95 protein-coding genes, 1 rRNA gene and 1 riboswitch (1 of these 97 running past the window's edge) are annotated in these 115,343 nt (G+C 36.4%); of the genes, 49 read left to right on the plus strand and 47 right to left on the minus strand.

Annotated features, from left to right (window positions below; all coding sequences use genetic code 11):
* Together GYX25_RS09820 and murI are read right to left on the minus strand one after the other, a co-directional pair.
* Positions 1-67 (minus strand): 16S ribosomal RNA (locus GYX25_RS09820); the annotation flags it as partial.
* A gap of 390 nt (positions 68-457) precedes the next feature.
* Positions 458-1,273 (minus strand): glutamate racemase, encoded by an 816-nt coding sequence (gene murI, locus GYX25_RS09825; protein WP_174787288.1) that lies wholly within the window; start codon positions 1,271-1,273, stop codon positions 458-460.
* 217 nt (positions 1,274-1,490) lie between these two features.
* Here murI and metK point away from each other — a divergent pair, with 217 nt between their 5' ends.
* The 4 genes from metK (at position 1,491) to GYX25_RS09845 (ending at position 4,596) form a co-directional block, all read left to right on the plus strand.
* Positions 1,491-2,642: a methionine adenosyltransferase gene (gene metK, locus GYX25_RS09830; protein WP_085246999.1), complete on the plus strand. Its 1,152-nt coding sequence runs from the start codon at positions 1,491-1,493 to the stop codon at positions 2,640-2,642.
* Positions 2,626-3,129 (plus strand): SprT family zinc-dependent metalloprotease, encoded by a 504-nt coding sequence (locus tag GYX25_RS09835; RefSeq protein ID WP_085247000.1) that lies wholly within the window; start codon positions 2,626-2,628, stop codon positions 3,127-3,129. The genes metK and GYX25_RS09835 overlap by 17 nt, the downstream gene beginning before the upstream one ends.
* Positions 3,130-3,328: 199 nt before the next feature.
* Positions 3,329-3,754, plus strand: a complete 426-nt coding sequence (locus tag GYX25_RS09840; protein WP_141683359.1) for a hypothetical protein — start codon at positions 3,329-3,331, stop codon at positions 3,752-3,754.
* Positions 3,754-4,596, plus strand: coding sequence for a 23S rRNA (adenine(2030)-N(6))-methyltransferase RlmJ (locus GYX25_RS09845; protein ID WP_085247002.1), 843 nt, complete (start codon positions 3,754-3,756; stop codon positions 4,594-4,596). The genes GYX25_RS09840 and GYX25_RS09845 overlap by 1 nt, the downstream gene beginning before the upstream one ends.
* A 60-nt stretch (positions 4,597-4,656) precedes the next feature.
* On the opposite strand, the gene GYX25_RS09850 is transcribed toward GYX25_RS09845, so the two are convergent.
* The 22 genes from GYX25_RS09850 to pgk all read right to left on the minus strand — a co-directional run bounded on the left by GYX25_RS09850 (position 4,657) and on the right by pgk (position 32,459).
* Positions 4,657-5,025, minus strand: a complete 369-nt coding sequence (locus tag GYX25_RS09850) for a diacylglycerol kinase (protein WP_091350004.1) — start codon at positions 5,023-5,025, stop codon at positions 4,657-4,659.
* A 21-nt stretch (positions 5,026-5,046) separates the two neighbouring features.
* Positions 5,047-6,006 carry an acetyl-CoA carboxylase carboxyl transferase subunit alpha gene (accA, locus tag GYX25_RS09855; protein WP_091350007.1) on the minus strand — a complete coding sequence of 320 codons (960 nt, stop codon included), beginning with the start codon at positions 6,004-6,006 and terminating at the stop codon, positions 5,047-5,049.
* Between the two features lie 195 nt (positions 6,007-6,201).
* Positions 6,202-9,681: a DNA polymerase III subunit alpha gene (gene dnaE / locus GYX25_RS09860; RefSeq protein WP_174787289.1), complete on the minus strand. Its 3,480-nt coding sequence runs from the start codon at positions 9,679-9,681 to the stop codon at positions 6,202-6,204.
* Positions 9,682-9,876: 195 nt separating this feature from the next.
* Positions 9,877-11,121, minus strand: a complete 1,245-nt coding sequence (gene fabF / locus GYX25_RS09865; protein WP_174787290.1) for a beta-ketoacyl-ACP synthase II — start codon at positions 11,119-11,121, stop codon at positions 9,877-9,879.
* Positions 11,122-11,281: 160 nt separating this feature from the next.
* A complete protein-coding gene (gene acpP, locus GYX25_RS09870) occupies positions 11,282-11,515 on the minus strand; it encodes an acyl carrier protein (RefSeq protein WP_034910452.1) in 234 nt (77 codons plus the stop codon).
* A 150-nt stretch (positions 11,516-11,665) separates the two neighbouring features.
* Positions 11,666-12,400 carry a 3-oxoacyl-ACP reductase FabG gene (gene fabG / locus GYX25_RS09875; protein ID WP_091350017.1) on the minus strand — a complete coding sequence of 245 codons (735 nt, stop codon included), beginning with the start codon at positions 12,398-12,400 and terminating at the stop codon, positions 11,666-11,668.
* A 16-nt stretch (positions 12,401-12,416) separates the two neighbouring features.
* The gene (fabD, locus tag GYX25_RS09880; protein WP_174787291.1) at positions 12,417-13,352 is read right to left on the minus strand and encodes an ACP S-malonyltransferase; all 936 of its coding nucleotides are present in this window, start codon (positions 13,350-13,352) and stop codon (positions 12,417-12,419) included.
* A gap of 35 nt (positions 13,353-13,387) precedes the next feature.
* Complete coding sequence (locus GYX25_RS09885) at positions 13,388-14,341, minus strand: beta-ketoacyl-ACP synthase III (RefSeq protein ID WP_091350022.1); 954 nt, start codon at positions 14,339-14,341, stop codon at positions 13,388-13,390.
* 4 nt (positions 14,342-14,345) lie between these two features.
* Positions 14,346-15,392: a phosphate acyltransferase PlsX gene (plsX, locus tag GYX25_RS09890; RefSeq protein ID WP_091350024.1), complete on the minus strand. Its 1,047-nt coding sequence runs from the start codon at positions 15,390-15,392 to the stop codon at positions 14,346-14,348.
* 33 nt (positions 15,393-15,425) lie between these two features.
* Positions 15,426-15,593 (minus strand): 50S ribosomal protein L32, encoded by a 168-nt coding sequence (rpmF, locus tag GYX25_RS09895; RefSeq protein WP_025316508.1) that lies wholly within the window; start codon positions 15,591-15,593, stop codon positions 15,426-15,428.
* A 4-nt stretch (positions 15,594-15,597) separates the two neighbouring features.
* Positions 15,598-16,107 carry a 23S rRNA accumulation protein YceD gene (yceD, locus tag GYX25_RS09900; protein WP_174787292.1) on the minus strand — a complete coding sequence of 170 codons (510 nt, stop codon included), beginning with the start codon at positions 16,105-16,107 and terminating at the stop codon, positions 15,598-15,600.
* 707 nt (positions 16,108-16,814) lie between these two features.
* A complete protein-coding gene (locus GYX25_RS09905; RefSeq protein ID WP_238786103.1) occupies positions 16,815-17,699 on the minus strand; it encodes a TPM domain-containing protein in 885 nt (294 codons plus the stop codon).
* A gap of 35 nt (positions 17,700-17,734) precedes the next feature.
* Positions 17,735-18,331 carry a LemA family protein gene (locus GYX25_RS09910; RefSeq protein ID WP_085247021.1) on the minus strand — a complete coding sequence of 199 codons (597 nt, stop codon included), beginning with the start codon at positions 18,329-18,331 and terminating at the stop codon, positions 17,735-17,737.
* Between the two features lie 356 nt (positions 18,332-18,687).
* Entirely contained in the window at positions 18,688-18,999 is a 312-nt protein-coding gene (locus tag GYX25_RS09915) for an antibiotic biosynthesis monooxygenase family protein (protein WP_091350029.1), read from the minus strand.
* An 83-nt stretch (positions 19,000-19,082) separates the two neighbouring features.
* Positions 19,083-23,300: a DNA-directed RNA polymerase subunit beta' gene (rpoC, locus tag GYX25_RS09920; protein WP_085247023.1), complete on the minus strand. Its 4,218-nt coding sequence runs from the start codon at positions 23,298-23,300 to the stop codon at positions 19,083-19,085.
* Between the two features lie 90 nt (positions 23,301-23,390).
* The gene (gene rpoB / locus GYX25_RS09925; protein ID WP_160403294.1) at positions 23,391-27,419 is read right to left on the minus strand and encodes a DNA-directed RNA polymerase subunit beta; all 4,029 of its coding nucleotides are present in this window, start codon (positions 27,417-27,419) and stop codon (positions 23,391-23,393) included.
* Between the two features lie 247 nt (positions 27,420-27,666).
* Entirely contained in the window at positions 27,667-28,035 is a 369-nt protein-coding gene (rplL, locus tag GYX25_RS09930) for a 50S ribosomal protein L7/L12 (RefSeq protein WP_085247025.1), read from the minus strand.
* A 59-nt stretch (positions 28,036-28,094) separates the two neighbouring features.
* Positions 28,095-28,592: a 50S ribosomal protein L10 gene (rplJ, locus tag GYX25_RS09935; RefSeq protein ID WP_065635705.1), complete on the minus strand. Its 498-nt coding sequence runs from the start codon at positions 28,590-28,592 to the stop codon at positions 28,095-28,097.
* Between the two features lie 229 nt (positions 28,593-28,821).
* Positions 28,822-29,523, minus strand: coding sequence for a 50S ribosomal protein L1 (gene rplA / locus GYX25_RS09940; RefSeq protein WP_091350034.1), 702 nt, complete (start codon positions 29,521-29,523; stop codon positions 28,822-28,824).
* A 3-nt stretch (positions 29,524-29,526) separates the two neighbouring features.
* Entirely contained in the window at positions 29,527-29,955 is a 429-nt protein-coding gene (gene rplK, locus GYX25_RS09945; RefSeq protein WP_034884321.1) for a 50S ribosomal protein L11, read from the minus strand.
* Positions 29,956-30,142: 187 nt separating this feature from the next.
* Positions 30,143-31,222 carry a class II fructose-bisphosphate aldolase gene (fbaA, locus tag GYX25_RS09950; protein WP_091350037.1) on the minus strand — a complete coding sequence of 360 codons (1,080 nt, stop codon included), beginning with the start codon at positions 31,220-31,222 and terminating at the stop codon, positions 30,143-30,145.
* A gap of 73 nt (positions 31,223-31,295) precedes the next feature.
* Positions 31,296-32,459: a phosphoglycerate kinase gene (gene pgk, locus GYX25_RS09955; protein ID WP_091350041.1), complete on the minus strand. Its 1,164-nt coding sequence runs from the start codon at positions 32,457-32,459 to the stop codon at positions 31,296-31,298.
* A 224-nt stretch (positions 32,460-32,683) separates the two neighbouring features.
* Here pgk and rpsT point away from each other — a divergent pair, with 224 nt between their 5' ends.
* From rpsT to dtd, 4 genes are all read left to right on the plus strand, one after another.
* Positions 32,684-32,947 carry a 30S ribosomal protein S20 gene (gene rpsT / locus GYX25_RS09960; protein ID WP_091350046.1) on the plus strand — a complete coding sequence of 88 codons (264 nt, stop codon included), beginning with the start codon at positions 32,684-32,686 and terminating at the stop codon, positions 32,945-32,947.
* A 197-nt stretch (positions 32,948-33,144) separates the two neighbouring features.
* A complete protein-coding gene (locus GYX25_RS09965; protein ID WP_174787294.1) occupies positions 33,145-33,699 on the plus strand; it encodes an SPOR domain-containing protein in 555 nt (184 codons plus the stop codon).
* A gap of 6 nt (positions 33,700-33,705) precedes the next feature.
* Positions 33,706-34,551, plus strand: coding sequence for a virulence factor BrkB family protein (locus GYX25_RS09970; RefSeq protein WP_091350051.1), 846 nt, complete (start codon positions 33,706-33,708; stop codon positions 34,549-34,551).
* Positions 34,552-34,558: 7 nt separating this feature from the next.
* Positions 34,559-34,993 (plus strand): D-aminoacyl-tRNA deacylase, encoded by a 435-nt coding sequence (gene dtd / locus GYX25_RS09975; RefSeq protein ID WP_091350054.1) that lies wholly within the window; start codon positions 34,559-34,561, stop codon positions 34,991-34,993.
* A gap of 95 nt (positions 34,994-35,088) precedes the next feature.
* Here dtd and metA read toward each other — a convergent pair whose 3' ends face one another.
* The 6 genes from metA to rne form a co-directional block, all read right to left on the minus strand.
* On the minus strand, positions 35,089-36,021 hold the full coding sequence (gene metA, locus GYX25_RS09980) for a homoserine O-acetyltransferase MetA (RefSeq protein WP_091350058.1): 933 nt from the start codon (positions 36,019-36,021) through the stop codon (positions 35,089-35,091).
* A gap of 196 nt (positions 36,022-36,217) precedes the next feature.
* Positions 36,218-37,030, minus strand: a complete 813-nt coding sequence (locus GYX25_RS09985) for a peptide ABC transporter ATP-binding protein (protein WP_091350062.1) — start codon at positions 37,028-37,030, stop codon at positions 36,218-36,220.
* A 22-nt stretch (positions 37,031-37,052) separates the two neighbouring features.
* Positions 37,053-38,042 (minus strand): peptide ABC transporter ATP-binding protein, encoded by a 990-nt coding sequence (locus GYX25_RS09990; protein ID WP_091350065.1) that lies wholly within the window; start codon positions 38,040-38,042, stop codon positions 37,053-37,055.
* Between the two features lie 2 nt (positions 38,043-38,044).
* Complete coding sequence (locus GYX25_RS09995; protein ID WP_167349342.1) at positions 38,045-38,884, minus strand: ABC transporter permease subunit; 840 nt, start codon at positions 38,882-38,884, stop codon at positions 38,045-38,047.
* Between the two features lie 13 nt (positions 38,885-38,897).
* Positions 38,898-39,833, minus strand: a complete 936-nt coding sequence (locus GYX25_RS10000; RefSeq protein ID WP_091350072.1) for an ABC transporter permease subunit — start codon at positions 39,831-39,833, stop codon at positions 38,898-38,900.
* 75 nt (positions 39,834-39,908) lie between these two features.
* Positions 39,909-42,593, minus strand: coding sequence for a ribonuclease E (rne, locus tag GYX25_RS10005; RefSeq protein ID WP_091350131.1), 2,685 nt, complete (start codon positions 42,591-42,593; stop codon positions 39,909-39,911).
* A 741-nt stretch (positions 42,594-43,334) separates the two neighbouring features.
* Between rne and syd the strand changes: the two genes are divergently transcribed.
* The 7 genes from syd to GYX25_RS10040 all read left to right on the plus strand — a co-directional run bounded on the left by syd (position 43,335) and on the right by GYX25_RS10040 (position 49,658).
* Positions 43,335-43,868, plus strand: a complete 534-nt coding sequence (syd, locus tag GYX25_RS10010; RefSeq protein WP_091350076.1) for a SecY-interacting protein — start codon at positions 43,335-43,337, stop codon at positions 43,866-43,868.
* A gap of 128 nt (positions 43,869-43,996) precedes the next feature.
* Positions 43,997-45,172 (plus strand): amino acid aminotransferase, encoded by a 1,176-nt coding sequence (locus tag GYX25_RS10015; protein WP_091350078.1) that lies wholly within the window; start codon positions 43,997-43,999, stop codon positions 45,170-45,172.
* Between the two features lie 392 nt (positions 45,173-45,564).
* Positions 45,565-46,926 (plus strand): adenylosuccinate lyase, encoded by a 1,362-nt coding sequence (purB, locus tag GYX25_RS10020; protein ID WP_091350134.1) that lies wholly within the window; start codon positions 45,565-45,567, stop codon positions 46,924-46,926.
* Complete coding sequence (locus tag GYX25_RS10025) at positions 46,923-47,447, plus strand: GNAT family N-acetyltransferase (RefSeq protein WP_091350081.1); 525 nt, start codon at positions 46,923-46,925, stop codon at positions 47,445-47,447. The genes purB and GYX25_RS10025 overlap by 4 nt, the downstream gene beginning before the upstream one ends.
* Positions 47,444-48,226 carry an amino acid ABC transporter substrate-binding protein gene (locus tag GYX25_RS10030; RefSeq protein ID WP_091350085.1) on the plus strand — a complete coding sequence of 261 codons (783 nt, stop codon included), beginning with the start codon at positions 47,444-47,446 and terminating at the stop codon, positions 48,224-48,226. The genes GYX25_RS10025 and GYX25_RS10030 overlap by 4 nt, the downstream gene beginning before the upstream one ends.
* Positions 48,223-48,894 (plus strand): amino acid ABC transporter permease, encoded by a 672-nt coding sequence (locus tag GYX25_RS10035; protein WP_091350088.1) that lies wholly within the window; start codon positions 48,223-48,225, stop codon positions 48,892-48,894. Before GYX25_RS10030 ends, GYX25_RS10035 begins: the two co-directional genes overlap by 4 nt.
* 11 nt (positions 48,895-48,905) lie before the next feature.
* Complete coding sequence (locus GYX25_RS10040; RefSeq protein WP_160403327.1) at positions 48,906-49,658, plus strand: amino acid ABC transporter ATP-binding protein; 753 nt, start codon at positions 48,906-48,908, stop codon at positions 49,656-49,658.
* A 41-nt stretch (positions 49,659-49,699) separates the two neighbouring features.
* On the opposite strand, the gene GYX25_RS10045 is transcribed toward GYX25_RS10040, so the two are convergent.
* Entirely contained in the window at positions 49,700-51,058 is a 1,359-nt protein-coding gene (locus GYX25_RS10045; RefSeq protein ID WP_174787295.1) for an MmgE/PrpD family protein, read from the minus strand.
* Positions 51,059-51,286: 228 nt separating this feature from the next.
* On the opposite strand from GYX25_RS10045, the gene folK reads away from it, so the two are divergent.
* The 3 genes from folK (at position 51,287) to gluQRS (ending at position 53,287) form a co-directional block, all read left to right on the plus strand.
* Positions 51,287-51,769, plus strand: coding sequence for a 2-amino-4-hydroxy-6-hydroxymethyldihydropteridine diphosphokinase (gene folK, locus GYX25_RS10050; RefSeq protein WP_091350098.1), 483 nt, complete (start codon positions 51,287-51,289; stop codon positions 51,767-51,769).
* Between the two features lie 141 nt (positions 51,770-51,910).
* Positions 51,911-52,366 carry an RNA polymerase-binding protein DksA gene (gene dksA, locus GYX25_RS10055; RefSeq protein ID WP_091350103.1) on the plus strand — a complete coding sequence of 152 codons (456 nt, stop codon included), beginning with the start codon at positions 51,911-51,913 and terminating at the stop codon, positions 52,364-52,366.
* A 33-nt stretch (positions 52,367-52,399) separates the two neighbouring features.
* Positions 52,400-53,287: a tRNA glutamyl-Q(34) synthetase GluQRS gene (gene gluQRS / locus GYX25_RS10060; protein ID WP_174787296.1), complete on the plus strand. Its 888-nt coding sequence runs from the start codon at positions 52,400-52,402 to the stop codon at positions 53,285-53,287.
* Here gluQRS and moaA read toward each other — a convergent pair.
* A complete protein-coding gene (moaA, locus tag GYX25_RS10065; RefSeq protein ID WP_174787297.1) occupies positions 53,267-54,241 on the minus strand; it encodes a GTP 3',8-cyclase MoaA in 975 nt (324 codons plus the stop codon). The two genes, gluQRS and moaA, sit on opposite strands and share 21 nt — an antisense overlap.
* Positions 54,235-54,360: riboswitch (molybdenum cofactor riboswitch) on the minus strand. It overlaps the preceding gene by 7 nt.
* A 408-nt stretch (positions 54,361-54,768) precedes the next feature.
* Here moaA and GYX25_RS10070 point away from each other — a divergent pair.
* From GYX25_RS10070 to GYX25_RS10080, 3 genes are read left to right on the plus strand one after another with little or no spacing between them, the layout of a single operon-like run.
* On the plus strand, positions 54,769-56,865 hold the full coding sequence (locus GYX25_RS10070; RefSeq protein ID WP_174787298.1) for a hypothetical protein: 2,097 nt from the start codon (positions 54,769-54,771) through the stop codon (positions 56,863-56,865).
* On the plus strand, positions 56,856-57,491 hold the full coding sequence (locus GYX25_RS10075) for a hypothetical protein (protein WP_174787299.1): 636 nt from the start codon (positions 56,856-56,858) through the stop codon (positions 57,489-57,491). Before GYX25_RS10070 ends, GYX25_RS10075 begins: the two co-directional genes overlap by 10 nt.
* Positions 57,492-57,496: 5 nt before the next feature.
* On the plus strand, positions 57,497-58,132 hold the full coding sequence (locus GYX25_RS10080; RefSeq protein ID WP_174787300.1) for a hypothetical protein: 636 nt from the start codon (positions 57,497-57,499) through the stop codon (positions 58,130-58,132).
* Between the two features lie 196 nt (positions 58,133-58,328).
* On the opposite strand, the gene GYX25_RS10085 is transcribed toward GYX25_RS10080, so the two are convergent.
* Positions 58,329-59,678 carry a hypothetical protein gene (locus GYX25_RS10085; protein ID WP_174787301.1) on the minus strand — a complete coding sequence of 450 codons (1,350 nt, stop codon included), beginning with the start codon at positions 59,676-59,678 and terminating at the stop codon, positions 58,329-58,331.
* Positions 59,679-60,544: 866 nt separating this feature from the next.
* Positions 60,545-62,239, minus strand: a complete 1,695-nt coding sequence (locus GYX25_RS10090) for a hypothetical protein (protein ID WP_174787302.1) — start codon at positions 62,237-62,239, stop codon at positions 60,545-60,547.
* A gap of 689 nt (positions 62,240-62,928) precedes the next feature.
* Here GYX25_RS10090 and GYX25_RS11290 point away from each other — a divergent pair.
* Positions 62,929-63,057 carry a hypothetical protein gene (locus GYX25_RS11290; RefSeq protein ID WP_255457080.1) on the plus strand — a complete coding sequence of 43 codons (129 nt, stop codon included), beginning with the start codon at positions 62,929-62,931 and terminating at the stop codon, positions 63,055-63,057.
* 622 nt (positions 63,058-63,679) lie between these two features.
* On the opposite strand, the gene GYX25_RS10095 is transcribed toward GYX25_RS11290, so the two are convergent.
* Positions 63,680-65,146 (minus strand): hypothetical protein, encoded by a 1,467-nt coding sequence (locus GYX25_RS10095; protein ID WP_174787303.1) that lies wholly within the window; start codon positions 65,144-65,146, stop codon positions 63,680-63,682.
* 345 nt (positions 65,147-65,491) lie between these two features.
* Here GYX25_RS10095 and GYX25_RS10100 point away from each other — a divergent pair, with 345 nt between their 5' ends.
* Complete coding sequence (locus GYX25_RS10100) at positions 65,492-68,134, plus strand: tetratricopeptide repeat protein (RefSeq protein WP_174787304.1); 2,643 nt, start codon at positions 65,492-65,494, stop codon at positions 68,132-68,134.
* Positions 68,135-68,173: 39 nt separating this feature from the next.
* Entirely contained in the window at positions 68,174-68,497 is a 324-nt protein-coding gene (locus tag GYX25_RS10105) for a hypothetical protein (protein ID WP_091350508.1), read from the plus strand.
* Between the two features lie 77 nt (positions 68,498-68,574).
* On the opposite strand, the gene GYX25_RS10110 is transcribed toward GYX25_RS10105, so the two are convergent.
* Together GYX25_RS10110 and GYX25_RS10115 are read right to left on the minus strand one after the other, a co-directional pair.
* On the minus strand, positions 68,575-69,561 hold the full coding sequence (locus GYX25_RS10110; protein ID WP_091350510.1) for a putative type VI secretion system effector: 987 nt from the start codon (positions 69,559-69,561) through the stop codon (positions 68,575-68,577).
* Positions 69,562-69,598: 37 nt separating this feature from the next.
* A complete protein-coding gene (locus GYX25_RS10115) occupies positions 69,599-70,396 on the minus strand; it encodes a hypothetical protein (protein WP_091350513.1) in 798 nt (265 codons plus the stop codon).
* A gap of 254 nt (positions 70,397-70,650) precedes the next feature.
* Between GYX25_RS10115 and ppnN the strand changes: the two genes are divergently transcribed.
* Positions 70,651-72,027 carry a nucleotide 5'-monophosphate nucleosidase PpnN gene (gene ppnN, locus GYX25_RS10120; protein ID WP_160403169.1) on the plus strand — a complete coding sequence of 459 codons (1,377 nt, stop codon included), beginning with the start codon at positions 70,651-70,653 and terminating at the stop codon, positions 72,025-72,027.
* An 87-nt stretch (positions 72,028-72,114) separates the two neighbouring features.
* On the opposite strand, the gene radA is transcribed toward ppnN, so the two are convergent.
* From radA to GYX25_RS10135, 3 genes are all read right to left on the minus strand, one after another.
* Positions 72,115-73,494 carry a DNA repair protein RadA gene (gene radA / locus GYX25_RS10125; RefSeq protein WP_091350518.1) on the minus strand — a complete coding sequence of 460 codons (1,380 nt, stop codon included), beginning with the start codon at positions 73,492-73,494 and terminating at the stop codon, positions 72,115-72,117.
* 9 nt (positions 73,495-73,503) lie between these two features.
* A complete protein-coding gene (serB, locus tag GYX25_RS10130) occupies positions 73,504-74,478 on the minus strand; it encodes a phosphoserine phosphatase (RefSeq protein ID WP_174787305.1) in 975 nt (324 codons plus the stop codon).
* A gap of 189 nt (positions 74,479-74,667) precedes the next feature.
* A complete protein-coding gene (locus GYX25_RS10135) occupies positions 74,668-75,009 on the minus strand; it encodes a winged helix-turn-helix transcriptional regulator (protein ID WP_091350524.1) in 342 nt (113 codons plus the stop codon).
* A 108-nt stretch (positions 75,010-75,117) separates the two neighbouring features.
* Here GYX25_RS10135 and GYX25_RS10140 point away from each other — a divergent pair, with 108 nt between their 5' ends.
* On the plus strand, positions 75,118-75,657 hold the full coding sequence (locus GYX25_RS10140) for an NAD(P)H-dependent oxidoreductase (protein WP_174787306.1): 540 nt from the start codon (positions 75,118-75,120) through the stop codon (positions 75,655-75,657).
* Between the two features lie 55 nt (positions 75,658-75,712).
* Here GYX25_RS10140 and rsmB read toward each other — a convergent pair whose 3' ends face one another.
* Positions 75,713-77,005 (minus strand): 16S rRNA (cytosine(967)-C(5))-methyltransferase RsmB, encoded by a 1,293-nt coding sequence (gene rsmB, locus GYX25_RS10145; RefSeq protein ID WP_091350530.1) that lies wholly within the window; start codon positions 77,003-77,005, stop codon positions 75,713-75,715.
* 29 nt (positions 77,006-77,034) lie between these two features.
* Positions 77,035-78,378, minus strand: a complete 1,344-nt coding sequence (locus GYX25_RS10150) for a Na+/H+ antiporter family protein (protein WP_091350533.1) — start codon at positions 78,376-78,378, stop codon at positions 77,035-77,037.
* Between the two features lie 187 nt (positions 78,379-78,565).
* Here GYX25_RS10150 and GYX25_RS10155 point away from each other — a divergent pair, with 187 nt between their 5' ends.
* The 11 genes from GYX25_RS10155 to GYX25_RS10205 all read left to right on the plus strand — a co-directional run bounded on the left by GYX25_RS10155 (position 78,566) and on the right by GYX25_RS10205 (position 93,208).
* Positions 78,566-79,438, plus strand: a complete 873-nt coding sequence (locus GYX25_RS10155) for a shikimate dehydrogenase (protein WP_091350536.1) — start codon at positions 78,566-78,568, stop codon at positions 79,436-79,438.
* A 113-nt stretch (positions 79,439-79,551) separates the two neighbouring features.
* Positions 79,552-80,325 carry a type I 3-dehydroquinate dehydratase gene (gene aroD / locus GYX25_RS10160; RefSeq protein ID WP_174787307.1) on the plus strand — a complete coding sequence of 258 codons (774 nt, stop codon included), beginning with the start codon at positions 79,552-79,554 and terminating at the stop codon, positions 80,323-80,325.
* Between the two features lie 277 nt (positions 80,326-80,602).
* Positions 80,603-83,038: a glycerol-3-phosphate 1-O-acyltransferase PlsB gene (gene plsB, locus GYX25_RS10165; RefSeq protein WP_091350541.1), complete on the plus strand. Its 2,436-nt coding sequence runs from the start codon at positions 80,603-80,605 to the stop codon at positions 83,036-83,038.
* Positions 83,039-83,280: 242 nt separating this feature from the next.
* Positions 83,281-86,349: a formate dehydrogenase-N subunit alpha gene (gene fdnG / locus GYX25_RS10170; protein WP_174787308.1), complete on the plus strand. Its 3,069-nt coding sequence runs from the start codon at positions 83,281-83,283 to the stop codon at positions 86,347-86,349.
* 13 nt (positions 86,350-86,362) lie between these two features.
* Positions 86,363-87,337 carry a formate dehydrogenase subunit beta gene (gene fdxH, locus GYX25_RS10175; protein ID WP_091350545.1) on the plus strand — a complete coding sequence of 325 codons (975 nt, stop codon included), beginning with the start codon at positions 86,363-86,365 and terminating at the stop codon, positions 87,335-87,337.
* Positions 87,330-88,046: a formate dehydrogenase subunit gamma gene (locus GYX25_RS10180; RefSeq protein ID WP_174787309.1), complete on the plus strand. Its 717-nt coding sequence runs from the start codon at positions 87,330-87,332 to the stop codon at positions 88,044-88,046. The genes fdxH and GYX25_RS10180 overlap by 8 nt, the downstream gene beginning before the upstream one ends.
* A 91-nt stretch (positions 88,047-88,137) precedes the next feature.
* Positions 88,138-89,046: a formate dehydrogenase accessory protein FdhE gene (fdhE, locus tag GYX25_RS10185; protein WP_174787310.1), complete on the plus strand. Its 909-nt coding sequence runs from the start codon at positions 88,138-88,140 to the stop codon at positions 89,044-89,046.
* 150 nt (positions 89,047-89,196) lie between these two features.
* Positions 89,197-90,159 (plus strand): ABC transporter substrate-binding protein, encoded by a 963-nt coding sequence (locus GYX25_RS10190; RefSeq protein ID WP_091350551.1) that lies wholly within the window; start codon positions 89,197-89,199, stop codon positions 90,157-90,159.
* Between the two features lie 271 nt (positions 90,160-90,430).
* Positions 90,431-91,411 (plus strand): ABC transporter substrate-binding protein, encoded by a 981-nt coding sequence (locus GYX25_RS10195; protein ID WP_091350553.1) that lies wholly within the window; start codon positions 90,431-90,433, stop codon positions 91,409-91,411.
* 67 nt (positions 91,412-91,478) lie between these two features.
* A complete protein-coding gene (locus tag GYX25_RS10200) occupies positions 91,479-92,411 on the plus strand; it encodes an ABC transporter permease (RefSeq protein WP_174787311.1) in 933 nt (310 codons plus the stop codon).
* 2 nt (positions 92,412-92,413) lie between these two features.
* A complete protein-coding gene (locus tag GYX25_RS10205; protein WP_091350557.1) occupies positions 92,414-93,208 on the plus strand; it encodes an ABC transporter ATP-binding protein in 795 nt (264 codons plus the stop codon).
* 70 nt (positions 93,209-93,278) lie between these two features.
* Here the strand turns inward: GYX25_RS10205 and GYX25_RS10210 are convergent, their stop codons facing one another.
* Positions 93,279-94,628: a histidine-type phosphatase gene (locus GYX25_RS10210; RefSeq protein WP_238786104.1), complete on the minus strand. Its 1,350-nt coding sequence runs from the start codon at positions 94,626-94,628 to the stop codon at positions 93,279-93,281.
* A 232-nt stretch (positions 94,629-94,860) separates the two neighbouring features.
* Here GYX25_RS10210 and dauA point away from each other — a divergent pair, with 232 nt between their 5' ends.
* Positions 94,861-96,534 carry a C4-dicarboxylic acid transporter DauA gene (dauA, locus tag GYX25_RS10215; RefSeq protein WP_091350562.1) on the plus strand — a complete coding sequence of 558 codons (1,674 nt, stop codon included), beginning with the start codon at positions 94,861-94,863 and terminating at the stop codon, positions 96,532-96,534.
* 190 nt (positions 96,535-96,724) lie between these two features.
* Positions 96,725-97,279, plus strand: a complete 555-nt coding sequence (locus tag GYX25_RS10220) for an HdeD family acid-resistance protein (protein WP_174787313.1) — start codon at positions 96,725-96,727, stop codon at positions 97,277-97,279.
* A 125-nt stretch (positions 97,280-97,404) separates the two neighbouring features.
* On the opposite strand, the gene rsgA is transcribed toward GYX25_RS10220, so the two are convergent.
* A complete protein-coding gene (rsgA, locus tag GYX25_RS10225) occupies positions 97,405-98,433 on the minus strand; it encodes a small ribosomal subunit biogenesis GTPase RsgA (protein WP_174787314.1) in 1,029 nt (342 codons plus the stop codon).
* Between the two features lie 79 nt (positions 98,434-98,512).
* On the opposite strand from rsgA, the gene orn reads away from it, so the two are divergent.
* From orn to GYX25_RS10250, 5 genes are all read left to right on the plus strand, one after another.
* Positions 98,513-99,076, plus strand: a complete 564-nt coding sequence (gene orn / locus GYX25_RS10230) for an oligoribonuclease (RefSeq protein ID WP_091350569.1) — start codon at positions 98,513-98,515, stop codon at positions 99,074-99,076.
* 5 nt (positions 99,077-99,081) lie between these two features.
* Positions 99,082-100,353: a lipid IV(A) 3-deoxy-D-manno-octulosonic acid transferase gene (waaA, locus tag GYX25_RS10235; RefSeq protein WP_091350571.1), complete on the plus strand. Its 1,272-nt coding sequence runs from the start codon at positions 99,082-99,084 to the stop codon at positions 100,351-100,353.
* A gap of 9 nt (positions 100,354-100,362) precedes the next feature.
* On the plus strand, positions 100,363-101,358 hold the full coding sequence (hemH, locus tag GYX25_RS10240) for a ferrochelatase (RefSeq protein ID WP_174787315.1): 996 nt from the start codon (positions 100,363-100,365) through the stop codon (positions 101,356-101,358).
* A 194-nt stretch (positions 101,359-101,552) separates the two neighbouring features.
* On the plus strand, positions 101,553-102,884 hold the full coding sequence (locus tag GYX25_RS10245; RefSeq protein WP_174787316.1) for a CoA-disulfide reductase: 1,332 nt from the start codon (positions 101,553-101,555) through the stop codon (positions 102,882-102,884).
* Positions 102,885-102,979: 95 nt separating this feature from the next.
* Positions 102,980-104,401, plus strand: coding sequence for a cation:dicarboxylate symporter family transporter (locus tag GYX25_RS10250; RefSeq protein ID WP_174787317.1), 1,422 nt, complete (start codon positions 102,980-102,982; stop codon positions 104,399-104,401).
* A gap of 1,068 nt (positions 104,402-105,469) precedes the next feature.
* On the opposite strand, the gene GYX25_RS10255 is transcribed toward GYX25_RS10250, so the two are convergent.
* Complete coding sequence (locus GYX25_RS10255; protein WP_174787318.1) at positions 105,470-107,227, minus strand: hypothetical protein; 1,758 nt, start codon at positions 107,225-107,227, stop codon at positions 105,470-105,472.
* Positions 107,228-107,786: 559 nt separating this feature from the next.
* Here GYX25_RS10255 and GYX25_RS10260 point away from each other — a divergent pair.
* The 5 genes from GYX25_RS10260 to GYX25_RS10280 all read left to right on the plus strand — a co-directional run bounded on the left by GYX25_RS10260 (position 107,787) and on the right by GYX25_RS10280 (position 114,140).
* A complete protein-coding gene (locus GYX25_RS10260; protein ID WP_238786105.1) occupies positions 107,787-109,799 on the plus strand; it encodes a WG repeat-containing protein in 2,013 nt (670 codons plus the stop codon).
* Between the two features lie 6 nt (positions 109,800-109,805).
* The gene (locus GYX25_RS10265) at positions 109,806-110,444 is read left to right on the plus strand and encodes a hypothetical protein (protein ID WP_141683374.1); all 639 of its coding nucleotides are present in this window, start codon (positions 109,806-109,808) and stop codon (positions 110,442-110,444) included.
* A complete protein-coding gene (locus GYX25_RS10270; protein WP_174787320.1) occupies positions 110,444-111,055 on the plus strand; it encodes a hypothetical protein in 612 nt (203 codons plus the stop codon). The genes GYX25_RS10265 and GYX25_RS10270 overlap by 1 nt, the downstream gene beginning before the upstream one ends.
* A gap of 60 nt (positions 111,056-111,115) precedes the next feature.
* Complete coding sequence (locus GYX25_RS10275; RefSeq protein ID WP_174787321.1) at positions 111,116-113,686, plus strand: tetratricopeptide repeat protein; 2,571 nt, start codon at positions 111,116-111,118, stop codon at positions 113,684-113,686.
* A 100-nt stretch (positions 113,687-113,786) separates the two neighbouring features.
* The gene (locus GYX25_RS10280) at positions 113,787-114,140 is read left to right on the plus strand and encodes a hypothetical protein (protein ID WP_091350813.1); all 354 of its coding nucleotides are present in this window, start codon (positions 113,787-113,789) and stop codon (positions 114,138-114,140) included.
* A 90-nt stretch (positions 114,141-114,230) separates the two neighbouring features.
* Here the strand turns inward: GYX25_RS10280 and galU are convergent, their stop codons facing one another.
* Together galU and GYX25_RS10290 are read right to left on the minus strand one after the other, a co-directional pair.
* Positions 114,231-115,145 (minus strand): UTP--glucose-1-phosphate uridylyltransferase GalU, encoded by a 915-nt coding sequence (gene galU / locus GYX25_RS10285; protein ID WP_174787322.1) that lies wholly within the window; start codon positions 115,143-115,145, stop codon positions 114,231-114,233.
* A gap of 18 nt (positions 115,146-115,163) precedes the next feature.
* Positions 115,164-115,343, minus strand: partial view of a DUF2569 domain-containing protein gene (locus GYX25_RS10290; RefSeq protein ID WP_091350807.1) — the end only. Its footprint extends 339 nt past the window's final position; the window shows 180 of its 519 coding nt (coding positions 340-519); its start codon lies beyond the right edge, outside the window; the stop codon is at positions 115,164-115,166.

Consider the following 115,343-nt stretch of genomic DNA (forward strand, 5'->3'; position numbering starts at 1 on the left):
GTTCGACTTGCATGTGTTAAGCCTGCCGCCAGCGTTCAATCTGAGCCATGATCAAACTCTTCAATTTAAAGTTTGATGCTCAATAACTGTCTCTGACATATTCAAATGAATCTTCAGTGTCACTTATTAAGACTTGATATTTTTAAGTCCGTAGACTTTTAATTCTTCGTCTTGCAAGTGCCCACACAGATTGTCTGTTTCTTATTTTTAAAGAGCTAACAGCTTCAACTTTCAATCAACATTTTGTTAATTTAGTTTACTGTCTCAAGGGCTGCGTATACTACGCTACACCTTTTCATTCGTCAAGATCTTTTTTTAAAATTTTTGACCTCGCTTTCTAACTCACTGTCTGCTTGTCGCTGACTGCGTGTCAGTGGATGCGCATTATAGGGACTTCTTTTTTTTTGGCAAGTAAAAAAGATAAAATATTTATTCGTTAGCGCAACATTCAAACACATCAAGCTTTAATTAATTGATATTTATTAAGATTGTAATTAGATAATTTTTTAATCAACTTTTCTACAGACTGGTTATAGTTTGTACTTAGCACAATATTTTCAGACGCATCTGAAGTTTTTTGTTTCAGATCGTATTTATCATTTAACAAATTATAAACCCTGGTTGCAATCGCATAACCTGAATCTATAAAGGTAGCTTGAGAAAAAATCATCTGTAATTCTTTTTTAATAAAAGGATAATGCGTACAACCAAGCACAATTGTATCGGGGACTGTTTGTAATTCAAGCCAAGGTTGCATTAATTCTTTTAGTTGTTGCATATCTACAGTAATACCCTGTAATTTATTTTCGGCTATAAGTGCTAATTCAGAAAGACCTAACAATTGAACACTACAATTTGCTGCAAATTGCTGAATTAAATTGGTTGTATAGGTTCGCTCTATTGTAGCTTTGGTTGCTAATAACCCTATACATTTGTTTTTAGTAAGTAAGCTAGCTGGTTTAATAGCCGGTACAACACCAATAATAGGAAAAGAAAATTTAGAACGTAAGCTAGGTAAACAGACAGTACTAGCCGTATTGCAGGCAATAACCGCTAAATCAATTGTATAAAATTTAGTAATAGTTTCTATGACTGAATTGACTCGATTAATTAAAAACTCTGCTGATTTATCTCCATAAGGAAACAGTTCATTATCAAATGCATAGATATAGTGTGCATTAGGCACTTTATTATAAATTTCATTATAAACAGTTAATCCACCAATACCTGAATCAAACACTAACACCGACGGAGATTGTCTTACAATATTCATTTTTAGTTATAGGTTATTAGATAATAAATTAGAAACGCGCAATATCGTAAATTGATTAAAAATTAATGCAAGCAATTTTGTGTTAGGGAAGACTGGCTTTTTTAGTAATAAATTATTAAAATAGACGTCTAGATGGTAAAACTGCTAAAATTAAAGATCTTAAACTATAGTATTGTAGTTCAAGCATTGCATTCAATAAGTTAAAAGGGGATATATTATGTCAGAATTTTTATTTACTTCAGAGTCCGTTTCAGAAGGACATCCAGATAAAATCGCCGATCAAATATCTGATGCTGTGCTTGATGCTATTTTAAAACAAGATCCAAAAGCACGAGTCGCATGTGAAACTTATGTAAAAACAGGTATGGCTTTAGTTGGTGGTGAAATCACAACTTCAGCTTGGGTAGATATTGAGGAATTAACAAGAAAAACCATTAATGATATTGGTTATACCAGTTCAGAAATGGGATTTGATGCAAATTCATGTGCGGTGCTTAATGCTATTGGCAAGCAATCTCCTGACATTAATCAAGGCGTCGATCGAAAAGATCCACTGGAACAAGGTGCAGGCGATCAAGGTATAATGTTTGGTTATGCGACCAATGAAATGCCAAACTTTATGCCTGCAGCCATAAGTTATGCGCATGATTTAATGCGTCGCCAAGCAGAAGTCAGAAAAAATGGTACACTTCCTTGGTTAAGACCCGATGCAAAAAGCCAAGTCACATTAATTTACCAAGACGGTCAAATAAAAGGGGTTGATACTATCGTTTTATCTACTCAGCATTCAGAAGCCATTGACCAAAAAGCATTACATGAAGCTGTTATGGAAGAAATCATTAAACCTACATTACCAACCGAATGGTTAACGTCAAGGACTAAATACTTTATTAATCCAACTGGACGCTTTGTTATTGGTGGTCCTATGGGAGATTGTGGGTTAACTGGCCGCAAAATTATTGTAGATACTTATGGCGGAGCCGCGCGTCATGGAGGTGGAGCTTTTTCAGGAAAAGATCCATCAAAAGTTGACCGTTCAGCAGCTTATGCTGCACGCTATGTAGCAAAAAATATTGTTGCAGCTGGACTTGCTGACAGATGTGAATTACAGATATCTTATGCAATTGGTATTGCCAATCCTACATCAATTTATGTTAATACTTTTGGTACTGAAAAAATCGATCACCATAAAATTGTTACACTTATCAAAGAATTTTTTGATTTAAGACCTTATGGATTGATTCAGATGCTTGACCTTATTCAGCCAATTTACCAACAAACTGCAAGTTACGGTCATTTTGGGCGAGATATCTTTCCTTGGGAAAAAACCGATAAAGCAGCACTACTTCGCGATGCAGCTGGACTATAAACGCATACCAATTTATTTACATAATCAGGTAATGGCTTGTTTAAGAACTCACTTAATACAAGCCAATCAACTTCTACATACTCAATATACAGAACCTAAAATCATCTATAAACCGAAAGGGAGCATTGCGGGCAGTGCATTTTTAGTACGTTGGGAAATTCAACTTAATTCAATTATGTTACTAGAAAATGGTATGCATTTTATTGAGGAAGTGGTACCTCATGAATTAGCCCATCTAATTGTTTTTAAAGAATTTGGAAAAGTAAAGCCACATGGTAAACAATGGCAATATATTATGTCAGAAATATTAGGCAAAATCCCAACGACCACTCATCGTTTTACAGTACACCGCAATACTTATTTATACTACTGCAAGTGTCAACAACATCACCTAACATCCATAAGACATAATAAAATTCAAAATAATAAAACTAGTTATTTATGCCGTAAATGCGATACTATACTCAAACTTAAAAACACTACTTGATATTAAGATATACATGTGTAAATTAGATTATCATTTTTACAAAAGTTCCTTATCGATTATTATTCTTGGTATTACTCTTTATATTATAGGTAATTTTTTTATACCTTTATATAATGGACTTACTGTCACACTTATTGAACATGTTCAATCACTCTTTTTATTATTTATGTGCGGCTATACTTACTGTTATGCAAAAAAAATGGCTGAACATTCAAATCTATATAAATTTTGGATTTGGACAATATTTTGGTGGTTGATGCTTTTTGGTCGGGGGATTAGTTGGGGGCGAGACTTTTTTCCTGAAGTACCGCGTTTTTATTATAAAATTATTGCTAGTTTTTTAATAGTAATTCCAATACTCAGTATGTTTTTACCCACAATCCGTCAAGAAATTGTTCGTCGCTACAAATTTGAAAAAATTCCAGTGTGGCATATATTTTTGGCTTTTTTATTCTTAGGTATAGCTGATATTGCAGAACACCACCGTATTGGCCATCAATTCTTAGTTATAACAAGGGAACGAAAAGATTTAATAGAAGAATTAATGGAGATCCCCTGCCTTCTTTGTTTAGCTTTAACGACCTTCTATATGCAAAAAAATGAACAAAAGAAGGAGAATTTATAATGTTAAGCTATCGTCATAGTTATCATGCAGGTAATCATGCGGATGTATTAAAACATATTGTTTTAACATTCTGTATTGAATCATTAAAAGAAAAAGAAAAACCTTTTTTATATTTAGATACACATTCAGGCGCAGGTCGATACCTATTAAAAAGTGAACATGCTGCAAAAACAGGTGAATATTTATCAGGAATTAATTTGATTTGGCAACAATCTAATATCCCTGCATTGTTAAATACCTATATATCGATACTAAAAAGATATAATCCTTTTGAAGAATTAAAATATTATCCTGGCTCACCATTAATTGCCAAGCAATTATTACGTGAGCAAGACAAGCTCAATCTTACTGAATTACATCCAACTGATTATCCTTTATTAAGGCAAGAGTTTAGTAAAGATAAACGAACAAAAATTTTACGTGAAGATGGCTTTTCTCAATTAAAATCGAAGTTACCACCAGATTCACGCAGAGGCATAATATTGATCGATCCTTCCTATGAAATAAAGGACGATTATCAAACAATTCCTACAGCACTGTTTGAAGCCTATAAGCGTTTTGCAACTGGTGTCTATTTAATTTGGTATCCTGTTGTGTCTCGCAGCCAAACACAAAAAATGATTGATGGCATTGTGAATTTAGGTATTAAACGAATTTCACAGTTTGAGCTAGCAATAAAACCAGATAACAATCAAAAAGGCATGACCGCATCAGGAATGATAGTAATTAATCCACCATGGAAATTACATGAACAAATGCATGCAGTTATGCCATGGCTAAAAACAACGTTAGATACAGAAAAAACCGGAAATTACATAATTAAAGAACTCGTTTCTGAATAGTTTTTTATTAGTTGTCTATTGTCACAAAGATTCTAAAAAAATCTATGTCTAAGTAAAAAGTCATGAGAAAAAGTGACAAGAAAATAGATAGATCCACAGGGTAATAGTCAATAATAACGACAAAAATACAGCAGCTGAACCATAATCCTTCGCTCGGCCAGATAGCTCATGTCTTTCATGGCCGATACGATCAACAACACACTCGATTGCACTATTAATTAACTCGGTAATCATCACAACACCGATCGAACCAAGTAACAAAATACGTTCATAAATAGAAAAATCAACCAGCATTACAATAGCATAAGCCACTCCTAATACAATTAACTCTTGACGAAATGCAGCTTCATGTTTGATTGCTGATTTTAAGCCTTTTAAAGAGTATTTTGTCGCATTAAAGATACGAAGTAATCCTGTCGATTTTTTCATTATAATGTTCCAGATTTAAAATTACCTTACATAACCATAGTTCATCAAACGTTGAAATCTTCTTTCTAGTAATACAGATAAATCCATACTTTCAAGTTCATCAAGATCACTAAGTAGCTGAGTTTTGAGTGAAACAGATATAGCAGTATAATCTCGGTGAGCCCCACCAAGTGGTTCTGGTACGATTGAATCAATCAAATTTAACTTTAATAAATTATCTGCTGTCATATTCATGGCTTCAGCAGCAATAGGGGCTTTGTCGGCACTTTTCCACAAGATAGAAGCACAACCTTCCGGTGAGATAACAGAATAAGTACTATATTGAAGCATATTTACTTTATCTGCTACGCCAATCGCTAGTGCTCCCCCAGATCCACCTTCGCCAATGACTGTACAAATGGTGGGCACTTTAAGGCGTGACATTTCTCTTAAATTACGTGCAATAGCCTCTGCTTGACCCCGTTCTTCAGCACCGATACCTGGGTAAGCTCCGGGAGTATCAATAAAAGTAATGATAGGCAATTTAAAACGTTCGGCTAATTGCATTAATCGTAAAGCTTTACGATAACCCTCTGGAGCCGGCATACCAAAGTTTCGATAAATTTTCTGTTTTGTTTCACGTCCTTTTTGATGTCCAATAACTACCACAGCTCGTCCATCAATACGAGCTATTCCACCAACAATTGCTTTATCATCGGCATAAGCCCGATCTCCAGCTAATTCATCAAAATCAGTGAAAATTTCTTTTATATAATCCAATGTATAAGGACGATTTGGATGTCTAGCTAATTGCGCAATTTCCCAAGGAGTTAAATTAGCAAATATTTTTTTTGTTAATTCACGACTTTTTTTATGTAATTGCTTAATCTCTTTATCTAAATTAATATCTAATTCAACTTGTTGTGAATCAATATTCTTTAAGGAATTAATTTTTGCTTCTAATTCCGCTATCGGCTTTTCAAATTCCAAAAAATTGTTCATAACGCTTGTAATTGCCTCTTAATTTATTTGGTATTTTAAAAAAATACACTCTTTAATATAGTATACTGACTAATTTTTAAGATAAAATTAAATCAATTCTACTATGTAATACTCATTGAAGTCACCTATATTTATATCATTAGACCTCAACAATTCCAATATCGTGCCACTTGCATTTACTGGAAGTAGCTTTATTTATTCAAACTCAAATTCAATACGATCAATACCAAGTAGTGTTTTTAATTCAATAATTAAAGCATCTTCTGGAATAACTCTCCATGTCGTGCCAAATTGAATCCTAACAACTGAATCATCTCGATGATAATATAAGTTAACAGGTACACTACCATGCCGATAAGGTTCAAACAGTTGTTGTAAACGTTGTAATATTGATTGATTTGTTTCACTTTCAGTTAAAGTAATCGACAATCCTTTCACATATTTAGCTCGAGCATCTTTTAGATCAACAATATCACGCACAGATATTTTAAAACCACCGTTAAAATCGTCATGATTCACTTGACCTGTAACAATCAATATTTTATCTTTTACAAGTAAATGTCCAAAATTTTCTAAAGACTCCGCAAAAAGCATACCATCAATTCGACCTGAACGATCGTCCAAAGTAAACAAACCAATTTTTTTACCTTTTTTAGTAATGCGAACCCGAGAATCAGCAACAATACCTGCAAAAGTGACCATCTTCCCCCAACCTGTTGGAGAGGCCTCACTAATTCGTAGTCCACCTGTATAACGATTTAATTCTTTTAAATATTGAGTTACTGGATGTCCTGTTAAATAAAGTCCTAAGGCATCACGTTCCCCATCAAGCAAAACTTGATCAGGTAATTCAGGAACTGCAGCATAAGCATGCTCAACTTGTTCAGGCTCTTCCGCCAAAACACCAAACATATCTTCTTGACCAATATCTTGCGCTTTAGCATATTGATCTGCCGCTTGCATTGCATCATTAATGCTATGCAATATAGCCGCACGATGAGGACCTAATTTATCAAAAGCTCCTGCCATAGTGAGTTTTTCAAGTACTCGGCGATTGATCTTCTTCATATCTGTTCGAGCACAAAGTTCGAAAATATTTTTGAAATATCCCCCACTGTTACGTGCTTCAACAATTGCCTCTATAGGACCCTCGCCAACACCTTTTATAGCCCCAATACCATAAACAATCTCACCTTTATCATTTACATGAAAGTGATATAGGCCGCTATTAATATCTGGAGGATTGACTTTTAACCCCATCCGCAAACATTCATCAACCAAACCAACAATTTTATCGGTATTATCCATATCGGCGGTCATAACCGCAGCCATAAATTCGGCAGGATAGTGAGTTTTTAACCATAAAGTTTGATAAGAAACAAGCGCATAAGCTGCCGAGTGAGATTTATTAAAACCATATCCGGCAAATTTTTCAACCAAATCAAATATTCGCATCGACAGCTCACCATCAATACCTTGTTTTTCAGCACCATCTTTAAAAACAGAACGTTGCTTTGCCATCTCTTCAGGTTTTTTCTTACCCATAGCTCGGCGCAATAAATCAGCACCTCCCAATGTATAACCAGAAAGAGTCTGTGCGATTTGCATCACTTGTTCTTGATATAAAATAATACCATACGTTGGTTCTAAAATAGGTTTTAATGAGTCATGTTGGTACTTAATATCAGGGTAAGAAACCTCTTCTCGTCCATGTTTTCGGTCAATAAAATTGTCGACCATGCCTGATTGTAGGGGACCTGGACGAAATAATGCAACTAAAGCGATCATGTCCTCAAAACAGTCGGGCTTTAGACGTCTTATTAAATCTTTCATACCACGGGATTCAAGTTGGAACACCGCTGTAGTTTCAGCTTTTAATAATAATTCAAAAGATTTTTCATCATCTAAAGGAATTCGGGTAATATCGACTTTTTCGCTACCCTCTCGCAGCTGACGTTCATTAATCATTTTGATTGCCCAATCAATAATGGTTAATGTCCGTAATCCCAAAAAGTCAAACTTTACAAGACCTGCATATTCCACATCATTTTTATCAAACTGAGTAACCGGATGATGTCCTTCTGGATCACAATAAATTGGAGAAAAATCAGTTATCTTAGTAGGTGAAATTACAACACCACCGGCATGCTTACCAGCATTTCGGGTTACCCCCTCTAATTGACGTGCAATGTCAATTAATGATTTGACTTCTTCATTATTATCATATAACTCTTGTAACTGAGGCTCAATTTCAAAAGCTTTGGCTAGTGTCATACCTGGATCTAAAGGTATTAATTTTGAAATACGATCGACAAACCCATAAGGATGCCCAAGCACTCTTCCAACATCTCGAATGACCGCTTTAGCTGCCATAGTACCAAAGGTAATAATCTGGGAAACAGCATCGCGACCATACATATCAGCCACATGATCAATAACCAGATCGCGTTTTTCCATACAGAAATCAACATCAAAGTCGGGCATTGAAACACGTTCTGGATTTAAAAAACGTTCAAAAAGTAAATCAAACGCAAGTGGATCTAAATCGGTAATTTTTAAAGCATATGCAACTAGCGAACCAGCACCAGAGCCTCGTCCTGGACCAACTGGAATATCATTATCTTTCGACCATTGTATAAACTCCATAACAATCAAAAAGTAACCAGGAAAGCCCATTTGGTTAATTACAGTTAATTCGGTTTCTAGACGCTCATCATATTCAGGGCGTCTTTGCTTTCTAACTTCTGGATCAGGAAATAAAAACGCTAGTCTTTCTTCTAATCCTTCGCGTGATTTATGCACTAAAAAGTCTTCAGTTGACATACCGCCGGTTGGAAATTTAGGTAAAAAATATTCACCCAATCGAATGGAAACATTACAGCGTTTTGCTATTTCAACACTATTTTCAAGCGCTTCAGGAATATCAGAAAATAGTTCGCACATTTCCTGTTCTGTTCGTAGATATTGCTCTGCCGAATAGTTTTTAGGTCTGGAAGGATCTTCTAGCGTATTACCATCATGAATAGCAACACGAATCTCGTGAGCATCAAAATCAGAGGATTTCAAAAATCGAACATCGTTAGTTGCAACAACGGGTAACAAATATTGCTCAGCTAAATTTACAGCACGATGAATAAATAGTTCTTCATTAGCTCGGTTAGTTCGTACCAACTCAAAATAAAAGTATTCATTAAAATTTTCGAGATAATAATTAATCGCATTATCAATGATAACTTGATTATTACGAATAATACCTATACCAACATCACTTTCTCGTCCAGCTAATACAATTAATCCAGCACGATGCCTAGTTAACCATTCCTGATCAACAATCGGTCTATCACCAAGATAACCACGTTGATAAGCTTGGGAAATCAATAAAGTAAGGTTATGATATCCTTCATTATTAGCAGCTAATAAAGTTAAATAATAAATATCATCAGGCATGTTTGAACTTTTTATAGCAAGATCTGCTCCAATAATCGGTTTAATACCTTTTGACATTGCCGAACCGTAAAATTTAACCAATCCACAAAGGTTAGTAAAATCTGTGATCGCAAAAGCAGGCATCTGTAACTTGCTCACTTCATTTACTAATGTGCCAACTTTCGCAATTCCATCAACCATCGAGAAATCACTATGTAAATGAAGATGAATAAATTTAGGTTCCACCATAATTACCAGATATGATTATGCTTAAAAAATTACATAGATTATAACACAAGCAGTAGGAATATTCTTACTCTCTTTAATTACAAGCTCTACTTGAATAAAAAAAGATAAGGATAGTTTCAATTATAATTTTTATAAATGAAAATTCCTATGTTAAAGGCATTCCGCCGATAAAATATTATCGGCGGATAGAGAAAACTAGATTTTTTTAAACAACACAGAACCATTAGTTCCACCGAAACCAAATGAGTTGCAAAGTGCATATTCTAAGTTTTTAACTTGACGAGCAGTATGCGGTATATAATCAAGATCACACCCCTCATCAGGATTATCTAAATTAATTGTTGGTGGCACAGATTGATCACGCAATGCAAGTACAGTGAAAATTGATTCAACAGCACCAGCGGCACCCAATAAATGCCCAATCATAGATTTAGTTGAACTCACCATCACTTTATTAGCATTTTCTTTAAAAATGCTTTTTACCGCTTGGGTTTCTGCTTTATCACCAGCTGGTGTTGATGTGCCATGAGCATTGATATAACCTACTTGCTCAGGCATAATTCCTGCATCGCGAATTGCACATTTCATTGCTAATGCGGCACCACTACCGTTTTCTGGGGGTGAAGTCATATGATAAGCATCGCCACTCATACCAAACCCGACAAGCTCAGCGTAAATTTTAGCACCACGCTTCTTAGCATGTTCATATTCTTCTAAGAACATGATTCCAGCACCATCACCCAACACAAAACCATCACGATCTTTATCCCAAGGACGACTTGCTGCTTTAGGATTACTGTTGTTGGTTGACAAGGCTCGAGCGGCACCAAAGCCACCAATTCCAAGTGGAGTACTGGCTTTTTCGCCACCTCCAGCTAACATTGCATCCGCATCACCATAAGCAATCATACGTGCAGCATGACCAATGTTGTGCACACCAGAAGAACATGCTGTTGCGATAGTAATACTAGGACCTTTTAATCCATAAATAATGGATAAATGACCTGCAATCATATTAACTATTGTTGATGGAACAAAAAACGGACTAATTTTGCGTGGTCCACCATTGACTAATGCACTGTGGTTTTCTTCAATTAGCCCGAGTCCACCGATACCTGAACCGATCGCACAACCAATTCGTTCTGCGTTTTCTTCCGTGATCTCAATGCCAGCATCTTGCATTGCTTGCATACCTGCAGCAATACCGTATTGGATAAAATAATCCATTTTACGTGCATCTTTACGTGAAATATTATAATCTTCGCCATTAAAGTTTTTAACCATTGCGGCGAAGCGCGTTGCGAAAGGGGCAGTATCAAAGTGTTCTATGAGCTCAACACCACTTTGGCCTGCTAAAAGTGCTTGCCAAGTGGACTCAACTGTATTACCTACTGGAGATATCATGCCCATTCCGGTGACAACAACTCTGCGTTTAGACACATTGTCCTCCAGAAAAGGATTGAAATGAAATTTGAATCATTGAAAATTTTATTTTAAATTTTCTACCAATTTATACCAAATCTTCTCTAATTTAATAATTAAAGTTACTGATACAAACTAGGCGATCATTTGACCGCCTATGGTGAAAACTCTGCTAACCTTATTGATTCGCAGTAATATAATCAATTGCTGATTGAACAGTTGTGATTTTTTCAGCTTCTTCATCAGGAATTTCAGTATCAAATTCTTCTTCTAAAGCCATAACTAATTCAACTGTATCAAGAGAGTCAGCGCCAAGATCTTCAATGAAAGAAGATTCGTTTTTAACTTCTTCCTCTTTTACACCAAGTTGCTCAACAATAATTTTCTTAACTCGCTCTTCAATAGTGCTCATACTCTTTTTTTTCCTATAAAAATCGCCGAAAGTGGCGGTGAATGTAAGTTTATAAAATGTTGAAAAAGATGCCAATCATTTTCCAACCCAACTGCTTATTTTTTGTTCAAAATATCAAAATATTGCTTTATTTTACACTATTCTACTCAATTACACCATATACATGCCGCCATTGACATGTAAAGTTTCACCAGTAATGTAAGATGCTTCATCTGAAGCCAAAAATGCCACAGCATTGGCAATTTCTGCAGGATCACCTAAACGACCCGCTGGAACTTGAGATAATGTCAGTGCTTTTTGTTCATCAGTTAGCGCATCCGTCATATCCGTTGCAATAAAACCAGGTGCAACCACATTAACAGTAATTCCTCGCGATGCAACTTCGCGAGCTAATGATTTACTAAAACCAATTAATCCTGCTTTAGCTGCTGCATAGTTAGCTTGACCTGCATTTCCCATTGTCCCTACTACAGAACCAATAGTCACAATTCTGCCATAACGTTTTTTCATCATTGTGCGCATTAATGCTTTAGATAAACGGAACACAGACGTTAAATTGGTATCTAAAATATCTTGCCATTCGTCTTCTTTCATTCTCATTAACAAATTATCACGAGTAATACCTGCATTATTAACAAGAATATCAATATCACCAAATTCCGTTTTAATTGTATTAATCACAGATTCGATTGATTCTTCATTGGTCACATTTAAGGATAAACCTTTACCATTTGAGCCTAAATAGTGGCTAATAGCCTCAGCACCTTTTTCTGTTGTTGCGGTACCAATAACAGTTGCACCACAAGAAACAAGTTTTTCAGCAATAGCCTTGCCTATACCACGACTTGCACCTGTAACTAAGGCAATTTTTCCTGATAGATTCATAACTACCTCTTTATTTTTACTTTGTATTTTCTAATGCTGTTTCTAATGATGCTTTATCATTAACCGCAATACCGGAAAGTGTATCAACAATACGTTTAGTTAATCCTGTTAATACTTTACCTGGCCCCATTTCAACTAAAAGTTTTACATCTTGTTTTGCCATATTTTCTACAGTTTCAGTCCAACGTACTGGGCTATAAAGTTGAGCAATTAATGCCGCTTTAATTTTTTCTGCAGATGTTTCAACTTTTACATCGACATTATTGATAACCGCAAACTTTGGTGCACTAAATTCAATATTATTTAATGCAACGGCTAACTTATCTGCAGCAGGTTTCATTAATGCACAATGAGAAGGTACACTAACCGCAAGAGGTAATGCTCGCTTGGCACCAGCTTCTTTACATAATATACCTGCACGTTCAACTGCCTCTTTATTACCAGCAATAACGACTTGTCCAGGTGAATTAAAATTCACTGGTGCAACAACTTGACCTTGAGCAGCTTGATCACATGCATTACGAATTGAATCATTATCAAGTCCAATGATTGCATACATAGCTCCTGTACCGCTTGGTACAGCTTCTTGCATTAATTTACCACGTAATTCAACCAATTTAATGGCATCTTTAAAATCAATCACACCAGCACAAACTAACGCAGAATACTCACCTAAACTATGACCCGCCATAAAATCAGGTTGTACACCATTAACACTTTGCCATACTTTAAATATTGCAACAGATGAAGCAAGCAATGCAGGTTGGGTTTGCCAAGTTTTATTTAATTCCTCTGTAGGACCTTGTTGTACTAAATCCCACAAATTGTAACCGAGTACTTCAGAGGCTTCATCAAATGTTGATTTCACAATTGGAAAGTCATCAGCAAGATCTTTTAACATACCGACTGCTTGTGAGCCTTGTCCTGGAAATACCATTGCAAATTTGGTCATTATAAAATCCTTGATCATAAAAAATACATCATAAATTAAAATCTAACTAGCGCAGATCCCCAAACAAACCCACCACCAAAGGCCTCTAATAAAATTAGATGACCTCGTTGAATTCGCCCATCTCGCACACCAGTATCTAAAGCACAAGGCACAGAAGCAGCAGAAGTATTACCCTGCTTATCCAATGTGACAATGACTTTACTCATATCCATATCTAGGCGTTTTGCAGTTGCTGAAATAATTCTTAAATTAGCTTGATGTGGTACTAACCAATCTAAATCAGCTTTGTTAAATGCATTCTCAGTTAAAAGTTCATCAACCAAATTTGAAAGCTCTTTAACCGCCACTTTAAACACTTCATTGCCATGCATGGTCATGTAAACTGGATCATTTATATCACGGCGATCAACATATGGATATTTTAATAAGTCACCATATCGACCATCAGCATGAAGATGTGAAGCAATAATACCCGGTTCTTCTGATGCACCAACAACAACCGCTCCTGCACCATCACCAAAAATGATAACAGTCCCTCGGTCATTTGGATCTACACCGCGAGTTAGCATATCAGAACCAACAACCAAAGCATATTTAATAGCACCGCTTTTAACATATTTATCGGCAATATCTAACGCATAAACAAATCCCGAGCAAGCTGCAGACACATCAAATGCAATCACATCCCCTATTGCTAATTTAGCTTGTAATTCAGTTGCTGAGCTTGGAAAAGCATTGACTGAAGTCGCTGTTGCAACAATAATCATACCAATATCATTTTTATCAATATTAGCCATCTCAATAGCATTAATTGCTGCTTGATAAGCCATGCTCGTTACAGTTTCATCAGGAGCGGCAATGCGTCTTTCTTTAATGCCAGTACGGGTTGTGATCCATTCATCGCTGGTATCAACCATCTTTTCTAGATCAGCATTGGTTCTTATCTGTTTTGGAAGGTAACTCCCTGTTCCTAATATCTTTGTATACATCTAATTATTCGCTCTTGGGTAGTGCGGAAGAAAGACTCGTTGCAATCTTCTCAGGTATATTGGTTTGTATCGCAAAAATAGCTTGTTCAATTGCAGCAAAAAATGATTTTTGGTTGGCACTACCGTGACTTTTAATCACAATACTTTTAAGTCCAAGCAAACAAGCACCATTATATCGTCCGGGATCTAAATAACCAAAATTTTTTGACACCTTTCTTTGTAACCATTTACTTAATAGCTTCATTAATAATGAATTGTGATCAAAAGACGACTTAAATAACGACATGAAAATTTTAACTAATCCTTCTACTGTTTTTAAAGTCACATTGCCAACAAAGCCATCACAAACTAACACATCGGTCTTACCAGTCAGAAGCTCATTACCTTCTAAATAACCAATGTAATTAATTTGATCATTCGATTTTAAAATAGAAGCAGCTGCACGTATTTTATCCAATCCTTTAATGTCTTCTTCTCCAATATTAAGCAATGCAACTCGAGGATGTTCAATTTTAAGCAGCGTTTTAGCTAAAATTTGCCCCATTATGGCAAATTGCACAAGCATATCACTATCACATTCAGCATTCGCCCCTAAATCCAACACAACTGTATTTTGATTATTTAGAGCAGGAATTATAGCAACTAAAGCAGGACGATCAATACCTGTTAAAGAGTGTAAAAGTAATTTAGAAAGTCCCATCAGTGCGCCGGTATTACCGGCACTCACGCAAGCTTGGACATTGTTATTTTTAACCAGTTCAAGAGCTATTCTCATTGATGATCCTTGACTATGACGAATCGCATAAGAAGGCTTCATATCATTAGTAATAACGGCCGTTGACTCAGTCAAAATTAAACGCCTATCTTGTTGATATTGAGAAATAAGCTTTTTATTTTCTTTTGACAAAAAAAGACTAATTTCTGTTGGATCACCCACCAGAAAAATAGAAAGGTTTGGATAACAATTTAGAGCTTGTATTGCAGCAGGAACAACAACACGAGGACCTAAGTCCCCGCTCATAGCATCTAACGCAATGGTTAGACTATCCAAAATGTCACCTAATAATTTCTAATTTCAGAGTAATTATTTAGAAATTACTTTACGACCACGATAATAACCATCTGCGGTTACATGATGACGTAAATGTGTTTTACCTGATTCATCAACTGAGATATTAGCAACTGTTAATGCATCATGAGAACGACGCATACCACGTTTTGCACGAGTTTTACGATTCTGTTGAACAGCCATGGATTTACCCCTTATTCTTTAAACTAACTAAAATTGCAAATGGATTCGGTTTTTCATTCTCACTTGGAATGTCACCAAATACCATATCAGCCTCTGACACTTCGCAGTGTTTACTATTATGTACCGGCGCAATTGGTAACGAGAGAATGATTTCGTCCTCAAGTAACGCTAATATATCTACTTCGCCAAACTCGTTCATAAGAACGGGCTCATAATGTTCCGGTAGTGCCTCTGCTTGAGCATCGCTCTTAACAGGACTAAATTTATTCATCACATGAACTTCTGTGATAAAAGGTTTAAAACAACGTTGGCAAATCAGTTCTAACGTTATTTTTGCATCAATTGTAATAACACAAAGCCGCTGCTCATCAAACTTAAAAGATAAGCTGCACTCAATATCACTTTGTGGACTTTCAACCCTAGCTACACTTTTAGCTGGATAATATCCAATATAATCAAGCCTTTTTTGTGCTGCTTTAATTGGGTCAATTGTTAATGGCAATTTATTTTGCATAAAATATGCATGCTACCTTAAAGTTACTCTTATGTTCCTTCTTAAAAAGAACACAATACATAAGGCGCGCATATTACCTTTAAATAAGGTTTTCGTCAATGCTAGATTATAATATAATTTGATTTAAATATTGAACATTACTTTAATATTTTTTAATTTATGTAACTTTATTATTGTTATAACAGTTTCATCATAATCATACATTTTATATGATTGGATTTTTCTTGATTAGGCGAGTCCATAATTGTTCTGAAGGCAATTTGCATACGTAAATAGTTAAATTCAACATCTAAAATCACACTGCCTAGAAAGAAAAAAACCTTCAGGAATTTCACGAACAGCACTAATAACAGTCGTATTTATTTTAAGGAGTTCATATTTTTGAGTAATTCTAGTTATAAAAACCCAACAACTATAAAGTAAATACCCTTGCCTTCGGCATTTGGCTTTAATTCAATACATTCAAATTAGTTTGTCTAAGTCTATCTACCATTATATTATCTTCAACCATATGACTTCATCATAAAATAAGCTAAAGTTAGCTTTCCACTTAAAAGCACGCCTAGCCTAAGATTGACTGGGAAAATCTATTTATCCTTCAATTAAAAGCTCTAAAAACCGACAAAAACTTAAATAAAATCAATATCTTTTCTGACTGCTTTTTAGTCGTTAATATTTAACTAGATGTTGTGATAGGATTAATTGTATTACCAACTACCGGATGCCCCCCCACCTCCGCTGCGGCCGCCTCCACCACCGCTAAAGCCACCAGATCCTCCACCGAAGCCACCACCTGACCCACCAAAACCGCCACCACCACGGCGGTTACTGCCACCACCGCGACCACCTCTAGCAGTTAAAATGCCGCTTATCATGGTGCTGACAACGAAAGCTAAAAATAACAGAGGTAATGCGATATGTACTGGGTAACCTTGCCATAAAGTAAATCCACCAATAGACAGTCCGTTGAGTAAACCTGTTCCTAAACTTCGTTTGGCGCTAACTTTGGTGATAAATAGACTGGTTAGTAAAAAACAGATAAAAAATGATATTAGTCCATAGTTAATTAGTTTGGAACCAAAGTCCCCCGCCAATAAAGTATTGAGATTTTGGTCCTGAGTATCATCGTCTTTTGGGTTAGAATCATCAATTTTTTGTTTCAGTACCAACAATGCATTGTCAATACCTTGATAATAGTTATTTTTCTGAAACTGTGGAGCTAATTGTTCGCGAATAATATGGCTAGCAACTAAATCGGTAATGGTTCCTTCAAGTCCATAACCAACTTCAATGCGCATACGTTTGTCATCTTTTACTATCAGTAATAAGATGCCATTATCTTGCCCTTTTTCACCGATTTTCCATTGAATAAAGACTCTATCTGCGTATTGTTCTATGGTTTCATTATCAAGCTTAGCGATCATTAAAACCGCTATTTGTTTCCCGTCTGTCTGTGATTTTTCATAATCACTCAAATTTGCTTCAAGTGTGCTTAATTGTGACGATGTTAATGTATTAGTCGTGTCAATCACTCGATGTTTGAATGCGGGAATATCAGTTAGCCCATAACTGAGCCAACTAATTATGAACAATATGCTACATAGAAAATATTTTTTCACGATAATAATTATCCAAAATTCACTGCGGGAGGATTAGACATTTGCTTTTCATCATCTACCGTAAATTGCTGTTTTGGCTGTTTTCCTAAGCTATCAGCAATCCATTTAGTCGGTAACTTACGGATATAGATATTAAATGTTTGTACCGCTTCGATATATCGCCCGCGCGCAACAGTAATGCGATTTTCAGTACCTTCAAGCTGACTCATTAAATCTTGATAAAGGGTGTTGGCTTTCAGTTCTGGATAGTTTTCACTTACTGCGATTAAGCGACTTAATGCTGAACTCAATTCTGATTGTGCTTGTTGGAATTTTGAGAATGTAGCTGGGTTAGTTAGCTGATCAGCATTAATCTGAATCGATCCGACTTTTGCTCTAGCTTCAGTTACTTGGATTAAAACTTCTTTTTCGTGTGTGGTGTAACCTTTTACGGTATTAACTAAATTAGGGACTAAATCAGCTCTACGCTTGTATTGATTGAGTACTTCAGACCATGCGGCCACTACCTTTTCGTCCTTTGTTTGGATGCCATTGTAACTTGTAAAATAGATAAACGCCCCAATAACAACTAACACTACAATGATTAATAACGATTTGATTTTCATCCGTACGCCTGAAATTGTTGTTTATTTTACGAACAGTTTAAGAAAAGGGGAATGTTCCTGTCAAGAAATATAAAAACCTTTACACACTTGTGCTTGGCTATATTTTATTAGCTAGAAATCAGTCAGAAAAGGCATTGATTTTATTGGAGTTTTTATTTTAGCATTTTAAAATAAAATCAACTATTTATATAATAAATCCGACATTTACTGCTAGATTTTAGGCACCTTTGTTATTGTCATATCGGCGTCCAAATCAATTTATTATTGCTCACAAAACTTAGTTGGACTGACTGAATAAATGATAAATAGCTAAATTAGCTTTTTTGCATTTATGTCAAACTTGATATCTGAATTTATTATAATATAACGTCAAAACATTCTAATTGTGCCGACTCTAAATAAATATCACTGTTATTTGGTCGGTTATTCGTATTACGGTGGGTATGCTTAAAGTGTTCAGAATTAACCCAAGCTTCAAAATCAGCTTTAGATTGCCACTCAGTAAATGAAGAAAATAGTGTATAATTTTCTTCTGTTTTTCCTTGTAAAAAGTAAAAACGGTTAAACCCTTTCATTTCTTTCAGATGGCTATCACGATTTCGCCATATTTCAATAAATGTATCTTCGCTACCCCGTTTAATTTTAAAACGGTTCATTACAATGTACATACCAATCTCCTTTTATAGTTTTATAACATGACATAAAAAAATAGCACGCATGGCGTGCTATTTGTAAATTAAACCGAATGAGACTATTGATTCTCTTCAGCAGAGTTTAACAATTCAGCTAAATTAGCGGTTGCTTCTTCTGCTGAAATTGTTGTTTGAATCTCATCAGTTGATGGCATTGCGCGTTTACGTAAACGTTCTTTATGGTAAGCATACCCCGTACCTGCTGGAATTAATCGACCAACAATTACGTTTTCTTTTAAGCCACGTAATTCGTCATTTTTACCCGCCACCGCAGCTTCGGTTAAAACGCGAGTCGTTTCTTGGAACGAAGCGGCAGAAATAAATGATTCAGTTGTTAGTGATGCTTTAGTAATACCAAGTAAATCGTGTAAGTAAACAATTGGTTCTTTATTTTGCGCTTCAAGTTCACGGTTGATAATCTTCAAGCGTGAAACTTCAAGTTGTTCACCTTCAAGTAGACGAGAGCCACCTGGATGAATAACCGTTGCTTTACGTAACATTTGGCGTACGATAACTTCAATGTGTTTATCATTAATTTTTACACCTTGTAGACGATAAACTTCTTGAACTTCGTTAACAATATAACGTGTTACCGCATTAACGCCACGTAGACGTAAAATATCATGCGCAGATTCAGGACCATCAGAAATCACATCACCACGGCCAACTTGTTCGCCTTCAAATACGTTAAGTTGACGCCATTTTGGAATCATCTCTTCATATGGTTCACTACCATCTAATGGCGTGATAATTAAGCGACGTTTACCTTTTGTTTCTTTACCGAATGAAATGATACCATCAATTTCAGCCAAGATAGCTGGTTCTTTTGGTTTACGTGCTTCAAATAAGTCAGCAACACGCGGTAAACCACCGGTGATATCTTTAGTACCTACAGATGCTTGTGGAATACGAGCAAGTGTATCACCAATATTGATTTCAGCACCATCTTCCAACTGTACTAATGCTTTACCAGGTAAAAAGTATTGCGCAAGCATTTCTGTACCAGCAAGATAGATATCATCACCTTTAGCATCAACAATTTTGATGGCTGGACGTAAATCTTTACCAACACCAGTACGTTCTGCTACATCTAGTATAGCAATAGATGATAAACCTGTTAATTCATCGGTTTGACGCGTAATTGTTTGACCATCAACCATATCCACAAAACGGACAAAACCTCTAGTTTCAGAGATAACTGGCATAGTATGTGGATCCCAGTTAGCCACTGTTTCACCCGCATCAACCGCAACACCATTACCTTTACTTAAAATCGAACCATAAGGCACTTTATAGGTTTCTTTCATTCGACCTAAGTCATCAATAATGGTTAATTCAGCATTACGCGAAGTAATTACTAGTTTCTTATCTGGGTTAGTTACAAATTTAGCATTAGTTAATTTAATACTACCTTTGTTTTTAACTTGAACACTTGATTCTGCAGCTGCTCGCGATGCCGCACCACCAATATGGAACGTACGCATGGTTAACTGTGTACCTGGCTCACCGATTGATTGCGCCGCAATAACACCGATTGCTTCACCTTTATTGACCAAGTGACCACGTGCTAAGTCACGGCCATAACATTTTGCACACACACCAAAATCAGTATCACACGAAACCACTGAACGCACTTTAACACTATCAACAGATTCCGCTTCAAGTAAGTCACATTTACTTTCATCAAGTAATGTGTTACGTGGGATTAAGATATCCGCACTACCTGGTTTTAATACATCTTCAGCCGTAACTCGACCTAATACTCGTTCACGAAGTGGCTCTTTAACATCACCGCCTTCAATAACAGGTGTCATTACCACGCCTTCTAAGGTGCCACAGTCATCTTCAATGACCACTAAATCTTGTGCCACATCAACTAAACGACGAGTTAAGTAACCTGAGTTCGCTGTTTTTAATGCGGTATCAGCAAGACCTTTACGCGCACCATGCGTAGAGATAAAGTACTGAAGTACGTTTAACCCTTCACGGAAGTTTGCAGTGATAGGCGTTTCGATAATCGAACCATCTGGTTTTGCCATCAAACCACGCATACCAGCAAGCTGACGAATCTGTGCTGCAGAACCACGCGCACCAGAGTCGGCCATCATGTAAATACTATTGAAAGAAGATTGAACTTCTTCTTCACCTTCACGGTTAATTACTTTTTCAGTTGATAAGTTATCCATCATCGCTTTAGCAACGCGTTCATTCGCAGCAGCCCAAATATCGATAACTTTGTTATAACGTTCACCTGCAGTTACTAAACCAGATTGGAATTGCTCTTGAATTTCAGCAACTTCGATTTCAGCTTCGTTGATGATTTGTGATTTCTTCGCTGGAATTTCCATATCATCAATACCAACTGATACACCTGAACGCGCCGCATAAGCAAATCCAGTGTACATGATTTGGTCAGCTAAAATAACTGTATCTTTCATGCCTAACTGGCGATAGCAGATATTTAAAATTTTAGAGATCGCTTTTTTACCCAAAGGTTGATTGATAACAGAGAAGCTCATCCCTTTTGGCATAATTAACCATAAAATTGCACGACCAACTGTTGTATCAACCACCGAGGTGGTATCTTCCCACTCACCTACACTATTACGTTGGCTTTCAGTAATACGGACTTTAACCTTAGCATGTAATTCAACTAGACCTAAACGATATAGCTTTTCAGCTTCTTTAGGACCGGTTAATATCATGCCTTCACCTTTGGCATTGACTTTATCACGAGTCATATAGTAAAGACCTAAAACCACGTCCTGTGAAGGAACGATGATAGGCTCACCACTTGCCGGTGAAAGAATATTGTTAGTTGACATCATTAACGCACGTGCTTCTAATTGTGCTTCTAACGTTAATGGAACGTGAACCGCCATTTGGTCACCATCGAAGTCAGCATTAAATGCCGCACAAACTAATGGATGTAATTGAATTGCTTTACCTTCAATTAGAATCGGCTCAAATGCTTGAATACCTAATCTATGTAATGTTGGTGCACGGTTTAGTAATACTGGATGTTCACGAATAACTTCATCTAAGATATCCCATACAATTGCATCTTCACGCTCAACCATTTTCTTCGCTGCTTTAATGGTTGTTGCATAACCGCGACGTTCTAATTTACCGTAAATAAATGGTTTGAATAATTCAAGGGCCATCTTCTTCGGTAAACCACACTGATGCAAATGTAAGTATGGACCTACAGTAATTACAGAACGACCAGAATAGTCAACACGTTTACCTAATAAGTTTTGACGGAAACGACCTTGCTTACCTTTAATCATATCAGCAAGTGACTTCAATGGACGTTTGTTTGAACCTGTAATTGCACGACCACGACGACCATTATCTAATAATGCATCGACCGATTCTTGTAACATACGTTTTTCATTACGTACAATGATATCCGGCGCAGCCAAGTCCAATAAACGTTTTAAACGGTTATTACGGTTAATAACTCGACGATAAAGATCATTGAGATCTGATGTTGCAAAACGTCCGCCATCAAGTGGCACTAATGGGCGTAAATCTGGTGGCAACACAGGTAATACGTTTAGAATCATCCATTCAGGTTTGTTTTCTGATTGAATAAATGCTTCAATAATCTTAATTCGTTTGGTCAGTTTTTTACGCTTAGTTTCAGAATTAGTGGTTGATAGTTCATCACGTAGTGCTTCACATTCCGCTTGCACATCAATATTACGTAATAACTCTTGGATAGCTTCTGCCCCCATGCGAGCATCAAATTCGTCACCAAACTCTTCTAACGCATCTAAATATTGTTCTTCAGTTAAAATCTGACCACGCTCAAGATTAGTCATACCACCATCAAGAACCATAAATGATTCAAAATAAAGCACTCGTTCAATATCACGAAGTGGCATATCAAGTAATAAACCGATACGAGATGGTAATGATTTTAAAAACCAGATATGGGCAGTTGGTGATGCAAGTTCAATGTGCCCCATACGTTCACGACGTACTTTAGCTTGAGTTACTTCAACTCCACATTTTTCACAAATCACACCTCGGTGTTTTAAACGTTTATATTTTCCACATAAACATTCATAATCTTTTACTGGTCCAAAAATACGCGCACAAAACAATCCGTCACGCTCAGGTTTGAACGTACGATAATTGATTGTTTCAGGTTTTTTAACTTCACCAAAAGACCATGAACGAATCATATCAGGAGAAGCAAGCCCTATCTTGATAGCATCAAAATCTTCTGTTTTTGTTTGTGCTTTTAGAAACTTTAGTAAGTCTTTCACAATTGACTCCTATGGAGTTAAACCAATTAGATAACTTATTATTGCTAATAAGTTATCCCTATAAATAGAAATCATTTAAGTTAGCAAAAATTACTCTTCATCTAACTCAATATTAATGCCTAGCGAACGGATCTCTTTTAATAGTACATTAAATGATTCTGGGATCGCAGGCTCCATACGATGATCACCATCTACAATATTTTTATACATCTTAGTACGGCCGTTTACGTCATCTGATTTAACGGTTAACATTTCTTGTAAAGTATAAGCTGCACCATATGCTTCAAGTGCCCATACTTCCATCTCACCAAAACGTTGACCACCAAATTGAGCTTTACCACCCAATGGTTGTTGAGTAACCAGACTGTATGAACCAGTAGAGCGGGCATGCATTTTGTCATCAACTAAGTGATTCAATTTAAGCATGTACATATAACCTACAGTAACTGGACGTTCAAATTGTTCACCTGTACGACCGTCATACAACGTAATTTGACCAGAAGTCGGCAAATCACCCAGCTCTAGTAAGGCTTTAATTTCTTGCTCTTTGGCACCATCAAACACAGGTGTTGCTAGTGGCATACCATTACGCAAGTTTTGTGCTAAATTCATGACTTCTTGATCAGTAAATTCTGCTACATTAACTTTTTGTGCAGCCCCTAAGCCAAGATCATACGCTTTTTGAATAAATTCACGTAATTTAGCTAACTCTTGCTGTTCTTTTAACATCGCATCAATCTTCTGACCAATACCCTTAGCAGCCATACCCAAGTGAGTTTCTAGGATCTGTCCAATATTCATACGAGACGGAACACCTAGTGGATTTAATACGATATCAACCGGACGACCTTTATCATCATATGGCATATCTTCAATTGGGTTAATTTTAGAGATAACCCCTTTGTTACCATGACGACCAGCCATCTTATCACCAGGCTGAATTTGACGTTTAACCGCTAAGTAAACTTTCACTATTTTGAGCACACCTGGTTGTAAATCATCACCTTGTGTGATCTTCATGCGTTTAGCTTCAAGTTTTTTATTAAACTCAGCTTTGATCTCTTCGTGCTGTTCAGCAAGTTGTTCTAATTGAGCTTGTTTATCTTCATTTGCAATACCGATTGTTAACCATTTTTCACGTGGTAAAGCATCTAATTTATCAGCGCTGATTCCACCTGAAATTAGTACATCACGAATACGAGCAAATAATGCAGCCTCTAAGATTTTAAGTTCTTCAGTTAAATCTTTTCTTGCCTGTTTAAGTTGCATCTCTTCGATTTCAAGCGCACGTTTATCTTTTTGTACGCCATCACGAGTAAACACTTGAACATCAATAACTGTACCTGAAACACCATTAGGCACGCGCAATGAAGTATCTTTAACATCAGAGGCTTTTTCACCAAAAATTGCACGAAGTAATTTTTCTTCTGGCGTTAATTGTGTTTCACCTTTAGGTGTCACTTTACCGACCAAAATATCGCCACCTTGAACTTCAGCACCGATATAAACGATACCTGATTCATCAAGTTTAGATAGTGCAGCTTCACCCACATTTGGAATATCAGCGGTAATCTCTTCTGCGCCTAACTTTGTATCACGAGAAATACAAGATAATTCTTGAATATGAATTGATGTAAAACGGTCATCTTGTACCACTTTTTCAGAAACTAAAATAGAATCCTCGAAGTTATAACCATTCCATGGCATGAAAGCCACTCGCATGTTTTGACCTAATGCTAACTCACCTAAGTCTGTTGATGGACCATCGGCAAGCACATCGCCACGTTCAACTTTTTCGCCTAATTCTACACATGGAATTTGATTGATACATGTGTTTTGGTTAGAACGGGTATATTTAGTTAAGTTATAAATATCAATACCTGTTTCACCGGCATATATTTCATCAGCGTTAACATTAACCACTATACGTGATGCATCAACATATTGAACTGTACCACCACGGCGAGCAACGGCTGTTACACCTGAGTCAACGGCAACAGCACGTTCCATCCCAGTTCCAACAAACGGTTTTTCCGCTTTCAACGTTGGTACTGCCTGACGTTGCATGTTCGCACCCATTAAAGCACGGTTCGCATCATCATGTTCAAGGAATGGAATTAATGATGCACCAACTGATACGATTTGTTGGGTTGATACGTCCATATAATGAATTTGTTCTGGGCTATATAAGCCTGACTCACCGTTTAAGCGACAAGTCACTAATTCTTCTTTAAAACGCCCATCTTCATCAAGATTTGAGTTTGCCTGAGCAATCACAAATTCACTTTCATCAATTGCTGATAAATAATTAATTTCGTCAGTTACAATACCATCAATTACTCGACGATATGGTGTTTCCAAAAATCCATACTCATTGGTACGAGCATAAACCGCTAATGAGTTAATTAAACCGATATTTGGACCTTCAGGCGTTTCAATTGGACATACACGACCGTAATGCGTTGGATGTACGTCACGTACTTCAAACCCTGCTCGTTCACGCGTTAAACCACCTGGACCTAATGCTGAAATACGACGTTTATGCGTAATTTCAGATAATGGATTGTTTTGATCCATAAATTGAGATAGCTGGCTTGAGCCAAAAAATTCACGAATCGCTGCTGAAATTGGTTTAGCATTAATCATATCTTGTGGCATTAGTGAATCAAGATCACCTAAAGATAAGCGCTCTTTCACTGCTCGCTCAACACGAACTAAACCAATACGGAATTGGTTTTCTGCCATTTCGCCAACACTACGAATACGGCGATTACCTAAATGGTCGATATCATCGACTTCACCGTGACCGTTACGAATAGCGATTAATTTCTTCATTACCTCAACGATATCATCTTTCGTTAAAACGCTTTCGCCTTCAATATCATCACGCCCTAACGAACGGTTGAACTTCATTCGACCAACAGCAGATAAATCATAACGTTCGTCAGAGAAGAATAAATTATCAAATAATCCTTCAGCAGCTTCTTTCGTTGGTGGCTCGCCCGGACGCATCATACGATAAATTTCAACTAATGCACCTAATCGGTCACGAGTCGAATCAACATTTAATGTTTCAGAAATAAATGCACCATGATCTAAATCATTAGTGAATAAGGTTTCTATTTTTTTATATCCAGCATTGGTTAATTGAAGTAATAGCTCTAATGAGATCGGTGTATTAGCAAAAGCAATTACTTCACCAGTGTCTTCATTAACATAATTTTTAGCAAGAACTTTATTAACAATATATTCGACTGGCACATCAATTTTACTAACTTTATCTTTTTCTAATTCACGAATGTGACGAGCAGTAATACGACGGCCTTTTTCAGCATAAATTTTACCTTTTGATTCAATATCAAATAGCGCTGTATCACCACGTAAACGCTCTGGAACAAGATCCATTTTTAATTTAGACTTGCCAACTTCAAAAATAGTTTTCTCAAAGAAGATATCTAAAATTTCTTCTGTTTCATAACCTAACGCACGCAAAATGATTGTTGCAGGAAGTTTACGACGACGGTCAATACGAGCAAAAAGATTATCTTTTGGATCAAATTCAAAATCAAGCCAAGAGCCACGATAAGGAATAATCCGAGCATTATATAAAACTTTACCAGAAGAGTGTGTTTTACCTTTATCGCTATCAAAGAACACACCAGGACTACGATGTAATTGTGAAACAATAACACGCTCTGTACCATTGATCACAAATGTACCATTATCCGTCATTAAAGGAATCTCGCCCATATAGACATCTTGCTCTTTAATATCTTTAACTGTTCCTTCTGGCGCATCTTTATCATAAATAACTAAACGTAATTTTACGCGCAACGGTGCTGAGTAAGTGATCCCTCTAATTTGACATTCTTTAACATCAAACACAGGTTCGCCCATCTTAAAGCTCACATATTGTAACTCAGCGTTACCACTATAACTTTTTATCGGAAATATTGAACGGAATGCAGCTTCTAAGCCATATTGTCCTTCTGGATCTTGCTCAATAAATTTCTGGAACGAATCAAGTTGAATAGAAAGAAGATACGGTATATCCAAGACTTGTGGACGCTTACCAAAATTCTTACGAATTCGTTTTTTCTCGGTATAAGAGTAAACCATTAGTTCCTCAACTTGCTTATCTGCTATTTTAGCATGATTAAATATTCATCAGGAATACTACCACTAAATTGATAACACCTGACACCTCATCGAAAATATCTATAAATATCAATTGATTAGGCTTAATAAATATACTATTTCTTTATTACTTTTATTGATAATCTTCAAATAAAATTCTTTAACTTGTTATAGCGCAAAAAGGCTGGAGGTATAAAACCCCCAGCCATTTGCCTCGTTGTCGATAAACTTATTTAAGTTCAACAACTGCACCTGATTCTTCAAGCGCTTTTTTAAGTTCTTCAGCATCAGCTTTGCTAACGCCTTCTTTAACTGTTGCTGGAGCTGATTCAACAAGATCTTTAGCTTCTTTTAAGCCTAAACCTGTTGCACCACGAACTGCTTTGATAACAGCTACTTTATTAGCACCAACATCTTTTAAGATTACATCAAATTCAGTTTTTTCTTCTGCTGCTTCTGCTGGACCTGCTGCTGCAACTGCAACCGCTGCCGCTGCAGAAACACCGAATTTTTCTTCCATCATTGATACAAGTTCAACAACGTCCATAACAGACATTTCAGCAACTGCATCTAAAATTTGTTCTTTAGTGATAGACATAATATAGTTTCCCAAATTTACATTTTTTTAATTGATAAAATTCACAATCAAACTGCCAATTAAGCAGCTTCTTTTTGATCGCGAACCGCTGCAAGAGTACGAACCAATTTGCCAGCTGCGGCTTCTTTCATGGTTGACATCAAGCGAGCTAATGCTTCTTCATAAGTAGGTAATGTTGCTAAGCGATCAATGTTCGCTGCAGTAATTAACTCACCTTCAAAGGCTGCGGCTTTAATCTCAAATTTGTCATTTTCTTTCGCAAACGCCTTAAAAAGACGTGCTGCAGCACCTGGGTGCTCATTTGAAAATGCAATTAGAGTTGGACCTACAAACGTATCTTTTAAACACTCGTATTGAGTACCCTCAACAACACGGCGTAATAGCGTATTACGAACAACACGCATATAAACACCCGCTTCACGAGCAGATTTACGTAATGCAGTCATTTTTTCTACAGTTACGCCACGAGAATCAGCAACAACTGCAGATAGCGCACCTTTGGCGATTTCATTAACTTCAGCAACAATTTCTTGTTTATTTTGAAGATTTAGTGCCATTGGTATTGCTCCTGGATTACACTAGGCAAAAGCCTAGACTAATTTTCACTAGCTACAAATGTAGCTAGCACAATCACGATGAGCAGAATCCTTCTATTATATCTTATCAGGTTCTGTCACCGTCTACGTAGGAAAATTAAGTAGTCAAATTTCAACTACACCTACGGTCTTGGACGGGGTCTGGTTAAGGCCAGACACCAACCGATTTTTTTGTTTAACTATAAAATAATTAAACAGTTGCATTTAATGTTGCTTGATCAATTGCAACACCAGCGCCCATTGTAGTTGAAAGACTTACTTTCTTAACAAAGACACCTTTAGAAGATGCTGGTTTTGCACGTTTTAGGGCAACAAGTAATGCTTCTAAATTTTCTTTAAGCTTATCTGCATCAAAATCAGCTTTACCGATAGTAGTATGGATAATACCATTTTTATCATTACGGTAACGAACTTGACCAGCTTTAGCATTTTTTACAGCTTCAGCAACGTTAGGGGTAACAGTTCCAACTTTAGGGTTTGGCATTAAACCACGTGGTCCTAAAATTTGACCTAATTGACCAACAACACGCATAGCGTCAGGTGATGCAATAACAACATCAAAATCCATTTCACCTTTTTTGATTTGATCAGCAAGATCGTCCATACCCACTAATTCAGCGCCAGCCTCTTTAGCGGCTTCTGCATTTGCTCCTTGAGTAAATACGGCAACACGTACGCTACGTCCAGTACCGTGTGGAAGCACGATTGCGCCCCGAACATTTTGGTCTGATTTACGTGAATCAATACCTAAATTAACGGCAACATCAACACTTTCGGTAAATTTAGCGGTTGCAAGTTCTTTTAATAAAGCGATAGCTTCATTAATTTCGTATTGCTTAGTTGCATTTACTTTTTCGCGGATAAGTTTAGCTTTCTTAGATAATTTAGCCATGAATTAACCCTCCACTTCCAAGCCCATTGAACGCGCTGTTCCTTCAATAGAACGCATCATCGTTTCAATGGTAGCACCGTTCATATCTGCAGCTTTTAATTCAGCGATTTCGCGAATTTGAGCGCTTGTTACTTTACCTACTTTCTTTTTGTTAGGTTCACCAGAACCAGACTTAATTTTAGCAGCTTTCTTTAATAATACTGCTGCTGGAGGTGTTTTAGTAACAAATGTAAATGAACGATCAGAATAAACGGTAATTACAACAGGAATCGGTAAACCTTTTTCCATGCTTTCTGTTTTTGCATTAAACGCTTTACAGAATTCCATAATATTAACACCATGTTGACCAAGTGCTGGACCAACTGGCGGACTAGGATTTGCTGCACCAGCTGCTACTTGCAACTTGATGTAGGCTTGTACTTTTTTTGCCATTTTTAGTTTCCTTTGCTCGGGTGCAAACGCCTCTATTAATAATAATTATTAATAAATAGACAGCTCCCCTAAGTTAAATGAGGGCAAAATTATCCTATAACTAAAATAAAAATGCAAGACTTAATTTAATATAGGATAAATCAAAAGCAGGGCAATAGCCCTGTTTTAGTTTCAACAAACACAAAAATTACAGAACATTTATTGCGTTAAGTTCTTTAAATGCTAGCTCTAAACGCGCAATTAAAGAATCTTGTCCTTTACGTAACCATACGCGCGGATCATAGTATTTTTTGTTTGGTGCATCAATACCTTCTGGGTTACCTAATTGCCCTTGTAAATAAGCTTCATTTGCTTTGTAATAATCTAAAATACCAGACCAGTTTGCCCATTGTGTATCGGTATCAATATTCATTTTGATAACACCATAGCTTACTGCTTCAGCAATTTCTTCAGGTGTAGAACCTGAACCACCATGGAAAACAAAATTCAATGATTTTGCAGGTAAACTAAACTTCTCAGATACATATTTTTGTGAGTTATCTAAGATTTTAGGCGTTAATTTAACATTACCTGGCTTATAAACACCATGAACATTACCAAATGATGCTGCAATAGTAAAACGAGGACTAATAGCACTTAAACGCTCATAAGCGTATGCCACATCTTCTGGTTGAGTATAAAGTGCCGAGCTATCCATATGGCTGTTATCAACACCATCTTCCTCACCACCAGTACACCCCAACTCTAATTCCAAAGTCATTTTCATTGCAGACATACGAGCAAGATACTGACAACAAATGTCAATATTATCCTTTAATGTTTCTTCTGAAAGATCAATCATATGAGAAGAAAACAAAGGTTTACCTGTTTTAGCAAAATGAGTTTCACCGGCCTCAAGTAAACCATCAATCCATGGGAGTAATTTTTTAGCACAGTGATCGGTATGAACAATAACTGGAACACCGTATTTTTCAGCCATAAGATGAACATGTTTTGCACCAGAAATTGCCCCTAGAATAGCACACTCTTGACCATCTAATTTTAAGCCCTTACCGGCAATAAATTGAGCTCCACCGTTAGAGAATTGGACAATAACAGGAGAACCTACTTTTGCCGCTGTTTCAATAACAGCATTGATTGTATTAGTATCGACACAATTAACTGCGGGTAATGCAAAATTATTTTCGCGAGCGATTTGAAATACTTTTTGAACATCATCACCAGTTACTACACCAGGTTTAACGACATCAGAAATCTTTGTAGTCATTTTGTTACCTATAAATTTATCTATATAAAAATAAAGGATGAGTCTTTTCCCCATCCTTCCTATTGAACCAATATTACGCTTTTGCTCTAGCCTCTAACATGGCTACAGCAGGCAGTTTTTTACCTTCAACAAATTCAAGGAAGGCACCACCACCGGTTGAAATATAAGAAATTTTATCTTCAATACCAAATAAATCAATTGCTGCTAAAGTATCACCACCACCCGCGATTGAAAATCCTTGGCTATCAGCAATTGCTTTAGCGACAATTTCAGTTCCACGACGGAAATTAGCAAATTCAAAAACACCGACAGGACCATTCCACAAAATGGTTTTAGCATTTTTAATGATATCAGCCAATACCTCTGCTGATTTATCACCTAAATCAAGAATTTGTTCATTTTCTTTAACATCTTGAACTGACTTTTCAGTTGCAGTAGCTGTTTCGCTAAATTCAGTTGCAACACGCACATCAGTTGGGACAGGGATTTCACAGTTCGCCATTAATTTTTTAGCTTCAGGAATAAGATCTGCTTCGTAAAGTGATTTGCCTACATTATAACCTTCAGCAGCAATAAAGGTATTAGCAATACCACCACCGACAATAATTTGATCAGCAATTTTCGATAAAGAATCAAGTACGGTTAATTTTGTTGATACTTTAGAGCCAGCAACAATAGCCACCATTGGTCTTGCTGGATTATCTAGCGCTTTACCTAAAGCATCAAGTTCAGCTGCTAATAATGGACCTGCACAAGCAACTGGCGCAAATTTACCTGCACCGTGAGTTGAAGCTTGAGCACGGTGAGCCGTACCAAACGCATCCATCACATAAATATCACAAAGCGCGGCATATTTTTTAGATAAAGTTTCATCATCTTTACCTTCACCAACATTAAAACGGACGTTCTCAAGAACAACCAATTCGCCTTCTTTTACATCCACGCCATTAAGGTAATCTTTCACTAAACGGACAGGGAATGACACATGTTCTTTTAAATAATCAACAACAGGTTGTAGTGAAAACTCTGGATTATATTCACCTTCGGTTGGACGACCAATATGAGAGGTAACCATTACTTTAGCGCCTTTTTTAATGGCTTCCTCAATAGTAGGTAATGATGCTTTAATACGCGCATCCGAAGTAACCTTACCGTTTTTTACCGGTACATTAAGATCTGAGCGAATAAACAAACGTTTTCCTTTTAGATCAAGATCTTGCATTCTAATAATAGACATGATACTTCCTCTTGTAAAATATAAATAAAATAAAACTTTTACTATTCTAACATAAAATTTCTTTTTAGGTTATAGACATTATTGGTCGAATAGTAAACATTTATCGTAAACTAAAAATAATCAATTATAATTTTTTATACAACAGCATTGACAATAGAAAGAAAATCAGGCATATTCTGCGACCTTATTAATATCTAATTTTTATCTAAACTTGGGAGTTGACTTTGGCTAATATCAAATCAGCTAAGAAACGTGCGGTTCAATCCGAAAAACGCCGTAAACATAATGCTAGCAACCGTTCAATGATGCGTACTTATATTAAAAAAGTTTACGCAGCTGTTGCAGCTGGTGATAAACAAACAGCTGAAGTAGCATTCAAAGACATGCAAGCAGTTGTTGACCGTCAAGCGGCTCGTGGCTTAATTCACAAAAATAAAGCTGCACGCCATAAAGCAAATTTAATTAAGCAAATTAAAGCATTGGGTTAATAGCTTTATTTGTGAAATGTTAACTATCATAGTTAAAGAAAAATGACAAAAAGTGGTGTAAACCACTTTTTTTATTTGTATACTAATTATTTATGTAATGTTAATAAAATAGAAGAGAGTCTATTGTGGTTCAGCGTGATTATGTTAGAAAAAAGAGCCAGTCAAAAAAAAATAAGTCACGAAATAAGCCTAATTTAATGATATTTTTGGCTATTATTGTCATTATTCTATTTTCTGCTATTCTCTATTTTGTTGTGAATAATACACCTAAAAAAACCGTTGAAGCACCAAAAGCAAAAACTCAACCTCCAACGATAACTCTACCAGAGCAACCTCAAGAGCGTTGGACATATCTTAAAGAGTTAGAAACTCCTAATGCAAACTACTCTTCAACATCAAATTCAGTTGCGAGTGAAAGGCAGCAAATCTTAGATAGTTTTATTAATAATACTCAGACTACCGCATCTTCCTCGAAAGAAAACTCAGTAACACAAAATCAAACAACAAATATAACATCATCGCCAGCACAAACTGTTACCAATAAATGGTTACTACAATGCGGTGCATTTAAAGATAAATCTAATGCTGATACACTAAGGGCTAAGCTTGCAATGACTGGTATTAGTGCCAATATTTCTCCGGGCCAGTTGTATCGAGTCACGGTAGGACCATATACCAACAAAAAAGAAGCAGATAAGGCATTAAACTCATTAAATAGTAATGGGATTAATAGTTGTGTCATTTCTAACTAGAAAAAAATGATGAAATCACTTAAGCAAATACAGCTCTTTATGAAAATGTTATGGAATCGTATTAACCATGATCGTCTAACGACCTCATCTGCTGAGCTTGCTTATACTACAATACTTGCACTAGTACCTCTTATTACTGTTATTTTTTCCTTATTGTCAGCTTTCCCGATTTTTAATGAGGCTAGTCTTTCATTAAAACAATTGATTTATAACAATCTTGTTCCCACAGCTAGTGATTCTATTCAAAATTACCTAGAACAATTTATCGCCAATACTAAAAAAATGACTTTTTTAGGAGTAATTGGCTTAATTGTTACATCACTATTGCTAATTAACTCGATTAATACAACACTTAACCATATTTGGAAGACCAAACGAAAACGTTCCTTCATGTACAACCTAACCATATACTGGACAATTTTAACCTTAGGCCCTATCTTAGTTGGAGCAAGTATAGCGGTGAGTTCTTACATATTCTCACTAAATTGGTTTTCGACAGCTACAACAGACACTGTTTTACTTAGTACCCTCCCCTTTATTATTTCTGTATTCGGATTTTGGTTACTTTATAGCATTATTCCGACCGAGTCTGTACCTTTTAAAGAATCCATGATAGGGGCATTTGTAGCTGCAATATTATTTGAATTAGGCAAACGAGCGTTTGCGCTTTATGTTACTTCATTTCCAACATACCAACTCATTTACGGAGTAGTATCATCTATTCCCATCATGTTAGTTTGGATCTACTGTTCGTGGTGTATTATACTGTTTGGCGCTGAGTTTGCTGCAACTTTAACTGACTATAACCAACGAAAAAAACACATTACTAAGAATCAACCTTTACCAGAGTAATTAATTTATGATCGCCTTAATCCAACGAGTAAACCAAGCTAGTGTTACAGTAAACAATAACATTATTGGAAAGATTAATCAGGGGTTACTAATTTTACTCGGTGTTGAACAAAGTGATGACGAACAAAAAGCAATTCGTTTATGTGAAAAAGTATTAGGCTATCGGATTTTTAGTGATAGTGAAGGAAAAATGAATTTAAACGTTAAGCAAGCTAATGGTGAAGTGTTAGTAGTTTCTCAATTCACTCTAGCGGCAGACACTAAAAAAGGAATGCGACCGAGTTTTACAAAAGGAGCCAAACCAGATGAAGCTGATAGGCTTTATCAATTTTTTGTCGAACAATGCAAACAACAGATAACGACACAAACAGGTCAATTTGCTGCTAATATGCAAGTATCATTAATTAATGATGGCCCTGTTACATTTTGGCTACAAGTTTAATCACATAACTAAAGCCATATTTAGTGAATATGCAATAACTTATCGAAATATTTAAAACCTCATAATTGATTATCTTTCAACATTTCTTATATCTATTAATCATCAATTGTTAAATTTCGAGTAGTTAAATCAAATGGTGTTAACTGATAAACATAATAATTAAGCCAATTACTAAATAATAAATAAGCATGGCTACGCCATGTAGCTTTTGGTGTTAAATGAGGATTATTATTAGGGAAATAATTAAACGGCATATCAGGATGAATACCTGCATTTAAGTCTCGATAGTATTCATTTGCCAGTGTTGTAGAGTCATATTCAGGATGACCGGTCACAAATACCATCCGCTTATCTGTGGTTGCCATCAAATAAGGACCAGTAATATCCGATTCAGCTAAAATAATTAAATCAGTATATTTTTTTATTTTATCTATAGGGAAATCAGCATATCGCGAATGAGGAGCTAGAAAAGTATCGTCAAAACCGCGTGTTAAAATAGCATTAGGTTGATTATTTTGATGTTGATAAACACCAGATAGTTTTTGGGTACGGGTAAATTTTGGTAAATCATATAATACATTCAAAGCAGCCTGAACCCCCCAACAAACAAACATGGTTGAAGTAACATGCTCTTTCGCCCATGTTATAATTTCGGTTAATTTAGGCCAATACACAACATCAGAAAAAGCAACCTTACCTAGTGGTGCTCCCGTTATAATTAGTCCATCAAAATTCTGTTCACGAATATCATCAAAATCACAATAAAAACTATTTAAATGCTCGACAGGTGTATTTTTTGATTCGCGTTGGTCAATACGCAATAACTGAATATTAACTTGTAAAGATGAGTTAGAAAGTAATCTTAAAAACTGGTTTTCAGTCTCGATTTTTTTAGGCATTAAGTTTAAAAAAAGAAGCTTAAGAGGACGAATTTCTTGAGTATTAGCGCGTGATGAAGTCATAACAAATACATTTTCATTACGTAATACATCAACAGCCGGTAATGAATCAGGAATACAAATAGGCATAACAAAAGCTCCTAAAAACGATAAGTTATTTTAAACCTCTAAAATAGACGTCTAGAAATCCATATAGCTAAATATAGTGCGTTTTAGATTATTTGTCGAGATTTTTATTGACAATATTAGAGATGAAATTTAAAACTAAATCATAATAGTAGATACATATATTATTGATGATTATAGGTGATAAAAGAGATCTTTCTTAAAAAGACCTTGTATCAGTACGCCAAGTATCAGCAGTCAGTGCTTCACCAAAATAGCTATTTATCAATTTTTGGGTAATATCATTTAAAGGTGAAGCTAATACTTCAGCAGTATTACCATACTCAACAAGATCTCCATTGTGCATAACTAAAATTTCGTCGCTAATATGTTTCATCATACCAATATCTTGTGTTACATAAATATAAGAAATATTTTGTTCAACTTGTAATGACAGCATCAAATTAACAATCTGTGAGCGCATCGAAATATCTAATGCAGCTAAAGCCTCATCAAGAATAATTACTTTGGGCTTTAAAATTAAAGCTCTTGCTAATGCCACACGTTGCTTTTGTCCTGCCGCCATCACTGAAGGATAATAAGAGGCGTGTTCGGGCAATAATCCAACTTGTTTTAATACACTACTAATTAGTTTTTCACGCTCATGGGCATCATAATGGGTATTACGTTTAAGTGGGATTTCTAACAATTGTCCAATACGCAATCTAGGATCGAATGAACTTTCAACATGCTGAAAAATCATTCTAATCAGTTGGCAACGATGACTATAATCGCCGTATTGAACTTTATTACCATCAATCCAGATATCACCACTATCTGGTTTTATCATGCCTACTAACATTTTTGCCAATGTCGATTTTCCTGAGCCATTTTGTCCAATAATTGCCAGGGTTTTACCTTCATTAAGAGAAAACGATAATGTTTTCACCGCATCAATACGTAAATGCCCAAAAAAACCTTTATGGATTTTAAATTGCTTAGATAAGTTACGTACTTTTAATATTGGATTCATCGAGTATTCCTATTATTTACAGTTACTCATCAGTATTTAACGGAAAATGGCAGGCGAAAAAATGGTCTTTTATCGGTATTAATTCTGGTGCCAAAATACATTTTTTTTGGGCATAGGGACATCTTGGTCCTAATCGACATCCAATCGGTAAATGTTCAAGTGACGGAATAACACCAGGTAAGGTATTTAACGGACTTTTATGTGGCATCGCTTTGCCAAAATCAGGGATCGCATAAATTAAAGCCTGAGTATAAGGATGATAAGGAGATCTAATTAAATCTTCACTATCAGCAACTTCAACTGTTTGCCCACAATACAGCACATTAATACGATCTGTCCATCGAGTTACCATCTGCAAGTCATGATTAATAAGCAAAATAGTGGTACCCATATTTTGATTCATACTAGCCAGCAACCTAAAAATTTGTGCTTCAGTCGTTGCTTCCATCGCATTTGTTGGCTCATCTGCAATCAGTAACTTGGGTTGATTAGCCAATGCAATTGCAATCATCACTTTTTGACACTCGCCTTCGGTCAATTCGAATGGATAAGATTTTAATATCTCTTTATGATGTTTAATACCAACTCGGTGCAACAGTTCAATAGCACGGTTTTTACGCCAAAATAGCCGCTGCCACCAATGCCCTTTAAAGGTTCGTTTTGGTATAGCCTCAATCAATTGTTGACCAATTTTCATTGAAGGATCTAAACAAGATTGCGGTTCTTGGAATATCATCGAAATATTATCACTAATTACTTTTCGACGTTGTTTAGGAGTTAACTTTAGTAAATCAATATTATCAAAATAAAATCGATCAGCAGAAATTTTCCAATTATGATTAGTTACCCCTAAAATAGCTTTAGCGATAAGACTTTTCCCTGAGCCTGACTCACCAACTAAGCCTCGAATTTCGCCTTCAGACAACTTCAAATTAACGCGATCAATTGCGCGCAAAAGGCCATCGGGAGTAATAAACTCAATGGTTAAATTTCGAATGTCTAATAATGCCATAATTAAGTTCCTGCTCGCCGACCATATAATCCAAAGTTAAATAAATAAACAAAAATTATTGTAGCAGACACCGCAATTCCAGGAGATAGAAAGGCTAAATAATTAGAGGCAATAATATCTTTCATTTGAAACATCATCATGCCTAAATCAGGTCGGGAAACATCATTAGCAAAACCTAAAAAAGTTATAGTGGTAAGAGATAAAATGATTGAACCAAATAACGAAACAATCTCGGTCAAATAGATAGGTAAAATATTAGGTAAAATAAAACGATTTAAAATTGAAAATGAAGATAAGCCATCCAATCTATAAGCTGTAATATATGTCTTATTCCATTCATTAATAACGCGTTGATGAATATTGTAAATAAAGCGTGGAGTATAAGATAATCCAACCACCAATAACATATTAGTAATATCATCTTCTAACAATAAGCTAATCACAATCACACCAAGTAATGGGGGGACTACCATACAAAATTTAAAAATGAATAAAACAAAAGGACGTATCAACGATATAAAAAACATTAAATAATTAATTAATCCGCCAATGACAACTACATAAAATACCACTTTTAATGTCATTGAAATAGTTGAGCGATATCCAATTAGCAAATAATCAAAAATATCTTGTCCTTTCGCGTTCGTACCTAATATATGATTGATATCACCATTAATCCACCAAGCGGGAGGTAATAATGCAGGATAGGTAGGATTTAAATGGGCATGAAAAAACCATTTAGTTGATAATGCGACAAAAGTAATCGCCAATATGCCATAAAAACCAACAATTAAATAGAGATTACCATGTAGCCGACTAAAACATGACTTAATGTTTTTCATTAAACTAGCTAGCCTAAACATAATATTCCTTATGGCGCAAAGGATAAATTGCAATCGCCGAAATTTCGCCTAATAACGTTAATAAACTAATAACCGTCCCACAAGCTAAAATAGCAATAGAAATAATAAAATAATTATGATGATGATAAGCAATCATTACCCACTGCCCAAGTCCTGCTCGATTAAATAAAATTTCAATAACCATCGTTGAAAATAACAGCGTTGTTGTATTATAAGTCAACTGTGGAATAGTGGCTGGGATTGAATTGGGTAACAAATGTCGACGTAAAATTTTAAACGGTGAACGCTCACGAATAATCGCCATTTTTATAAAATTTTGTCTTGATGTGTTTTTTACATTTTGACCTATTAATTGAATGGTCATAATGCTTGGCTGAATAGCTAAAAGAATGATTGGTAAAATTAAATAATGAAATTGCTCAAACAACTCTTGCCATTTAGATGCTTTTGTTGAAGCCAAGATCTCCAGTAAAGAAGTCCCAGTAACTGATGGTGATATATCAAAATTCATCGATATAGTCCAAGTCGGCGACAGACAATACATAACAACAATAACTAACATAACGATAGGACAAGAATATAATAATAAAGACCCTAAGCGAATCATATTATTCAACCAGTTAATATTACTCAGTCCAAGAAAAATTCCTAAAGGTAATCCAACAAGTAGAGCTACGAATAAAGCAAGGATACAAAGTTCAAATGTAGCCAATAATGTCTGAAAAAAAAGTACTGTTTCCCCCGTTAACAACCTAAATTCACCTTGCAGCAACTGCTTAAAAAAAGCACTATAGGCATCAATAAAATTTAGATTATGAAAGTTAGACATTGAATAAGGAGTAAAATAAACTAAACAGAAGCTAATCTGAGCCAGTACGCAGATAATAAATAAAAACGTTACTATTCTCTTAAAAATATAGATAATCATTATTTATCTTTATCACTATTATAAATAAACAAAACACGGTGACAAACGCTCACCGTGTTTTAATTTATCTATTGATTAATCCGGCATCACCGGTTTACTTGCTGCGGCATACGCATGATCTTGCGCACTTAAACCACCAGCATTACCTTTACCTTCAAAGTGATAATCTGACTCTTCACGTAATTTTATTCCAACATCAGAAGTTTCATACTCTGGTGCTGGCGCTTTAGCCATTGCTGAAGAAGAATAACCTGTTAATTGTAAATCATGAGTTATCTGATCAGTTCCATCACTAATTTTTTCGCTATCTCCAAAATTTTCTTGAACATTTGTAGATAAAGAAATTTTTGACTGTTCATCAATTGTGACAGTATCAACACTATGACTATTTACATCTTCGTCATTTTTAACAATAACAGGAATTAAAAGCGAAGGAATAACAGGCACAACACTATTTGGTTCATCATTTACTATTTGGCTGTAATCGACAACAACTCGACCCAATGCTAATTCTAATGATGCAGCAGCAAATGATAACGGCATTGGAGACTGCTTTAATTCCACATTACGAACACGACGTTTATTACGTTGACCATTCATTCGCAAATGCCTAGATGTGCGACGCTGACGCTTTGATTGATTTTCTGATGTAATATGGTCTTCAGTTTCTTTAGTAACAATAACCGGCAACAACAAAGAAGGAATGATTACTCTTTCTTGCTGAGATTGTACAGTTATATCAGTATTTTTTACACGAACACTTTTAGCTAATACACGTTGTTGACGTCTTGGTTTTGCTTCGCGCTGTTTTGGTAGCACTGCTTCGTCAGCGACTTTATCTACCTTAATATTATTTGTTGAATTTGACAAATTCGCATTTGATTTAGCTCTACGATTATTATTTCTACTCGGCTCTTTCGTCTCATCAAGAGTACCTGCTGTAACAACATTAGCATTGCTAGCCGCACTACTATTTCGGTTATTACGTTGACGTCGATTATTTGAACGCTGATTATCTCGTCTTTTGGCTGTCTTTGGTTTAACTTCTGGCTCTGGCTCTGCTTTTTCTGTAACAAACAACTTACGTAGTTTACCAAATAGCCCACTAAATAAACCTTCTGATTTTTTAGTTTTTGGCGCTAATTTTTCTTTTGGAGCGACAGAAGCTTCAACTTTAGGGCCGGATAATACGGCTTGTTCAACAATAACTTCAACAGCTTGTTGTTCATCTTCCTCTTCTTCAAGTTCACGAATTAGTTTTGGAAGATTATAACTCAGTACGTCCGTTTCTTCGCCTCTACGCTTACGGATAACCTTATACAACGGTGTTTCCATCTCTTCGTCGCCAGCAATCACAATTTTGACATCTGGATGCATGCTTTCAATGTTATTAATAGCACGACGTTTTTCGTTAAGTAAATAGCTCGCTATAGGTACTGGTACGATGACATCGATTTGTACAGTATTATCTTTCATCGCTTCTTCTTGAATTAACCGAAGGATAGACAAAGATAATGAATTGTTATCACGAACCGTACCTGTGCCTTGACAACGAGGGCAAATATGATGTGTTGCTTCACGTAAAGAAGGACTTAAACGTTGACGAGACATTTCAAGTAAACCAAAACGCGAAATGCGAGTGGTTTGAATACGTGCTCGATCAGTTTTCATCGCCTCTTTTAAGCGATTTTCGACTTCACGTTGATTACGAATTGGCGTCATATCAATAAAATCAATAACAATCAAACCACCTAAGTCACGCAAACGTAACTGACGCGCAATTTCTTCTGCTGCTTCAAGATTAGTATTAAAAGCGGTTTCTTCAATATCGCTACCACGAATCGACTTAGCCGAGTTAATATCAATCGCCGTAAGTGCTTCGGTGGTATCAATAACAATCGAACCACCAGAAGGTAAACGCACTTCACGCTGAAATGCCGACTCAATCTGCCCTTCAATTTGGAAATGGTTAAATAAAGGCACATCACCATCATAAAATTTAAGGCGATTAACATATTCAACGCGACCTAAATCAGCTAACCGTTTTTTTGCTATTTCAAGCACTTTCGAGTTATCAATTAAAATATCACCAACATCATCACGTAAATAATCACGAAATGCGCGAGTAATAATATCGCTTTCTTTATGAATTAAACTTGGGGCAGGGTGCTTTTTAGCCTCATTTTGAATGGCAGTCCAATAGTTAACTAATGCATCTAAATCTTGTTGCAACTCTTCTTGGCTTTTACCAACCCCTGCTGTTCGAGCTATAACACCCATACCTTTGGGTTTTTCGATAGCATCAATAATACGTTTAAGATCCGCTCTTTCTTCGCCTTCTATACGACGCGAAACACCACCAGCACGTGGATCATTAGGCATTAACACTAAATAACTACCAGCTAAACTAATATAAGTGGTTAAAGCCGCACCTTTTTTACCTCGAATCTCTTTTTCAATTTGGACAAGAACTTCTTGACCTTCTTGTAGATGCTTAATACTACGACGACCAGAAATATTAGATGGGAAATAACTTTCTGCAATCTCCTTTAAAGGTAAAAACCCATCACGTTCCCCACCGTAAGAAACAAAAGCCGCCTCTAAACTTGGATTGATTTTAGTGATTTTACCTTTATAAATATTCGCTTTTTTTTGCTCATGCCCAAGGCTTTCAATATCTAAATCATACAAGCGTTGGCCATCAACAAGCGCAACACGCAGCTCTTCTTGCTGGGTTGCGTTGATTAGCATTCTTTTCATTATTCTACACTCTTCATTAATCTTAATTAACTTGTAGGTAGAATCTTATTATTGATAAGTGATTATTTTAACAATGATGAATAATGGTACTTAACTAAATATTTTATATACGGTATTCATTATTTTATTTATGTTATTTTTGTTATTATTTTATGTGAAACCGATACTACTTAATCAACATCAATATAATACGCTAGGCAAAATATTAAATTAAAAGACACTAAATACTTTGCAAAAAAACTAATTGTATAATTTATTGACATTGTTATTATCGTTAATTTGCAAACCGCTATATTTTACTGGTTTGGCAAATAAACTAAATCTTTATGCAACTGTTTAAAATAAACGTATTATCTAATTATAATGATTCTACTTACACTATTTTATTTTGACAAACTGTAATGTCTAACGCCATTGCTGCATTACAAGGATAAAATTATCCCTCTCTATTATTAACGTTTAGGCAAAGGATAGCAAGAAAATTAAACTCGCTATTTTATAAACAATATAATTATCCATTTTTCTTATTTCTAATTAACCTTTACCAAATTATAAATAACTTATCTTAAGTCGCTTAAAATCTTATATTAAAACGGCGACTAATCTGAATCATTTTTACAAAACTTTCTCTTAATAATTACCAAATTAAAAAAAACATTGATACGATTATGTATAGCCGAATTTAACCAGTATAATTATGATTAAATAACGTAATAATCTAAATATGAGATATATTTGTTTATGGACTCTACTGATAAAACTGCTTTACTTAATTTTACAACTCGCTGGATTGAGCAATTTAAATACGCCCCACAAAGTGAAGATCTCCATGCAATACCTTCACCTTGTATTTTAAAAACTGAAAAATTAACAGTATATTGGCAACCTTTCTTATTGGAACCGCCTCGAAACTTAACCATTATTGAACAAGTTATTGGCATTAAATTACACCCAAGTACGCATATTTTTTACGGGACACAATACGCGGGCAATATGACAGCTAAGTTTAATGACACTAATTTAGTTTTGATCCAAGCTTGGAATGATGATGATTTTTCAAACTTAGAACAAAATTTAATTGCTCATTTATCTCAACAAAAAAGATTAAAACGCATACCGACTATTTTTATTGCCTCAACAGATGACAGCACTAAAATTATTTCAATAAACAACTTAACCGGCGAAGTAGTAAAAGAAGATTTAATTACAGGTGAATTAACAACCTTAACTAATGATTTGATTTCATTTTTTAACCAAATTACTATTTTTCGCTAAATATAGAAAAGCAAAAACTAAAGAAATTTTTACAAAAACACACTTATAGAATACCACTATCGAAATTGTAACTTACAAAATAATGTGTATATAATGCGTTAACAGTCATTAGATCTGATAGGTGAATTATGTTTGAATATTTAACAGCAGCTCCAGCCGATCCTATTTTAGGGCTAGCCGATCTTTACAACAAAGACGAACGCACTAATAAAATCAATCTAAGTGTTGGTGTCTACAAAGATGAAACCACCAAAACACCTATTCTAGAAAGTGTAAAAAAAGCAGAACACTTCTTATTAACTAATGAAACCTCAAAAAGCTACTTAGCAATTGACGGTGACAATACCTTTAATACAGCAACCCAACGACTACTTTTTGGTCATGAAAATGAACGAGCCAAAACCGCCCAAGCACCGGGGGGAACTGGCGCCTTACGAATTATGGCCGATTTTTTAGCTCGCAGAACAAAAGTAAAACGCGTTTGGATCAGCAATCCATCTTGGCCAAATCATCGTAGTGTATTTCAAATGGCAGGGCTTGAAGTTCGTGAATACCAGTATTACGATCCTCAGACTCACAGCCTTAATTTTGATGCAATGATGAATAACTTAAGCCTTGTTGCCTCAGGGGAAGCAGTGTTATTCCATGGTTGCTGTCACAACCCAACGGGTATTGATCCAACCCCAGAACAATGGCAAGCTATCTCGGACTTAGCCTTAAAAAATGGTTGGTTACCACTATTTGACTTAGCTTACCAAGGCTTTGGACAGGGTTTAGAAGAAGACGTCTATGGGCTACGGTTATTTGCGAACAACCATCCTGAGCTTCTTATTGCTAGCTCATATTCTAAAAATTTTGGCTTATATAATGAACGAGCTGGAGCATTTACCTTAATTGCTGCCAATGCTGAAATTGCCGATCGCGCTTTTAGTCAGGTAAAAACCATCATTCGAGCGAATTATTCTAACCCACCAGCCCATGGTGCTAAAATAGTCTCGTATATTTTAAACAATGATGAATTAAAAGAAGAATGGATTGATGAATTAACCAATATGCGCCAACGCATCCACCGCATGCGCCAACTATTTGTGAAAACCTTACAAGATAAAGGTGCTAATCAAGATTTTAGTTTTATTGTCAAACAAAATGGCATGTTCTCGTTTAGCGGTTTAAGTGAAGAGCAAGTCCTAAAATTACGTAGCGATTACGGCATCTATATTGTTAATTCCGGACGTATCAATGTCGCAGGTATGACGTTAGATAACATGTCTAGACTTTGCGAATCAATTGTTCAAGTCCTATAAAAATTGTTGTTTAAGTCACAAGAAAAACACTCAAATAACCAAAACAAAATTTTTGTTTTGGTTATTTTCTCTTGGTTTGTTATAACTTGTTTATTTTATTTTTAATTATTATTAAGACGATAGCTAACCATATGAAGCAAACTAAAAAATAAAAAACAAATAAAATCAATAGCTTTCCTGAACGTTTTTTTTCAAAAGATTAACTTGTTTAGTGTTCCCTTCCTCACGACTTAAAAAGTATCCTGATTACGACTTAAGCACAAAAATTACCCTTTTTCATTAAGCCTTTATTCCAATTGGTTATATCCATAGACAAACAGATTATTAGACGATCTCCCAATAATTACTAATAATTATTTAATAGAATAATTACCATGATTGAGGATAGTTGGGTGGCGTCACATATTTTAGATTTTTTAATTTTAGGCAATAACTTTGGTACGAGCGAAATGAGGGCGATCTGGTCAGAACAAAATCGCCTGCAAAAACAAGTAGAGGTCGAAGTTGCTTTAGCTCAAGCAGAAGGTGAGCTAGGTGTAATTCCCGCTGAAGCTGCCAATGCAATCATAGCCAAAGCCGATGCAACTAAACTATCAATTGAACACATTGCCGAAGAAGCGGCAAAGGCCAAACACTCGTTAATGTCGACCATTAACGCACTACAAAAACAAGTAGGTGATGCCGGTCAATATATTCATTACGGGGCAACCACACAAGATATTGTCGATACTGCAACTGTTTTACAATTAAAACAATCATTTGTTGTCATTGAACGCGATAGCAAACAGGTGGCACTCGAACTAAAACGTTTAGCCAAACAGTATCAATATTTACCCATGGTTGGGCGTACGCATGGCATGCAAGCGCTTCCCACAACCTTTGGCTTTAAACTTGCAGTATGGTTAGATGAATTTATTCGGCACTTACAACGTTTAAGTGAAATCAAACAACGGGTATTAGTCGGTAATATTAGTGGCGCAATTTGTACGTATGCATCAATGGGCAAGCTAGGACCACAAGTTGAATCGCGAGCGTTAACGTTACTCGGACTAAATACCCCTAATATCGGTTGGCAAGCGGCGCGTGATCGTTTTTCTGAATATGCATCAGTCATCGGGCTAATCAGTGGCACATTAGGCAAAATAGGCAATGAATTTTACAACTTGATGCGTACTGAAATTAACGAAGTTGAAGAACCCTTCTCAGCAGGAAAAATTGGTTCAACCACCATGCCACATAAACGCAACCCAGCAGCATTAGAAGGTTTAGCCAGTTTGACGGCTCCACTTTTAAAAAGCGTCGCATTAATTCACGAATCAATGAAAGTTGAACATGAACGCGATGCCATGAGTTGGCGTGCAGAATGGATCGCACTACCTGAAATTAACCTTTACATTTCAGCGCAACTACAAACAGCGTTAGCTGTACTTAAAGGTCTAAAAGTCAATTCTGATCGGATGTTAGCTAACTTATCACTACAAAATGGCTTGCTGTTATCAGAAAAAGTCATGTTCGAAATTGGTAAGCGATTAGGCAAACAAACTGCTCATCAACTGGTTTATCAAAGCGCCATGAAAGCGTTTGAACAAAATCGACCATTTAAAGATATATTATTAGAAGATCCAAGTTTAAACAAAGAATTTACCGAATCCGAGCTTGATACTTGGTTAGATCCAATTAACTATCTTGGCTCTGCTCCTGAAAAAGTAGCACAAGTCATTCAATACGCTGAACAGTGTGGAGTATTAGCATGAGTTTTCGCTTAATGACTGATAAAGATATTCCAGCTTATCAAGCCCTACTGCATAGTGCTTATCAAGCCACAACTCAATTAGGCATTCATTTTGCCGCAGCAACAATCAAGCAATCGCAGATTGCTGAGCATATTGAGTCTAATGCCGTGTATTTATTTGAAAAAGATGGTGAACTACTATCAACTTTAAGCATTCGCTTTCCATGGGGCAATAACCCAGGACCTTATGGGTTACCCCATTTAGGTTGGTTTGCAACCGATCCACGTTATAAAGGTCAAGGCTATGGTAATGCATTATGGGATTTTGTTGAACAGCAAATTTTAATTAACCAACTAAAGTTACCTGCCGTCACGTTAGGCACCGCCGCAAATCATCCATGGCTTGCCCAGACGTATATAAATAAAGGCTATAAAAAAATAGGGCAAGCGGATTTAACTCCAGATCATACTACGCTCTATTTTGAAAAAATTTTAAATCATAAAAGCTATACCGAATGGAAAAAAAGGAGTAATAAACAATGAAAAAAATAAGTACACTACTGTCCGCTCTTTTATTAACTAGCCTAACCTTAATGGGTTGTGATAATCAATCTAGCCATCAAGTCACAGAGCAAAATATTATTAAAGTAGGTTCTACAGGACAAAGCTACCCAAACGGTTATAAACAAGATGGCAAATTAGTCGGATTTGATGTTGAAGTTACCGAGGCGATTGCCAAAGAATTAGGCTATAAAGTCGAATGGAACATTGCCGAATTTGGTGGCTTAATGGGACAATTTGATTCTGGGCGGTTAGATACTATAGCCAATGCGGTTGCAGTTACACCTGCTCGTCAAGCCAAATATGATTTTTCCAACACCTATAGCTTTTATGGTAGTCAAATTGTGACTCACAAAGATAACAATAATATTAATCAATTATCTGATTTTAAAGGCAAAACTATTGCTGGTGTGCTAGGCTCAAATCATATAAACAATCTAAAAAAAGCCTTTCCTAACAATGAAATCACCATCAAGACCTATGAAACACGAGATGGTGCAATGTATGACACAGAGTATCAACGAGTTGATGGCTATGTTAATTCAAAACCGATATTACTGGCTGAAATTAAGCGTAAAAATCTACCGTTCAAATTAGTGGGTGAACCCATTACTATTGAGCAAGTCGCATTTCCATTTAGTAAAGATGAAAAAGGTCAAGCACTGCGTGAAAAATTCAATCAAGCCATCGAAAAGTTACGCACTAATGGCACATTGAAAAATCTGGCAATTAAATATTTTGGTGAAGATATTACCTTATGAATTTTAATGTAAACTATTTTTTAAGTGTGTTTCCGCAGATATTGCCTTATCTGCCGGTTACCCTTTTTATTACCATCGTATCGATTATGTTTGCCATTATATTAGGGTTAGCTATTGCATTACTGCGTAGCAATAAAATAATCATTATCGATACTATTTTTGCACTGTTTATATCTCTGTTTAGAGGAATACCCTCCGTTGTTTTACTGTTTATTATTTATTACGGATTACCGCAGATTTTTCCTGTTTTAAAACATATGGGGGCAACAACGGCAGCCATTATCTGCTTTAGTTTAAAATATTCCTCCTATTTAGCCGAAATTTTCCGAGCAAGTTTAGAATCGGTTGATCACGGGCAGAAAGAAGCAGGGCTAACAGTAGGTTTAAGTAAAATACAAGTTTACCGCGGTATTATACTGCCCCAAGCCATGGTCAATGCCTTACCGAACACCGGTAATATGTTCATCTCATTACTTAAAGATTCGTCTGTTGCCTTTTTTGTTGGCGTACAAGAACTATTAGCAGCAGGAAAAATGTTAACGGCTAACTCATTCCTCTACTTTGAAACCTATTTAGCTGTAGGCATTGTTTACTGGTTAACTGTTGTTATCTATTCTTGGATACAAAAACAGTTAGAGCAGAAACTCACGGCCCCCTATCATCGTTAAGGAGACGGGTTATGATTACGGTATCACATTTATCTAAACGCTTTGCTAATAATGAAGTTTTGAAAGAGATCAACCTAAACATTGAACAAGGCGAAGTGGTTGCAATTATTGGACCTTCAGGATCAGGCAAATCGACCTTATTACGTTGCTTAAATTTATTAGAAAAACCAAACACCGGCACCATTCAAATTGGCACAGCAATGCTAGATGCTAAACATTATAGTAATAAAGAAGAAACCCATTTACGCAAGCAATCTGCAATGGTCTTTCAACACTACAATTTATTTAAAAATAAAACCGCATTAGAAAATATCACCTATCCATTAATTGTTGGACAAAAGATAGATAAAAAAGAGGCAGAACAACTTGGTCTATCATTATTAGAACGCGTTGGTATGTTACCTTACGCCACACAATATCCCATAACCTTATCTGGTGGTCAGCAACAGCGTGTTGCAATCGCAAGAGCACTTGCAGTCAGACCAAAAGTATTATTATTTGATGAGCCAACATCCGCACTTGATCCCGAGCGTGTACACGAAGTACTACAAGTAATGCTACAGCTAGCTAAAGAAAATATCACAATGATTATCGTAACCCACGAAATGGAGTTTGCTAAATATGTTGCAGACCGAGTTATTTTTATGGCTGACGGCGTAATTGTTGAACAAGGACCAGCAAAATCAATAATTGATAATCCACAAAATGAAATAACACAACGCTTTTTACGCCAATTAACCGATGAAATCGATTTTGAAATTTAACGATTAAAAACTGACTTAACCACAAAATGAGTTTTTAATCGTTAAAGCTTTAAAAGATATGACAATAAAAATGTATGCAGATCTAAACCGACCGCAAGCGCACGAATATCTTTCAATAAATTATCTGTGGTCTTTTGGTCACCTACGGCTTTGACCAACTTCAATGATAATTCTCGCTGACTGTATGGATTTTTTGGCGAACCTTTTGGAAGGTCAATTCTTTGGTTCAACTTTTCACCTGTACTATTAACAATCTCAACAACAACATAACGTTGATTATACGCCTGTGGATGGGGGGTAAGTTGTATTTGATAGCTTCGTTTCATCTTCTGCATCAAATTTTTTATGCCATTTGCAATAGGTTTTGCTGAAAACTGTTCAAAACTAAGTGGCAACCCTAAAAGAGTTAATGCTAAAACATACTCAGCCGAAAAACGCCCTTGTTCAGCAAGCAAAGGCATTTGATAAATTAACGCTGCATCACTTTGTGGTGGAGAAAAAAAGATAGTGATACTCTCAATCTTATCAACACTAAAGTTAGCATTCCGATAAAGCAATTGCCCCGCATCAGCAATATAAGCAGCAGCTGAACAATAAGAATAATTTTTAAACCATAATCCGGGATGCACAATCTTCCAAGTTTTACCCCAATGACTTAAATCAAAACGTGTATTACCTTGTCCATAAATAGCCAAAAAACCTAATTTGTCATCTAAAAAATCCTGATCGGCATGTATACCCGCTCTTAACCACTCAACCGCTTGTATGGCATGCTGGGCTGCTATCCCAGCATGCAAAAACTTAATCGGCGTGCCCATTAACAAACGCATACCTGATGCTTGAGTCGCCGCTAACGTTAATGCTTGCGATAAAAACGACTCATCATAGAGATAACAAATAGCCGCTGTTGCCGCAATCCCACCCAAAGTAATAGTTGCATGCCAACCTTTTTCATAATGCTGTGGATTAATGCTTTGTCCCAATAAGGCCATCACTTCGATACCAATAACATAAGCGGTTAAAAAACGCCGGCCATCAATTGTTTGCTCAGCATTATCTAATCGAACACTGGCAATAAGTGCAGATAAAATAACGGCAGAGGGGTGACCGCGAACATCTGAATGTACATCATCATAATCTAAACAATGGGCTTGAAAACCATTAAGTAGCGCGGCTTGCCTTGCGCTAGCTAACTTTTTTTGACCAATTAGCCAAGCTCTGGCATTACCGCCTTCATCTGCTATCCATGCTAGCAATTTATGAACATCATCTTCATGGCAAGCTTGTAAAGTGCAAGCAAAATAATCAGTTATCCCATTAATAGCACAATCAATAACTTGAGGGTCACTGATTATTGGCGTATTTCTGATTAAAAAACTTAACTGTTGACCTAAATTCATGCAAAACTCTCAAACTCAGCAAAGTCGATAAGTGATTAGTGAAACTGGTTTACTTTGGAATAGCTAAAATAACGTATAATTAGCCACAGGTTAAAGATTAAGTAGTTATATTCTAATAACCTAAAATCATAACGTATACGCCATTGATATAATCATTTTTAGCCATTATTTTATATGTTAAAATACTTCCTACAAAAAATAATCAAATCAAAAATTTAACATCTTATTATGTCAACTTGTTATATCGCCTTAGGCAGTAATCTTGAAGATCCATTGTCACAAGCCAATCGTGCAATTGCGGCATTAAAGCAGCTATCTAACACAACAGTTACGGCTATTTCTCCTTTTTACCGAAGCAAACCTCTTGGTCCACAAAACCAAAATGATTATCTTAATGCCGTCATAGAACTAACGACAAATTTATCTCCGATTGAACTACTTGACGAACTACAATCCATAGAAAAAGCGCAAGGTCGTGTACGTAAAGACAATCGATGGGGTGCTCGAACCTTAGATCTTGATATTTTATTGTATGACAACTTAGTACTAGAAAGTGAAAGGCTCACCGTTCCACACTACCACATGAAAAACAGAGAATTTGTGCTCTACCCACTGTATGACATCAGTCCTGAACTTGTTTTACCAGATAACGATAAGCTGTACGACTTAGTAACTAAATGCCCTAAAAATGGATTAAAAAAGTGGGAATAGCTACTTATCTTAATTAATAACATACAGTTGCACTATTTCGCTTATTTTTTGTACATAAAAAATAATAAAAAAAATTTGCCAATAGCTAATTTATTGATATAGTTTACCGCTTGCAAATAATCTGTACTTAAGGGGATTGCTGTGAAAAAGGAAAAAAAGTTAAATACATCTTCTCTTAGCCTGCTTTCAATTGCGGGGCTTGAGCCTTATAAAGAAAAACAAGGCGAGGAGTACATGAACCCTAAACAATTAAAACATTTTGAATTGATATTAAAAGCATGGCTTACTCAATTACAAGATGAAATGGGGAAAACAGTTTCTCACATGCAAGATGAAGCTGCGAATTTTCCTGATCCAGCCGATCGAGCAACACAAGAAGAGGAATTTAGTTTAGAATTACGTGCTCGAGATAGAGAACGAAAACTGATCAAAAAAATCGAAAAAACATTAAAGAAAATTGAATCAGACGACTTTGGTTATTGTGAATCTTGTGGCGTTGAAATTGGCATTCGTCGCTTAGAAGCAAGACCAACAGCAGATTTATGTATCGATTGTAAAACACTTGCGGAACTTCGCGAAAAACAGATGGGCATGTAACACCAGCTCCATCCATCATTCTCAACTAGACCTATGCATTATATCGGTCGTTTTGCCCCTTCACCATCAGGACCATTACATTTTGGTTCGTTGGTAACGGCGCTGGGGAGTTATCTCCAAGCTAAATCTTGCCTCGGTAAATGGTTGGTTCGTATTGAAGATATCGACCCACCACGAGAAGTCAAAGGGGCATCATCACTAATATTAAAAACTCTTGAAGCACTAAATTTATATTGGGATGATGAGGTTTTATACCAATCATCGTGCAGCAAACGTTATCAAGCCATTTTACAAACGCTCATTGATAATCAACAAGCCTATTATTGTGATTGTACTAGACAGCGAATTCAAAATCTGAGCAATGGTATTTATGATAATTTTTGTCGTGAACGGCATTTATCTAGCAATAATAAACAAGTTGCCATTCGTTTAAAACAAAATCATCCTGTTTTTGAATTTACTGATCAAATTCTTGGCTTACAAACCGTCGAAAAAGCTAACGCACAAGAAGATTTTATTATTCATCGTAAAGATGGCTTATTTGCCTATAATTTAGTGGTGGTATTAGATGATCATCAGCAAGGTATTACTGAAATTGTGCGTGGAGCAGATTTATTACCGGTTACCGCTAAACAAATCTCACTGTATCAACTGTTCGGCTTTCCTGTGCCAAGCTACTGCCATTTACCGCTAGTACTCGATAACAACGGCAATAAGCTATCAAAACAAAACCATGCCAACCCGATTGATTTAAACAATCTTAAAGCATTAACTGTTCAAGCTCTGCAATTTTTAGGGCAATGTGTACCACAAGATTGGCAAGATGCCACACAACAGCAACTTTTAGATTGGGCAATACAGCATTGGCAACTGATGAATGTACCAAAACAAAATACCCAATTATCCACCAATATAGGATAAATTAGGCGTAATACCGACATTATGAGCATGTAACAGATGTTTTTCTGGTTTGATCATTAGCGAAGAAAAGATTCTTGCAATTAATTGTTGCTGTTGCGCTGGACTTTGGAGCAAATCACGCAAATCAACGGCGGCATCACCAAACAAACAATAATGCAACTTACCTATTGATGATACGCGCAATCGATTACAACTTTTACAGAAATCTTTTGAATACGGCATAATCAGCCCAATTTTGCCTTGATAGTCGTCATGAACATAAACTTTAGCTGGACCTGATAGCGGATTTTTAGATTGCAATTGCCAACCCTGTGCAATTAGCTGTGTTTCAATCAAACTACCGGACTGGTGATAGCGATTAAACACATCAAGGCTTTCACCAGTTTCCATCAGCTCAATAAAACGTAATTCGACTGGATGACATTTAATCCATGACAAATAATCATCTAAATTATCATTCATATTTTTCATCAAAACGGTATTAATTTTGACTTTTTTTATACCTACTTCTAATGATCTATCCACACATTGCATTAGTTCTTTAAGCTTATCTTGACCGGTAATTAATTTAAATAAATGCGGAGACAGACTATCAATACTAATATTGATCGCATTCAAACCTGCTTGATGCCAATTATGAATATTTTTTAATAAACGAGAACCATTGGTTGTAATGGCGAGTTCTTTCACACTTGGGTAAGCAGAGATCATCGACAAAATATCCATAAAATCACGACGCAAAGTGGGCTCGCCACCTGTTAACCGAATTTTACGCACACCAAGTTCAGTAAATGTTGCAACAACATTATTAATCTCACTGAGCGACAAAAATTTATGAGCCTTGTTAGGTCGATAACCATTGGGTAAACAGTACTGACACTGAAAATTACACAGCTCGGTAATCGACAAACGCAGATATTGAAATCGACGCTGATAATTATCAACTAATTGCATATATTTAAACACCTTATCCAAATCGGGAAGCATAGCCATTTCTGTGCTATACCGCGGCTAATCCACCATATGAATTGAAATATCACTTAGGCAAAAGAGCTTCAGAGTTTGATTCAGTCTAACATAGACTTTATTTTTTGACTATGAACAAATCGACCTTTGCAAGCGACCTTGTTATCCGGCAATGAAGACTTACTTATAGACAAGGTATTCATAAGAAAAATATTTATACATACCTAATATCTTATTTATTATGAATAAATAAATTTACATTATGCTAATTTATGCTATTTTATAAATTTGATTTAATTCATTGACTATATTATAGATTATAATCAGCAACCGGTAATAAACCAAGGAATAGAGTTTAAGTTGTCGCATAGTAGATGTTTTCAATAACAGCGTGTTTATAGAAAACAGATTAACTATCAATAAATCGTGCAATTAAATCATTCATTTCCAAATGAGCATCGTTTATCTAACAACTTAATCAAAAATAAAATTGAAAAGGAAAATTACTTACCATAATGAATAAAAAAATAATCAAGCTCGTCCAATACCTAACAAACTTAAGCTTATTATTATCTTCAACATTCGCGTTAGCTGATAATGCTAGCCAATATATTACTTATAACAACCTACTATTTGATCGTGATGGCACAGTAATTATTGATAACAGCCAAAAAATTAACTCAATAACATACAAAGATCATTATTGGATTGTGCAGTTAACCAATAGTAGCGATAGCCTCCTCTACAGCAATATAAGAAAGATAGATAATTTTAAATTTGCTTTTGAAAAAAAAGGCGACATATTGAAGTTTAAAACCATTGACACCTTAACTTATCTAGGCGAAGAACGAATAGCCTATTATTATCAAGACACAAAATTATCGGTTGTCATTGATACCGATGGTAATCTAATTACACCCAAAGGGCGTTATTATCTCGAAATCGGCCCCTTCATTAACGGTTATGCCGAAGTAACTACCCCAGAATATGATGAAGGCTATTTAAATCTACAAGGTAAATTTTTTAAAAAACTCCCTAAAACAACACTGACACAAAAAACGCAATCCCAAACCAAACCACAATGCAAAATAATCACATCCGATACAATAATGCAGCTATGTAAAAAAAATAACAGCCAATATCTAGTTAATAGCAAAACAGGCAAAGAAACCGATGTTGGTTCCAAAGCGTGGACGACTAATTTTGATTGCATCCCCAAAAACCTTTCAGCAGGTTATTTTTGGCTAGGCAATTATCAAGATGGTTATCATGTTTATCAAATTTATGATTATGATGGGAAAATGCATTATCAAAATCAGTACTATGCCGTATCGCCTTTATATGGTACAGCAAGTTGGGTACAAGATAGTGATAATTCTAAAAAACGTTTGATTGATATTACGGGCAAAACAATTGGTGAATATAATAATTATACCCTTCTTCAAGTTGGCACAGAAAAACTCTACTATGCCCAAAAAACCACTCCAAAAAATAAAGATAAAAATAGTGATAGTGATAATGATAATGATAAACAAATATTATTATCGATCTTTGATGTAAATGGCAACATCTTACTTTACGAAGACATCGTTGGTTCAGAACAAAACAGTCACTGTCATCGCGATGTAAAAGTATTAAAAAATGCAGAAAACAAAATAGTCTGGCCAACAGACCTTGAGCGAGAATGTCTTTTAGATCGTTATATTCAATCAGCAAAAACCGATAACGACAACAGTTATCGACATAAAAAGCAAGAAAGTAAAGCGATTGAAATACCAAAAGATAAAGTTCCCGAAATCAGCCGCTATTTTACACAAATTCAATCCAACAAAAATACCAATCCATTTACATTCGAAAAAGGTGATATTTATCTTACAGGTCCCAACACAACTAAAATTGAAGGTATCGCAGAACTAAGTATACCGGAAGGATATATATATAGTGAAAAATACAACCCATCTAACACAGAACATTGTGACAGGTTTGTCGCGCCAGCTTATGACAATCAAAACCGATTATGTATAAATGTTTATAAACTCGGATTTATTGACTTACTTGAAGTCAAAAAGTTATTTGATGACAAAACCAACATCGAAAATTTAAAAACAAAAATTTCTTCAAGAATAGAAGATTATAAAGAATACAAAGACTATCAAAAATTTGAATGGTTAATCGACCCTGAATTTGATTTTGAAAACCAAAGTTTAAAATTCGGCTATCGATATCACATAGCAGAAAGCGATCAAAACAGAACCAGTCAAATTATCGAATATATAAAATTTGCCAAAGACCACATCATTGTGTTTAAAAACGATTATTACGACGATTATAACGATTTTAAGCCCATGGAATTTGATTGGCTTAATCGCATTAAGGTTTTTGAAAAGGCCGATATCAGCTCGACTTATCCTTGCAGCAAATTATCAATAAAAGACTCGGCATTATCTGCCAATAAATTTATTTATTTAGATAAAGAATTTTGCTTTCCACTACCGATAACCACACTCTTTGAAAAATATCCGACGCAAACTGAATTAAATAGTTACCATGAGTTATTTTCCTTCAGGGAAAACCGATACCCAATAAAAGAGGGAAAAACCTTATGGAATTAATAAAATATCTTCTCAGCACAATAGCTGTAACAATAATCGGACTCACTCTAAATGCGTGTGATGCTCCGCCACAACAAAGCCAATCCGAACTCGAAAAACTGCCCGAGGTTTTTAATTTAACTGAACAACAATGGCAAAATGAAATCCAACAACGATTTGACACCATAAACGGTAATGGCGAACCAATAAAATGCATATCAATAGTAATGACTGCGCCTTATTATATATTTGACAGACGATACGACTCTGACACATTGATCCTATTACAAACGTTAACAGAAGCAGGCTTGTTAACAGAACAAATTGAAATTAGCGGAATGGATAAAAATAGCATCGTTTATATCTATAACCTTACCGAAGAAGGCAAAAAATACTATAGAAAATGGCCTAACTTGAGTTCGTCAGGATTTTGTTTTGGCAAAGTGATTGTCAAGTCGGTAACCAAAATAACGCCGTATAGCAATTATATTGAAATTGAATATCAATATGTTATTGATAAATTACCCCCCAAATTAATACCCCAAAATGAATTAAAAACCGATACCGTAAGGTTTTATTATGATGAACAAACAAAAAAGCTCTATAGCCGTGGTATTGGCTTAATTGTTAAAAACTATTGGGATTAATTATCATGAATCTAAAATATCCACTGATAACTACTTTCAGCTTACTACTATTTGGTTGCAATAATGTAGATTATAAGCAAACGCTACAAGAAACTTTAAGTAGAGAAGATAATCGTGCATTATGTTATTTCCTGCCAAATAACCAAAACATCTTTCCTAACGATGTGTTTTTCGATAAACAAACTGAAATACTCGACCTATTTGTCGATCTCAAATTCTTAAAAACCAAAAACATCACAGCCCAATATTATGATGCCAATACAGATATAACCACCCTGCCTAGATCCCCCACCAAAATTGAAGGATTAAGATATCAATTAACTGAAGAAGGGAAAAAATACTTTATCGGCAGTAAAGGGGCATTCTGCTTTGGTAATATAATCCTAGATAAAATCGAGAAAACTCAAAGCGTCAAAATAGAATATACCAACTACCAAGTCGACTCAGGAAAATGGGTCTATTATTACTATCATTATACGAATATTCCCGCTTGGGCACAGGATAAGCGACTGGAACAATACTATAAAAGAATTTCACTCAACAACGAAATCCTCTTTGATGCAAGAGCAACGTATTTTGACTCAAAAGACACCTACGACACAGGAATTGAACAAACAGATCTCATCACCTTAAAGCATTAACAAAATACAAAAAATAGCACGGACAAAAAGTAGAAAAGCATACCGTGCTATCACTCACGTTAGCGTATTTATTATTATCGTATTCCGTTTTCATATTAAAAAACATCTTTGCTAGGCAACTATTCTTTGTTTACTTCGTCTTAATTAAGTCAGCATACCATTCACCGCTCAACGATAAGCAAGTAAAACACGCCCCCTAAGGATAGACACATAGTCCATGATAATTGCCAGTAGCCGGATTACCTTTGTAAACTCGTCCGTTATATGAATAGACATAAAATACACTCGAACTAGTAACATCACTTGTCCAATAAGCAAAATTAGAAAAACCCGCACCAGAATAATTTGACATACGCCCCCATTCGCTGAACAAACCAGCATTAATTCGACGCTGGTAATAGCTACCACTTGATGGCGGTGTAGCGCCAACTGAGCCTTGACAATAGCTATTATTGCCACAAACGGCATTGGTGACATCGTTTACTTTTATCATTCGGTAACCTAAACTAGTACACCAAGCGGTTATGTTAGCCGCTTTCGCGGTTCTCAAGCCGCGGTTAACAAACCACTTCTGTAAAACAAATCCATATTTTACAACGGTTCTACCACTACTATCTTTACCTTCTAATTCGAATATTTGGGGTAAAACCGGTATGCCGGCTTGAAGTCGGCCAGGTAAATCATTACTCTGTTCATCGTTAGTGGCTGCAGGACCGGTTAACATGACACGCACACTAGTACCGCTGGCATTAGGCGTCATATTGGCGGTTATACCCCCCTGAGTGACAGGAGCCCAAGTCAGCAGCCCACTTCCTCCTATGTCCAAATCAAAGTATAAACCATTAGCCCCCACAGTTGGAAAGTTAAGATTATAAGAATCGGAAGAGGTAGATTGGCTGATAAATCCTTTCCTTGTATCCCACATATCAGCAGGACCAGCAAACCTACCAACACCTTCTTGCAACCCGGGCTTGGCATAACAGACTTTAGCGGATAATGTTGGATTGATGTAATAAGTTACTGTATCAGCAGTAAATATGCTACGGTTAGGCACACCATACTGGGTAGTTAAACTACCATTAGTGTTACGTAATACTAATTTATAAGGTGCATTACAAATATCTAAGGTATCATTACGAGCAACGGTTTTATTATTTTTATCCCGAATATCAACAGTTAAACGGCCTGTTGCGGTTACACCTCTAGTTCCTTGCCCATCGCCATCATCATCCCCCCAATAGTTATACCTTGCATTAACAAGCGAGCTTAGCGGTATAGAGTTTCTTGTTACTGGCATCAACATACCCACATCAGTAAAAGTTTCGTTTACATTAGGCAATACTATTGGGTTTATGATCGTCGAAAAGTTGGTTGAAGGAGTGATTGTTGTACCGTCAGATAAAGTAATACCTAACAAACTATCAGTCGTAGTGGCTTTGGTTCGTCCACCATCAAACGTAAAATATGGCGCCGAGCCATTAATAGAATTGGTAGTATTGGTAGTATTGACGGATAATGCCTGCAAACTGACGGAATATGGCAGCAAAATCAACGACGTTAAAGATATTTTATGTGACAATAAAAAAGTCAACGATGAACACAACCGCGAATGACGCGTTAATCGCAATTGTGGTTTTAAACCAAAACATGACCACTTATTAAAAATTATAACTAAAGTGTGACGACAATTTTTTGTGTGTACATTACAGAGGTTTAGGATAGAAATAATGTCAACTTTCAAAAGTTGACCAGACAAATATTGAAAAAGATAAAAAAATAATGCCGCGATATCCAGCGGTTGTAGCTATGTTGCATAATATCCTATATATCAAGAGTGTTTTCCTTATTTGGTTTTTTATAATTATTAGTCTATAAAATAATTTTTGATTTATCACAAACTATTGAGAGTATAGCTTATTAAAAACAATTAACCACTTCTTTTAGTTGCAAGGCGAATAAATCATAGTAAAGAAGGTTTACATACAATTACTCATGATGAATAAATTCAATTAAGTTAATGAGATGATGGGGAAATATGATAAATAAAATAGTGTTGGGTGTTTTTTGGGAGGAGGTGTTTTTTGTTTAAAAACAATGAAATAAAAACTTTAATAAAATCAATACCTTTCCTGACCGATTTTTGGGTGGGAAATCAGGACTTTTTTGTTTTGGTGAATAGGATGGATTGGGTGCAGTGGTTTCGGACGTTTTGACCTTGGGTGGATAAAATAGCTATCGTGACTACGTCCGAAACCTTGCCGCACTAAAATGACTCACGAATTTAAACTGCAACAGCGCAACACCAATAGTGCTCCCAACTTACGCGGAGGCTTAATTCTTTGATAAATTATCCTCTAATCTGCACCATAACCGCTCCCCGCAACCCAAGTATTAAGGACTAAAAAATAAAAGCTAAGGTGTGGTGCAAACAACAAATAAACTATTGGCGAGAACACCAGCACCACTGACGACGCCGTTGTGCGAGAGGACACTAGAGCCAGTATCAGTTGTTGTTGCGTCGATTGTCCAGTAATACTCATCGACGAAGCCTACATCGGCGTAATTAGACATGTAACCCCACTCAGTGAAAAATCCTGCCCCTATTCTACGTTGGTAATGATTACCAGATGACGATGGCGTGGCGCCAACAACACTTTCACAATGAAAATCTGCGGATGGGTTACTCCACACTCTACCACATACTGCATTAGTTAAATCCTTAACCCGTGGCAAACGATAACCCAAACTTCTACACCAAGAGGATTGGTTAGACTGAATATCACCTTTACTACCCCGATGCACGAACCACTGCTTTAACACAAATCCATATTTAACTAACACCCTACCACTACTATCTTTACCTACTAACTCAAAGGTCTGTGGCAAAGATGGTACTGTAAGTTGACTAGGAGTAGCTGAATTTATCTGGGCGCTACTCTCTCTAGGGCCTCTTAACGTTACTCGTGTTACATATTTTGATTTATCACGAATCCAGTAATCGGCTGTCACGATATTTCCTTCAGGGTCTTCAAATGTACCCGAATACGGCCTTGTCCAACTTACTGTGGCCGTTATTCCACCCTGAGTAATAGGAGACCACGTCAATTGACTTGCATCCACCCCACCTATATCTAAATCAAAATACAATCCATCAGCACCCGTCGTCGGAAAATTACGACCGTAAGATGACGAACTTGTTGACTGAACTAAAAAACCCTTATTGGGATTCCATATGTTAGTTGGACCGGCAAAGTGAGGTTTATCATAAGAAGAGATGCCAGTAGAACCACCGAATAACAAATTCGGCCTTGCAAAGCAGATTTTAGGTGATTCATTCGGATTTATATAATACACCGCTGAACTTCCACCAAAAGTACTACTATTCGGCACACCATACTGGGTAGTTAAACGTCCTCCTGTACTATTTAATGTTACCTTATAAGGTGCATTGCATATATCTAATGCATCACTACGATTTACTGTACGGCCATTCTTATCAGTAAAACTTACCGATATACTCCCCGTTGCAGTAACACCGTTAGTACCCTGTCCATCTCCATCGTCATCGCCCCAATTACCTTGAGTAATTAGGTCATTTAAACTCACTGAATAGGCACCACTAACTAGACCGACTGATGACGGCACCAACGTGCCTATATCACCTAAAGTGCGCCCAGTTGGTAAAATGATTGGATTTATTCCGCTTGATGTATTCGTGGACGGTGCGACCTTTGTACCATCCGGCAATGTGATGGCCAATAGCGTGTCAGTCGTTGTTACCTTCGTTACACCCCCATCAAACGTTAAAGATGGTGCACTCCCCTCAATTGCCCTTGAAGTAAACACCGTTAATGCCTGAGAGCTTTGTGAATACGGCAATAACAACAACGTCGCAAAGACCAATGAAGACCTTGATAAGAAGGAGAAAAGTTTGAACCTTGGGCTTGGAGATAACCCTAACGGTAAACTTAGTGAGCTCTCTGAGCTTGATGATTTCGATAACTTAGGTGATAAAAATAAGGATTGAGTCTGTTTTAGACTACGGTGAAACTTAAAAAGATTTAGGGCGTAGGTTTGGCATGCCAGATGCCAGATGCCAGATGCCATACATGGTAGCGCATTTCGATTATCCTGTCAAGTAATTTTTTGTTTTATTTACATTTTTTATAATTATCCGCTCAACTAACGAGCGTTCCCTTGCTTTGAAAGCGATGAAATTATAACCGGTTGATTAATGATGCGCTAGTTTTTTTGTTAAAAATTTTAAGGTTTTGTTAAGGCTTAAGTCAGCTTATGTTGGTGTGTTTTTGGGAAGGGTTTGGGTGGTGGTTTTGGCTAAAAACCACCAAATAAAAACTTTAATAAAATCAATACCTTTTCTGACCGATTTTTGAGCGGAAAATCAGGCCTTTTTGGGTTGGTGGATAGAATGAATTAGGTACGGTGGTTTCGGACGTTTTGACCTTTGGTAAACAAAATAGCCACAGTGACCACGTCCGAGTTAGGGAATTAAAGCGAATTCCCTAACAACCCACGCTTTGGCTGCAGAATGTGGCCTTCGGCTGCCCGACGCCGGCGCTCGGTCTTAACGCACCGTTTGTGATGCGTTCCAGACGCAGCACAAACTCGCCAAACATCCCTGTTTGGCGTGCTAACCTCGCTCTGTTGTCGGCACATTCTGACGCCGGAACAAGACAAACAACATAACCATCTTTTTTGGGAAAATATTATGCTTTTATAATTATATTGTTGATTTTATTTGAATTAAACGCCTACACGGCGTTAAGGGGTACAACATGAAAATCACACTAACAATTAACTTTCTAAACCGCCTACACGGCGTTAAGGAAATAGGTGCTGAAAAAGTTGAATGGTTGGAATTTCTAAACCGCCTACACGGCGTTAAGGTAGAGCTTAAGATTTGATAAATCTTGCTGTATAAAGATAAACAACAATTTCATCTTTGAAAACCCTTTTTTTGAGGTTTTTTATAATTTGTTGATTTTATTTAATTTTAAATTTTCGTTAAAAAAAGGGTTTGGAGCGGTTAATTTGCTGTTATTAGGGTGCTATTCGTGGTTTTGTTGATTTGTTGTGTGTCAGCGCTTTGCTTAGGTTGTGTAAGTGATTGATTTATCTTAAAAACAGAAAAATAAAAATTTCAATAAAATCAATACCTTTCCTGACCACTTTTTGGATGTAATTGCATTGCTTTTTAACACAAAAATAACTCATAAAAAGCACTAAAGGCTATGTTGTTGTCTTATTCCGGCGTCAGAATGTGCCGACAACAGAGCGAGGTTAGCACGCCAAACAGAACGTTTGGCGAGTTTGTGGTGCGTCTGGAACGCGTCCACAAACGGTGCGTTAAGACCGAGCGCCTGCTGCGTCGGGGGCGGGGGCGGCGCGATTGTGGCTTCGTCGCAACAGCGCCCCCCTAAAGGAATATACCCTAACTTACGCAGGTCGCTGTTCTTTGATAAATTGTCTTCTATCTGCACAATAACTGCCCCGCGGTCCAAGAATTAATGACTAAGATATAAAAAGCTAATAAGGTGTCGCGCACGCGACATTACATCCGTTTGTGTTTAGGGCGAAAAGGAGCCTGCCGCTCGAAGTAAAAGCGTAGTGTTCACGATCACTGACAGGAGTACTTGACCAGAAGCATCTGTTGGGGAAGTTCGCATTGGAGTACATGTTCACACCGCCCCACACATGTAAAAACGATTTTATACCAACCATATCCGGAACCCTATAACCCAAACGACCACACCAAGAGGAATGGTAATTAAAACCAGCATCTCTACCACCACTATGTACGAACCACTGCTTTAACACAAATCCATAACGAACCTCATTACCTCGACTATCCCTACCCACCAACTCAAATGTCTGTGGCAAATCTGGTACATCTAGAGGACTAGGATTATCTGAATTTATCTGAGCACCACTCGCCCTAGGACCGCTTAACTTAACTCGTGCAACAACTTTTCCTCTATCAACACTAGGAATCCATCTATCATTAGCTGCTACACTTGTCACCGTAGCTGTTATATCACCATTCGTGACAACAGACCATGTCAACTGACCTGCATTAACTCCTGCAGGCATCTCTAAGTCAAAATACAATCCATCAGCATCCGTTTTAGGAAAATTTTGGTCGTAAGATGATGGACTTGTTGACTGAGTTAAAAAACCCTTATTAGGGTCCCATATGTTAGATGGGCTTATCTTATTGTCTGTGCCACGGGTGAGATTCGGCCTGACCGATTGCACAAAGTAACAACCACCAGTAGAATCCGGCTTGATGTAATACGTCACTTGCTGACTACTGAGAGTACTACTATTAGGAACACCATACTGTGTAGTTAAACTACTATGTGTAACATCTAATCTCACTCTATAAGGTGCCTTACAAGGATTTAATGTGTCATTACGACTTACGCTACGACCATCTTTGTCAGAGAAACCAACCGATATTCTCCCTGTTGCTGTTACACCATTTGTACTCTGACCATCCCCATCATCATCCCCCCAATTGCCCAATGCTACTAAGTCACTTAAATCCCGTGAAATATATCCCTGAGGCACCAACATTCCTATATCACCTAATGTACTCCCTGCCGGTAATATTATCGGATTTGTCGCACTTGATGTATTTGTTGATGGTGTAATCCTTGTACCATCCGGCAACGTTATAGCAACGAAGTCATCCCTTGAAGTTACCCTCGTTCGACCTCCGTCAAACGTAAAATACGGCGCACCTCCCTCAATTACCCTTGTGGTTTGTGCCGTTAATGCCTGTGAACTCTGAGAATACGACAGCAAGAGCAATGACGCAAAGAACAACAACAATCTAGGTAATCTAAATAAGTCTGGTAATTTAGATAGAAAAGATAAACACCTCGACCTCGGTGATAAAAATAAGAATGGAGTCTGATTTTGACTACGATGATATTGAAAAAGATTTAGGGCATAGGTTTGGCAGGCCATGTGCCATGTGCCATGTGCCATACATGGTAACGCATTTCGATTATCCTGTCAAGTAAATTTTTGTTTTATTTGAATTTTTTATAATTGACCGCTCAACTAATGAGCACTCCCTTGCTTTAAAAGCGCTTAAATTATAACCGCTTGACTAATAATGCGCTAGCTTTTTTGTTAAAAATTTGTAAAGATTTGTTAACCCTGCCAATTGATTACAGAATAAACTTAATAAAATATAATAAGTTAAATCAGTTTATTTTATTGAGTTTGATTGGCTGTTATGCGGTGAATTGATGATTTAGATGTTGCTAATTTAATGATATACCACTACCCTTTAGGCTGTTTGCGATTAATATATATGGACGATAATTAATGCGAAATTTAAAATTATTATCTTTATTTTCAATGGTGTGTGCTTTTTCAAGTGATGCCTTTGCCGATACAATTTCACAAAACGTTTGGTCTTTGGCTATAAATAAGCACGATAGTGTCGCTCAATATACAGTTGCTCATGCTTATAACCCTTTGGTTGAAAATAAAGATTTGGACTGTGAAACAAATCAGTTTTATCTCAAGTCAAAAAATAAAAAATTGCAAGGTTGCTATGATAAATCGGCCGATAAATATATCGAATTTTTAACTAAAGCAGCCGAAAATTCATCCCCATCCCCCCTTGCCCAAACAGACTTGGGCATCGCCTATATTGAGGGAGAATTAGTCGCTAAAGATATTAAAAAAGGTTTGTATTGGTTAGAAAAGGCCGCATCACCCATTTCAGATAAAGCAAAACTTAGTCTAACTGAAGGAAACAGTAAATTTGACAAGCAATTAATGAAAAATGGCGTAGGTCTAGCTCAATATGTATTAGGTAAGCTTTATCATCAAGGCATAGAGGTTAAAGCTGATTATGATAAAGCAATAAAATACTATGAAATGGCAAGCCAAAGTGATGATTTTGGATCTTACGATGCACCGCAATATCAACTTTATCAACTCTATAAAAATAAAGTTAATAACCCCAAAATGGCTTTATATTGGCTTGAACAGAGTTTGGGGAATATGAAATATAATGATGAATGGGATGCAGCAACCGAGATAGTCGACTATTTTTTGGACGGAGGCCAGATAGATGGTTCAAAATCAGAACAACCTAATTACCCATGGGCAGCTAAATGGTTAATTGAATTTGTTAAAGGTCGATCACTTAAAGATGAGACTAGGCAAAAAATGGCTTTTCAACTAGCTTGGCTTTATTTAAACGGTTTAGGCGTTGAAAGGGATCCCAAGGAAGCGGCAACATATTATCATTTAGGGATGAACATTAATCCTGATGTTAATTTCGATATTCAATCGTCTAATGAACAAACCCTGCAAGAGCAGTTTTTACTTAATGTAATTAAACCTATTTATGAAAATATCGATAATAACCAAACAATTGAATATAGTGCTTTTTTTGAAACAATTTATCCTGATAAATTTAAAAAAATACAAGCTACACTCGATTATGCCAATAATCTTTATATTGAAAACGCCAGTAAAACCGTAGAAGCGATTTTTGGTGATAATTTAAAAGATGAACAAATTTTTTATGCTCAACTTGACAAAGAGCTACAATCCTATAGCGATTTAGAAGAATTCCCTCATACTTCTCCTTTGCTGGCATTAGCTCAACATCGTGGAATTGCTTATGGTTTTTATCGTGATGCTGAAAACCTTATGGGTAAGTCAAGCAATGAATTAATCAAGCTTTACCAAGCTGCATTGAAAATTGAGCCAAATAATCCAATAATTTTATACCGATTTGGTACGTTATATGATTTTATTCTTCAAGATACCAACACAGCAATATCATATTATAAGCAGGCCGCTGATTTAGGGGATGCAGTGGCAAATTATCGGTTAGGGGTAATTTATTATTTAGGCAAAAACATTGAGCAAAATTATCATGAAGCTTGGCGATATCTTGACTTAGCGGCAAAACAATATTATGTGCCAGCACAAAATTTTTTGATCACTATCGACAAATCACACCCTGAATTTGAATGGTTAACTACACAATACATTGAGCATCAGCAAACTTACCGTTCACCAACGGTAATGGTTGATGGTGAGGATTGGCTAAAGGTACAAAAGGCAAATAATCCGTCACCTAAAGTGATTTATCATCTTACAAAACATAATTCTGATCGTAATGGTCTAAAAACTTATGAGGGTTGCAAAGCCGCAATTGAGTTGGCAACACAGGGCAATACCTTGGCGCAGAGAGAATTAGTTAAACAATTAAATAAGAATTATTTTCTTTGTACACCAGAGCAAAATTTAATTTTTTCTTGGATTGATAGCATCTATAAGGATGATCAATATAAGCAATTCTTAAAATTGAAATACTACAAATTTACCAAAACAGATGAGCAATATCAAAAAGAGCTTAATAATTTAGCAGATAATCAAAATCATTATGCGATCATTGAATTATTGAATAATACTCAGAGATATTACGATTCAAGAGATGATAAATACCTTTCAAAAATCAAAATGTTGCTTAAGTCAGGTAATGTTAATGCTGCCGAATTACTTATCAGATATTATACTTTAGATTCTTATTTAAATTCTGATTATCATCAAATTCCCAATAGCATTTACCAACATACTAAAGCGATTTTATTAAGGAATGATTTAGCCAATTATGTTTCGGCATTGCCTGAACAGACTTATACCGAGCCGAAATATATTTATGCTGATAACATGCTTTCATCTTCTGATATTTATCAAATGTGGTTTGAACTTGCCGATATGCATGAGCAAGGTGTTGATATTCCAAAAAATAACATTTTTGCCTATGTTTGGTACAGTTTATTGGTAGAGCATAATCAAACCCAAGCATTAAATAAAGTACAAGAATTAAAAGCACAATTAACAGCAGAAGAATTAACAAAAACGAATGATAAACTTAATCAATACCGTAATTTATATCGTTTTCTTCCTTTAACCCATGTGGAATTAAACCAAGAATAGGTATGTTTAAGTTTAGCGAGTTAATACAGGATATTAGGGATGAATGATTCAATTATTATATCGAGCAAAACAACTTCCCGCTCAAAATTTTGGGTATTTGCTATAGTGTTATTAATATTAACAATAAGTGGCGGATATTATTTATGGCAGGAAAATAATCTTTCCATTCAATCATTTTTCCCCATCAAGGAAAAGGTGGTAAAAATTTATGATACAAATCAAGAACTTTATAATTCTAGAGGTCAAACCGTTGCATTTAAATGCATTGTATCGATCAAATATGGCGATAACCCAATAAGTTATAATTTTATTTCTAGCTATGATAATGAGCAAAAATTTCTTGAAAATTGTATACCACTATAAAACCAAATAACAATAAACACGGGATTTTGCCCGTGTTTTTGTTTCCAGAACTGAATAAAACACTCAACAACTAACCATTATTGCCCATGGCTGTCATCGTGGTTTTCGGTATGAATAACGTTAATATAGCTAGGGATGGCTGGCGTATTAACATAAAAGAATGCCCATTGAATCCCGTCTATTTTTTTAGTTTGACGTAAATATTGTTTTAGTAATATATCGTCCTGAGAATCATCTTCTGATTGCTGATGTATATAATGATCAATAAACTCATTATATGTATCTTCATCAGTCGCTAAATATCCATTGTGATTTTCACAATATTGTTTATATAAATCGAATAATTTGTCGACAAAAACATTATATTCTTTTTCAATATCAAACGTTTTAGGATTACTATACCCCAAAGTCGCAAAAATCTTATCAGCAATAGCAGAACCGGATTTTGATTTTTTTAATGCAGAAGAGAATAAATAAGTTGGTAAAATAAAAAATAATCCCATAACAGCCATAAGAAGTAGCGAAAAATTATTTTTAGAAAAGGCCATTACTACAAAATAAAAGAAAGTAAATACCCCCAATCCTCCAGCACCAATAAGGAAAAGACGCGGTAAAATAGGTATATTTAGTTTTGAATTGCCAGCTTCTGTTCCCTCTGTTGCATAAGGATGTAACCATAAAAGCTTATCGGCAGGACGGCGTAATGCATAAGCAAAATAGCTTCCACCAGCTAGTGGATCAACAACCGCCTCCACGTAGTCTCCCTCATTAAAAAAGGTTCGACAAAATGCGCCTTCAATCACCTTATCACCTAATTTACAGCAAAAATACTGCTCAATATCGGCTGTATCGTAATCAATTTTTTCAATTTTTGCTGAAGTTATTTTCATACTATTAGCCATAGAAACTAAATCTAAATGCCCTATTGTTAGTAAATTGACATCAGGGCGTCCAGCTAGTTTGCGAGCATTAAGATAACTTTCTCGCGTGTCATAGACCTCCAGATCGGTGATATAACCAGTAATAATTTGGTAATAATGGCTATCGCCTATATTCTGTTCCATATTTTTTATTCCTTATATTTATCTGTTGAATTATTTGTTATTTTTTGTTTCGTTCATCAATGACTTTAACCCAATTAGGTAAAGTTGGCGTTCTACAGTAGTAATTTGTTAATGCTTTAAATTCTTTGAATTTTTCAAAGTCCGGGCTCTGTGGATCGTTAAATATTTCAGGATCATTGATTCGATACAATTTTTTAAAGCGTTCCTTTTCTTTTTCAGAATCATATTTCCACGGTTTTTCATACCCAAAACAGGCATAAATTTGATTAGAAATAAAAGAGTATCCTCCTCCACCTATCAAAAAAGAAACAATAATTGCAATGATCCACCCCAAAAAACAGTATTTAAATATGTTAAAAATATAATTTAATGAACAATCGTTAACTAGTTCAATAATTAACAAAATAAGTAGGAAAACAACGGCAAATACCGTCATCAAAATAAAAATAACTTTTAAAAGTGGGAACGTTGTTAAACCAATATGTTGCGGGAAAATTATCGCATGTTGTTTCGGAATTCGTACGGCATAAGGCTGGTAAACATCATTTTTTTTCGGCTTAACAAGCATTTCAACATAATCGCCCTCATTAAAACCAATCCTGTTAAGCCTTCCCTCTACTTTTTTATTGCCGATCTGGCAACAAAAGCGTTGCCCCCTTAAAGGCGGACGACAACAAATAAAAAAGCAAATCAATGCTATAATTGAACAAAACACCGCATAAAAATCTTTTTCTATTCGATCCGTCATCGTCAGCTTAGTGTCAGTTTGTTGCGGATTTTTATCTACTTGTAAACAACTTACAGTTCCTTTTAATAAGTAAAAATCATTCCTCATTAACTCTATACCTTGTTGAATTTCATAATTAAAATACCAAATAATTTTATAGCATGATTCAGCTATTAACCACAATAAAAATTAATTCATTTAATATTTAACTCAAAATAAGTTACTTAATTTTGAACATTTATTCAAAATTATCAATTAAAAACAAAGTGTTGGATTTATTAAATTGATCCACTTTTCCTATTCAATCAGTTTGAGTATATAATAATCGCTTTGTTGATAAAACCGTCAAAATAGAGGTTGTGATGATTACCCATATTAGCCCATTAGGATCAATGGATTTACTCGCTCAGGCTGAAGTCGATATTTTAAAAAAGTCAGCAAACAGCGAGCTTTATCAATTATATCGGAATTGCTCATTAGCAACATTAAATGCCGGCAGCAAAACCGATAACACCAAAGATCTGTTAGATAGATTTAAGTCTTTTGAAATTAATGTGATCAGTAAAGAGCGTGGTGTTAAATTAGAATTAGTGAATGCACCAGAAAGCGCTTTTGTTGACGGCAAAATCATCCGCTCTATTCAAGCCAATCTGTTTGCTGTATTACGCGATATTTTATTTTTAAATAGTCAAATTACTGCCATTAAAGAGTTAATAGAAAATATCAAGCTTGAAAAAGATCATTCATTCTATATTTCTAACCTTGTGTTTTCGATTTTACGTAATGCCAATGCGCTACATGTAGGCGAAGAGCCTAATTTGATCGTTTGTTGGGGTGGACATTCCATTAATGAAAACGAATATTACTATGCTCGCCAAGTGGGAATGCAATTGGGTTTACGTGAGCTGAACATTTGCACTGGTTGTGGCCCCGGTGTGATGGAAGCGCCAATGAAAGGAGCCGCTGTTGGTCATGCACAACAGCGTTATAAAGAGAGCCGTTTTATTGGCATGACTGAACCGTCAATTATCGCCGCAGAGCCCCCTAATGCGTTAGTCAATGAGCTAATTATTATGCCCGATATCGAAAAACGTCTTGAAGCGTTTGTGCGAATGGCGCATGGCATTATCATCTTTCCAGGTGGACCAGGTACAGCCGAAGAGCTACTTTATATTTTGGGTATTTTGCTAAATCCAGCCAATAAACAGCAAACATTGCCGTTGATTTTAACTGGCCCTAAAGAGTGTGAAGCCTATTTCGCTTCTATCGATAATTTTATTCGTAGCACGTTAGGCGATGAAGCAACTAAGCTTTATCAAATTGTGATTGATTCGCCGGAACAGGTCGCTCGCATTATGAAAGAGGGTGTTAAGCACGTTAAATCTTCACGATTAAAAACCGGCGATGCTTATGGATTTAATTGGCTATTAAAAATCGATGAATCATTGCAACATCCTTTTGAGCCAACACATGCCAATATGGCGTCATTAAATCTTCATCGTGATCAACCGGTCGAACTGTTAGCCGCTGATTTGCGTCGTGCGTTTTCAGGTATTGTCGCTGGCAATGTTAAAGAGTTTGGTATGAAACAAATTGCTGAAAAAGGTCCTTATAAGTTACAAGGCGATAGCGAAATTATGAAACAAATGGATAATTTATTGCGTAGCTTTATTAAGCAAGATCGTATGAAGTTACCGGGCGGAACGGCTTATCAACCATGTTATGAGCTCTGTTATTAGTGCCTATTTGGTAACCTAACTTTAATACTCTATTTATGCCTTACCGCCAAGGTCGCTCAGTGGTAAGGCAATTAAGTGTATTTTTAGCTAAAAATTACTTAAAATATCTAACACTTCTGATATTTTTTTTACCCCAAAAATTTGCATATTTTCTGGTTTCTTTTTAGGCATATTGGCAATCGGTACAATTGCTTTTTTAAAACCATGTTTAGCAGCTTCTGAAATGCGTTCTTGTCCACTAGGTACGGGGCGAATTTCGCCGCCAAGGCCAATCTCACCAAAAATCACAATATCTTGAGGTAAAGGCCGATTACGGAAACTGGACACTAAGGCCGAAATTAACGCTAAATCGGCGCTGGTTTCGGTTACTTTAACACCACCAACCACATTAACAAAAATATCTTGATCGGCCATTTGCAATCCCCCATGCCTGTGTAACACAGCAAGCAGTAACGCAAGTCGATTTTGATCTAAACCAACAGTTACACGTCTTGGGTTACCATACATAGAGTGATCGACAAGGGCTTGGATTTCAACGAGTAATGGGCGCGTGCCTTCCCACAGTACCATAACCGAACTACCGGGTAGCATTTCATCTCCACGGCTTAAAAAGATGGCTGATGGATTACTAACCTCTTTTAAACCTTGTTCGGTCATAGCAAACACACCCAGTTCATTCACTGCACCAAAGCGGTTTTTGTGGCTTCGCAGTGTTCTAAAACGTGAGTCAGCATCGCCATCCAATAAAATTGAACAGTCAATGCAATGCTCAAGCACTTTTGGCCCTGCAAGCGAACCATCTTTAGTTACATGCCCAACCATAATAATGGCAATCCCTTTGGTTTTGGCAAAACGTGTTAAATAAGCCGCTGTTTCGCGTACTTGTGCAACACTGCCGGGGGATGATTGGATATCAGTCAGATGCATTACTTGAATTGAGTCAATCACCATTAGTTTAGGTTGTGACTGATCAGCCAGTAAGCATATTTGTTCAATGCTGGTTTCGGACAGCATATTGATATTATCAGCAGGTAACCCTAAGCGATGGGCACGCATCGCCACTTGTTGAAGGGATTCTTCACCAGTGACATAAAGAGTATTCATTTGCGAAGAGAGCTTACTCATGGTTTGCAGTAACAATGTACTTTTACCCGCTCCCGGGTTACCACCAATAAGAATAGCACTGCCCGGCACAACCCCCCCACCAAGCACGCGGTCAAATTCTGAAAATCCAGTCGAAAACCGAGGCAATGCCTCTAAACTGATTTCGGATAATTTCTGAATTTTAGCCTGCCCAGCACCACTACCTGCATAACCCGTTAACCGATCGTTACGCGATGATGTGCTAGCAAGTCTAACTTCGGTAATGGTGTTCCAAGCATGACATGAGCTACATTGTCCTTGCCAACGCGGGTAATCTGCTCCGCAATCATTACAAACATAAGCACGTTTTACTGCTTTTGCCAATTTAATCTCCTAACCTTCACTTAATAAGCTGGTGGATAAAATACACCATAATCCTGTTAAATCAGCATAATTAATACTAATTCGTGCTTTTTCGACCACTTTCGGTTTACCATGATAAGCAACACCAAGACCCGCAATACGGATCATCATCAAATCATTGGCACCATCACCAATGGCGACCGTTTGCTCAATAGGAATTTCCAATGATGACGCTAGCTGTTGTAATGTTCTTGCTTTATATTTGGCATCAACAATTTGCCCTTTGACTTTACCGGTTAATTTGCCATGTTTAATCTCTAATTCATTGGCATAGCTATCAACTAGTTTTAACTTTTGCTTTAAGTGATCAGCAAAATAGGTAAATCCCCCCGACGCAATGGCAACATGCCAGTTTTTTTTATGCAGTTCTTTTACTAAATAAGTCAGCCCCGAAGTCAGCGGTAAATTATCTTTGACTTGATCTAAAATAGCTTGATGTGCGCCTTTTAAGGTTGCCACTCGTTTGCGTAAACTGCTAGCAAAATCAAGCTCACCACGCATTGCTTGTTCGGTCACTGTGGCAACTTGTTCACCAACCCCTTGCAATTTGGCAAGTTCATCAATACATTCAATACCAATCGCTGTCGAATCCATGTCCATAACAAGTAACCCCGGGGAGCGTAGCGTGGGTAAATTATCGATTGGGGCAACATCAATACCTAATGCTAATGAAATCGATTTGGCTTTTTTAGGTATCACCCCGGCAATACGAACAATTTGGTAAGTTTTGATTTTCCATGATGAAACAATCACCATAGGCATGGCAAGCTGATCTTGGAATTTTGATAAGATGGTTTTATTTAGCTTTTTGCCATAAATAATCCAACCTGTTTTACCAGCATTATAATCCAACGGAACCACTTCACACCCATTTAATGAAAGTGGTAAACCTTGCCAATGTTGGATATTTTCAGGAAGATCATTGTAGGTAAGTATATAAGCCATATTAAGAGGTCTTCATAACATAAAATAAGCCCAAAATTTACCATAACTATTAAAGATTGTCCAAGTAAGGATTAAGTTGTTTCTTTACCCACTTTTATACTTAAACAATATGTTATATGAAACTTTTTAACAAAATAGATAAATCTATCAATTGCCTTTAATCATTCCACCGCGATACTGATATCGATCTTAAATATTCAACGCCCATAAACAAAGTTGCTCTAATATAGGCCCCAATTTTTCGCCCAATGGAGTTAATTTATAGACAACTTTTAAAGGGGGTTTATCACCAAAAACACGTCGAGTAATTAACCCATCTTCCTCTAATTTTTTAAGTTGTATACTTAATGTCATATCGGTAATATTAGGAATAACGGTTTTCAATTCGCTGAATCTTTTTTCACCAGAAAGCAAATAATAAATTATCACCCCTTTCCATTTTCCGCCAACTAAATCCATTGATAAACTAATAGGACAATAATAAGTTTTATTGTTATAACGTTTTAATGGTCTTTGTTCATCTATTTGCATTAATTCACCTAACTATCAAGTTTGATAGATATTGCTATAAGCTTATTTACGAATAAACTAATTAGAGTAACTATCATTTTAATAGCAAAAAAGGAAAAAGGAATCATTATGGCATTAATTATTTTAGGTCACCCTAACATTAAACAGTCTATCGCCAATAAAACAATTATCGAAACACTACAAGATAAAGTTGAGGATATTGAAATTCGCAATATTCACAATCTTTATCCAAACTATCAAATCAATGTGCAAGAGGAGCAAGCCGCATTACTTAGACATGACCTTATTATTTTACAATATCCAATGTACTGGTATAACATGCCGGCAATATTAAAAATATGGTTTGATGAAGTATTTACTTACCAATTTGCTTATGGCTCCAAAGGTGATAAATTAAAAGGTAAAAAACTATTACCAAGTTTAACCATAGGACAACAAGAACAGAATTATAAAAAATATCGCAACGATTTAATGGATAATTTATTAGAGCCCGTCAAAGTATCAGCCTTATATGCGCAAATGGAATATCTGCCACCAAGACTTTTATATGGTGTTTCACCAGAGATTGAAGAAGTTCAAGCTAAAATAAAAACAAAAGCACAACAACACGGTCAGCAGTTAGTTGAAATTATAAACAAATATAACTAATAAAAATCAATATGATATTTATAATAATTAATAAATGATCATATTTTATGTTGTATCAACTATGCTTTTTTAAAATCGCATAAAAGAAACCATCACCACCATTTTCAGTAGGTAAAAATTGTTTAAGTTCACCTTGTAATTTGGCGCTGGTGTTTTCTTGCAAAAAACGTTCAATTTGTAATTTATTTTCGTCTGGTAGAATTGAACAAGTGGCATAAACCAAAGTACCACCAGTTTTTAAATAAGACCAAATATTAGTTAAGATTGCATGTTGTAACTCAGTTAATTGTGCAATATCACTATCACGGCGTAACCATTTGATATCAGGATGACGACGAATAACCCCCGTTGCCGAGCAAGGTGCATCAAGTAAAATACGATCAAAACTTCGACCTTTACACCAATTTTCGGGCGTTAGCCCATCTCCTACTTTCACTTCAGCTTGCTGTTTTAAGCGAGCTAAGTTTTCACCAATACGTTTTACTCGGCTAGGATCAATATCTACCGCTAAAACTTGCGCTTTTGGAGCAACTTCTAAAATATGTGTGGTTTTACCACCGGGAGCTGCACACATATCCAAAATGTGCTCGCCATTTTGTGGAGCAAGTAAATAAGCGGCATATTGAGCAGACAGATCTTGTACTGTGACAGCACCTTCATCAAAATAGGGTAATTTATTTACACCGACAGGCGACAATAATCGCAGAGCACTAGGTAACTCTGGAAAGCTATCCGATTCAATTTGTTGCTCAACAAGTAATTGTTGGTACTCACTGACTGAATATTGATTAAGATTAACCCGTAACCACATTGGTGGCTTTTGATTATTAGCATTAACGATGGTTTGCCATTGCTGTGGATAGGCTTGTTTAAGACGAGTTAACAACCAGCTTGGGTGTAATGTTTGCTGGTTTTGTTGCTTACTATCTTGTGTAAATGTTTGTTGTAATGAGGCTTGTTGGCGTAAAAATTCGCGTAGTACGCCATTTATTAATCCTTTAAGTTGTGTTTTTTTGAGTGTATTAACAGCATTGACTGTTTCGCCAACTGCGGCATGCTCTGGGATTCGGGTATAAAGAATCTGGTAAATCCCCACTAACAATAAATAGTGCAAAATTCTATTTTTACCGGTTAACACTTTACTCATTAAGGAGTGAATATAGAAATTAAGCTCTGGTAATACTCGCATCACACCAAAACAGATTTCTTGCACCAATGCCTTATCTTTATTGGCTATTTGATAACTTAAAGCTGTCAATGTCGCACTTAATGACTGACCTTCTTCCAGTACGTTAAAAATAGCTTGCGCACAAACTGCACGAATATTTTGGTGTGATTTATTATTCATAATGACCTAAATAACAACAATTATGTTGATTATAAAACTAATGATCCAACCCAACCCGCAATAAATAGCGGAATATTAAAATGGGTAAATGTAGGGATAACACTATCGCGAATATGATCATGTTGTCCATCACTATTTAGCCCTGAAGATGTCGCTAAAATAGTATCTGATGGCGGCGATCCCGCATCACCAATAGCACCAGATGCACCAATTAAGCAAACTGTAGCAATTGGCGAAAAACCAAGTTGTACACAAAGTGGTACATATACTGCAGCAATGATAGGGACTGTCGAAAATGAAGATCCAATACCTAATGTAATAACCAACCCAATTAGCATCATCACAAAAGCTGCAATCACTTTATTACCAGCAAATAATGCTGCACTGTTAATAACCAAAGGTTCTATTTCATGAGTCTGTTTTAATACTTCAGCAAAACCTTGCGCTGAAATCATTACAAAACCGATCATTGCCATCATTTTAATGCCGTCAGTAAAAACACCATCAGCTTCGCCCCATTTAATTGAACCCGATACAATAAAGCAAATAAAACCAACTAAAGCACCTAAAATCATTGAACCAGTATAAAGTTGAACAGTAAAAGATAGAACAATCGCCAATAATGAAACAATAAGTGAACGCTTATTCACCTCTTTTAAAGTACCTTGATTCCCCTCTCCACGAATAATTTTATATTCTCGAGGCTTACGGTAGCTAACAAAGATAGCCCATAATAAGCCAATAAACATACCTAATGCAGGGATCGCCATGGCATGCATTACATTGACATGACTCACATCCATTCCCGATGCAGTAATATTTTTTAATAAAATTTGATTCAAAAAGATGTTACCAAAACCAACAGGTAAAAACATATACGGAGTAATAAGCCCAAATGTCATAATACAAGCAATCATTCGTCTATCGAGTTGTAATCGCGACATCACATATAAAAGAGGTGGAATTAAAAGTGGTATAAAAGCAATATGAATGGGAATGACATTTTGTGAGGAAACACTTACTAGCGCAATGATAATAATTAATAACCATTTTATACGCTTTTTAGCACTACTTGTTGTAAGCTGTTGTATTGCTTTATCTGCAAGTAACTCTGGTAAACCAGATTTTGATATCGCCACCGCAAAAGCACCGAGCATTGCATAAGAAAGTGCAATGTTGGCACCATTACTGATACCTGTATTAAAAGCATCAATCGTTTCTTTTAGAGACAGATGACTAAATAAACCACCAATAAAAGCCCCAATAATTAGGCTAATGACCACATGAACACGACAAAGGGACAAAATTAACATACAAATTACCGCTATCACAACGGCATTTATCGACGAGAATAACTCAAGTATTGTATTCATAAATAGATTTTTAATTAATGAACAAAGTTCGTTATTCTAGGCGATACATGGTGAAAGTGCAATTGATAGTGTATACTCACTCTTCTTCGATAGAAGAAATCCTAAATATACAGTTGAACAATTATTAAAAATAAAAAGCCCAAGAATAAAATAAACCTAGAGCAAATCTGGTTGTGGAGAATGGTTAATGAGAAGTAATATCGACGGAAATTTTTTATTGATTGGTTTAATGGCATATCCTATTCGTCATAGTTTATCGCCACAAATGCAAAATACTCTTTATGCTAAAATGAATGTACCTTATGTTTATTTGGCGTTTGAAGTTAACCAAGAAAAACTCCCTGATGCAATTAAAGGGCTCCGAGCATTAGGTCTACGCGGTAGTGCAGTATCCATGCCCAACAAACAACTCGTCTGCCAATACCTTGATAAACTAACTCCAGCCGTTGAGATGAGTGGAGCATGTAACACGATTTCAAATGATAATGGTGTTTTAACAGGTTATAACACTGATGGTATGGGTTACATGCGTATGCTCAAAGAAGCTAATATTGATGTGATAGGCAAAAAAATTACCATCCTTGGTGCTGGTGGTGCTGGTACTGCCATTGCGGTGCAAGCTGCTCTTGATGGCGTGAAAGAAATCACAATATTTAATCAAAAAGATGATTGCTATACCAAAATAGAAGCAGTTGCGAAAAAACTGAATCAAAATACACAATGCCATGTGCGCGTTATCGATCTTGCCGACAATAAGCAACTACGCCAAGAAATAGCAACAAGTACTGTTCTTTGCAATGCAACAGGTGTCGGGATGAAGCCATTAGAAGGTCAAAGTTTAATTACCGATCCAACCATGTTACACTCAGATCTTATTGTGACAGACTGTATTTACTGCCCACGTAAAACAAAACTACTAGAAATGGCTGAACAACAAGGTTGCAAAACCTTAAATGGAATTGGAATGATGCTATGGCAAGGGGCTGCACAAATAAAAATATGGACAGGCGAAGAAGCACCAATCGAATATGTAAAAGAAAAAATGGGCTTTAACGATTAGTTCAACTCTATGTGATAACATTATATTAACTCATCTTATTCTATTGTTTTATTTAATATAATCCATAAAATAAAACCCTATAATAAAATTGTCGACAATTAGCAGGAAATAAAATGAAAACAGTCACTATTAAACAACTTGAGATCGGTGTAGGCGCACCAAAAATTATTGTACCGATTGTTGGTAAAACTCAAGCAGAATTAATTGAGGAAGTTCAGTTTTTACAATCAATTGATTTTGATGTTTTAGAATGGCGAGTCGATCATTTTAACCAAGTTGATGACATTCAGGCGGTTAAACAAGTCGCTAAAAAAATTGTAGATTTGTTACCCAATAAACCACTTTTATTCACCTTTAGAACGATAAACGAAGGCGGAGTAAAACCTTGGGCATTATCCTCTTATATTCAATTGAATAAAGAAATGGCCTGTAGTGGACTTGTCGATCTGATTGATGTTGAAGTATTTATTGGCGATGATTATGTAAAAGATATTATTGATGTTGCACATAAAAATCAGGTCTTTGTTATAGCTTCAAACCATGATTTTGAAAAAACACCGCCTAAAAATGATATCGTTAATCGATTACGAAAAATGCAAGATTTAGGGGCTGATATTCTTAAAATTGCCGTTATGCCCAAAACCACGGATGATGTATTAACCTTACTGGCTGCCACCACCGAAATGAACGAAAAATATGCTATAAAACCGATTATTACTATGTCAATGGCGGGGCTAGGCGCTATTAGTCGTATTGCAGGTTCGACATTTGGTTCAGCAATGACCTTTGGTGCTGCAAAAAATGCATCGGCACCCGGTCAATTGGATGTTAATCAATTACGATATATTTTAGAAGCGTTACACCAAAACAATAAGTTAACTCAATAACGGTAGATTATTTCAAAAAATTGTTAGTTATCTTAATAAATCAATAGATAGTAATATAGAATCAACATTAGCAGTAAAAGCCAATTAGGTTCGTGGCGTTGATAGCAATAAACCGTTATAATACGGCTATGTATCGTTATAATTTTGCTTTAGGTTGATTAATCATATGGTCTAAAGATTACACAAATTTACTAACGATTGGGTGATAACAGGTATATACTCAATTCATCGCTTTTTAAGTATATGAATAACGCAAAAGTATGAGGTTTATTTTTTTATGTTTTCTTGGTGGACTAAAGTCTATTTTTTTCTTATCCAACTTTTGATCAAAATTTTTGTTAAAAGTAAACCGATTCCTACTAATCCAATAACAGAATTAGAGCTTGATACTGCTAGACCAATTTTATATGTTCTACCTTACAACTCTCAAATTGATTTAATGGTAATTCGCTCCCTTTGTTTGCAATATAATTTACCTGATCCATTAATTGGTATCAATATTAACGGAAAAACTGTTCCTGCTTATATCTATATAGATAAAGGCCCCGGTATTTTTGCGTCTAACCAACAAAGAAAAAAAGCTATCGGTATTTTAAGGGATTATATTTCTGCACATCAACAAAATCATGATCTTGATATTCAAATGTTACCCGTTTCGGTCATGTTTGGACGTCGGCCAGATAAAGAAGGTAAAAAAAAGCTATCACTACAAGTACTTGGTGCAACTAGTAAATTTCTAAAAATTATCACATCAGGAAGAGACTGTTATACACGCTTTTCTCGTACTGTTTCGTTTAAAGATATTCATGTCGATAAACAAGATCTTTCGGTTTTAGCACATAAATTGGCCCGTGTTGCACGTATTCATTTTTCCAAACAACGCATGGCTTCAATTGGTCCTACACTGCCAGTTCGCCAAGCAATGTTGAATAATCTACTAAAAAAACAAGCACTCTCAGAAGCAATACGAGAAGAAGCTAAAAGTAAAAATATCACTCTTGATAAAGCAAAAAAAAATGCATTAGCTAATTTAAACGAAATTGCAGCTAATTTTTCTTATCATATGCTTAGAGTCACTGATTTTGTCCTTACTTGGGCGTGGAATAGGCTTTATCAAGGGCTGAAAGTAACCAATGCAGATCCCGTTCGGGAATTAGCTCAAAATGGACAGGAGATTGTCTATGTACCTTGTCATCGTAGTCATATGGATTACTTATTGTTATCCTATGTACTTTATCGACAGGGGTTAGTACCTCCTCATATTGCTGCAGGTATTAATCTAAACTTTTGGCCTGCCGGCCCTATTTTTAGACGATTAGGTGCGTTTTTTATTCGTCGTTCGTTCCGTGGTAATAAACTCTATACGTCTGTTTTTCGGGAATATTTAGCAGAGTTATTTATTCGTGGTTATGCTGTTGAGTACTTTATTGAAGGTGGGCGCTCACGTACAGGTCGGTTACTTGATCCTAAAACGGGTATGTTAATGATGACAATTCAAACATTACTACGTGGTGATGCAAGGCCTATTGCCATTGTTCCTGTTTATATTGGTTATGAACATGTATTAGAAGTCGCAACCTATGCCAACGAATTACGCGGCGCTAAAAAAGAAAAAGAGAGTTTATGGCGTACTATCAAAGCATTTTTAAAACTAAAAAAATTAGGATTTGGTTATGTTAACTTTGGTCAACCTATCCCACTAAATCAATTTCTAAACCAACACGTTCCAGAATGGCGAGATGCTATTGAACCAACTGGCACTCAACGTCCTCAATGGTTAACACCAACCACGAATTTACTTGCTAATAAAATTATGGAACACATCAATTCATCAGCAGCAATTAACGCGATGAACTTATGTTGCTCAATATTATTGGCTGCGGACCAACGTGCTCTAACAAAAATTAGACTTGTTGAACATATTGATTATCTTTTAAAATTACTAAAAAAAGTCCCTTATTCAAATTTAATTACTATTCCAGATCAGACACCCGAAGAATTATTTGAACACGCTAAAGATATGGGGAAATTCATTATTACCACCGACAAAGTTGGCGAAATGGTCGGTCTTACCACCGAACAAGCAGTATTAATGACGTATTACCGCAATAATATTCAGCATTTACTGATTATCCCAGCTATTGTAGCCAGAATTGTGCTTAAACATAACCATATATCATCTGACGAAATTTTAGAACAAGTAAAGTGTCTCTTCCCTTTAATCAAATCAGAGCTATTCCTTTATCATAATGATGAACAACTTACTGAATATGTGCATCAAATCATCGCAACTTATATCGATCTGAATTTAATTAACGATTCGACAGATAAGTTAGTAGTAAATTATTTAAAAATTTCAGGATTACAATTACTTGCTTCATCATCTAGAGATACACTGCAACGTTATGCTATTGCGTTTTCTTTATTACAAAAAGATCCAACAATCAGCCGAGCAACGTTAGAAAAAGAAGGCCGATTAATTGCCGAGCGATTATCTGTCTTACACGGTATTAACTCCCCTGAGTTCTTTGACAAAGGTGTATTTTCAACACTTGTTGCATCGCTACGGGAACAAGGTTATCTAGATGATCAAGGTGACGAAAACGTACCAAAAATTGAAAAAATGAACGAAATCCTTAAACCACTTATTACCACTAGAGTAATGCAAACCATTGACGAAATTAACCCTTTAGCTAAGCAATCCAATAGCTAGGTTCACTAATTCAGTTTGCCCATTTATCAAAATGGGCAAATTTAGGCCAATCAATAGAGAATAAACTGATATAAAGAACGACCATTTTGTATAAAATTTGACCCATGTCAAATTTTCTGGATTCCTACTTGTTTTTTCCTTTATTTCCATTTCATTAAAGATTATCATTATGAATAGTAAGGATGTTAATCGCTTCCAATATAATAAATTAAAATGTAATGTCAGCTTTCTAAGGAGTCCATATGCTATTTAACCGTAGACAGTTCTTTAAGATCTGCGCTGGTGGTATGGCAGGCACAACAGTTGCCACACTCGGACTAGCGCCGAATGTCGCACTTGCACAAACTCGCCAATTTAAATTACTCAAATCAAAAGAAACCCGTAATAACTGTACTTACTGTTCAGTTGGTTGTGGAATGCTACTTTATAGCCGAGGAGATGGTGCTAAAAATGCCGAATCTTCCATTTTTCATATTGAAGGCGATCCTGATCACCCTGTTAGTCGCGGTTCACTTTGTCCTAAAGGAGCTGGTGTTCTTGATTATATAAAAAGTGAAAATCGCGTTAAATATCCAGAATACCGTGCTCCAGGTTCAGATAAATGGCAAAAAATAAGTTGGGCTGATGCCATTGATCGCATTGCTCGTTTAATGAAAGCTGATCGAGACAAAAATTTCGTTGAAAAAAATGACAAAGGCAACACCGTTAATCGCTGGACAACAACTGGATGGCTTGTCACATCAGCTGCCAGTAATGAAACAGGTTGGTTAGCGTTTAAAGTTGCTCGCGCATTAGGAATGTTAAGCCTTGAAACTCAGGCGCGAGTTTGTCATGGTCCTTCCGTATCAAGTTTAGCCGCCACTTTTGGGCGTGGTGCAATGACCAATAATTGGAACGATATCAAAAATGCCAATGTTGTCATTGTCATGGGTGGTAATGCGGCAGAAGCTCACCCTGTCGGTTTTAAATGGGCAATCGAAGCCAAAATTAATAATGGTGCTGAGCTCATAGCCATCGATCCTCGTTTTCACCGAACTGCTTCTGTTGCTGATCATTATGTGCCAATTCGTTCAGGATCTGACATTGCATTTTTACTCGGTATTATTAATTATCTAATTACACATAACGAAGTTAACTTTGAGTATTTAGTCACGCATAGTAATGCGAGCCTCATTGTGCGTGATGATTTCAATTTTGATGCCGATAGTGGGTTGTTTAGCGGTTATGACGCAACTAATCGTCAATATGATCAAACGAGCTGGGCATATCAAAAAGATGAAAATGGTTATGCACTTCGAGATAAAACACTCAGCCATCCTCGTTGTGTTTGGAATCTATTAAAACAGCATGTTAGCCGTTACACTCCGGAAATGGTAAATAAAGTAACCGGTAGCCCAATTGACGGATTTTTACATGTTTGCCGTTCTCTGGCTAGTACAAAGACCAATGATAGAGCAGCTACTTTTCTATACGCATTAGGTTGGACTCAGCATAGTTATGGCTCACAAATTATTCGCACTGCTGCAATGATCCAGCTTATATTAGGTAATATTGGTGTAATGGGTGGTGGCGTTAATGCACTTCGCGGCCATTCAAATATTCAAGGTTTAACCGATGTTGGTTTATTATCAAATCGCTTACCTGCCTATCTTGATTTGCCTAAAGAGTCTCAAGTTTCGCTCGCTCAGTATTTGGATGAAAAAACACCAAAGCCGCTTGGTTCAAGCGAGGTGAACTTTTGGGGGAATTATCCAAAATTCTTTGTCAGCTTTATGAAGTCAATGTATGGCGATAAATCGACTAAAGATAATGACTGGGGTTTTGACTGGTTACCAAAATGGGATAAAACCTATGATGTTTTAAGATTCGATAAAATGATGCGTGACGGCCAAGCTAATGGATTTATTTGTCAGGGCTTTAACCCACTCGCTGCACTACCTGATAAAAATAGTGTCCGTGAAGGTTTATCTAACTTAAAATTCCTAGTTAGCATTGATCCTATGCCTACAGAAACCGCTGAGTTTTGGAAAAATCATGGTGAATCTAATGATGTGGATTCTAGCAAAATTCAAACTGAAGTCTTTAGATTACCATCTAACTGTTTTGCCGAAGAAAACGGAACAATAGTTAACTCCTCTCGTTGGCTACAGTGGCATTGGGCAGCAGCAAGACCTCCTGGCGAATCTTTATATGATCCTGAAATTATTGCACGTATCTTTTTGAGAATTAAAGAATTATATGCTGAAGAAGGTGGCGCCTATCACGAACCAATTGATAATTTAGTTTGGGATTATCAAAACCCTGAAGGTCCAGCGGCTGAAGAATTAGCTAAAGATTATAATGGGCGTGCACTTGCTGATATAACCGATGCAAATGGTAATGTGATCCTTAAAAAAGGTCAGCTATTGAGTGGTTTTTCTCAATTAAAAGCAGACGGTACAACCTCATCAGGTATTTGGATCTTCTGCGGTTCTTGGACTGAGCAAGGAAACCAAATGGCACGACGAGATCCAAGCGATCCGTCAGGAAAAGGGGTTCACTCTGGTTGGGCTTGGGCATGGCCAATGAATAGGCGTGTGCTTTATAACCGTGCCTCGGCAGATGAAAACGGCAATCCATGGGATCCAAAGCGCGTTTTAGTCAAATGGGATGGCTCAAGTTGGGTAGGTAACGATGTTCCTGATTTTACAGCAACATTACCACCAAGTGCGGGCGCGGGTGCGTTTATTATGAATAATGATGGTTTAGGGGGATTATTTTGTTTAAATCGGTTAGTCGATGGGCCATTCCCTGAACACTATGAACCGTTTGAAACACCTATTACCAATAACCCTTTTCATCCAAATCAAATCAGTAGCCCAGTGGCTCGTGTATTTAAAGAAGACTTGGCGCGATTAGGCAATGCAAGTGAATTTCCTTATGTTGGTACTACTTATAGTATCACCGAGCATTTCCATTTTTGGACACAACATGCAAAATTAGCGTCAATCACTCAACCAGAACAGTTTATTGAACTGAGTGAAAATTTAGCCAATAAAAAAGGTATTAAATTAGGCGATACAGTCAAAGTAACGTCACACCGAGGCTATATCAAAGCTAAAGCTGTGGTAACAAAACGTCTTCCGACATTAACTGTTGATGGTAAAGAAATCGAAACTATTGGAATTCCTATTGTTTGGGGGTTCACAGGTCAGACGAAGAAAGGATTTTTGGTGAATGAATTAACGCCTCATTTAGGTGATGCAAATTCACAAACGCCAGAATATAAATCATTCTTAGTTAATATCGAAAAAGTGACCAGCGCAGCATAAGGAAGAGTAAATTATGTCATTACAAACACAAGATATTATTCGTCGCTCTGCAACCAACACATTAACGCCAGCGCCACGAGCACGCGATTATCAACAAGAAGTAGCGAAGTTAATAGATGTCACAACATGTATAGGCTGTAAAGCTTGCCAAGTAGCTTGTAGTGAATGGAACGATCTGCGAGCCGAAATCGGTAATACCGTCGGCGTGTATGATAATCCAGCTGATTTAGAGCCAAAAGCATGGACAGTAATGCGTTATTCCGAAGTTGAAGTTAACGGTAAATTTGAATGGCTTATCCGTAAAGATGGCTGCATGCACTGTGCTGATCCTGGCTGCTTAAAAGCTTGTCCGTCAGAAGGTGCGATCATTCAATATGCTAATGGTATTGTTGATTTTCAATCTGAGCATTGTATTGGTTGCGGTTATTGTGTTGCGGGTTGCCCGTTCAATATTCCTCGAATTAGTAAAGAAGATAATCATTCGTACAAATGTACTTTATGTGTGGATCGTGTGGCAGTTGGACAAGAGCCTGCTTGCGTTAAAACCTGCCCAACTGGTGCGATTCACTTTGGTACTAAACAAGATATGATTCGTCATGCTGAAAATCGAATTGTAGATTTGAAAAAACGTGGCTTTGAACATGCAGGCCTCTATGACCCGCAAGGGGTGGGGGGAACTCATGTGATGTATGTTCTTCATCATGCAGATCAACCTGAGCTGTATCATGGCTTACCGAAAGATCCTAAAATTAGTGAAATCGTCAAATTTTGGAAAGGTATTTGGAAACCATTATCTGCAGCTGCTTTTGTGGCAACATTTGGAGGCTTACTTTTCCATTATATGGGGGTTGGTGCAATTGAAGTGGATGAAGATGACATTGAACAAGAAAAGGAAGTTGATAGGCAAGCTCGAAAACGCCTAGGCTTACCTGTTTTTAGTCACAAAGATAGTGCTAATTTATCACAACAGGAGAATCACCATGAATAAAAAAGGGATGATTTTAAGAACACCACTTATTGTCCGCTTCTGCCATTGGTGTATGGTCTGTCTGTTTATACTTACCGCACTATCAGGCTTATCACTATTTTTCCCATCAATTAAATTGTTTGGGTTAGTGCTTGGCACACCGCAATTAGTAAGGGCATTACATCCGTTTTTGGGGGGTATTGTTTTTATATTACTTATGTTTATGTTCTTAAAACTTGCTCATCATAATATTCCAAATAAACAAGATATTTTATGGATAAAAAACTTTAAAAAAGTGATTATGGGCAAAGAAGAAGGTATTCCAATTGGCAAATACAATATTGGTCAGAAGTTTCTATTTTGGTGCATTATGAGTTTAATTTTGGTCTTGTTTGTTACAGGAATCATTATGTGGCGCCAGTATATTTCGGACTATTTTCCTGTACCAATTGTTCGTATAGCAATATTCTTTCACTCTCTTGCCGCTATTGGCTTAATTCTACTTGCTATTGGTCATGCTTATATGGCAATTTGGGTTAAAGGCTCAATTAATGGGATGATAACAGGTTACGTATCACGTGCTTGGGCACGGAAAAATCATTCCGCTTGGTATGAAGAAGAAATGGAAAAAAGTTATCAAGCAGAATTAAATGCTAAAACTGAATCCGAGCAAAACAAAGCTACCGCTAAACATGATATCGAGAATGATATTGAACATAAACCTATTTAACTATGTTTACCGCTGAGCTACTATCAGCGGTATCACCGCTTAATGGTATAAAAGCAATAATCAGCCAAATCACAATCAATGAGAATGTACAATGAGTATAAAAATAATCCCACAAAAACAACTTGAACAACAAGCATCAAACTCAGTGATTAGGCAGATCCCATTACTTTTTTTTCCATCACCCCAAAATATTTATGTTCATCGGGCAAAACGTTTAAAAACATTGGCGACCAATAACCAGTTTAATGATTATTTAAGTTTTTGCGCCCAAATTGTCGAACTACAAGCTAATTTAGCCAAACAAAACTCAGTTAATGTGGACTTGTCTCACCTTCTAAATGATAAATATCCACCATTAAGTTTAAACAACCTCCCTTTGTCCAACGTTTGGCAAGAATATCTTAATAACTTATTAAGTTCGATAACTGCAACAACCGAACAAATAGCATTAGTTATTGAGCAACTTAAACAAAATACTGCCCAACAATTACACGATAAAGCTCTGCATTTACTCAATGGTAAGTTTGATTGCGTAGACGGTAACGAAGCCCTATTTATTTGGTCAAGCTTATCGGTTTATTACAGCCAGCTAGCAAGCCAAATCAAAGGTAAAGCAATAGCAGAAAGTACAGATAAAAACTGTTTATGCCCCGTATGTAACAGCATGCCCGTTGCTAGTATCATCCAATTAGGTAGTAACAATGGCTTACGCTATTTGCATTGTAGTTTGTGCGAAAGTGAGTGGTATGTACCTCGAATCAAATGCACGACTTGTGATAATATGAAAGATATCCAATACTTTTCACTTGACGTAGAACTATCCGCCACAAAAACAGAATGTTGTGATGCTTGCCATAGTTATTTAAAAATCCTCGATCAAGATAAAGATCCACACATTGAGGTCATCGCCGATGACATTGCCTCATTGATATTAGATATCAAAACAGAAGAAGAAGGCTTTGCCAAAAGCGGAATGAACCCATTTATATTTGCTCAATAAAAGTACATATAACACTATGATTAAGAAATAGTTTACGATGGCCGTATAACGATTTTATTAATAATAATCATTAATTCATAAAATACAACTTAACTTTTCTGATGAATAAGGCTACAATAAAACTACTGTACTAGTTTATGAGTGTGTTTTATGAAACGTTTTATTTTGTTAATAATAATGGTATTGCTTACGCCTTTTTACAGTTTTGCAGATACAATGAAAAATGTTGCCATTACGGCAATTGTTGAACATCCTTCATTAAATCAAATTCGTGATGGTGTCAAAGATGAACTAGTAAACAGCGGCTATAAGTTAAATGAAAATTTGACTGTACAATATAAAAGTGCACAAGGAAGTAGCGCAAATGCAGCTCAAATTGCAAGGCAATTTACTACAACAAAGCCCGACGTTATTGTGGCAATTGCAACACCAAGCGCACAAGCAACCGCTGCTGCAACTAAACACATTCCTATCGTCTTTGCTGGTATTACCGATCCAATAGCGGCTAAATTAGCTAAAGATTGGCAGCCAACAGGTACCAATATTACAGGGGTATCTGATTACCAAGAAATAGGTCCACAAATTGATTTCATGAAAAAAATCGTACCTAACGTTAAATCGATCGGTTATATTTATAGCCCGAGTGAAATTAACTCAACGGTTGTACTAAGACACCTTCAAACTTTATTAACAGAACAAGGGATCGCTCTTTTTGCTGTACCCGCTCAAAGAACAGCAGATATTTCAACAGCGGCAGCTTCTTTAAAAGGTAAAGTTGATTTGATCTATACCACAACGGATAATAATGTTGTTTCAGCCTACGAATCTTTAGTCAAATTTGCCAATGAAAACAAAATTCCCCTTTTAGCCTCATTTCCTGATGCCATTGAACGGGGAGCGGTTGCGGCATACGGCATGAGTTATTATGACGTGGGTCGTCAATCAGGTAAACTTGTTGTACGTATTTTAAAAGGTGAAAATCCAGGGAGCATAGCCCCAGAAATAGGACAATCCCTACGCCTTGTCATCAATACCGATGCAGCTAAAAAACAAGGCATCACATTAACACCAGAAGTCATTCAATCAGCAGATAAAGTCATTGGAAATCATTGAATAAAATAAATTAACAGCCTTGTTTAATTAAGTAGACAAGGCTCTCAATATGGCAAACAACCGCTCCTAATCAGTAAACATTACTGACAGCCAACTTTAATTCAACAATAAAATAATCCGTTACAACATCTTTTGTTTAATAATAACAATCATTCACAATTGTAACGAAATGTTTACACACAATATTTTTACTCTAGAAAATTATCTAATTTTGCTTTATAGTAACTCAATATTTAACTTATATGTAAAAAAAATATTACAGGAGCATTTTATGATGCGTAATTCTATTATTAAGTTTTGCATACTAATGAGTTTATCATTAGTAACATTTTGTTCTTTTGCTGACTCTAAGACGGAACAAAAATTTGTAGCCATTACGGCCATCGTTGAACACCCAGCATTAGACAATGTACGCAAAGGAGTTGAAGATGAGTTAAAAGATAACGGTTATATTAATGGTGAAAATTTAAAATTACAGTTTGCTAGCGCGCAAGGAACTAGCGCAAATGCGGCACAAATTGCCAAACAATTTGCTGCCAGTAAGCCTGATGTTATCGTCGGTATTGCAACCCCAAGTACACAAGCTTTAGTTGCCGCAACAAAACGTACTCCTATCGTTTTTACAGCGGTAACAGATCCTGTTGCAGCAAAATTAATCCCAAGTTGGGAAGCATCAAAAACAAATGTAACAGGTGTTTCAGATGCCTTGTCTCTTGATTCTCAAATCGACATGATGCTAAAAATTAAACCTGATACTAAAAATATCGGTTATATTTACAGTCCAAGTGAAGTAAATTCCACAATTGTACTTAAAGAGTTACAAACCGCACTTGAAAAGCGCAATATAAAAATTACAGCAGTACCAGCACCACGAACATCAGATATATCAACCGCTGCTCGAAGTTTAAAAGGTAAAGTTGATTTAATCTATACTACAACAGATAATAACGTGGTTTCGGCTTATGAAGCTTTAGCAAAAGTAGCAAACGAAAGTAAAATTCCTCTAATTGCGTCAGATCCTGATTCAGCAGAACGAGGGGCAATTGCTGCTTTAGGTATGAGTTATTATGATCTTGGACGACAAGCTGGTAAAATTGTTATCCGCATACTTAATGGCGAAAAACCAGGAGATATTCCCCCACAAGTGGGCAATATCACTCAACTCACAATTAACAAAAAAGCAGCTGAACGACAAGGTGTTACCTTATCTGAAGAGGTATTAAAGTCAGCCGCAAAAATTGTTGAAAAATAATTTTTAATTTTTACTCTTTTATCATTAAACCGCCAATCTTGGCGGTTAACTTTAATGGATTTTTTTAATGTCTTTTGAATTTTTATTAGGCTCAACCGAAATTGGCCTTATTTATGCACTGGTTAGCTTGGGTGTATTTATATCATTCCGTTTACTAGATTTTCCCGATCTTACTGCTGATGGGAGTTTCCCTCTGGGTGGGGCGGTATGTGGAGTATTTATCTATATCGGCGCTGATCCTTGGATGGCGACATTCCTTGGCATGTTTGCAGGTTGCCTTGCTGGCGCCATGACAGGATTTTTATATGTAAAACTAAATATATTACAACTACTTGCTAGTATTATTGTGATGATGGGACTTTACTCAATAAACCTAAGAATTTTAGGGGTTGGGCACTATGTCATGAACGAAGCGAATAGAATTGTAGGTACACCAAACCTATCATTGCTGGGTTCTGATACGATTTTCTCATCACTTCCTTTTGATGAATCTATTGCACAATACTTGATAATATTAGGGTTTGTAATTGTATTTTGGATATTACTAAATCTATTTTTAAATACCCAAAAAGGACTTGCCTTAAGGGCGACCGGAACTAACCAACGAATGGCAAAATCCCAAGGCATACCAACCGATGGCATTATCATTTTGGGAATGGCGATCTCAAATGGTTTAATTGCGCTTGGCGGCTCGTTATTTGTACAGACGCAAGGAAGTGCCGATATTACTATCGGTGTTGGCACTATCGTTATTGGTCTGGCATCAATTATACTCGGTGAAAGCATCTTCCCAACAAAACGAATTTGGTCGATTATGTTTGCGATCATTTTGGGCTCTATTTTGTACCGTTTATTTATTGCTTTTGCATTAAGTAACGAATCCCTAAAAAGTATCGGTGTTGGAACAGAAGATCTCAATATTATCACCGCATTATTAATGGTATTAGCACTTGTTTTACCAAAACAACTAAAAAAACTCTCGAAAAACAGAGGAAAGTAAACATGATTAAAGCAGAACAATTACAATTAACCTTTAATCAAGGTACTCCGATTGAAAATCATGTATTGCGAGGGTTAAACCTTAACATCAGTGAAGGAGAATTTGTCACTATCATAGGCAGTAACGGTGCAGGTAAGAGCTCGTTACTCAATGCAATTAGTGGCGATTTACTGACTGATTCTGGTCGTATTACGATTAATGATAAAAATGTCACTCGCTGGCCAGCATGGAAACGAGCCGGCATGGTTGCGCGAGTATTCCAAGACCCGATGGTTGGAACTTGTGAAAATTTAACGATAGAAGAAAACCTAGCAATTGCTTATAACCGAGGTCATAAATTCACATTATTCCCAGCACTTAACCGTAAAGCACGATCGATCTTTAAAGAAAAGCTAGCAACATTAAACCTAGGCCTTGAAAATCGATTAACGGACATGATGGGGCTGCTTTCTGGTGGACAAAGGCAAGCTGTTAGCTTATTAATGTCAACGTTACAACCGTCTAAAATACTACTTCTAGATGAACACACAGCCGCACTGGATCCTAAAACCGCACAATTTGTTTTAGATTTAACCGATCAAATCGTTTCACAAAACAAATTAACAACGATGATGGTTACCCACTCAATGAAACAAGCCTTAGAATATGGCACCCGAACTGTCATGCTTCACCAAGGCCAAGTGGTACTTGATGTATCGGGCGAAGAGCGCGCTAAATTAACCGTCACCGATCTCTTAGCCATGTTTGAACAAACACGTGGTGAAAAAGTCACCGATGATGCTTTACTTTTAGGTTAATGATCATAAAAAAGCAATATTTCTGATAGAAATATTGCTTTTGAACTCTTGTAATCAGCTCCATTACAGCTTAATCTTTTGTCGCTTGCAGCGGAATATTTCCTAGACCTAATTTATTGAGCTTATCTATATAAAATTGCTTCATGTCACTCCAACGATAATAAGGATAATCTGCTGATTTTATAGGTAGATGCACTTCACGTTCGTTCAATAATACTTTCACTAATATAGGCTGATTTGCTTGTTTACTTTTATAAAAAATCCATTGAATATTGGCTCCCATAGGAATAATTTTATCAGCTTGCCAAACAGAATAATAATCAAAAATGGAATCAGCAGTAGTAGCTGTACCTTCAATTTCAAGTAAAGTAGCTAAAGGTGAAACGGTTTCAGCATGAGCAAAACGTAAATTAGCATCAATATTATTATTTTCTATAGCAATATCAGCAGTATTTAACATATCCCACAACAAGGGTGCTGCAATTTTTATTTGGATACCATTTGCATCAAAAGCAGGGCCGATTTCTAGATAATTTTTAGCCGAAACAACTGTATTCAACCATGCATTTTCATCGTTCGAGAAATACGGATTAAAGTCAAGGCTATTATCCTTTAATACTTGAGGCGAAAATGCCTGTAACTCTTGATATAATTGATAAATCGAAATCACAAAATCCCGTGTTTTTACTGATGATTTATCGACGACCTCAAGACCATTATCTAACTTTTCGATAAAATCATGAGTAAAGATTTTTTTTACTACTTCTTCGCTTATTTGCTCTGTTTTAGAAGCCATTTCTACTGATTTCACCGCATTTTTAACTGCTTTACTTTGTTTATATTCATCATAAGCAGGTGAATAATCAAAAAAACGCAATAAAATTTGCTGATCTTCGGGTTGCTGAGTGACTTGGATATCTGGATATTTAGATTTGAAAGATTCAACAAAAATTTCTGCGGTTTCTTTTGCTCGTGGTGAGCGAGATGAAACGACATCAATTCTATTTCCTCTAAAAACAGTTGGATTATTCTTTTGCATACGCTGGCTAATCAAGGCAATATCTTTACGACCAAGCTCGGTAAGCTCACCATAATGATGTTTATTTAGTTCAGCAATGCGAATTATTTGCTTAAATAAATCCTTACCAAGGTCTGTCAATTGATCTTTCTTTGCAGCCATTAACAAAATTTGATAAGCAATATCTTCATATTTGGGCTTACTAATATAACGAGAGCCATGTCGCCCAACATGATCAATGTAAAAAGCTATATACCCTGTTGGAGCAGGGATAATCTTGTGCTCGGCATCATATTGATAAGCAGTTTTAGAACCCACAATCATTAGTTGTTGAGCAAAACTTATGGAAGAAAACGCATATAACAAAATAGTAAACAATTTACGAAAACGTACCATAATCATACGTTTTTCTCCCATTGCCATTGAAATAAACAACCTAATATACCATTAAAAAGAGTCTAAATATCAATATTTACATTGTAGATTAACATTAAGAAGTAGCTTTAATTAAACTCTATCTATAAATAAATTTCACAAAAAAAGATGATTATTTTCATAACACTCTTTTATTTTTCGTAAAAAAGATTATCTTATTAGTCACTCAACACAACTTCCCTTTAATTGATTAAACACAATGAAATTATATGGCCTTTCTGGTACCAAAATTAGCTGTGCACTGATATCAGCATGTATAAATACCCCTTACAACATCCCCCGTTTTATTAAAGACTTAATAGCTGGCATAACCGTTGGTATTATTGCTATCCCACTTGCAATGGCATTGGCAATCGCTAGCGGTGTACCACCACAGCATGGCCTATACACAGCCATTATCGCGGGTTTGGTGATTGCATTAACGGGGGGCTCTCGTTTTAGTGTTTCTGGCCCGACAGCAGCATTTGTGGTTATTTTATACCCGGTGTCATTACAATATGGATTATCTGGATTACTAATTGCTACCTTATTGTCGGGTATATTCCTTATTTTTATGGGCATGGCTCGATTAGGTCGATTAATAGAATATATTCCACTCCCTGTTGTATTAGGCTTCACTTCGGGCATTGCCATCACTATTGCCACCATGCAAATTAAAGATTTTTTTGGCTTAACGCTCGAACATATGCCTGAAAGTTATATTAGCAAAGTCATTGAATTAACAAAAACTCTACCAACTATCAATATCGCTGACACCATTGTTGGATTTGTCACACTGATGATATTAATTGCATGGCCAAAGCTTAAAGTAAAAATACCGGGGCACCTACCTGCACTCATTGCTGGTGTGATTATCATGTTTATTTTTAATCAATTTGGCTACCAAATTGAAACAATTGGCTCACGATTTACCTACACAATGGCTGATAATACCATAGGGCACGGTATTCCATCAGTGCTACCAGAATTTTCTGTACCGTGGCTTCATACCGAATTTAATTGGGATTGGTCAATGCTCACAGCCCTATTACCTATTTCGCTGACCATGGCAATGTTATGTGCAATTGAATCGTTATTGTGCGCAGTAGTATTAGACGAAATGACACACACCAAACACCACTCAAATAGTGAACTTATTGGCCAAGGTTTAGGTAATATCATTGCCCCATTTTTTGGTGGCATATCAGCAACAGCAGCCATCGCAAGATCGGCAGCAAATGTCAAAGCGGGTGCGACCTCCCCTATTGCTGCTGTTTTGCATTCATTGGTTGTGTTACTTGCACTTATTTGCTTTGCACCAGTGTTATCGTTCATTCCACTATCAGCGATGGCTGCTTTATTACTTATAGTGGCATGGAACATGAGTGCAGTTCAACGCGTCATTTACATCATTAAATGCGCCCCCAAAGACGATATTTTAATTATGCTTATTTGCATGTCGCTAACGGTACTATTTGATATGGTGATTGCAATTACAGTTGGAATAGTGCTTGCATCAATTTTATTTATGCGCCGTATAGCTCGAATGACCCGCTTAGTTGAACTAAACCAAAGCAACGATAAAACCCTTGCATTACGAATTAACGGCCCACTCTTTTTTGCAGCCGCTGAACGTACTTTTTCAGAAATATATCAAAAAATAAATGGTTATAAACACATTGTATTACAATGGGATGCTGTGCCTATTCTTGATGCTGGTGGGCTCAATGCTTTAATACATTTTATTGATGAACTCCCTGAACATGTCGATTTATCGATTTGCGAGTTACAATTTCAACCATTAAAAACTCTTGCTCGAGCCAAAGTAGTGCCAACATCTAACAAAATCATGTTCTATTCAACATTAGAAGAAGCACTGAAAGATAAAGATTAATTTTAAATTTAGTCTTATCATATTTACTAATTTATTGCACAGTTAAATTTTCAACAAAAATAACGACTGTGTAATAAATTAAAACTTCAAGACCTTTCTTTTTATTTTCTAATCACTATTAGCAAGCGCATAGGTTTTAAAATTTTTTAATTTAAAACTCAAAATTAACTTATAAAAACAGGGAAATAACATGATATCTAACGAAAACAAGCTACAAAGTCTTAAACAAAAATCAAGTTGGTTTATTTTAATCGGTGTTATTTTAATTGTATTGGGGTGCTTAGCATTAGGTTATCAGTTTATCGCTACCGTCTTTTCTGTCTATTTTATTGGCTCATTAATATTAATTGCAGGGATCGCTCAAGCGTTACATTCATTTAATATTAAAAGCTTTGGCCAATCTGCTTTATGGGCAGTAATGGGGATTTTATACATTGTGATAGGCTTGATGTCGTTTTTCCAACCAATTGCGGTTTCATCAGCTTTAACGTTAGTCATTTCATTCTTATTACTGATGAGTGGTTTTACTCAATTATTTGCAGCGCTAAATAATCGTAATTTACCTCGCTGGGGATGGATTTTAACCTCTGCCATTATTACACTTATTTTAGGCTTTATGATTATCATGGGGTGGCCATATGACAGCCTTTGGGTATTAGGCATGTTTTTAGGTATCGACCTTATCTTCCAAGGTTGGGCTTATGTTGCTATTGGATTTGCAATTAAAGCGGTAAATAATAAATAAATCATGCCATTGCTCACAATCAAGTGGCGGTACTTTTAGCAGTCTGGCACACGGTTACTACTTATTGTGAGCAATCATTCATGAACATAATAACTTAATTGCAACAAACAATATGCCAAAAGCCACTACTTATAGCTTTTATTGGTTTTTGCTTTAACTTCTTGCATTGACTGCAAAATTCGATGATAGTTATCTAACCTTGATTGAGCAATTTCACCATCTTGCACGGCTTTTTGTAATAAACATCCTGGTGTATCAAGATGATTACAATCACGAAAGTGGCAACCACCTAAATAATTATTAAATTCTTTAAAACCACTAATCACTTGCTCCGGCTCTAAGTGCCATAAACCAAATTCACGGATACCTGGTGAATCAATAATATCGCCACCATTTGGTAAATGGTAAAGCTTTGATGAGGTTGTGGTGTGTTGACCAAGTCCTGATATTCCCGAAATATCCCCAGTCATTGCTGATTGTGATTGATGAGGTAACAGTAAATTAATAATACTTGATTTACCCACGCCTGACTGCCCAACTAAAATAGAAATCTTACCTTGCAAGATATCTTGTAATACCGCAATACCTTGTTGATGCTGGCATGAAACATACAACACTTGATAACCAATTTTGGTATAAATCGCCAATTGTTTTTCAACATCAGCGCGTTGCTGATCATTGAGTAAATCAATCTTGTTTAAAACAATAATGGGTTGTATATCCGTACTTTCACAAGCTACTAAATAGCGATCGATAATATTTAGTGATAGTTCTGGCAAAACAGCCGAAATAATCACGATTTGATCAACATTTGCGGCAACGGGTTTAACACCATCATAAAAATCAGGCCGAACAAGTTCAGAATGCCGAGGATGAACCGCTTCAATGATGCCATTGGTGTTCGGCTCTAAACTTTCGCGCCACAAAACTTTATCGCCAGTGACTAACGACGGTAACGTGCGCCGAATACTACAACGATAAATAAGGCCGGCATCATCTTCGACATCCGCCGATTTACCAAAACGACTTATCACCACACCATCACGAGGGGATGAAAAATTTGATAGACTTTCATCTTGTTTTATAACTAATCGTTGCTGGTGTTTTGCCGCTACGCGCCTTTTTTGATTTTGGGAGAGTTGATTTTTTGCCATAGCACTCATTTTTTACTAAAACAGATTGTCAGTTATGCTACACTACTCAGTATCAAAAAGAAAATTTCTATCGCAAATTATGAGCAAACAACCACAAATTAACAGCAGTAATCTTATTTGGATCGATCTTGAAATGACAGGACTTAATCCAACCACTGATCGCATTATTGAAATTGCAACCATTGTTACCGATTCTAATTTAAATATCCTTGCTGAAGGACCGGTCATTGCCGTTCATCAATCTGATGAGCAATTAGCATTAATGGATGAGTGGAATCAAAATACTCATGGCAAATCAGGACTCATTGAACGTGTTCGTACAAGTACCATTAGCGAACAACAAGCCGAACAACAAACCATCGAATTTTTAAAACAATGGGTACCTGAAAACTGCTCACCGATTTGTGGGAATACTATTGGGCAAGATCGTCGTTTTTTATTTAACTATATGCCTAATTTAGAACGTTATTTCCATTATCGTTATTTAGATGTCAGCACAATTAAAGAATTAGCTAAACGCTGGAAGCCTGAAATATTAAAAGGAATTAGCAAACAGAGTTCGCACCAAGCGCTTGATGATATTCGTGATTCGATTGCCGAACTGGTTTATTATCGCGAGCACTTTTTTGATCTAACCCAATAATTAGCATGCAAATTTTATATACTGTTTTATTATATTTGATTCAACCCTTGGTTTGGCTAAGGCTACTTTGGCGTAGCTGTAAAGCGCCTGCTTATCGTAAGCGTTGGCTTGAACGCTATGGTTTTTGCCAAAATAAAGTTGAACCTAACGGTATTTTACTGCATGCCGTATCAGTGGGGGAAACGATTGCCGCTATCCCACTAATCAAAGCATTGCAACAACAATATCCTAATTTACCTATCACCGTGACCACTATGACGCCAACAGGCTCGGAGCGAGTGAAATCGTTACTCGGTGATAGCGTTCATCATGTCTATTTACCTTATGATTTGCCTTGCGCAATAAATCGTTTTTTAAAAACAACTCAGCCCAAATTAGTGATTATTATGGAAACTGAGCTTTGGCCTAATTTTATTGGTCAGTGTTACAAACGAAATATTCCGCTGATTCTTGCCAACGCCAGATTATCAGAACGATCAGCTAACCGATATCGCAAACTAGGACGCGCGATTAGCCATTTACTATCAAAAATTAGCACCGTTGCCGCACAAAATAAGCAAGATGGAGAGCGTTTTATATCACTGGGTTTGCCGAGCGATCATTTAGCAATAACCGGCAGTATTAAATTTGATATTGATTTAACTACTCAACAGCAGCAAAAAATCACAACACTAAAACAACAGTGGCAATTAAACCGCCCTGCCTTTATTGCTGCAAGTACACATAGTGGCGAAGATGAAATCATCTTGTCTGCCTTTGAACGATTATTACAAACATATCCTAATTTGTTATTAATTCTTGTCCCCCGTCACCCTGAACGCTTTAAAACCGTCGAAAAATTAATTAATGACCGCGGGTTAAATTATATAAACCGCAGTAGCAACCAAGTTCCGACTCAACAGACGCAAGTTATTTTGGGCGATACAATGGGAGAGTTAATAGAACTTTATGGCATAGCCGATATTGCCTTTGTTGGTGGTAGTTTAGTGAAGCATGGTGGGCATAACCCATTAGAGCCAGCACTTCACCACATTCCAATCATTAGTGGCGAACACTTTTTCAATTTTAAAGTTATTTGTGAACAGCTCATTTCAGCTAACGGGATGATCACTTGTGCTAGCTCAGCAGACGCTCTTTATTCAGCGGTTAATGCGCTTTTGGCAAATAAAAGTCATAGTCAGCAAATTGGCGAACAGGCATATCAAGTATTAAAACAAAATCAAGGGGCACTAGAGCGGCTACTTAACATTATCAACCATTATCTTTACTCTAAATAAGGATTGCTTGTGGAAAAAAAACAAGGTCTATTATTGGTTAATTTAGGCACGCCAAGTGCAGCAACGCCAGATGCAATAAAGCAGTATTTAACCGAGTTTTTGCTTGATCGGCATGTGGTTGATTTACCTAAGCTGTTTTGGTCTCCCATTTTAAAGTATCTTGTGATACCTAAACGAGTGCCTTATATTATTCACCATTACCAAAAAATTTGGATAAATGGCGCATCACCTTTATTACATTATAGCCAATTATTATGTGATAAGTTACAACGCCATTTACCTAATATCCAATGTGAATTAGCCATGACCTATGGCGAACCGGATATGCAATCTGCGTTGAACAAGCTTCAATCATGCTCAAAGATTTCCGTATTACCACTCTTTCCACAGTATTCCACAACCACAACTCTGGCAGTACTTGACAAACTTAAACAAATTATCGCCTCTGATCAAATCATCGATAACATCTGCTATATTCGTGATTATGCTGATCATCCAAGCTATATCAATGCACTTTATTTACAAATTAAGCAGGCTTTTGAAGATCAAGGAGAGCCTGAAGTACTCGTGCTTTCTTATCATGGTATCCCAGAGCGCTATATTCACAAACGAAAAGAGGATTATATTGAACGTTGTGAAATGACCACACAGTTATTAATCGAAAAATGTCGAGCAAATGGGTTAAATCGACCAATCCAAATGGCGTATCAATCCAAATTTGGTAAAGGGAAATGGGTTACACCAAGTACCAGTGACACACTACAAACACTAGCGCAAAGTGGCGTTAAAAACGTGCACGTCATCTGCCCGGGTTTCTCGGTAGACTGTATTGAAACTCTTTATGAAATTGATGAAGAAAATCGAGAACTGTTTTTTAATGCAGGCGGAAAAACGTTTTATTATATTCCCGCATTAAATGAGAGCGACTTACAGATGAGTTTAATCATAGAGCTAATTAATCATACTCAACCGCTTACATTTAAAAACTTATACTCAAACACATAGTCTCCTAACATTTTTTACATAAGCCATGCGACTTAAAAAGATTATGCAAGATTGGTAATTGTTCATGTTCAAATGATTCAAATTTTAAATTAACAAATATTCATGCTAAATAGCTGTCTATCTCCCCTATAATTTATGGCGTATGATAGGATATTATGAATAATTGAATATCTGAGCACTGAGGAGCAAATTAAGTGAAAATCATCATCATTGGCGCTCAAGCCGCAGGCGCAAGTGCTGCGGCAAAAGCCAAAAGAATGAACCCAGAGGCAACCATCCGTATTTATGAAAAATTGAATATTGTCTCGTTTGGCGCTTGTGGTTTACCCTATTTCATTGGTAACCACTTTACTGATGCCAATGAAATGATATCTCGAACACCAGAACAATTTCAAAAAGATGGTATTGAAATTAAAACGTTACATGAAGTCATGGCGATTGATGTTAATCAAAAAAAATTAACCATTAAAGATCACAATACTGGGCATTGCTTTGATGACAACTACGATAAGTTATTACTAGCGGTTGGCGCAAGTCCTATTATGCCGGCTTTTAAAAATGGTCAGCTAAAAAACATTTTTACATTACGTGATCTGCACGATGGATTAGCAATCAAACACCTATTATCAGACCAAAAAACCCAAAATGTTATTGTTGTCGGTGCTGGCTATATTGGGCTTGAAATCGCTGAATCGCTGGTCGCCTTACAAAAAAAGGTTAAATTGATTCAATTGGATGACAGAATCCTTGTCGATGCGTTTGATGAACAAATTACCGACCTAATTGAAGAAAATATTAAACAACATTGCGACCTACACTTGCAAGAGCGAGTACTTGGCTTTGAAGGCTCACACAATGTCACGCATGTGATTACCGATAAAGGACGATATCCCGCTGATATGGTTATTATTGCAACGGGAGTAAAACCAAATAGTGATATCTATAAAGGTCTTAACATCAACACACTTGAAAATGGTGCCATAATCACTAACAGCTTAGGGCAAACCAATATTGCCGATATTTATGCCGCTGGCGATTGCGCCGCGCTTTACCATAAAGTTAGCCATTCAATGGTATATATCCCACTCGCCACAGGAGCAAACAAGCTTGGCAAAATTGTAGGCGAAAATTTAGGTGGCGGACATTGCGAATATCCCGGCACGATTGGCACATCAGCGTTAAAAGTTTTTGATATCGAAGCCGGGCGCACTGGTTTAACCGAAAACGAAGCCAAAAAAGCTGCAATTCCCTATAAAATTGTCATAGTTAAAGATAAAAATCACAGTAATTATGTTGCAGGACAAACAAGTGTAACAGCCAAACTTATTTATCATGCCGACACGCGTGTGATTTTAGGTGGACAAATAGCCGGTGGGCAGGGCGCGGTATTAAGAGTGAACACATTAGCAACCGCTATATGGGCCAATGTGAAAATTGATGAATTAGCCATGATGGATTTTCTGTATGCGCCACCCTTTTCCAGACCTTGGGACATTTTAAATATTGCCGGCTCTATAGCCAAATAAGCAGCATTAATATGTATTTATCGTTATACATCAAATCATGTGATTAAACATAGATTGTTAACCAGATAATTGAATTATCAAAAGAGAGGCTAATTATGTCAGATGCCATTTTTAAGGGGACTTTTTTTGAAAAGTTCCTATCAATTACTCATTATCAAACTCTCATTGGTATTGGGCTACTTCTCATCTGTTTTTTTGCGGTGATGAAACCGTTACAAGATAAAAAAGTCAATTTTTCAGTTCGTATGTTAGTTGGCTTAATCCTTGGTGCTGTGCTTGGTCTAGGCATTCAAGCTGTGGCTGGATTTCCTGATGCAGCGACCCTCTGGATGCAAGAAACCGCAACATGGTATGGGTTATTTGGTCGAGCATTCATTGCCTTTATCCGAATGTTAGTGATACCACTTATTTTTGTATCGATTGTTAAAGTGATTATCGACTTTTCGGGCAAAAAAAATCTACCTCAAATTGCATTTAGAGGGATTTTTTGGTTACTGTTTACAACAGCCATTGCCTGTGTCGTTGGTATTTTGCTAGCGAATCTATTTTCTTTAGGTGAAATAAGCTCAAGCTCTGTACATCAAGCCCAAGCAAAACAATACACCAATATTATTGATACCTTTATAAATCTAATCCCAAGTAATATTATTGCCTCAATGGTAAATGAAAACATTGTTGGATTAGTCATCTTCTCTGCCTTAATGGGTCTTGCCGCCAATAGAATGGAAAAGAAGAATCCACAACCTATTGCTCTTTTTAAAACATTTATCGAAGCACTTTACAAAATCGTGATGTCCATTGCGATGACAGTGATTAAATACATGCCTTACGCAGTCATTGCGTTACTGGCTCGCACTATTATTTCGAATGGAATACCGGCCATTATTCAGGTTTCTAGCTTTGTTGCCGCCATCTATATTGCCACATTGATTATGCTAATTGTACATATCGCCATTGTCTCGATTCATGGTGTTTCACCAATCATGTTTATCAAAAAAGCACTAGGAACCTGGTTATTAGCCTTTACTAGTCGCTCATCAGTTGGCTCTTTACCAATGACTATCTCAACGTTAACCGTTCGAATGGGAGTAAATACCGGCACGGCAAATTTAGTCGGCTCACTTGGCAGCACTATGGGAATGAATGGATGTGCTGGTTTTTTCCCTGCTTTACTTGCCGTGATGGTAGCGCATATGGTTGGTATTGAAACGAATATCCAATTTTATATTATGCTTGTCATTGTGGTAGTTATTGGCTCTATCGGCATCGCCGGCATTCCCGGCACAGCAACCGTTGCTGCAACCGTTGTTTTATCTGGTATGGGGATGGCTGAATACTTCCCATTAATTGGGATGGTTTTAGCTGTTGATCCAATTATTGATATGGCAAGAACTTTAGCCAATGTATCTGGCGCTATGACAGCGGCAGTGGCAACCGATCGTGAAATTGGCCTTATGGATATGGCTGTGTATAACGATCCTAATATTACTCTTGAAAATGATCCGTCAGAAGTTTGATGGTGATGAGGGGGGGGTCTAACTTGATGTAGGTGTTGATTTAAAAAACTTTAATAAAATCAGTACCTTTTCTGACCGATTTTTGAGCGGAAAATCAGGCCTTTTTGGGTTGGTGGATAGAATGAATTAGGTACGGTGGTTTCGGACGTTTTGACCTTGGGTGAATAAAATAGCTATCGTGACCACGTCCGAGCTAAGGGAATTAAAGCGAATTCCCTGACAACCCACGCTTTGGCTGCAGAATGTGGCCTACGGCTGCCCGACGCCGCCGCTCGGTCTTGACGCACCGGCTATGATTCGCTCCCGGTGAAGCATAGCCTCGCCAAACATCCCTGTTTGGCGTGCTAACCTCGCTCTGTTGTCGGCACATTCTGACGCCGGAATAAGACAAATAACATAACCATCGTTTTTGGGAAGGATTGTTGTGTTTTTGTTAGGCGGTTTTTGTTAAAAAATAGCTCAAAAAAAACTTTAATAAAATCAATACCTTTCCTGACTGATTTTTACTATGTCATTTTTATAGATTGCCGTGTGGTTGTTTTTTAACTTTGCTTTGAGGGCCAAGTCAGTTGGATATAACTAAAATCAAAAACCATTCGCACTCCAGTTGGGAAGTTGCAACCTAAGATGCGTATATCGCTGATTTAACAATATCCCCTTACTTTCGTCCTTTTTATCAGCAAGCTTGCGTGACAATTTTAGGTTGAAAGTCTTGGGTGATAAATAAGTGCTATGTTAGTAGTGTTCATTTTACTGTTAGGCATACTATGCCTAGCATTTAATAGATGCCATCAGTTGAATTAACACCATTGTTTTGAAGTACACAGCAAACACTTATCATTACCACCAACTGCTTGGTTATTCTTATTTATTTTACCCTTGAGCCACCGCCAACCACGCTTTCAGCGTCGCCGGCGGCGGGGGCGGCGCGATTGTGGCTTCGCCGCAACAGCGCAACCCTAAGGGAAAACGCCCCAACTTACGCGAGGGCGTTATTCTTTGTTAGATTGTCCTCTCAGGCACCATAACCCCCCCGCGGCCCAAGGATTAAGGACTAAGCAATAAAAGCTAAGGTGTGGTGCAAACAGCATAGTAGCCGGAGAAAACACCGAGGCTGAAAACGTGGCCGAGGTCTGAGCCGACACCGAACCCACCGCCACCTGCTGCGTCGCTTGACCAGTAGCCGTAGCTGGCGGCGAAGCCCGCATCAGCGTAGTAGTTCAGCCGGCCCCACTCCGTGAAAAAACCAGCACCTATGTGACGCATATAATGATTACCAGATGAATGAGGCAAGGCGCCTAAACTTCTATTGTTTGAATTGGTTAAATCCCTGACCCTAGCAAGACGATAACCCAAACCACTACACCAAGTGGATTGGTTATTCTGAGTATCCCGTTTATCACTCCGATTGACGAACCACTGCCTTAACACAAATCCATAACGAACCTCATTACCACTTCTATCCCTACCGACCAACTCAAATGTCTGTGGCAAAGATGGCAACGGAGTGAGCCGACTAGGATTACCTGAGTTTAGTTGACTACTTGCCCTAGGACCATGCAACGTTACCCGTGTTACATAACTAGATTTATCAGTAATCCAAGCATCGGCTTGTTTGGTATTTCCTCCTGGTTCTCTGAATGTGTCAGAACGCGGCCTTGTCCAACTCACCGTTGCCCTTATACTACCACCTGTGTTAACTGTCCAACGCAACTGACTTGCATCAATTCCACCAACATCCAAATCAAAATACAATCCGTCTGCACCCGTTGTAGGAAAATTTCGGTCGTAAAACGATGGACTTGTTGACTGAACCAAAAAGCCCTTTGTAGGAGACCATATGTTAGCAGGGCCGGCAAAGTGAGGGTCGTCATAAGAATTGATGCCACTACCACTATACAACAAATTCGGCCTGACCGAACAAATAACCGGCTGTGACGACAAAGTGATATAATACTCCGCCGTCCCCCCGTAAAATCGACTACCTCTTGGCATACCATAACGAGTCTCTAAAGTCCCCCCTGTACTACTTAAAGTTACCTTATAAGGCGCTTTACATAGACTTAATGTATCATTACGACTAACGGTAGTGCCATTCTTATCCTTTATTGTTAAATCTATACGCCCTGATGCTGTTACTCCATTAACCCCCTGTCCATCTCCATCATCATCTCCCCACTTCCCTTGGCTAACCACATTATTTATATCTATTGCATACTCACCATTTACCAATGGGACCGATGCGGGAACCACCGTGTGTATATCATTAAAAGTAAAATTACCACTAGGTAACATTATCGGATTGGTAGCACTTGATGTGTTAGTTGACTGAGTAATACGTCTTCCATCTGGCAACTCGATTGCCAAAAAGATGTCCGTATTAGTTGCCTTTGTTCGACCTCCATCAAATGTTAAATATGGCGGAGTACCTTCAATTGCTCTTGAAGTCTGGGCCGTTAATGCCACAGAACTCTGTGTATATGACAACGACAATGCCACGAAGAACAACGCCGATTTAGATAGCAATGAAGGTTTAAATAATAACCTCGGTTTGAATAGTAATGACGGCCCTAATAACCACTTGGATATCGACGATAATTTTACCGAAGATGTGGCCGATGACCTGACCAAAGCGGTTTCCGAGGATGTTATCGAAGAGCCCGCCGAAAACATCGCCAGTAAAGACCTCGATGACGGCGTCCATTTCGCTACGCGAAATGACCTCGCTGATGAAAATAAGAACTGTGTCTGTTTTAGACTACGGTGAAATTGAAAAAGATTTTGGACATAGGTTTGGCATGCCAGATGCCAGATGCCAGATGCCATAAATGGTAATGCATTTCGATCATCCTGTCAAGTAATTTTTTGTTTTATTTAGATTTTTTATAACTGACTGCTCTAATAATGAGCACTCCCTTGCTTTGTAAGCGATTAAATTATAACCACTTAACCAATAATGCGCTACCTTTTTTGTTAAAAATTTGTAAAGTTTTGTTAAAGGATGAGTCAGCTTATGCGTGTGTGCTTTGGAAGGAGGGGGTTGGGTGGTGGTTTTTGGCTAAAAATCGCCAAATAAAAACTTTAATAAAATCAATACCTTTTCTGACCGATTTTTGAGCATTTAATAGCGTGTTTTTTTATAGAAAAGCCCCCCTAATAAAAACCATACGCCATTTTCAAAAATTATATTTGAAAAATAACAAGAAATTAACCTTATTTTATTTTAGAATTAGATGTTAATAAAAATAATCATTAATTTTACTATTACCGTTATTCAATAAACGCTCACCGTAAATAATGAATAAATGGAATATTGTTATTACTGAGGAAGGGAAATAAATAAGTGATAAGAAAAAGATTAAAGAGCGCTTTATATCTAATAAGTTTGGCTTGCTTTTCAATGTCGTCGTATGCTGATGATGCAAGACTTTATATACCTTATAAGAATTTGTTACTTGATAGTAGCGGTAAGGTGATTGTCAATAATGAGGGGGATGGAAACTCAATAACTTATAGGGATCATTATTGGATTATACAAAAAAGTAATGATATTTTTTTTAATAATTTTAATCAAGTTAACAACTTTGAATATTCTTTTGATAAACAGGGTGATATTTTAACTTTCAAACCCGGTGGGTCGTTAACGTATTTAGGTAATGAAAGAATTGCTTATTACTATCAAGATACCGAGGTATCGGTTTTAATTGATACCGATGGTCATTTAATTACCCCCAAAGGCGTTTATTATAAAAAAATCAATCCATTTAATAATGGTTACGCCGAAGTAAAAACGCAAGATAATAAACGGGGGTATATTGACTTGCAAGGGCAATTTGTCAGCAAGAATCCCAATGAGCTAAGCACCAAATACAATCCACATTGCCAAGACGCCACCCTCGATAAAATCATGCAGCTGTGTGACAAACATAACAGCAAATATCTTATTAATAAAAAAACCGGTAAAGAAGTGGATATCGGTAAACGAGCATGGGAGATGAATAGCTATCATTTTGATAATAATGTAGATCTTTCTGGTCAATATTTTTGGGTGCAAAATTATCAAGATAATTATATGGTATATCAACTTTACGATTACGAAGGGACAATGCTCTATGAAAATAGTTTTTATCAAGTTGCCCCTTTTTATGGTTCGGTAAGTTGGGTTAAAAAGGATAGTAATGAAGATAAGTATCGTTTAATTAATGCTACAGGTGAAACTCTCGACAAATACGATGACTATAGTACCGTTCAAGTCGGTGATCATGTGCTGTTTTATGCTAAAACCAAATTACCAGAAAAAGACTATAAAGATGGGGGATTTTTAACCAAAATTTTGGATCAGGATGGTCATGTTTTATTCTATGAAGATAAAATCGATGAAACTCAAAACAGTGCTTGTAAGCAAGATTTGATCGTTTTGAAAGATACCCAAGATAACATTGTATGGCCTTTAGACATTGAAAAAGAGTGCTTATTAAACCGATATGTTGATGAATCGGTGGTAATAGATACTTGGATGGATAAAAAATATAAGGTCGTTGACATTCCCAAAGATAAAATCGGTGAAATTGCCAATTATTTTGTCACTAAAAAACAAAATGATAAAAACACCAATACAATCAATCATACCAAAAATGAAACCTATTTAGCCGGCCCTGAAACGGTTAATATTAAAGATATTGCTGATTTAACTATACCAAATGGTTATATTTATTATGAGTGGCCTTCACTTGAAAAAAACTGTAATCGTTTTTTGATGCCAGCATATAGCAATAATAATCAATTGTGTATTTCTGTACATAATGTTGGCTATATTGATTTAAAGGCAGAAAAAAAGCAATTTGATAATCCTGAACGTCTGCAAGAAATAAAAAATAATTTACAACGCAAAGTGATAAATTACCGCAATCGCTATCAACATTTTGAATGGTTAATAGAGCCACAATTAGATGTTGAAAACCACACAATGAAATTTGGTTATCGTTATATCTTTGAACGTATCCGCGAAAATAACAGACAAGAAGTTATTACCGGTCAAATTATTGCTCAAGTCATTTTTGTTAAAGATCATATGATTGTTTTAACCACCCCGCCTAACAATATGTTAGCTAATTCTGCGCTAATGGAATTTGATTGGGCTAAGCAAATTAAAATACGACCAGAATATCAATTTGATAAGCAACCTGTTTATCGCTGTAGTCAATTTGCGTTAACAGATTCGGCTCTTTCTATAGCAAATTTTGATTATCTGAATAAGGGACGTTGCTTTCCAATATCATTAACTGAACTTATTGATGCAACAGAACAACAAAATGATTCAGAAGAATTAACTAACTTGCAAAATGCATTGTTTTTTGAACCATTTTATTATCATTCTGATACAGGTATAGGGCGTTAAAACTTTATGAAATTTAAGAAATATATATCATCTTGTCAGTTATGTATGGCATTGATGTTAACCATCGTTAGTAATCAGTCACGTGCTGATGCGACACTTAATTTAACATCTGAACAGTGGCAAAAAGAAATTCAACAACGTTTTGATGCAATTAATGAGAATGGTGAACCCGTTGAATGCGTTGTATTTACACGCATTGATAATTTCCCTTATCACTTTGATTATTCTGTCTTAGTATCAGAGCCTCTATTGATGGCGGTCGATGCCGAATTAGTTGATGAGACGATCAAAGAGAGAAGTCACTTTGAGAAAGATTATCGATACACTTATCACCTCACTGAAAAAGGGAAACGCTACTATAAAACTTGGCCTAAATTACGGCATTCTGGTTTTTGTTTTGGTAAGGTCACGGTTGAAAAAATAAGCAAAACCGATAAAGATGGTAATTATGTTACTGTTGAGTACCAATATAAAGTGGAAGATTTTCCTGCCAATATTGAGCCTATTTTATCAAAACAAAATTCGTATATTAATAATCCATCAAAGACCGCAATCGCTACATTTAGTTTAGATAAAAACAATCAGCTTTATAGCGTGTCAGGAATTGGTTTAATTACCCACATCTACGAAGGATGGCATCAATAATGAAATTAAAAACACTATTTATGTTGCTTTGTGGTTTGTCGCTTGTGGCTTGTGATAACAACATTAATAAAGATGAATTACAATCGATAATCAATAAGAATCAACCATTGTGTTATTCTTTACCTGAAGAAGTAAGACCATTTCCTAAAGATATTTTTGATGACAATATCGTTGAAGATAATCTGAATGATGAACTAGTAGATATTTTTGTCGATTTAAACTTATTAACTAAACGTAAATTATCCATAACCAAGTTGGATGGGTCATTAACTTATGCCACAAGATATCGATTATCCCAAGAAGGTAAAACGTATTTTAATCCAGAAAAAGGCGGTTTTTGTTTTGGCAACATTAAAGTCAATGATGTGTATAAAACTGAATCGAGTCCAACAAGGTATAATCAACGCAGTAGAACATCAAGATTGGTCTATTATCATTATTCATTTAGCGATATTCCTGACTGGGCAAAAGATAAACGCCTTACACAATATTATATAACTCCTTCGCTGAACACCGAACGGCTTTATGATGCAAAGGCAATTCATTATCAACCTAGTTTATATTTTTCTTCGTTTGAAGTTGATAAAACTCCATTAATCCAACCTCGCTAAATTGATGGAAGATCATTATCTATTTTGTAATTTAAACTTGAACAAGCAAGACATAATGAAATGAATAATATAAAAGTATTTTTTTTATTGGCCATATTTTTGGCTTTCCCAAATTGTACATTTGCAAGCGTCATCTATCAAGAAGATTGGTATTTAGCTATCGAAAAGAAAGACAGCGTTGCCCAATATAAAATCGCTGAGGCTTATAGCCCTTTAACAAAAAACGATAGTTATTATTGTCAAACTGATCAGTTATATTTTAGTCATCATGATAAAAAATTGTCAGGTTGCCGCGATAAATCGGCCGATAAATATATTGAGTTTTTAACAAAATCGGCCGAAAACTTATACCCTATCGCCCAAAAAGATTTAGGTATTGCTTATATTAAAGGCGAATTGGTGCCTAAAGATATTAAAAAAGGGCTTTATTGGTTAGAAAGGGCTGCCTCACCGATTCCAGATAAAGCAAAATTTCGAATCGTTGAAGGTACATTTTGGTTAGCACAGCCAAATGGTAAAAAAATTGGCGTCGGCGAAGCCCATTATTGGTTAGGATTGCTTTATCACGAGGGGACAGAGGTTAAAGCCGATTATGCTAAAGCAATCAAGCATTATAAAATAGCTAGCACAAGTACCGATTGGGGATTTTATAATCTTGCACAATATCAACTTTATAAACTCTATCAAGATAAGCTCAATGACCCCAAAAAGTCGCTCTACTGGCTTGAAAATACAGCAAATAATACCGGAAAATTTGTTGATGAAAAAACATTAGATACGTCAATGCAAATGGCTAATTACTTTTTGGATGGTGGGCAACCCGACGGTTCTAAATTAGATACGCCTAATTACCTTTGGGCAGCAAAATGGTTATTAAAAGTAGCCGAGCAATCTAACATATCAAAAGAGTCTAAACAAATAGCAGCTTTCCAGTTAGGGTGGTTTTATTTAAATGGTTTAGGTGTAGAAAAGGATATTGGAGAAGCAATAAAATATTATCATTTAGGCATGTACCAAGATGACCTAACAGACTATCAGATGAACTTAAAAAAATATAAATATGTTACATCTTCAACTGATATGTCATTGCAAAATCAATTTTTACATCAAGTTATTACGCCATTTTATATCAACAACTTTGATATTGCTAAAGCCCAAAAGGTTATCGACGTTGTTTTTGCAGATAACCCTAAAGATAAAGAAGTTTTTTATGAAAAACTGATAGAAGATCTAGTCGAAACACTTCAAGTTGAGAGTTATGCTCTCTTACGTGAATTTGAATCTATTCCTCTTTTGCTGAAACTTGCCCAACAACAGCAAATGGCTTATGGTTTTTATCGTGATGCTAGAAATATTGAAGGTAAAACAACTAATGAATTGATAGATCTTTATCAATCAGCATTAAAAATTGAACCCAACAATCCGACAGTGCTTTATCAATTTGGTACGTTATATGACTTTATTCTTGAGGATGAAAAGACAGCAATAACCTATTACCAACGAGCGGCTGAATTAGGTAATTCAAAAGCAAATTATCGGCTAGGTATCATTTATTATTTAGGCAAAGGCGTTGAGCAAAGTTATCATGAGGCTTGGCAATATCTTGATTTGGCAGCTAAGCAAGGTTATCAACCTGCTCAGTATTTTTTGATCACGATTGATAAATCTCATCCTGAATTTGATTGGTTAACAACCCAATACCTTAACCATCAACAAGTGTACCGTTCCCCAACGGTTATGGTTGATGGAATGGATTGGTTACAAACTCAAAGCGAAGAGAACCAAAACGATAAAGCCACATATCACCAAATAAGACATGATTCAAATGGGAATGGGCTAAAAACGTATCAAGGTTGTAAAGCCGCATTGTCACTTGCAGCTAATGGTGATACTTTTGCACAAGGTGAGTTGTTAAGTCAAATGAATAACGGTGCAAATTCTTTTATTTGTACACCTAAGAAAGAGTTGCTCTTTAGTTGGATTGATAGCAGTAATAAAAATGATAAAAAGAAAGCATTTTTAAAAACACAATATTACAAATTGTCAAAACAATATGAACAATTTCATGCAATGCTTAAAGCTCAAGTTGCAGCTAATAATCCTTATGCAATTTTTGAACTGGCACAAAAACAGGTTACTTTGCCAAATAATACCGTGCTACCTTATCTAAAAACATCACTAAAATCAGGCAGCCCTGCTGCTGCAGGGCTTTTAGCTTTTTATTATGAAAATGCAAATATTAATACGTTTGAATATACTAAGTTAGTTTTATTACAAAATGATTTAAGTCAGTACCATTTAGATCCTGAAATTAGCGAATACTATCAAAAAAATCGCTTCTCAAAATACTTTTATGCAAATTTAAAATTATCCTCGACTGATATTTATAAAATATGGTTTGAACTTGCACAAATGCATGAGCAAGGTAAAGAAATCCCTCAAAATAATGTGTTAGCTTTAGTTTGGTATCGTTTGTTAGTTGAATATAATCAAACCCAAGCAACAACAAAAGTAGCGCAAATCAGTGCTCAATTAACCGAAGAACAACAAGCAGAAGTGAATAACATATTAAGCAAATATCGTAATTTATATCGTTTTCTTCCGTTAACACATTTAGATATAAATGAATAACTAGCTAAGTATGATAATGCTTAACTAAAACAAATAAATCAAACCGTCGCATTCAATGCAGGCTCGTGTTGTGATAGTGAGTTAATATAGGTAATAAGATATGAGTAATATTGTTATTGAAAAAAAAAGTAAATCAATTAGCCACAAAGTACTTTGGGTATTAGGAGCTGTTTTTCTAGTATTGGTTATTAGTGGTGGCTACTATTTTTTTAAAAGTAATGCTTTTGTTGCTAGTCAACCAGTATCTCAACAGCCAGTATCTCAACAGCCAAAAAATATTAAAATTACTTATGTTACACCTCAATTTTTTGGTTATTATCAGAATCCCATCGTATTCAATTGTATTGATTCTATTGAATACGATGGAAAGCGCATTAAAATATCCGAAATAGACTATTATGAAGATAGTCCAAAGGAGCTACAAAATATACGCGAAAATTGCATACCTTTTTAAAGGTAAAATTGATATTAATAAAATATTCAAATTTAAGCATGAAAAAAGACGCAAACTGCGTCTTTTTAATATTGTTTGATGTTATTAAAACTAAAGCGTCTTTAACCATGCTTTAACATCTTTACCTAAACTTTTGTGACGCATTGCGTATTGAACAAAGGTTTGCACATAACCGAGTTTATTACCACAGTCGTGGCTACGACCTTTTATGCAATAAGCATCAACACTATCTTCTTCAAGTAGCATGGCAATTGCATCGGTCAATTGAATTTCACCACCTGCGCCTAATGGTGTTTTGGCAAGTAAAGGCCAAATTTTTTCAGATAACACATAGCGTCCAACTACCGATTGGTTTGATGGCGCTTCTTCAACAGGTGGTTTTTCAACAACGCTATACATTTGTGCAACATTACCAGCAGATAACGTTTCACCACGGCAGTCAACAATACCGTAAGAAGAAACTAGCTCTTTTGGCACTGGCTCTACCATAATTTGGCTATGTTTGGTTTCATGATAATTATTGATCATTGCCGCTAAATTATCGCAGGTCAAATCACTTTCGTATTCATCAATAATCACATCAGGTAAAACCACAGCAAACGGCTCATCGCCAACTAAAGGATATGCACATAATACCGCATGCCCCAGTCCTTTAGCTAAACCTTGGCGAACGCTGGTTATTGTGACATTTTTAGGTAAAATGCCTTGTACTTCTTGCAATAACTGACGTTTAACACGTGCCTCTAACATAGCCTCTAATTCAAAACTAGTATCGAAATGGTTTTCAATTGAGTTTTTTGATGAATGAGTCACAAAAATAATCTCAGTTATACCAGCTGCAATACACTCTTTAACCACATATTGAATAAGTGGTTTGTCAACAACCGGAAGCATCTCTTTTGGAATTGCTTTAGTTGCAGGTAACATGCGCGTACCCAAACCGGCAACAGGGATAACCGCTTTTTTGACTTTTCTACTTGCTGAACTTTCTAAATTTGATGTCATTTTATTTCCTTAATACAATTAACCAACAGTGGAGCTATAGGTACCGTCACTACGGCGACCATTAACAAATGTATTTTTGACTCGCACTGACTTTAACACATAAGCAATCCAAATACAGGTATAAATGATTGCTATAACAATATCTTTTATAAAAGAAAACTCGAATTTAACTTCAAATGGTAACACTATAAAAAGATA

The organism is Gilliamella sp. ESL0254, from assembly GCF_013344985.1.
Classification (GTDB): domain Bacteria; phylum Pseudomonadota; class Gammaproteobacteria; order Enterobacterales; family Orbaceae; genus Gilliamella; species Gilliamella bombicola.

Excerpts from the sequence above, each read along its gene's own strand:
- murI (WP_174787288.1), bottom strand. The coding sequence starts at position 1,273 with ATGAATATTGTAAGACAATCTCCGTCGGTGTTAGTGTTTGATTCAGGT.
- metK (WP_085246999.1), top strand. The coding sequence starts at position 1,491 with ATGTCAGAATTTTTATTTACTTCAGAGTCCGTTTCAGAAGGACATCCA.
- GYX25_RS09835 (WP_085247000.1), top strand. The coding sequence starts at position 2,626 with ATGCAGCTGGACTATAAACGCATACCAATTTATTTACATAATCAGGTA.
- GYX25_RS09840 (WP_141683359.1), top strand. The coding sequence starts at position 3,329 with ATGGCTGAACATTCAAATCTATATAAATTTTGGATTTGGACAATATTT.
- GYX25_RS09845 (WP_085247002.1), top strand. The coding sequence starts at position 3,754 with ATGTTAAGCTATCGTCATAGTTATCATGCAGGTAATCATGCGGATGTA.
- GYX25_RS09850 (WP_091350004.1), bottom strand. The coding sequence starts at position 5,025 with ATGAAAAAATCGACAGGATTACTTCGTATCTTTAATGCGACAAAATAC.
- accA (WP_091350007.1), bottom strand. The coding sequence starts at position 6,006 with ATGAACAATTTTTTGGAATTTGAAAAGCCGATAGCGGAATTAGAAGCA.
- dnaE (WP_174787289.1), bottom strand. The coding sequence starts at position 9,681 with ATGGTGGAACCTAAATTTATTCATCTTCATTTACATAGTGATTTCTCG.
- acpP (WP_034910452.1), bottom strand. The coding sequence starts at position 11,515 with ATGAGCACTATTGAAGAGCGAGTTAAGAAAATTATTGTTGAGCAACTT.
- fabG (WP_091350017.1), bottom strand. The coding sequence starts at position 12,400 with ATGAATCTATCAGGAAAAATTGCCTTAGTTACAGGTGCAAGTCGTGGT.
- fabD (WP_174787291.1), bottom strand. The coding sequence starts at position 13,352 with ATGACCAAATTTGCAATGGTATTTCCAGGACAAGGCTCACAAGCAGTC.
- GYX25_RS09885 (WP_091350022.1), bottom strand. The coding sequence starts at position 14,341 with ATGTATACAAAGATATTAGGAACAGGGAGTTACCTTCCAAAACAGATA.
- rpmF (WP_025316508.1), bottom strand. The coding sequence starts at position 15,593 with ATGGCTGTTCAACAGAATCGTAAAACTCGTGCAAAACGTGGTATGCGT.
- yceD (WP_174787292.1), bottom strand. The coding sequence starts at position 16,107 with ATGCAAAATAAATTGCCATTAACAATTGACCCAATTAAAGCAGCACAA.
- GYX25_RS09910 (WP_085247021.1), bottom strand. The coding sequence starts at position 18,331 with ATGAAAATCAAATCGTTATTAATCATTGTAGTGTTAGTTGTTATTGGG.
- GYX25_RS09915 (WP_091350029.1), bottom strand. The coding sequence starts at position 18,999 with ATGTACATTGTAATGAACCGTTTTAAAATTAAACGGGGTAGCGAAGAT.
- rpoB (WP_160403294.1), bottom strand. The coding sequence starts at position 27,419 with ATGGTTTACTCTTATACCGAGAAAAAACGAATTCGTAAGAATTTTGGT.
- rplL (WP_085247025.1), bottom strand. The coding sequence starts at position 28,035 with ATGTCTATCACTAAAGAACAAATTTTAGATGCAGTTGCTGAAATGTCT.
- rplJ (WP_065635705.1), bottom strand. The coding sequence starts at position 28,592 with ATGGCACTAAATCTTCAAAATAAACAAGAAATTGTTGCTGAAGTTAAT.
- rplA (WP_091350034.1), bottom strand. The coding sequence starts at position 29,523 with ATGGCTAAATTATCTAAGAAAGCTAAACTTATCCGCGAAAAAGTAAAT.
- rplK (WP_034884321.1), bottom strand. The coding sequence starts at position 29,955 with ATGGCAAAAAAAGTACAAGCCTACATCAAGTTGCAAGTAGCAGCTGGT.
- fbaA (WP_091350037.1), bottom strand. The coding sequence starts at position 31,222 with ATGACTACAAAGATTTCTGATGTCGTTAAACCTGGTGTAGTAACTGGT.
- pgk (WP_091350041.1), bottom strand. The coding sequence starts at position 32,459 with ATGTCTATTATTAGAATGCAAGATCTTGATCTAAAAGGAAAACGTTTG.
- GYX25_RS09965 (WP_174787294.1), top strand. The coding sequence starts at position 33,145 with ATGATATTTTTGGCTATTATTGTCATTATTCTATTTTCTGCTATTCTC.
- GYX25_RS09970 (WP_091350051.1), top strand. The coding sequence starts at position 33,706 with ATGATGAAATCACTTAAGCAAATACAGCTCTTTATGAAAATGTTATGG.
- dtd (WP_091350054.1), top strand. The coding sequence starts at position 34,559 with ATGATCGCCTTAATCCAACGAGTAAACCAAGCTAGTGTTACAGTAAAC.
- metA (WP_091350058.1), bottom strand. The coding sequence starts at position 36,021 with ATGCCTATTTGTATTCCTGATTCATTACCGGCTGTTGATGTATTACGT.
- GYX25_RS09985 (WP_091350062.1), bottom strand. The coding sequence starts at position 37,030 with ATGAATCCAATATTAAAAGTACGTAACTTATCTAAGCAATTTAAAATC.
- GYX25_RS09990 (WP_091350065.1), bottom strand. The coding sequence starts at position 38,042 with ATGGCATTATTAGACATTCGAAATTTAACCATTGAGTTTATTACTCCC.
- GYX25_RS09995 (WP_167349342.1), bottom strand. The coding sequence starts at position 38,884 with ATGAAAAACATTAAGTCATGTTTTAGTCGGCTACATGGTAATCTCTAT.
- GYX25_RS10000 (WP_091350072.1), bottom strand. The coding sequence starts at position 39,833 with ATGATTATCTATATTTTTAAGAGAATAGTAACGTTTTTATTTATTATC.
- rne (WP_091350131.1), bottom strand. The coding sequence starts at position 42,593 with ATGAAAAGAATGCTAATCAACGCAACCCAGCAAGAAGAGCTGCGTGTT.
- syd (WP_091350076.1), top strand. The coding sequence starts at position 43,335 with ATGGACTCTACTGATAAAACTGCTTTACTTAATTTTACAACTCGCTGG.
- GYX25_RS10015 (WP_091350078.1), top strand. The coding sequence starts at position 43,997 with ATGTTTGAATATTTAACAGCAGCTCCAGCCGATCCTATTTTAGGGCTA.
- GYX25_RS10025 (WP_091350081.1), top strand. The coding sequence starts at position 46,923 with ATGAGTTTTCGCTTAATGACTGATAAAGATATTCCAGCTTATCAAGCC.
- GYX25_RS10030 (WP_091350085.1), top strand. The coding sequence starts at position 47,444 with ATGAAAAAAATAAGTACACTACTGTCCGCTCTTTTATTAACTAGCCTA.
- GYX25_RS10035 (WP_091350088.1), top strand. The coding sequence starts at position 48,223 with ATGAATTTTAATGTAAACTATTTTTTAAGTGTGTTTCCGCAGATATTG.
- GYX25_RS10040 (WP_160403327.1), top strand. The coding sequence starts at position 48,906 with ATGATTACGGTATCACATTTATCTAAACGCTTTGCTAATAATGAAGTT.
- GYX25_RS10045 (WP_174787295.1), bottom strand. The coding sequence starts at position 51,058 with ATGAATTTAGGTCAACAGTTAAGTTTTTTAATCAGAAATACGCCAATA.
- folK (WP_091350098.1), top strand. The coding sequence starts at position 51,287 with ATGTCAACTTGTTATATCGCCTTAGGCAGTAATCTTGAAGATCCATTG.
- gluQRS (WP_174787296.1), top strand. The coding sequence starts at position 52,400 with ATGCATTATATCGGTCGTTTTGCCCCTTCACCATCAGGACCATTACAT.
- moaA (WP_174787297.1), bottom strand. The coding sequence starts at position 54,241 with ATGCAATTAGTTGATAATTATCAGCGTCGATTTCAATATCTGCGTTTG.
- GYX25_RS10070 (WP_174787298.1), top strand. The coding sequence starts at position 54,769 with ATGAATAAAAAAATAATCAAGCTCGTCCAATACCTAACAAACTTAAGC.
- GYX25_RS10075 (WP_174787299.1), top strand. The coding sequence starts at position 56,856 with ATGGAATTAATAAAATATCTTCTCAGCACAATAGCTGTAACAATAATC.
- GYX25_RS10080 (WP_174787300.1), top strand. The coding sequence starts at position 57,497 with ATGAATCTAAAATATCCACTGATAACTACTTTCAGCTTACTACTATTT.
- GYX25_RS10090 (WP_174787302.1), bottom strand. The coding sequence starts at position 62,239 with ATGGCATCTGGCATCTGGCATCTGGCATGCCAAACCTACGCCCTAAAT.
- GYX25_RS11290 (WP_255457080.1), top strand. The coding sequence starts at position 62,929 with ATGAAAATCACACTAACAATTAACTTTCTAAACCGCCTACACGGCGTT.
- GYX25_RS10095 (WP_174787303.1), bottom strand. The coding sequence starts at position 65,146 with ATGGCACATGGCACATGGCACATGGCCTGCCAAACCTATGCCCTAAAT.
- GYX25_RS10100 (WP_174787304.1), top strand. The coding sequence starts at position 65,492 with ATGCGAAATTTAAAATTATTATCTTTATTTTCAATGGTGTGTGCTTTT.
- GYX25_RS10105 (WP_091350508.1), top strand. The coding sequence starts at position 68,174 with ATGAATGATTCAATTATTATATCGAGCAAAACAACTTCCCGCTCAAAA.
- GYX25_RS10110 (WP_091350510.1), bottom strand. The coding sequence starts at position 69,561 with ATGGAACAGAATATAGGCGATAGCCATTATTACCAAATTATTACTGGT.
- GYX25_RS10115 (WP_091350513.1), bottom strand. The coding sequence starts at position 70,396 with ATGAGGAATGATTTTTACTTATTAAAAGGAACTGTAAGTTGTTTACAA.
- ppnN (WP_160403169.1), top strand. The coding sequence starts at position 70,651 with ATGATTACCCATATTAGCCCATTAGGATCAATGGATTTACTCGCTCAG.
- serB (WP_174787305.1), bottom strand. The coding sequence starts at position 74,478 with ATGGCTTATATACTTACCTACAATGATCTTCCTGAAAATATCCAACAT.
- GYX25_RS10135 (WP_091350524.1), bottom strand. The coding sequence starts at position 75,009 with ATGCAAATAGATGAACAAAGACCATTAAAACGTTATAACAATAAAACT.
- GYX25_RS10140 (WP_174787306.1), top strand. The coding sequence starts at position 75,118 with ATGGCATTAATTATTTTAGGTCACCCTAACATTAAACAGTCTATCGCC.
- rsmB (WP_091350530.1), bottom strand. The coding sequence starts at position 77,005 with ATGAATAATAAATCACACCAAAATATTCGTGCAGTTTGTGCGCAAGCT.
- GYX25_RS10150 (WP_091350533.1), bottom strand. The coding sequence starts at position 78,378 with ATGAATACAATACTTGAGTTATTCTCGTCGATAAATGCCGTTGTGATA.
- GYX25_RS10155 (WP_091350536.1), top strand. The coding sequence starts at position 78,566 with ATGAGAAGTAATATCGACGGAAATTTTTTATTGATTGGTTTAATGGCA.
- aroD (WP_174787307.1), top strand. The coding sequence starts at position 79,552 with ATGAAAACAGTCACTATTAAACAACTTGAGATCGGTGTAGGCGCACCA.
- plsB (WP_091350541.1), top strand. The coding sequence starts at position 80,603 with ATGTTTTCTTGGTGGACTAAAGTCTATTTTTTTCTTATCCAACTTTTG.
- fdnG (WP_174787308.1), top strand. The coding sequence starts at position 83,281 with ATGCTATTTAACCGTAGACAGTTCTTTAAGATCTGCGCTGGTGGTATG.
- fdxH (WP_091350545.1), top strand. The coding sequence starts at position 86,363 with ATGTCATTACAAACACAAGATATTATTCGTCGCTCTGCAACCAACACA.
- GYX25_RS10180 (WP_174787309.1), top strand. The coding sequence starts at position 87,330 with ATGAATAAAAAAGGGATGATTTTAAGAACACCACTTATTGTCCGCTTC.
- fdhE (WP_174787310.1), top strand. The coding sequence starts at position 88,138 with ATGAGTATAAAAATAATCCCACAAAAACAACTTGAACAACAAGCATCA.
- GYX25_RS10190 (WP_091350551.1), top strand. The coding sequence starts at position 89,197 with ATGAAACGTTTTATTTTGTTAATAATAATGGTATTGCTTACGCCTTTT.
- GYX25_RS10195 (WP_091350553.1), top strand. The coding sequence starts at position 90,431 with ATGATGCGTAATTCTATTATTAAGTTTTGCATACTAATGAGTTTATCA.
- GYX25_RS10200 (WP_174787311.1), top strand. The coding sequence starts at position 91,479 with ATGTCTTTTGAATTTTTATTAGGCTCAACCGAAATTGGCCTTATTTAT.
- GYX25_RS10205 (WP_091350557.1), top strand. The coding sequence starts at position 92,414 with ATGATTAAAGCAGAACAATTACAATTAACCTTTAATCAAGGTACTCCG.
- GYX25_RS10210 (WP_238786104.1), bottom strand. The coding sequence starts at position 94,628 with ATGATTATGGTACGTTTTCGTAAATTGTTTACTATTTTGTTATATGCG.
- dauA (WP_091350562.1), top strand. The coding sequence starts at position 94,861 with ATGAAATTATATGGCCTTTCTGGTACCAAAATTAGCTGTGCACTGATA.
- GYX25_RS10220 (WP_174787313.1), top strand. The coding sequence starts at position 96,725 with ATGATATCTAACGAAAACAAGCTACAAAGTCTTAAACAAAAATCAAGT.
- rsgA (WP_174787314.1), bottom strand. The coding sequence starts at position 98,433 with ATGGCAAAAAATCAACTCTCCCAAAATCAAAAAAGGCGCGTAGCGGCA.
- orn (WP_091350569.1), top strand. The coding sequence starts at position 98,513 with ATGAGCAAACAACCACAAATTAACAGCAGTAATCTTATTTGGATCGAT.
- waaA (WP_091350571.1), top strand. The coding sequence starts at position 99,082 with ATGCAAATTTTATATACTGTTTTATTATATTTGATTCAACCCTTGGTT.
- GYX25_RS10250 (WP_174787317.1), top strand. The coding sequence starts at position 102,980 with ATGTCAGATGCCATTTTTAAGGGGACTTTTTTTGAAAAGTTCCTATCA.
- GYX25_RS10255 (WP_174787318.1), bottom strand. The coding sequence starts at position 107,227 with ATGGCATCTGGCATCTGGCATCTGGCATGCCAAACCTATGTCCAAAAT.
- GYX25_RS10265 (WP_141683374.1), top strand. The coding sequence starts at position 109,806 with ATGAAATTTAAGAAATATATATCATCTTGTCAGTTATGTATGGCATTG.
- GYX25_RS10270 (WP_174787320.1), top strand. The coding sequence starts at position 110,444 with ATGAAATTAAAAACACTATTTATGTTGCTTTGTGGTTTGTCGCTTGTG.
- GYX25_RS10275 (WP_174787321.1), top strand. The coding sequence starts at position 111,116 with ATGAATAATATAAAAGTATTTTTTTTATTGGCCATATTTTTGGCTTTC.
- GYX25_RS10280 (WP_091350813.1), top strand. The coding sequence starts at position 113,787 with ATGAGTAATATTGTTATTGAAAAAAAAAGTAAATCAATTAGCCACAAA.
- galU (WP_174787322.1), bottom strand. The coding sequence starts at position 115,145 with ATGACATCAAATTTAGAAAGTTCAGCAAGTAGAAAAGTCAAAAAAGCG.